This window comes from Neisseria chenwenguii (genome assembly GCF_002216145.1).
GTDB classification, from domain to species: domain Bacteria; phylum Pseudomonadota; class Gammaproteobacteria; order Burkholderiales; family Neisseriaceae; genus Neisseria; species Neisseria chenwenguii.
This window is the reverse complement of the sequence record NZ_CP022278.1, coordinates 2,331,089-2,446,431: the sequence shown is the minus strand read 5'-3', so window position 1 is coordinate 2,446,431 and position 115,343 is coordinate 2,331,089. Positions and strand designations below refer to the sequence as shown.

Below are 115,343 nucleotides of genomic sequence, written 5' to 3'. Positions count from 1 at the left end.
GGATTACAGCAAAAACGTGCAGGGCGTACAAATCGGCGCCAACTTCGTGCCGTGGAAAGACTGGAAATTCAACGCGTTCTACCTGCGCGGCAAACAAGTTACCGCAACTGTGGGCACGGAAAAACAAGACGTCAACGTCATCCGCGGTCAGTTGGAATACAAATTCTAAACGGCGGATGCAGAAAAAACAGGCAGAGGGGTTTCTTCTGCCTGTTTTGTTGTTTAAGGGAGGGGTTTTTCAGACGGTTTGACGGCAAATCCCAAAGGCCGTCTGAAAGTACCGATACGTTCAGACGGCCTTAGTTTTCAAGCAGCTACGCCTTGCCCGTGCTGCCGAATCCGCCTTCGCCGCGGTCGCTGGCGGCAAATTCGTCCACCACTTTAAATGCGGCCTGAACGACGGGTACGATGACCATTTGCGCGATGCGTTCCAGCGGCTTGACGGTAAACGCTTCGCTTCCGCGGTTCCACAGTGACACTTTCAGTTCGCCCTGATAATCCGAGTCAATCAGGCCGACGAGGTTGCCGAGCACGATGCCGTGTTTGTGTCCCAGCCCCGAGCGCGGCAGCAAAACGGCGGCGTAAGCGGGATTGGCGAGGTGGACGGCCAGACCTGTCGGCACGAGATAGGTTTCGCCCGGCTGAAGGGTAACGTCGGCGTCCAGACAGGCGCGCAGGTCGAGGCCGGCGGAACCGGCGGTGGCGTAGGCGGGCAGGTATTCGGCCATTTTGGGATTGAGGATTTTCAGTTCGACTTCGGTTTGCATGATGGTTCCTTTCGGTTTCGGTTGGCGGGAATTATACACAATCTCCGCCCTCGGGCTTTCTAAGGCCGTCTGAAAAAGCGTATGATGGCGTTGATTGATCGAAAAAGGAGGATTTTATGGATTTACACAACATCCGTCAGGATTACAGCAAGCGCGAATTGTCGGAAACGGAATGCCATGCCGACCCGATTGTTCAATTTGAACAATGGCTTAACGAGGCGGTAAAATCGGAGGTCAATGAGCCGACGGCGGTGAATGTGGCGGCGGTGGACGAAGACGGCCGGCCGAACAGCCGCATGGTTTTGCTCAAGGAAGTGAACCCGCGCGGGTTTGTGTTTTTCAGCAATTACCAAAGCCGCAAGGGGCGGTCGTTTGACGCGCATCCGTTTGCCGCGATGACGTTTTTCTGGCCGGAACTCGAGCGGCAGGTCAGGATTGAAGGGCGGATTGAGAAACTCGATGCGGCGGCGTCCGACGAATATTTCGACAGCCGCCCCTACACCAGCCGAATCGGCGCGTGGGCAAGCGCACAGAGCGAAGTTTTGTCGAGCAAGGCGGTTTTGGTAGCGAAAGCGGCGGCAGTCGGCGCGAAACATCCGTTGCACGTCCCGCGTCCGCCGCATTGGGGCGGGTATATCGTGGTGCCGGACCGCATCGAATTCTGGCAGGGTCGCCCGAGCCGCCTGCACGACCGCATCCAATACCGTTTGCTTGACGGCAGTTGGATTAAAGAGCGTTTGTCGCCGTAATTTTCCGCACGGATTCAATGGAATAGGGTAGAATCCCGCTTCGTTTTCAGAGGCCGTCTGAAAAGTTTTACAACGGTTTTTCAGACGGCCTTTTAAATTCAAGGCAACTTCGTAGGCCGGGCTTCAGCACAGCATTTTGAATGTTTGCAGCCGGGCTAATGGTTCGACAGCTTACCAACCGAGCCCGGCCTGCAGGAGGCTGCGGAGTTGCTGTGTTATCTTTTATTTCCAACCCAAACCTGCCGCATCCGCCGCAGAAGAACCGCCGGTTTGCCGAGCCAATCAGGCGCGTTAGGAGTCTTTCAAATGTCTAAAAAAACAGTCAGCAAACGCCAATGGCGCGACGGCGTAGCGCCGGAATCCGCAGCAAAAAAATCCCCGAAAAAACCGTTTTCCAAAACATCCTCCCGCAAGGCGGACGACCGGCCCCGCGGCAAACGCGCAGGTGCGGCGGACAGCGGGTTCCAAAACCGCAAAGCGCAGCCGAATCCGCGCGGCAACGCAGTTTCAGACGGCCTCAAGGAAACGGGGCAGGGCGCGCCGAAACAGCGCGTTTCCAAGGCGAAAAAACTGGTGGTGCGCAATCCGAACCAGAAAATCATGGAACACGCCCGCGATTTGAAAGAGCGCCGCAGCGATTTGTCGCGCGCGGGGCCGGAGCGTTTGCAGAAGATTCTGGCCGCGTCGGGTGTGGGTTCGCGCCGCGAAATGGAAGAGTGGATTCAAAACGGCTGGGTAACGGTCAACGGCCGTGTGGCCGAATTGGGTGAAAAAGTGACGCCCGAAGACCACGTTACCGTGAAAGGCAATATTATCAAGCTCAAATGGGCCGACCGCCTGCCGCGCATCATTTTGTATTACAAACAGGAAGGCGAAATCGTTTCGCGCGACGATCCGCAGGGGCGCGTGAGCATTTTCGACCGCCTGCCGCAGGCCGCCAGCAGCCGCTGGGTCGCCATCGGGCGTTTGGACATCAACACCAGCGGTTTGCTGATTCTGACCACTTCGGGTGAGTTGGTGCAGCGTTTTGCCCACCCGAGTTTCGAGGTGGAACGCGAATACGCCGTACGCGTGTTGGGCGGGCTGACGACCGGGCAGATGCGCGTTTTGACCGAAGAAGGCGTGATGCTGGCAGACGGTTTGGCGAAGGTCGAACGGATTTGGGAGCAGGGCGGCGAGGGCGCGAACAAATGGTATAACGTAGTCATTAAAGAAGGCCGCAACCGCGAAGTACGCCGTATTTTCGAGAGTCAGGGCTTGACCGTCAGCCGCCTCGTGCGCGTCGGCTTCGGCCCCATCGGTCTGCCCAACCGCTTGAAACGCGGCCAGTTTTACGAGCTGAACCCCGCGGAAGTAGCGAATATTGTGAAATGGGCGGACATGCGGCTGCCCGGGGAACGGAAACGGCGGAAGTAAACGGTTTTTCAGACGGCATTTGCGGGTTTTGCAAGATCTGAGGCCGTCTGAAAACTCAAAACTGCAAAACAAAACAAAACCCGCTTTATCCAAGCGGGTTTTGTTGCAGCTTAAAATCAACCTTTCATCTGACCCAAATCACGGTCAACGTGGTAAAGGCCGTTGCCGTTGGTGCCGATGATGTCGATTTTTTCCAAAATGGTGCGGAAGAGATGCTCTTCTTCGTGTTGCTCGGCAACGTACCATTGCAGGAAGTTGAAGGTCGAATAGTCTTTTTCGTCCCAAGTGGCGGAAACCAAAGCGTTGATTTTGGCGGTTACTTCCAGCTCGTGTTCAAACACTTCTTGGAAAACTTCGCGCAAACCGGCGTATTCGGTTTTCGGGGCGGCAATGGCGCCGACTTCGATGGCTGCGCCGGTTTCGTGAAGATAATCAAAGAGTTTGCGGGCATGACCCATTTCCTCGTCAGCATGGGCTTTCAAAAAATCCGCCGCGCCTTCGTAACCTTTGCTGTCGCACCAAGCCGACATTTGCAGGTAGAGGTTGCTGGAAACCATTTCCTGATTCATCTGTTGGTTGAGCAATTTGACAACATTTGCTGATAACATTTTTTCTCTCCTTGTTTGACTGTTTTCAAACCTCATTGAGGCTTCATCTGCATCTTACGCTTTGCGCCAAAATGCCGTAAAGCCGTCTGAGATATCCCTGAGATATATCCGTTTCTTGCTTGAGCGGAGTCAAATAAGAATGACTTTTCTCAAAATTCGTGGGAACTTTTGATAAAACGCTTTTAGCCGTCTGATTTTATTTATAAAACGAAAGTAACTATGTTTATTTGCAACACCGATTCCGAACGCATCATCCTGACTGCACCCGACCGGACCCAAGCCGAAATCTATCTTTCGGGCGGCCTGTTAAACCGCTATGAGACCGTTTTGCGCGACGGCAGCCGTTTCAACGCCGTCAAAGCCTATCAAAGCCCGCAACACAGCCGCGAAACGCTGACCGGCGGTTTTCACAGTGCCAAACTCAGCCCGTTTGCCTGCCGCATCCGCAACGGCGGCTATGAATTTCGGGGAAGTAAATACAGGTGTGGCAAATTCTTCATTGCGGGCCATGCGGTGCACGGCTTGATGTTTGACGCAAAATTCTCACTCATCGGCAGTGGCGCAGACGGCCAAGCCGCGTGGGTAAAAATAGCTGCCGATTACAGCGGCGAAGACGGCGGTTTCCCCTTTCCCTACCGCCTCACCGTCAGCTACCATTTGGATTCGGACGGCCTTACCGTTGCCACCGTCGCGAAAAATACCGGCCCAACCGCCATGCCGCTGGCTGACGGCTGGCATCCGTATTTCACGCTCGGCGGCCGTGCGGATGATTGGACGCTGCAAACCAACAGCGCGACGCGGCTGGTGTTCGACCAAGATTTGGTGCCCAACGGCGAAACTGTCGCAGACACGCATTTTCAGACGGCCTCAAGCCTTCGCGGTATTGAATTGGACAACAGTTTTGTTTTAAACGGCCACCAAACCGCCGCCTGCGTTTTGACCGGCGACAAACTGCGCCTGAGCATTTTCGCGGGCGAAAGCTATCCCTACCTGCAAATCTACATTCCACCCGAACGCGACAGTATCGCGCTGGAAAACCTCAGCGGTGCGCCGGACTGTTTCAACAACGGCATGGGGTTGGCGGTATTGCAGCCGCAGCAGGAAAAACGGTTTGAAACGCGCTATGTTTTGGAAGCAAGATAGCGGATAGTTTCAAAACAAGAGGCCGTCTGAAATTCAGACGGCCTCTTGTTTTACATCACATCAATAAACATCGCGCTGATAGCGTTTGTCTTCGCGCAAATCGTTGAGGTAGTCTTCAGCCTCGTCGCGGTTGAGTTTGCCTTGCGATTCAATCACATCGAGCAGCGCTTCTTCGACGTCGCGCGCCATGCGGGCGGCGTTGCCGCAGACATAGATGTGCGCGCCCTGTTGCAGCCATGCCCATACTTCGGCGGCGTTTTCCGTGATTTTGTGCTGCACGTACACTTTTTGCGCGCCCTGACGGCTCCATGCCAAATCGGCGCGGGTGAGCAGACCGTCTTTACGGTATTGCTGCCACTCGAGTTGGTAGAGGAAATCGTCGCAGAGGCGCTGGTTGCCGAAGAAGAGCCAGTTTTTGCCGCTGTCGCCGTTGGCCTCGCGCTGCTGCATAAAGGCGCGGAACGGGGCAATACCGGTGCCGGCGCCGATCATAATCACGGGCGTATCGCCGTTGGCGGGCAGGCGGAAATGCGGATTGGTTTCGACGAACACGCGCACGGTGGCGCCTTCTTCCAACTGTTCGCCCAAATAGCCCGAGGCCGCGCCGGTGTAGGCGTGGCCGTGGTGGTCGAAACGCACGACGCCGACGGTGAGGTGCACCTCGTCGCCTACTTCGTCCTGCGCAGAGGCAATGGAATAGAGGCGCGGCGTTTGCGCGCGGAAGATGCCGAACAGCGTTTGCGCGTCGAGAGCGTGCGGATAGGCGGCTAAAACGCCGACGGGCGGGGTGGCGGCCAAGAAGATTTCGCGTTGTTCTGCGTCGGAGGCCAGCGCTTTCAATTCGCCATTGCCGCAAAGTTCGGCGTATTGCTGCACGAAAGCGGGCGTGTTTTGGGTAATGTCGGCAAACTCGGTCAAGGCCGTCTGAATATCGGTTTCCTTACCGTCGGCGAGTTTGACCGTTTCGCTGCCGGAGAGGCCGTTCAAATCCAGAATTTCTTTGACCAAATCCGGTGCGTTCAGCGGCCACACGCCCAGCGCGTCGCCCACCTGATAGCGGATGCCCGAGCCGCTCAAGTCGATTTCGATGTGTTCGACGTCTTTTTCCGCGTTGCGGGCAGTGATTTTCTGGCGAACCGACAAAACGGCGGTAAACGGCTGCTCTTTGGTATAAACCGTACCGTTTTGGGCTGCGCCGGCGACATCGGCAACCGCGGCGGCGGGCGCGGCAGCCTGCGCGGTCAGTTCGGCCACTTTCGGCACGACTGCATCAACCCACGCATCCGCCGCCGCTTGGAAATCCAAGTCGCACACGCCCAAATCCGCCAGCCGAGTTCCGCCGAGTTCGGCAAATTTTGCATCGAAATCCTTGCCCGCCTGACAGAAATTCGGGTAGGACGAATCGCCCAAACCTAACACCGCAAACGTCAGCGCGTCGAGCTTTGGTGCTTTTTTGCCGAACAGGAATTTGTGCAGCGGCAGGGCTTCTTCGGGCGGTTCGCCCTCGCCTTGCGTGGACGTTACCATCAGCACAATGTCTTCGTCGGGCAGCGTTTTGCTCTTGAAATCGCCCGCACCGACCAAGTTTGCGCCCACTCCTGCCGCCTTGAGTTTGGCCTGCAAAGATTCCGCCACGCGGCGGGCGTTGCCGGTTTGTGAAGCGGATAAAACGGTTACGCGGCGCGCAACGGCGGCCGGTGCGTCGGCAAACGCAGCGGGCGCAGCGGCAACCGCGCCCGTTCCCTGACTCTGCGCCCAGCAATAGCCGGAAAGCCACGCGAGCTGGGTGGGGGAGAGGGCGGATAATTGCGCGGAAAGTTCCGCAGGCAGCGGATTGACTTGGGTCATGGAGGTTCCTTTTTTTCTCATGCGTACCGCCGTTTTATCGTAATTTTTACGGCGGGCGGGTAATGTTTTACGGCGGCGTTTGAAACGCAAAAACACAGCCTGATTTGACGGCGTTACTTTAAAGAGGCCGTCTGAAAAAAGGAAAGAATGCTTGGTTTTAATATAAGATGATTTCGTTATAAGTTTTGGATGTAGGGCAGGGTGGAATGCGAAAAGGCCGTCTGAAAAGTGTCGGGATTTTCAGACGGCTTAAACGGAAAAACAGAAAAACGGCAGTTTTTTACCCCGCCGTATTCATCAGCCGCAGTGCTTTCAGACGGCCTGTTTCTTTTTGGTATTGCACTAGGCCGACAAACGCGCCGTTGCGGCCGTACACGCGGATGGGCGTTTCATGGCCGATGTTTTCGCCAAACTGCGGGCGTTGGCCGAATTTCAGCATTTCCACCGCTTTATCGTTCAAAGTGATTTGCGGCAGGTGGCGCACCAAAACGTCGCAAGGCAGCAGCAGCGCGTCGCGTTCGGCTTCTGCCAGTTTTTCAAGCGCTTCGAGCGTGTGGCTTTCTGCGATGGTAAAACCCGCGGTTTCCGTGCGGTGCAGGGCGGTGAGGCAGGCGAGTGTGCCGCATTGTTTGGCAAGATCCTCGCTCAGCGTGCGGATATAAGTACCCTTGCTGCAACGCACGTCTATCCGCGCTTGAGGCGCATTAAATTCAACAATATCAATTGAGTAAACGGTGATGTCGCGCGGTTTGCGCTCAATCGTAATGCCTTGCCGCGCGTATTCGTAAAGCGGCTTGCCTTCGTGTTTCAAGGCGGAAAACATCGGCGGAACTTGCCGAATCGCGCCCGTCAGCGCCTTGCAGGCCGTCTGAAATTCTGCAAGCGAAACGCCGCTGCGCCCCGTCGCCACGGTTTCGCCCTCCAAATCGCCCGTGCTGCGCGCTTCGCCCAGCCGCATTTCGGCGGTGTAGGCTTTGTCTGCGTCGAGCAGATATTGGGCGAACTTCGCCGCCTCGCCGAAGCAGATGGGCAGAAGCCCCGTCGCCAGAGGGTCGAGTACACCCGTATGCCCCGCTTTTTCGGCGCGGTAAAGGCGGCGGACCTGTTGCAGCGCAGTGTTGCTTGAAAGCCCGAGCGGTTTGTCGAGCAGCAGAACACCGCTGATTTTGCGTTTTAGGGGTTTGTTTTGCATGGGGTTTTCTTGATTGAGGCCGTCTTGAAGTGTTCAGACGGCCTTTGTTCTAATGTTAATCCTCAACCGGTTTTTCCGCGGCCACTTTATCGATCAGGCTGGAAATGCTCATGCCGCGTTCCAGCGATTCGTCGTATTTGAAATGCAGCTCGGGCGTTTTGAAGAGTTTGATTCTTTTGGATAATTCCGTGCGAAGATAGCCTTTGGCGTGTTCCAGCGCTTCTTCGGTGACTTCGCGGGTGCCGTCGTTCAAAACGGTGTAATATACGGTGGCGTGGCTGTAATCGCGGGTAACGTCCACTTCGTTGATGGTGATGAAGCCCGCGCGCGGGTCTTTCAGGCCGGTGCGGACAAGCTCGGCCAGCTCGCGCATGATTTGTTCTTGAACACGGTCTTGGCGGGCGTAGCCGCGTTGGGGTTTTCGCATGGTAAATCCTTGAGAGAGCGGCCGTTTCAGACGGCCTAAGTCGCTGTAAGTGCGTTATTATAGCGGAAATCGGCTGTTTAAGGCCGTCTGAAAAAGGTTGGGAATGAAGGTGGTATTTGATGATGTCAAACAGCACAAATTAATTTAAACAAAAACGCCGCCTCGCAGGCCAGAATCACGCCGTTGACCAATTGTGAATAGCTAAATATAATTTTACATAATATACATTATGCGAACTAAGGAATTAATGTGATATAATGCAAAAAGTCTAAAATTTACCAGTCCATTCCATCATGCTCCAGCCCCATCTGCTCCTCAAAATCCCCAATCAGGATTACCAACACCTGATTACGCAAAATTCCAGCGGTTTCAGCGCCGGCGAATTTTCGCTGCTTAATGAAATTCTCGATCGTTTTGAATTTGACGTTGTTCAGGCGCAGGCTTTGGCGCAGGCGGTTTTGCAGCAGGTTCGCTTTGATCCGGACGCTTTCCATATCGACAGCGACGATGAAGACATTACCGGCGTTTGCCCGCACTGCATCAATCCGCCGATGCCGCCGTTGCGCGATTATCTGGCTTGGCGCGAAATACGCGGTTAGAATACGCTTTCGTTGTTTACGGTCGAAAAGCATTCAGGCCGTTTGAAAAATCTTTTAATTTCCGAATATTATGCTGCAAACAGACAATCTTACCGCCGCCCGGCCACAGCGTATCGTAACGGCGCAGAACCTTTCTCCGCAGGAAGAATTGTTGGAACGCGCCCTGCGCCCGAAAACGCTTACCGATTACATCGGGCAAACGAAAGCCAAAGAACAATTGGAAATTTTTATCCAAGCGGCGAAAAAACGCGGCGAAGCGCTGGATCATACGCTTTTGTTCGGCCCGCCGGGTTTGGGCAAAACGACGCTGGCGCACATTATTGCCAAAGAATTGGGCGTCAATCTGCGTCAAACCAGCGGCCCGGTGTTGGAACGCGCCGGCGATTTGGCGGCGCTACTGACCAATCTTGAGCCGCATGATGTTCTTTTTATTGACGAAATCCACCGCTTAAGCCCCGTAGTTGAGGAAATTCTCTACCCTGCCCTCGAAGATTATCAGTTGGACATCATGATCGGCGAAGGGCCGGCGGCGCGTTCTGTCAAAATTGATTTACCGCCGTTTACGCTGGTCGGCGCGACCACGCGCGCGGGGATGCTGACCAATCCGCTGCGTGACCGCTTCGGGATTGTGGCACGTTTGGAATTTTATGAAAACAAAGACTTAGCAACTATTGTCCGCCGTTCGGCGCAACTTTTGCAGCTTGAGATGGGCGACGAAGGCGCAATGGAAGTAGCCAAGCGCAGCCGCGGAACGCCGCGGATTGCCAACCGCCTGCTGCGCCGCGTGCGCGATTATGCCGACGTGAAACACAACGGCGTGATTGATGCCGACGTTGCCGATGCAGCCTTGAGTATGCTGGACGTTGATGCGCAGGGTTTGGACGTGATGGACAGAAAATTTCTCGAAGCGATCCTGCACAAATTCAGCGGCGGGCCGGTCGGCTTGGAAAACGTCGCTGCGGCCATCGGCGAATCTACCGACACGATTGAAGACGTCATCGAGCCGTATCTGATTCAGCAGGGTTTTCTGCAACGCACCCCGCGCGGGCGTATGGCTACCGAGCGCGCGTATCTGCATTTCGGTTTGAAATCAGCGCGTTCCTGAAAACATCTCTTCCGCCGTTTCGTTCTAACCTCTTGAATTTTCAGACGGCCTGACAAACGACACACAAGGAATCACGATGAATCCCCTACCCTCCGTCACCATCGGCCTCGTTTCCGCCAGCGACCGCGCCAGCAGCGGCGTTTATGCCGACGAAGGTATTCCCTCGCTGAAAGACTGGCTGCAAAAAGCCGTGAAAAATCCGATTCGGTTTGTGGAAGCGCTGATTCCCGACGAGCAGGCCGTTATCGAAAATACGCTGAAAAAAATGGCCGACGAAGATTTGTGCGACCTCGTTTTTACTACCGGCGGCACCGGTCCCGCCCCGCGCGACATCACGCCCGAAGCGACTTTAAACGTCGTAGACAAAGAAATGCCCGGCTTCGGCGAACAGATGCGCCAAATCAGCCTTTATTATGTGCCGACCGCCATTTTGTCGCGGCAGACGGCAGGAATCCGCGGCAAATGCCTGATTGTAAACCTGCCCGGCCGCCCGAAGGCGATTGCGGAAACGCTGGGCGGCGTGCGTGGGGAAAACGGTGAAATCAAGGTGCACGGCCTGTTTAGCGCGATTCCCTACTGCGTCGATTTAATCGGCGGCGCATTTATCGAAACCGACGAAAGCATCAGCAAAGCGTTCCGCCCTAAGCAGAAATAAGCCCGAGGCCGTCTGAAAATCTGAAAAAATGCCGTCTGCAAACCGTTTTTCAGACGGTATCCGCACAAAATTCCATGCAAAAATCCTTTCGTTATCATATTCCTCCCGTCTGTCCTAAGCGCAACACAAAGCCTGTAAAAAGTGCTATCCTTGCCCTTTTTTGAACCACCCAACATCGACCCGAAGCAATGAAAAAATTTCTCATCCCGACCGTGGCCGCGATTGCCGTAGCGGCCGCCGCCGTCGGTCTCGGCACGCCCTACTACTTCGGTATCAAAGCAGAAGAAAGCCTGACCGCGCAGCAGAAATTGTTAAACGAATCCGGTTTTCTCACCGTCGAATCGCACAAATACGAGCGCGGCTGGTTTAGCGCCACGGAAACCATGGTCGTGCGCGTGAAGCCGACCCTGCTTCTCAATACCCAAAAATACCTGCCCGACAACCTCAAAACCGTCTTAATCGAGCCGGTTACCATCGTCAACCACGTCAAACACGGCCCGTTTGCCGGCGGCTTCGGTACGCGCGCGCAGGTGGAAACCGAGTTTAAATATTCCCCCGAAACCACCAAAGCCCTCGCCCGCTTCTTCGGCACCGAAACACCGTTGAAAATGACCAACACCATCCATTTCAACGGCAACGGCGTGATGAAGATGGAAATGCCCGCGTTTGACTACGAAGAGCTTTCCGGCATCAAAATCCAATGGAAAGGTCTGAGCGGCGAAACCGCCTACGACGACGGCTTCAAATCCTACAAACACGATTACGCCGCCCCGTCGCTGCAAGTCAAACTTGCCGACAAAGGCGACGTAACCATGGAAAACCTCAGTTTCCAATCCGAAACCACCGAAGGCCAAAACAAAATCGCTTTGGGCAAAAGCAGCATCGCCGTCGATAAATTCATGCTGCAATGGAAAGAAGGCATCGATTACAACCTGAAACTCAACGAGTTGGTCAACATGGTGACCAACCTGCAAATCGGCGCGTTTATCAACCCGACCGGTACGATTGCGCCCTCGAAAATCGAAGTCAATAAGCTCAAGTTTGATACCAATACCGCCGAGTCCGGCAAATTTATCAACAGCGAAGGCCGTTTCCAATTTGAAACCCTCGCTTACGGCGAAGACAAATACGGCCCGCTCGACATCAATATTTCCGCCGAACACCTCGACGCCGCCGGCCTGACCACACTCAAAGCCAAGCTCGCCGAAGTTGCCGGTAAAGAAATGAGCGAAGAACAGATTCAGGACGAATTGATCCAAACCGTCAAAACCAAAGCCTCCGGCCTGTTTACGCAAAACCCCGTGTTGAACGTGAAAACCTTCAAATTCACCATGCCGCACGGTTTGGTTGACGTAAGCGGCAAGCTGGCGTTTAACGGTTTGACCCAAAAAGATTTGGACAGCTTGGACGGAATGCTGAAAAAAACCCAAGCCGATTTCAAACTCCAAGTCCCGCAGAAGTTGATCGAATCCCTTGCCGCCAACCAAGCGCAGAGTCTGTTCAGCATCAATCCTGAAGACGAAGCCGCCGGACAGGCCGACATCGAAGACATCAACGAAACCCTGCGCATGATGGTGGACAGCACCATCCAATCTATGGCTGCCGAGCAATACCTGACCGTTACCAACGGCAATATCAACACCCATCTGACCTTGAAAAACAACGAGTTGAAACTCAACGGCAAGGTCTTGGAAAACGAAGAGGAAATCGACATCGGCGATGAATCGCTCTTCAATGAAAATGAAGAGGCCGTAAAACAGGAAGCGGCAGAGCAGGAAAGCGCCAAATCCAAGCCATAAATTCCGTCATAAACGTTAAAAGGCCGTCTGAATATTCAGACGGCCTTTTTATTTATCGCCAATAAAATTGGAAAAATCAGTAACCGAATTGCGTTGTCTTATCCCTATTTGTGCAAACCGCATTCCTTGCTGTCTTTGCTTTCCCACCACCAGCGGCCCGCGCGGATGTTTTCGCCCTCTTTCACCGGCCGCGTACAGGGTTCGCAGCCGATGCTGGGATAGCCCTGATGGTAGAGCGCATTGAGCGGAACATCATGGGTTTCGGCGTATGCCCAAATGTCGGCTTCTTCCCAGTCGAAAATCGGGTTGAACTTGGCGATGCCGCGGCCTGCATCCTGCTCTTCAAACACCAGTTCGCTGCGGGTATCCGACTGGCTGCGCCGCTGCCCCGTCAACCAGGCAGGCGCACCGGCGAGGGCGCGGTTGAGAGGTTCGATTTTGCGGATGTGGCAGCAGCGGCGGCGCAGTTCGACGCTTTCATACATTGCCGCCGCACCGAATTCAGCTTCAAACGCAACAGCTGCGGCTTCGTCGGGCGTGAACACTTCCAGCGCGATGCCGTAACGCGCGGCGGTTTCGGCAATCAGCGCGGCGGTTTCTGGGTTGAGCTTGCCCGTATTGAGCGTGATGATGCGCAGCGGCAGTTTCAGACGGCAGATGGTGTCGGTAATCACCATGTCTTCAACCGCGAGGCTGGAGGCGAACACGGCTTGCGGAAAGCGTTCGGCAATCTCTTTCAGACGGCCTTCCAACGCGGCGGCCAACTCGGGCAGGCGCTGTTCGTCGGCTTCGGTAGCAGCGGGAATCTGCCAGAATTTAGGGCGGAATGAGGACATGGTTTGGGTGTTCCTTTGGTTTTTGGTTTTATTTTTTCAGACGGCCTGATTCAATTTAAGAAGGCCGTTTGAAAATCTCACACCTCATTATTGTCCGCCCCTCGCTACCGCATCGGAAAGAATGCTTTTTTCTTTCTTTATAACCAAAGCGGCGGCTGGCGGTTTTCGGGCAAAAGGTGGCTGACGCCGATGCCGATCAGGCGGAACGTGTCTTCGCGCTGGGGCGGAATGCGTGCGGCCAGCGTTTGCGCGGCAAGGAGCAGCGAGGTGCTGTCGGGCAGCGCGGAAGAATAGGTCAGCGAACGGGTGATGATGCGGAAATCGGAGGTTTTCAGCTTGAGGGTAACGCCCTGCGCTTCGACGTTTTTACGCACCATCTGCCGCCACAAATCTTCGGCCAGATGCGGCAGGTGTTCCAAAGTCTGCGCCAGCGGCAGATCTTCGGGCAGCGTGATTTCAGTAGAAATCTGAAGGCGTTCGCGGTCGGGTTTGACGGGGCGCTCGTCGATACCGCGCGCCAAATCGTAGAGGCGGTAACCGTAGCGGCCGAACAGGTTCAGCAGTTCGCCGCGCTCGAAACGGCGCAAATCGCCGGCGGTCCGCATTCCGTGTGCCTGCATTTTTTTCAGCGTAACCTTGCCCACGCCGGGGATTTTGCCCAGTGGCAGTGTTTCCAGAAAAGCGCTGATTTTTTCAGGCGGCAGCACAAACTGTCCGTTTGGCTTGCGCCAGTCGGAGGCGATTTTGGCGAGGAATTTGTTGGGCGCGATGCCTGCCGAAGCTGTCAGCCCCGTTTCGGCAAAAATTTCGGCACGGATTTTTTTCGCCACTTCGCTGGCATAGGGAATGTTTTGGAAATTGCGGGTCACGTCGAGATAGGCTTCGTCGAGCGAGAGCGGCTCGATTACATCGGTATGCCGTCTGAAAATACTGTGAATCTGCGCGGAAATGCGGCGGTATAAATCGAAATGCGGCGGAACATAAACCGCCTGCGGACAGAGCCGTTTGGCCGTTGCCACCGACATCGCCGAATGCAGCCTGAACTGCCGCGCCTCATACGAGGCCGCGCAAATCACCGAACGCGCGCCCTCCCATGCCACCACCACGGGCTTGCCCTTAAGATGAGGCTGTTCGCGCAATTCTACCGAGGCGTAGAACGCGTCCATATCGAGGTGGATGATTTTGCGGGCGGACATGGTTGGAACGATACTCAACAGGTACAAGATACAAGACGTTTTCAGACGGCCTTGATTATAAAACAAGTCGAACCGGCCATCTTTTTGAAAAACAACCCTCCTCCGCAAATCGTTTCCATCAGACATACTGTCGCCAAAAAGCCGCGCCCCAAGCCTTTTTCAGACGGCACCAGACTGAATTTATTACAAAGAAATAATAATATGTTGAAATTTGTTATACCTTAAAATCATAACAATTAATCCCACATTTTCAGCCAGGAAAACCGATGAAAACTCGTTCCAAACCCGCTCTCCAATTTTACCCTTGCAGCCCTCGCCGCATTTGGCGCGGGCAAAATTTATGCGGAAACCGATATTTCTAACGCCCCTTTTGTCGGTGCCAGCCAAAGCTATCCGCCTAACGTACTGCTCGCCTTGTCTGTAGAGTTTCCGACAGCAGGGGCTGCCTACAATGCAGCCGGCTTGTGGGGAAATACGGCCATGATGCAGCAAACCAAAGATGATCCGTTTCCGTTTTATCTCTACCGGCAATTCACCTCGGGGACTACCGGACGCGTTCCCCGCTTGACCAAAGCCGCTTTTGAAGCAGGCAGCTTTGTCGGTTATTTTGACCAAAAAAATGCTATACCTATAACGAGACAAACGGTTATTTCACGCCTGTGGCCTATGCGGATGCAAAAGGCTACTGCGGTAGCGGTCAATACAGCGGCAAAGCGATGAACTGGTTGACCATGACGTCTATCGACATCTACCGCTTGGCAATGACCGGTGGTAACCGCGCTATTGGTGCAGGCAATAAAGCAACCAATTACAAAGGCGCCGACACCTCAAGCTTTACCGCACTCCGTCGTGCATTCGTAAATGTATCCGCTACTCAAGACAAAGGGCGTAACGGCCAGACCGGTATGGCAATGCGAAAGCTTGCCACGGATTTGCTTCAAACCGGAAAGGTTTTTCCTACTGCCGGCCTGCAAGTGGAAAGCGACGGGCTTCGGGTTAATAACAGCGATTTCCGCATTGCCGTCCCTACATCAGGCGGTAGATACAACAATAACCGCGGCACCTATACCTTGAAAGAAGGTGTCTATAAATTGATGAATGTTGTTGTAGAAGTTTGCAAACCGGGAATGCTGGAGCCTAACTGTTATGCATACACAGATCCCCAGCGGATATACTGACAAATGGCAATTTGCAACTAAATTAGAGGCGTTCCGAGGCAGTAAATCTGCTAACCGTCAAGTTTGGACTCAGATTTCGGGTACGGACAAACGCTTTTCGACAGCCAACCGGACTGATATTTCCTCCAAACTCGGATTACCGGAAGACCAAACCATTACCAGAAATTCTGCCAACTTGATTAACTATATATTATTGGGCGACAGCATTAATGAAAACCGGCGGCGATACTTTCCGTGTCCGACCTGCCGGTGGGCTGCTCGGCACGGTTGTCAATTCCTCCGTAGAAGTGTTGCCCAAGCCCGCACAAGACGTTTGCCAAAACGCGATCCGCTACAACGAATTGAAAAATCGGGCTTCTGTTTACGCATTTTGCCGCCAACGACGAGATGCTGCACATCAGTGACACTGACGGTAACGAAAAATTTGCCTACATTCCTTCGACCGTATTGCCCAAGCTGAGAAATTTTGCAGAAAAAAACGATGAATATATCTATCTTAACGACGGCTCTCCTGTTGCCGGCGAAGTTTGTGTCAACGATCAGCAGACTTCGGTAATCGTCGGCACAACCGGCCGAGCCGAAGAAGTGGCCGCTGTTTATGCGGTTGATGCAAGTAGAATGGGGAGTTCCGACTATTCTCCGTCTGCAAGCGATGTAATGTGGGAATTTACTGCTGCGGATGATGCCGACTTGGGGCTGCCTGTCCACAAACCTGAGCTGGGTACGGTAAAAAAAGACGGTAAAGACATCCCTGTCGCCGTTGTCAGCGGTACTGGAAAATCGAATCGGGCAAAACCGGCGTAGGTGCACCCAAAACCGTCGATACCCGACGGTGACGGCGCAATCGACCGTATCTACGCTGGCGACGAAGAAGGCAAACTCTGGCGTGCGGATTATAATGCCTCAAGCGGCACTTGGTCGGCCAAAGTCAAGTTCAACGGAAGCCGTCCGATTACCGGAGCGCCAGACGTAGCGGGCAATACTGTGATTTTCAGCACAGGCATCTATTTTAATCCGTCAACCCAGGGCGATACCGGATAGCAAAACCATGCCTACGGCCTGTTTGACAAAGACGGTTCGGCTATTTCCGAAAACGACTTGTTGAAACAGGAAGTCCAAACCAAAGTTGTTGCGGCCAACGGCAATAGAACGTTTTATGAGGCCACCCGCAATCCGATTGAAAATCAAAAAGGCTGGCAGCTTGCGCTGCCAAAAGGCTTCATCAGCATTGATGATGCGTATGTCCGCCGTAATAAAGTGGCGCAGTTTTTTGCTTTTTCTAATAAGGCAAGCGAAAATTCGGCCAATGTCTGTACCAGTTCCGGCCAGTCTGCCCTTATCGAGGTCAGCCTGTTTACCGGCGGTCTGTACAGCGACAAGCTGTTTGACACCAACAACGACAAGCGCTTCAGCGAAGGCGATGTACAGGCCAGCGCGATGATTACCAGCGAAGGCTTATCTCTCAAACGTGTCAATGTCAAAATGCAAGACGCCCAAAGCGGCAAGTTGGGCAACAAAGTATTGTGTGGGTCGGCGACAGCGGCAATATTGAGGAAATCAACGTCAACCCGCTGAAAAGGCCGTCTGAATTTCAGACGGCCTTTTTTGTTTCTGACAGCTGCTTATTTCTTCGGCGAAAGCTGGTCAACCAGCCCGCCGTCGGCGAAATATTTCTTCATGATTTCCTCCCAAGTACCGAATTTTTCGTTGGGTTTGAACGTTTCGATGTCGGGGAAATCGGCCTTGTGTTTTGCCAAAACTTCGGCGTTGCGCGGGCGCAGATAGAGTTTGGCGGCCAATTCCTGCGCGGGTACGCTCCAGAGGTATTCGAGATAGGCTTTGGCCGCGGCCTGCGTCCCTTTTTTCTCGACCACTTTATCCACCACGGCCACAGGGCTTTCGGAAAGAATGGTGTAGCTAGGGTAAACGATTTCAAACTGCCCCTGCGTCAGCTTTTTGCTCACATGGTTGGCTTCGTTTTCAAAGGTAATCAACACGTCGCCGATGTTGCGCTGGGTAAACGTCGTGGTCGCCGCACGTCCGCCGTTTTCAAAAGACGGTGCATTTTTCAGCAACGCGGAAACAAATTCTTTGGTTTTCGTTTCATCGCCGTTGTTCGCTTTCAGGCCGTAACCGTAGGCGCCGAGAAAAGCGTAGCGGCCGTTGCCCGTGGTTTTCGGGTTGGCAAGGACGATTTTGACGCCCGGTTTGGCCAAATCGCTCCAGTCTTTAATCTGCTTCGGATTACCTTTGCGCACGAGGAACACGGTTGTGCCGGTAAACGGCACAGCGTTATCCGGCAGGCGTTTGGCCCAATCGGCGGCGACCAAACCTTTTTTCTGCAACAAATCGATGTCGGAAGTCTGGTTCATGGTCACGACATCCGCTGCCAAACCGTTGGCCACCGACATCGCCTGTTTGCTCGAGCCGCCGTGCGACTGCTGGATGTCGATTTCCTCACCCTTGCTTTTCGCCTGATATTCTTTGATAAACAACGGGTTGTATTCTTTATAAAAATCACGTGCCACATCGTAAGAGACGTTGAGCAGCTTCACGCTTTTACCGTCGCCGGCGGCGTTGCCCGCGCCCTGCCCGGATTTTGGCGAACACGCGCTTAGGGCAAATGCGGCAGCAGCGGCGGCGAAAGTGAATGTGCGGATAGTCATGATGGTTTCCTTGTTTCAAATGTTTTAAATGCCCGTCATTCTAGTGGGTGGCGGCGGCGGCGCAAACAAACCTTTGATTATGGCGATATGGCGGGCGGTTATATGGAAAGGCCGTCTGAAAACGGCCGCGGGGGACAACCGGTTTTTCAGACGGCCTGAGGTTTCTTTTGCGATTTCGGCTACTGCGGCTGCTTTCCTGCCGTCAGCCTGTCAAACAGCGCGCCGTCGGCAAAAAATGTTTTCATGATTTCCAGCCATGTGCCCAACGTTTCGTCGGGGCGGAATGTTTCTGTTTCCGGAAATGCGGCGCGGTGTTTGGTCAGAACGTCTTTGTCGCTCGGGCGGAAATACAGCTTGGCCGCCAATTCCTGCGCGGGTTTACTCCAAAGATAAGTCAGATAATCCTGCGCAATCTGTGCCGAATCTTTTTTCTCCGCCACGGTCTCGACCACAGCTACAGGGCTGTCCAGTGCGGCGGTGTAACTCGGATAAACGATTTCAAACTTACCCGGCTCGAGCTTTTTACTGATGACGGAGGCTTCGTTTTCCGGCGCCACCAAAACATCGCCGATGTTGCGGCGGGTAAAGCTGGTACTCGCCGCACGGCTGCCGTTTTCAAACATCGGCACGTTTTTCAATACACCGCCGGTAAACTTCTCCGCCACCGCCTTGTCGCCGCCCGAGGCTTTCAGGCCGTAGCCGTAAATGCTGAGCAAGGCATAGCGTCCGTTGCCGCTGGTTTTCGGATTGGCAAACACCGCTTTCGTATCCGGCCGCACCAAATCGTTCCAATCCTTAATCCGCTTCGGATTACCCTTGCGCACCAGCATGACGGTAACGCTGGTAAACGGTACGGCGCGGTTGGGGAAACGTTCTGCCCAGTCTGTTTTGACCAAGCCGCGCTGCGCCAGATTGTCGATGTCGGAAACCTGGTTCATGGTGACAACATCGGCAGGCAGACCGTTGATAACCGACATCGCCTGCTTGCTCGAACCGCCGTGCGACTGCTGGACGTACAGATCGGTTTTCGGATGCGATTTTTGGTATTCCTTGATAAACAGCTCGTTGTATTCTTTATAGAAATCGCGCGAAACGTCGTAGGAGACATTGAGGATTTTTTTGTATTCGCCGTCCGAACCCGCACCCTGCCCGTCGGAACAGGCAGCCGTGGCCAAAACCAGTGCGGCGGCAAGATAGCAAAGCGGTCTCATCTGTTTCAAGCCCTTTGTTTATTATCAAGCAAACACTTTAACGGCGCGGCGGAAAAAACAGAAAGAATGCTTGATTGTATGGAAAGGGCTTTCGGTTATAAGCGTTTGGGAATTTTCTGTCAGGCTGAAATCTTTGCGAAAAACGAAAAAAAGCTAAAGGCCGTCTGAAAAATTTCAGACGGCCTAAAAAAGAATTTGCATCTACTGTATTTGCACAACATTTATCCCAACTTAAACCTTGCGCCCCAAAAGGCAGATAACCGATTTCGCCTCATCGCCCACACCCTCGCGCCGGTGTTCCGCCACCAGCCATTCCAAGCCAGAAAAGGCCGTCTGAAGTGTGGGCAGATCCGCCAGCATCGTCGCATCATTCGGTCCTTTCGCCAACGCGGCCTGTTCGGGATGGAAAAACACACCGGCAAAAAGGCCGTCTGAAACCAGCGCGGCGACGATTTTCTGCGCCAAACGACTGCGCACAGGTTCGGCGAAATGGCAGTTGACCGAAGTAATCACGGAAAAAGTTTCAGACGGCATCGCCATTTCCGCGACATCGGCAACGTAGGCATGAAAACCGACGCCCTTGATTGCCGCCAGCCTGCGCGCTTTTCCAACGCCCACCGCCGACAAATCCGTACCCTCTGCCTGCAAACCGCATTCGGCCAGAAACACGCCGTTGCGCCCCTCTCCCGCCGCCAAATCCAGCGCCCTGCCCGATTCGGGAAAATACGGCGCAACGCGGCGGATAAATTCATGCGGTTCGGTGCCGAAAACAAAGCCGCTGTCGGCCGCGTAGCGTTCATTCCATTTATTCATTGCAGCCGCTCCTTTTCCGTTATTCAGTTTGCGTCTGAAAATTGACAGGATTTTCAGACGGCCTGTAATTCAATACACAACGCAATCAGTCCGAATGATCCGGGCTTCTCGCCAAAATCGTGCGCTTGCCGTTGGGTTCGGCGGGGGAAATTACGCCATTGGCTTCCATCAGGTCAAACAGCGAAGCGGCGCGGTTGTAGCCGATGCGCAAGTGGCGTTGCAGGTTGGAAATGCTGGGTTTCTGCGTTTTGATGATGGTGGCGACGGCTTCGTCGTATAAATCGTCGCGGTCGTTGTTGCCTCCGACGGCATTGCTGAATACATCGTCGCTGCCGACGCCTGCGCTCAGAATGTCGTCGATGTAGTCGGGTTCGCCGAACTGCTTCAGGTATTCGACCACGCGGTGGACTTCGTCGTCGGAAGCAAACGCGCCGTGGACGCGCTGCGGATAGCCGGTGCCCGGCGGCAGGAACAGCATATCGCCCTGACCGAGCAGGTTTTCCGCGCCCATTTGATCGAGAATGGTGCGGCTGTCGATTTTGCTCGACACTTGGAACGCGATGCGGGTCGGAATATTGGCTTTAATCAGACCGGTAATCACGTCCACGCTCGGGCGCTGGGTGGCCAAAATCAGATGGATGCCGGCGGCGCGGGCTTTTTGCGCGAGGCGGGCGATGAGTTCTTCGATTTTCTTACCGGCGGTCATCATCAGGTCGGCAAATTCATCGACCACCACCACGATAAACGGCAGTTTTTCCAGCGGTTCGGGATCGTCGGGCGTGAGGCTGAACGGGTTGGCGAGCTTCTCGCCGCGCGCGGCGGCTTCGGCAATTTTTTGGTTGAAACCCGCCAAGTTACGCACACCCGCATGGCTCATCAGGCGGTAGCGTTTTTCCATTTCGTTCACACACCAATTCAACGCGTTCGCCGCCAGCTTCATATCGGTAACGACGGGCGCAAGCAGGTGCGGAATGCCTTCGTAAATGCTCAGTTCCAGCATTTTCGGGTCGATCATAATCATGCGCACGTCTTCGGGCGTGGCTTTAAAGAGCATAGACAGAATCATCGCGTTCACGCCCACCGATTTGCCCGAGCCGGTGGTACCGGCCACCAAAAGGTGCGGCGCTTTGGCGAGGTCGGTAACAACCGGTTCGCCCGTAATGTCCTGCCCCAACGCCAGCGTCAGCTTGGATTTGGATTCGGTAAACGCGGGCGAATTGAAGATTTCGCTCAGGCGGATCATCTGGCGGCGCGGGTTGGGCAGTTCCAAGCCCATGCAGGTTTTGCCCGGAATGGTTTCGACCACGCGGATGGAAGCTACGCCGAGCGAGCGCGCCAGATCTTTTTCCAAGTTCAGCACCGCATTGCCGCGCACGCCGACATCCGGCTCGATTTCGTAGCGGGTAATCACGGGGCCAGAATACGAATCCACCACCTTCACTTTGACCTTGAATTCGGCCAGTTTTTCCTCGATGGTAATGCTGTTTTCCAGCAGCGCCTCTTCGCTCTGCGTCGCGCTCGGGTCAAATTGCGGCGGGCGCAGCAGGCTGACGGTCGGCAGGTGTTTGTCGTCGTAGGCAGCGTTTTCAGACGGCATCAGGCTGTTTGAGGCCGTCTGAAAAACAGGCCGGACGGCATGATGTCCAGACGGCACCGCGCCCGTTTCGCGCACACGCACCGCGCCGTGTTCAAACACATCCACTGCCGCATCATCTTTCTCAGCGGCAGAGGCCGTCTGAAGATTTCCACTTTCCGCGTCCACCGATTCGCTGATCAGATAATCGGAAATCGTGCGCTCGGGCGACGTGCTGATGTGCGCATTCACTTCGGGCACTACCGCCGGCCCGCTGAATTTCGGCGGCTCGGGAAAATCGACCGCAGCCGGCGGCGGCGCTTCGGGCACTACCGCCGGCTCGGGAATATCCAAAGGAACGGGCGCGGTCGGCGGCACAACGGGCGGCTCGACCACCGTCGCCGTCGGCGGCGCGGGCCGGGAAATAAAGACCTCGTTTTGATAACGCGAAGTTTTCGGCGGGAACACCGATTTTGGCGGCTGCACTTTCGCCGCGCTGCTGCTCACCCTGACCGCATCGGGAATCACACTCTCGCGCGTCGAAGTATCGATGCGGCGGATCGGGCGGTTGCGGCGCGTCAGCGCGGAAGACGTGTGCGACAGATTCGCCCACACTTCTTCGTCGGGAATCACCTGCGGACGGAAATCGCGCACCGGCGCGACCGCTTCGGCCAAACGTTTGCGCGCGGCGGATTGGCGGGCGAGGTTGTGATGAATGTCGGCCAAGTCGTCGATTCTGTCCCAACGGCTCGGAATATCGACGCGCACAGCCGGTTCGCGTTCCAACGTTTTCAGCGCGGTTTGCGCCGATTCGATGCGCGGCTTCTGCGCCTTGCCGATGTGGATGCCGTCCACATCTGCCAACACACGCTCGCGGGTACGGCGCAAGGCGGGATCGTCCAAATCGATGACTTCCAAACGGCTGTCTGGTTGCAGCACCGCACGGGGCGCGGTTTCAGACGGCATCTCCGCCCAAACCGGTTTTTTCGCCCGCATTTTTTCCGCGCGCTCCTGAACCGCCGCCTCGCCCAGCGAACGCGTCGCCTCTTCCAACGTGATTTCGTCGAAATCCGCGCCCTCAACCTTGCGCGGCGCGTAATCGGGCGCTTCCGTTTCCACAAACGGCACAATATAAGGCTCGGGCGCATGGGAAAGGCGCGGCTTGCCGGTCAGCTGCGAAACCGCCGCCGTTTCCGTTTCAGACGGCCTGTTGCCCAAATCCAATTCCAGCGGCGCGTAATCTTCCTCTTCGGCCACTTCGGGAAACAGGTCGAAACTGTCCTGCACCGCCGCTTTTTCAGACGGTACATCAGCCTGCTTGCGAAAATCCTGAATATAAACAGGCTCTTGCGCTTCAGGTTCGGTTTCTTCCGGTCTTTGAAATTGCGTCAGCAGGCTCTGAAGCCGCTCGTACACACCCGCCGCCGAACCGGACTGTTCCGCCGTTTCCGTGCGCTCGGTAAAGTCCGGTAAACGCGGCAATTCCTCGCCGTCCGCGGCGCCCGCTTTCATGTGCGCCAGCTCGTCCTGCCAGTCTTTGTCCTGACGGTAGTGCAGCCACAACGCCGCGCCGATGGCCGCCAGCAGCAAGAGAATCAATACAGTCCAAAACATAAAAACGCCCAACTTCAATCAACAGCAAAAAAGACCGCTATTTTAGCCTGTTTCAGACTTAAAAAGAATATTTGCCGCGCCTAAAAACGATATTTGCGGGCAAACGCGTATAATTGAGGCCGTCTGAAACCCGTTTCCCCGCAAACCCATGATTTTCCAAGCCGAATGGTTTGAACCTGCCACCCTCTACGCCGCATGGCTGCCGCTCGCCCTCCTGCTCGCCGCTGCCGCCAAACCTGCATGGCAGGCCGTGCAGCAGTATAAAAGCGCCGTTGTCGTGGCCGTCTGCATCCTCGCCGCCGCGTGGTCACTCAACGCTGCGCCCGAAGGCGGACAGCTCGCCGGCATCAGCTACCACCTGCTCGCCCTCAACTTCACCGCCCTGATGATCGGTGCCCCCGCCGCCCTCTGGCTCGGCACCATGCTGCTGTTTCCGCACCTCTGGCTGTTTGGCGGCGACATTCAGTCCTACCCCGCCAACGCCCTCGCCCTGCTCCTACCGCCGCTGGCGGTCAACCTTGCCGCCCGCACCGCCGTCAACCGCCTGCCCGCCAACATTTTCATCTTCATTTTCATCAACGGCTTCATTGCCTCCGCCCTCAGCATGCTGGCAACCGGCGCCGTACTCACCGCCACACTAGCCGGCGCCGGCTCGTTTTCAGACGGCATCTTGTGGCAGTCTGCCTTCCCTGTCTTCTTCCTGATGGCGTGGGTGGAAGCCTTTTTAAGCGGCATCGCCACCGCCGTCTTCATCGCCATGCGCCCGCAGTGGATACAGACGTTTGACGACGGTAAGTATTTGAAAAGTAAGAATACGATTTGGTTTTGAGAGAGGCCGTCTGAAAAATCATGAATGTTTCAGACGGCCTCAACCAAACAAACACACCTGCCCATGCCGTCTGAAAATCCAAAAACAAGGTAAAACTCCATGCCCGCACAAATCCTCCCCGTCGCCCTCGGTGCCGTCTTCGGCGCGCTTACCCGCTGGCTGCTCGGCCTCGCCCTCGCCCATACCGCCGCTCCGTTCGCCATCAGCATCCTCGCCGCCAACTGGGCGGGCGCGTTTGCAGTCGGGCTTTGCGCCGAACTCGTCCACAATCCGCAATGGCGGCTCCTGCTGATTACCGGTTTCCTCGGCAGTCTGACCACCCTCTCCGCCTTCTCCCTCGAAACCGTCGCCCTGATGCAGGCGCAGCGCTGGGGCGCGGCGCTGGTTTCCGTTTTATTGCACGTCTTCGGCTCGTTTGCTCTGACGGCGCTGGGCATGTGGACGGCGCAGTTTTTTAAATAAAATCCGGGCAGGCAGCCGCTATGTAAAATGCTGTCTGAAACTTTTTTTCAGACGGCACCGCATTGTTCAAAACAAAAAAAGCCTCTGCATATGCAAAGGCTTTTTGTTTTTTACGGCTTAATGTACAAGCTGTTGTTGTGCGGCTTTGTTTGCTTCGACACCGACTGCACTCCGGCTTTCGGTCGTCTGCGTATCTTTTGACGCATTCGGCACGACGGGCGCGGACGCAGTTTTGTCTGCATGTCCGCCGACCGAAACGACGTTGTTGTCCGCCGGACGGGTTTGCTCGGCAGCAACGGGCGTTGCGCCCTGATCGGCTTGCGGCCAGAACTGCCATACCGATACGGCGACGGCCGCCAGACTTGCAGCAACGGCAAAGCCTTTAAACGTGTGGTTGGCTGCTTCGGCGGGCTTGGCAGCCGCTTTGGGCGTGTTGCCGCTGCGCGCTTGGTGTTCGGCGCTGATTTCGGCCAATGCGGCTTGGAAGTCCGCATTTTTCAGAAAACCGGCGTCGCGGCCTGCGGCTTCGCGTTCGTTGCGGATGCAGTCGCCGATGAGATGGTATTCATACCATTTTCGGGCGGCTTCATCATCGTTTAAAAGTCGGTCGATAAAGACTTCGGATAATTCTTCATCGTCGGCCGCAATGGAAACATATTCGTATGTTTCGTTTATTGTTGTGTTCATTTTTTACCACCTTTGGTCGTCGGATCTGTCCAACAGTGGACGCAGGTCTTTGGCGATAACCTCGCGCGCCCGGAAAATTCGGGAACGCACCGTCCCTATCGGACAATCCATTATCTGAGCAATTTCCTCATAAGACATGCCTTCGAGTTCGCGTAATGTTATGGCTTTTTTCAAGTCGTCGGGCAGCTTCGAAATGGCTGTCTCGACGGTTTGCAGGATTTCCCAGTTAATCATTTCGGCTTCCGGCGTGTGATGGTCGGCAACCTGATCGACTAAATCCAGTACGTCCCCTTCTTCGTTGGCGGCTTCTGCGCTGACAAAAGGCCGCTTTCCTGAGTTTGCCAGATAATTTTTTGCGGTGTTGATGCTGATACGGTAAAGCCAAGTGTAAAAAGCACTTTCGCCGCGGAAATTCGGCAATGCACGGTACGCGCGTATCATCGCTTCCTGCGTTACATCGTTGACTTCGTGTTCGTCGCTGATGAAACGGGAAATCAGTCTGATCAAACGGCGCTGATACTTAGACATCAGCATTTCAAACGCCTTTTGTTCACCCTTTTGCGCGCGCTCTACCAACATGCGATCGATTTGACGATCATTCATATCCAACCTTTTATAATTGACTGCACTATATAAGCAATAGGCGGCAAAGCATTTCGTGCCACGCTAAGACCTATTTAACAAAATTAAGTTCCCGAAGATACTGATTTAATTCTTCGCAAACCGGCAAAAAACCGTTTGCCGTCTGAAAATCCTGCGAAACCTTTAGATTACCAACAGCGAGGCAGGTGTTATCCATCCTTGTGATAATCGGCCATTTTTTTCGAACGAACGGTAGTATATGGCTTTCCTGCAACAGTTTTTTTACCGGCTTTTGTCTGCCGTTTATCCGAAGCATATCGCCGCCGCCCACGCAGCGGATAATTCCGTCTTCATTCAAAACCGATTCCGGCAAACCCTGCGGGTGCGGTTTCAATACAAATCCCGTCTGCATCAAAATATCTTTCAGACGGCCTGTTAACGCGGTTTTTTTCCAAAATGCCGTCTGAACATTAACATCTTCATCAAACCAATACAGGCAGTTTCGATAGGCAAAAATCCTTGCACCATCGAGCTGCCATTCGCAGGAATCCGCTTCGTGTAACACCTGTTCGAAATTACGGATGGCAGAATGCGTCGGAATTTTACCGTTGTGATGCTTGACAAACTTCCAAAGCAGGCGTAAGCGGCGGGCTTGGCTGAACCGCCGCCATTTATCGACGGCAAAAAAACCGTCCGCACAAACGGCCTGAAAATCTTCGGCGGCAATTTCGTCCAGCAGCGCCAAATCATCTTGCAGCGAGCGGACGTTGGCCAAAATATGCTTGTCCAACTCGGGAATGCGCTGCCGCCATGCGGGCAAAGCCTCGTTGCGCAGCCAGTTGCGCAGAAATGCCGGATTGCCGTTGCTCTCGTCATCGACATAATCCAAGCCGTGTTCCGCCGCATAATGCTGCAAATCTTCGCGCGAAAAACTCAGCAGCGGCCGCCAGATTTTTGTCTGCCTGTTCAAACTGCGCCAAACCGGCATCGCCGCCAGCGCCCGCATTCCGCCGCCGCGCAGCGCCGCGAGCATAAAGGTTTCGGTTTGGTCGTTTTGATGATGCGCCAGCGCAACCACATCGCAAAGGCCGTCTGAAAAAACGCTATACCGCGCCGAACGCGCCGCCGCTTCCACCCCCAAACCGTTTTTTTCCACCCGAACGCGACATACCCGCAGCGGCACGCCCAAGCGGCCGCAATAATTTTGGCAAAACGCCGCCCACTCGTCCGCATTCGTGCTCAAGCCGTGGTGAACGTGCACTGCGCTCAGTTCAAATACCCGCTGCGTGCGCATCTGCGCCAAAAGATGCAGCAATACGACCGAATCCAAACCGCCACTCAGGGCGGCTTCGATGCGGATACCGGCCGGAAAATCGGGGAATGCAGATGCGAACTGCGGGAAGATGTCCATTTTTTGTTTCATGTTTTTCAGACGGCCTTTACGGTAAAAGGCGGAAAGGCCGTCTGAAAAGGTTAATGCCCCAACCGACGTCATTCCCCGCAAGCGGGAATCCACGGTTAAACATGACGGCAATATCTTGTTTAAAAATAGGTTTTATAAAATCAAACATAAATTTCTGCCTGCGCGGGAATAATATTCTGAAAATTTCAGATGACCTTGTTGATCTTTGAAACAACTTAGCAGCCTTTCGCAACAGCAGATACCGTCTGAAAACCGCCTGCATTTTTTCAGACGGCCCAACTAAACAAAAACAAGCAGGCGTGCACTGCCTGCTTGTTTTTCTGCCAACTGCTTATTTATCGGTAAACTTACCGTAGGCCATGATGCGGTCGAAGCGGCGTGCCAGCAAATCGGCCATCGGCGTGGCCTGTGCTTCGCGCAACTCTTCTTCCAACACTTTTTTCACGCTCTTCGTAACAGCATCAATATCGCGGTGCGCGCCGCCCAGCGGCTCGTCGATGATGCGGTCGATCAAATCCAATTCCTGCAAACGCTTGGCGGTAATGCCCAGCGCCATCGCTGCATCAGCGGCTTTTTCGGCAGTTTTCCACAAAATCGAGGCGCAACCTTCAGGCGAAATCACCGAGTAAGTCGAATATTGCAGCATGTTCACATAATCGCCGACGGCAATCGCCAGCGCGCCGCCTGAGCCGCCCTCGCCGATCACGGTGCAAATCACGGGAATGCGCAAGCGCGTCATTTCATAAAGGTTTTTGCCGATGGCTTCCGACTGGCCGCGCTCTTCCGCGCCGATACCGGGATACGCGCCCGGCGTGTCGATAAACGTCATTACCGGCAGATTGAATTTTTCCGCCGTCTGCATCAGTCGCAGGGCTTTGCGGTAGCCCTCGGGGCGCGGCATACCGAAATTGCGGCGGATTTTTTCTTTGGTATCGCGGCCTTTCTGATGGCCGATTACCACTACGCTCTGACCGTTGAACCGCGCCAAACCGCCGACTACGGCGTGATCGTCGGCAAAATGGCGGTCACCGTGCAATTCTTCAAAATCGGTAAAAATGGCGTTGATATAGTCGAGCGTATAAGGGCGCTGCGGATGGCGTGAAACCTGTGAAATTTGGGCAGGTGTCAGTTTGTTGAAAATCGATTTGGTCAAATCGTTACTTTTCTTTTGCAGGCGGGCAATTTCGTCGGAAATGTCCACCGCGGATTCACCCTGCACGAAACGCAATTCGTCGATTTTACCGCCCAATTCGGCGATGGGTTGTTCAAAGTCCAAAAAAACGGGTTTCATCAATTGAAGCTCTCTATTCAGATTCTGCCGCCATCATACGCCAATTAAGCATATTTAGCAGCATTTTGCAGACAATTATGCGGAATTTACCCGGACAATGTCCAAATAAAATAGAAACTTATGCTTGTGTAAAATTTAGTATCGGAACACTAAGCCACGGGGAGCCCTGTATCTTATGATAAACTGTCGGCCAGTTCAATCAGTTTAACCGAGTCATGAAAAACAGTATCGAAAACAACGCGATGCGTCTCGACAAATGGCTTTGGGCGGCCAGATTTTTCAAAACCCGCGCGCTGGCGCAAAAGCACATCGAGCTGGGGCGCGTTTTGGTCAACGGCAGCAAGGTCAAAAACAGCAAAAATATCAGCGCGGGCGATGTCGTTGATTTGACGCTCAATTCCCTGCCCTACAAATTCAAAGTTTTGTCGCTCAACCACCAACGCCGCCCCGCGCTGGAAGCGCGGCTGCTGTACGAAGAAGACATGAAAACCGCCGCCGAACGCGAAGCGCAAAAGCTGCTCGACCAAGCCGGCCGCATCAGCGCCGCCTACCCCGACGGCCGCCCGACCAAACGCAACCGCCGCCAACTCGACCGCGTCAAACGCGGCGACTGGTAGGTTTTCAGACGGCATTTGGTGTTTTTTAAAGGAACGCCTGATTGGAAAACCAACGGAATCAGGCCGTCCGAAAAACTTTGCCGTTTCAAAAACAGCCAAAGGCCGTCTGAAAACTGCTTATGTCAGACGGCCTTTCACTTTCCCACCAACTACATCCTGCGCATCATCCGCATAAAATATGCGCCGCCGATCAGCGTGGCCATCAAGCCCGCGGGCACTTCATAAGGAAACAGAACTTGCCTTCCGAGCCAGTCGGCGGCGGTCATGACGGTCGTGCCGGTTAACGCGGCGGCGGCAAGCTGCTGTTTGGGCAGACGCGCGCCGAGCATATAGGCCAGATGCGGCGCGAGCAGGCCGACGAAGCTCAAGGGGCCGATCAGCAGCGTGGACAAAGCCGTCAAAACCGCGCTCAATACAATCAACACCAGCCGTGCAAACGGCACATTAACGCCGACGGACTGCGCGACCACGGCGTCCAAGCCCAGTAACCCCAGCCAGCGTTGCAGTGGCAATACGGCGCAGAACAACACCAGCGCCGCCGCGGCAACCACCAGTGCGGATTCGGGTGTGGCCTGATAGGTCGAACCGCTCATCCACAGCAAAAGCTGCTGCACGCGGAAATCGCCGCTGGCCGTCCACACCCGTATCGCCGCGTCGGCCAACGCCGCCAGCGCCATGCCGGTCAGCAGGATTTTTTCCGGCGCTAGGCCGTTTTTGCGGTTGAACAGCATGAACAACGCCAGCGAAACCAGCGCGGAAACGGTTCCCGCCAGCCAAAACGCGCCGCTGCCCGAAGTCAGGTCAAACAGGAAAACCGCCGCCATCGCACCGAATGCCGTGCCCGAGCTGATGCCGAGCAGCTCGGGGCTGGCCATCGGATTCTGCGTCAGCCGCTGGAGCATTACGCCGGCCAGCGCCAGCATCGTGCCGGTTGCCGCCGCCAGCAAAACGCGCGGATAGCGGAACGCGAAATATTCCGTGTCGAAAGTCGGCAAAACGCCGTCGCTGCGCCCGACAAACAGCGCCAGCAGCAGCACCGCCAATGCAACAAGCGGCAACCGTTTCAACAGCGGCGAAGCCTTCAAAACGGTCATGCCGCGCTCCGAGGCCGTCTGAAAAACCGGCTGCGCGGGCGCTTTCATCATCAGCCACAGCAAGAGCGGTGCGCCGATCAGCGCGGCCACGGCGCCGGCGGGCAGATCAATCTGTCTGTAGTGTTTCAACAGCATCAGGCCGTTGTCGGTCAGCATCAGCATCAGGCCGCCGAGCGCAAACGACGCCGCAAGCCGCGCCGGCAGCGTGCGCACGCCCGTCTGGCGCACCACCGTTGCCGCCGCAAGGCCGACAAAACCCATCATGCCGACAAACGCCACCACGTTTGCGCTCAAAAACGCCGCCGCCGCCAGCGCGAGCAGGCGGATTTTTTTCACAGGAATCCCCAGCGATTCGGCCTGCGTATCGCCCAGACCCATCACCGCCAGCGGTTTGAGCAACACGCCGACCAGCAGCGCCGCCGCCAGAATCCGCCACGAAATCTGCAAAGTATCGTGCCAGCTGTCCTGCACCAGCGAACCGCTGCTCCACTGCATCACGCCGCGGGTTTCTTCGCTGTAAAACAGCATCACAATGCCCGTGAGCGAACCGAGATAAAGACTGACCACCAAACCCGCGAGAATGACGGTCAGCGGCAGCAGTTCGCGCCGCACCGACAGCCAAAACACCGCGCACAGCGCCGCCGCCGCGCCGGCAAACGCCACGCCCGACGTGCCGAAATCCAGCCATGCGGGCGCGAATACCGCCGCCAAAACCAACGCAGTCTGCGCGCCGCCGCTGACCGCGAGCGTGCTGTCGGAAGCCAGCGGATTGCGCATAATCTGCTGCATCAGCATGGTCGCCGCCGCCGTGCTGCCGCCCGCAAGCAAGGCCATCGCCATGCGCGGCAGTGTGTTGTTCTGCACCGTCAGCGCCTCAAGCGGCAGCGTGTCGGGTTCGGCGAAAAGCTGCGTGAAAGGCAGCGTCCATTCGAGTTTCAACACCCAAAACGCGCTCAGACCGCAAAGCAGCAGCAAAGCCGCCGTCAGCCGGGCAACAGGCCGTCTGAAAAAATCTACCATGCGCCCTCCTTGTTTTCAGACGGCATCTGTGCGGCAAGCTGTTTGGCAAAAAGCTGCATAGACGGCAGCGCGCCGAGGCTCCACGTCGGCGCAAACACGCGGCGGTTGGCGGGTTGGACAAACGGCAGCCGCTGCCAGAGTGCGCTGTTTTCCAGCGTTTTGCGGGTATTTTGCGGATGCGGTTTCACAATAACCAACAGCGTATCGGGCGGCAGTTTGACCAAATCAACCAGCGTGATGTTTTCAAAACCCCAGTTGTTTGAAGCGCCCGTCCAGGCGTTTTTCAGGCCGAGCTTGTCCATAACTACTTGAAACACCGACGTTTTACCGTAAATCCGTAAATGACGGCCGTCTGAAAACTGCACCACTGCCAGCGGGCGCTTGCGGTATTTGGCGAGCTTGGGCGCGGTTTGGGCAAACAGCGTTTCCGTGTCGCGGATCAGCTTTTCCGCAGCCGGCGCATCGCCGACGAGCTTGCCCAGCTTGCGCGTGGTTTGCAGCGTGTGGGCGTAGGTGATGCCGGCCGGCGTGGAAAAATCGAGTTCGTACACCGGCGCGATTTTTTCAAACTGCGGTTTGGCGGCGGCAAACCACGGCGACTGCACGAAAAAATCCGGCTTAATCTGATGCAGCCGCTCCAAATTCGGCTGGAAGCGCAACCCCGCTTCTTTTACCGACTGCGGCAGCGGCGGGTGGTTGACCCAAACATCGTACACGCGCCGGTCGGCCACACTCACGGGGGGATGCCCCATCGCCGTCAGCGTTTCCGCAATCGTCCAATCCGAAGTCGCCACCCGCGGCGCGGCCTGTGCAACGGCGGTTAAGGCGCTCAAAAGCAGCAGCTTGATGCCGTCTGAAAAACGTTTGTTCATCGTCAAAACCTCAAGGAAGCGCCACGGGGCGGCCGTTGCCGGGATGGGCAATAATGTTCATTTCGACGTTGTAAATGTCTTTCAACACCTCTGCCGTCATGATTTCAGACGGCCTGCCCGTTTTCAGCAGCCGCCCCTGTTTGAGCGCAACCAGTTCGTCGCAATACTGTGCCGCCAAGTTAATATCGTGAATCACGATAATCACGCCCAAACCCAGATTGTGCGACAGGCTTTGAATCAGACCCATCACGTCAAGCTGATGGGCAATGTCGAGCGGCGCAAGCGGTTCGTCCAACAGCAGAAAACGGCTCTGCTGCGCCAGACACATCGCCAGCCACACCCGCGAGCGCTCGCCGCCCGAAAGCGTATCGACCACTTGGTCGACGAAGCGTTCCGTATGCGTGAGCCGGAACGCTTCGGCCGCCGCCGCACGGTCGGCATCATCCGTGCGCCCCAAAAGCCCGCTCCACGCATAACGCCCCATCGCCACCAGTTCGCGCGCCGTCAGCGCCGTCGCCACGGGCAGGTTTTGCGGCAGATAGGCCGTCTGCTTCGCATATTCGCGCGTGGAAAAATCATGAATGTCGCGCCCGTCGAGCAGGATTTTGCCCGAAGACAGCGGATACTGGCGGGTCAGCATCTTGAGCAGCGTGGACTTGCCCGAGCCGTTGTGGCCGATTAATCCGTAAACTTTATTGGTTTCGAAAGAAAGATTGATGTCGCCAAGCAGCGCGCGACCGGACACGGCATAGCCTGCGTTTTGAAGTTGGAACACGTTTCAGACGGCCTTTATCGGGGATTTGTGAAAAGAATGAAAAATGGTTCAAACAGCACATCGGGCTGTCTGAAAAATATTGCCAAAACAGTTTGTTGAGAAAATCAAGGTTTGAACGGCATATGCCGCAGACAAAAAATCAAAACGGCATTTTCCGTTTGCAGGGCACCAAATTATAATTATTCCTATTTTGTCAAACAAGCAACTATCCCCAATGTTTATGACTGATACCGTGCAAGCCTCCTGCGTGCAAAGTTAAAAAACAGCCGGAAAACCAAAGAGGTTTCCGGCTGCATTCTGCAAATCAAACAGTACGGCTTCAAGAACCTGCAAAATCCGCGCGCTTGACCAAAACCCAACCCAACACAACCGCGCCTGCCGCCAATAACGCGCCCGCGAAGCCGACCCTGTCCAGTCCGAACCACAGCGTGACATAATGCCCGAGCAGCGCGCCGCCGCCGATGCCGACGTTGTACAGCCCGGAATAAATCGCGCTGGCGACGTCGGTTGCGTCCGAGGCAAACGCCAAAACTTTGGAAATCATTGCCAAGCTGATCACCGCAATCGCCACGCCCCAGCAAAACGCGGTCAGGTAAATCAGATAGACCGAACCCGCAAACGGCAGCAGCAACAGCGTGCAAAGCGCAATCGTGCCCGCTGCGCCGAGGAAAAACGGTTTGGAAAAACGCGCAAACCATTTGCCGAAAATATACGAAGCCGCAAAACCCGCCAGTCCGTACAGTCCCAAAACCAGCGTTACCTGCCCGGGCGCAAATCCGCCTGCTTTGACGACAAACGGCTCAATGTAGCTGTATGCCGTAAAGTGCGCCGTAATCATCAACACCGTAAACCCGTAAAGCAACAGCAGATTTTTGCGTTTCACCAACAGCGGCAGGCTGGCAAGCGAACCGCTATTGACACTGGGCAGCGGCGGCAGCGTTTTCGCCAACACCGCCATCACCCCGCCCGCACAGACGCCAATCATCAGCAGGCTGACCTGCCAGCCCAACTGCTGCCCGATCACGCGCCCGAGCGGAATGCCCAACACCATCGCCATCACCGTGCCCGTACTCAACAACCCCAGCGCCTGATTGCCCTTGCCTTTGGGCGCCACGCGCACCGCCAGCGATGCCGTAATCGACCAAAACACCGCGTGCGTCAGCGCAATCACCACGCGGCTGACCAGCAACACATTGAAATTCCACGCAATAAACGACAAAACATGGCCTGCGGTAAACAGCGCAAACAGCAGCAAAAGCAGTTTGCGCCGCTCGAAATGGCACGTCAGCAGCATCAGCGGCAGCGACAGCAGCGCCACAATCCACGCATACACGGTAATCATAATACCCGTCTGCGTCGGCGGCATCGCAAATGTCGCGCCGATGTCGCTCAACAACGCAATCGGGATAAACTCGGTGGTGTTGAAAATAAACGCCCCGACCGCCAGCGCCAATACGCTCAGCCATTGTTTTTTCTCTGCCGCCGCAGCCATGTTGTTCCCTTTGTCCAACAAAACAGTTAAAGAGGCGGTATTGTACGCTGTTTGCGGGAAAGCGTCGTGGTTACAAGGCATTACAGGTTTTCAGACGGCCTGATTTGCCACAACGGCAGCCGTTCGGGCCGTCTGAAAACATTTCCGCCAAACTTGAAGTTTCCCCTCCCCGAAGCGTATAGTTAATCCCGCAACCCCATTTGAAACGGAAAGGAACATCATGGAAACCCTAACCCTCAACATCGGCGGCATGACCTGCGGCGGCTGCGTGAAAAGCGTTACCCGCATTTTGGAAGGCGTCGGCGGCGTGACCAAAGCCGAAGTCAGCTTGGAAAAAAACAACGCGGTCGTCGAATTCGACCCCGCCCAAACCAATCCCGCCGCGCTGGTTGAGGCAGTGGAAGACGGCGGGTATGATGCTTCGCTGTAACCGGTTTTCAGACGGCATCAAGCGGTTTTGAGGCCGTCTGAAATTTTATCTGCGCTTGTTTTTGTATGAAGCTGCCCAAATATGGCTTGGGCCGTCTGAAAATCGGTAGGTACGGTTAGCCGCCTCAAGCGGTGTAACCGTCGCCGCGTCTGATGCCGTCTGAAAAAACGGGGAAGCAGGTTCGTATTATAAATACGGTACGTTTTGCATAGGTTTGGCCGTCTGAAAATTATCACAAACCCTGTTCCATCAACAACCGGCTTCCCGCCCCAAAACTCCCAGAAAGCCCATCATGCAGAAACTCCGCTTCCAAATCGAAGGCATGACCTGCCAAGCCTGTGCGTCGCGCATTGAGAAGGTATTGAACAAAAAAGACTTTATCGCTGAGGCGGGGGTGAACTTTGCCAGCGAAGAGGCGCAGGTGTCGTTTGAAGACGGGAAAACTTCCGCCGGCGACATCATCAAGATCATTGAAAAGGCGGGCTACGGCGCACGTTTGAAAACGGATGAGATGCCGTCTGAAAACGATACGCCCCACGTCGGCTGGCGCTTGTGGCTGCTGTTTGCGATTAACGTGCCGTTTATCGTCGGCATGGTCGGGATGATACTGGGGCGGCACGACTGGATGCTGCCGCCGCTGTGGCAGTTTGCGCTGGCGAGCGTGGTGCAGCTTTGGCTGGCGGTGCCGTTTTATAAAAGCGCGTGGGCGAGCATACGCGGCGGGCTGGCGAATATGGACGTTTTGGTTACGGTCGGCACGCTGTCGATTTACCTTTATTCGGCGTTTATGCTGTTTGCCCACCGCAGCATGGGGCATGACGGTATGGCACACGTTTATTTTGAAGCGGGCGTGATGGTGGCGGGATTCGTGTCGCTGGGCAAATTTTTGGAACACCGCGCGAAAAAATCCAGCCTCAACAGCCTGACGCTGATGATGAAACTCACGCCGTCAAATGTGAACGTCGAACGCAGCGGCGCATGGCAGAGCCTGCCGCTCAATCAGGTTCAGATCGGCGATTTGATCCGCACCAGCCACGGCGAGCGCATCGCGGCAGACGGCATTGTCGAGCACGGCAGCGGTTGGGCGGACGAAAGCCATCTCACGGGCGAATCGAATCCCGAAATCAAAGAAGCGGGCAGCAAGGTTTTAGCGGGCGCGCTGATGACCGACGGCAGCATCGTTTTCCGCGCCACGGGGCTGGGCAGCAAAACGCTGCTGGGCGACATGATGAACGCGCTTTCCGAGGCGCAGGGCAGCAAAGCGCCGATTGCGCGGGTGGCGGATAAGGCGGCAGCGGTATTTGTGCCCGTTGTGGTCGGGATTGCGCTGGTGACGTTTGCACTGACTTGGCTGCTGAAAGGCGATTGGACGACCGCGCTGGTGCACGCCGTTGCCGTGCTTGTTATCGCCTGTCCGTGTGCGCTCGGACTGGCCACGCCCGCCGCCGTGATGGTCGGCATGGGGCGCGCGGTCAAATACGGCGTGTGGTTTAAAGACGCGGCCTCGATGGAAGAAGCGGCGCACGTCGATACCGTCGTGCTCGACAAAACGGGCACGCTCACCGAAGGCCGCCCGCAGGTTGCCGCCGTGTACAGGCCGTCTGAAAGCGCGTATGGCGAAGACGATTTGTACCGCATCGCCGCCGCAGTCGAACAAAACGCCGCCCACCCCATCGCCCGCGCCATCGTTCAGACGGCCTTAGCGCGCGGCCTGACGCTGCCCGAAACAACCAATGCGCAGACTGCCGTCGGCGCCGGCATTTCCGCCGAAATTGACGGTATCGGCGCCGTCAAAATCGGCAAACCCGACTTTATCGGATTAACGCTGCCGCAGGATTTGGTCGGCGTTTGGGACATTGCCACCGTCGTCGCCGTTTCCGTCAACGGCGCACCCGCCGGCGCATTCGCCCTCGCCGACGCGCTCAAAACCGATTCCAAACAAGCCATAGGCCGTCTGAAAGCGCACGGCATCAACGTTTACATCATGAGCGGCGACAACGAAAACACCGTCGCCTACACCGCCCGCCAACTCGGTATCGAACACGCGCTGGGCAACATGAGCCCGCGCGACAAAGCCGCCGAAATCCAAAAACTGCGCGACGCCGGCAAAACCGTCGCCATGGTCGGCGACGGCATCAACGACGCCCCCGCGCTCGCCGCCGCCAACGTCAGCTTCGCCATGAAAGGCGGTGCCGACATTGCCGAACACACCGCCTCCGCCACGCTGATGCAGCATTCCGCCAACCAACTGGTTGACGCGCTTTTGGTTTCCCGCGCGACGCTGAAAAACATCCGTCAAAACCTGTTTTTCGCATTTTTCTACAACATCTTAGGTATCCCGCTCGCCGCCCTCGGCTACCTCAGCCCCGTCATCGCCGGTGCCGCCATGGCCGCCAGCTCGATTTCGGTGTTGGGCAACGCTTTGCGTTTGAAACGGGTGAGGATTGAGTAGAACTTGAAAAAACGGTTTTGAAAGAATCCGGCGAAATACCTGCTATCAGGCATCCCGCCCTACTTCATCTGCAAACTGCCGTCCGCCACCGTCATCACCCGCTCGAAACGGGCGGCAAGTTCGTCGTCGTGGGTAACGACGACCAGACTTGTGCCGAGTTCGTTTTTTAAATCCAGCATCATGTCCAAAACATTTTGGGCGTTTTTACGGTCGAGGTTACCGGTCGGCTCGTCGGCCAGCAGACACGCGGGTCGGGTAACGAGGGCACGGGCGATGGCGGCGCGTTGGCGTTCGCCGCCGGAAAGTTCGCCCGGGCGGTGTAACATCCGCTGTTTGAGGCCGACTTTTTCCAACATGGCAGCGGCGCGTTCCTGCGCTTCGGCTTTCGGGCGTTTGCCGATTAGCAGCGGCATCATCACGTTTTCCAGCGCGGTAAATTCGGGCAGAAGATGGTGGAATTGGTAAACGAAACCCAAATATTGGTTGCGCAACAGCCCGAGCTGTTTTTGGCTCAAACTGCCCAAATCGTTGCCCATCAGCGTGACTCTGCCTTCAGACGGCATGTCGAGACCGCCGAGGATATGCAGCAGCGTGGATTTTCCGCTGCCTGATGAGCCGATAATGCTGACGCTTTGGCTTTGCGATACTTCGAAATTGAGGTTTTTCAAAACCTGTACATTAAGCGCGCCGTCGTTGTAGCTTTTGCCGACGTTTTTGCATTTCAAAATGACGTTATTCATAGCGCAAAGCCTCCGCAGGCTGGGTTTTCGAGGCGCGCCAGCTCGGATACAGCGTGGCAAGGAATGAGAGCAGCAGCGAGACGGCGACGACGGTGGCGACGTCGGTAAAATTCACTTCGCTGGGCAGGTGGTCGATGAAATAAACCTGCGACTGAATCAGCTTGCGGCCGGTGATCTGCTCGAAAAAGTCGGCAATCGGGCTGATGTTCCAACTGATTAAAAGGCCGATAATCACGCCGAAGAGCGTGCCGAAAAAGCCGGTCAGCGCGCCCTGCACCACGAAAATCTTCATAATGCCGGAAGGCGGCAGACCGAGCGTGCGCAGGATGGCGATGGCGGCCTGTTTTTCGGTGACGGTCATGGCCAGCGAGGAAATCAGGTTAAACGCGGCAACGGCAACTATCAGCATCAGAATGATAAACATCATGCGTTTTTGCAGTTCGACGTTTTGGAAAAAATCGTGGTTGGTTTCCGTCCAATCGACAATCCATAAATCGGGATGAGCTTCAAGCAGGCTTTGGCTCAATGCGGACGCGGTTTGCGGGTCAGCCAGCTTCAGCCGCAGCGCCACCGCGCCGTCGCCGAATCCGTAAAGCGTCTGCGCATCTTGCAGATGGGTCACGGCCAGCGTTTTATCCAGTTCGTACACGCCGGTTTTGACGATGCCGACGACGTTGAAACGGTGCAGCGCCGTAGCGGCGGCAGAAGGTGATTCGGCTTCGCTGCCGTCTGCGTCTGTTTCCGCCTGCGAAGCGGCTTCAAGGCCGTCCGAACCCTGTCCTGTTTGCGGTTCGGCCTGCGCTTCGGTTTCCGGTTTATCCTGTGGGCTGCCCGACACCATCACGCTGATTTGGCTGCCTTTTTCTGCACCTAACTCCTCCGCCAGCGCTGCGCCGAGAATGATGTCCGACTCCCCTGCTTTCAGATTGTCGAAATCCGCCTGCGCGTCGTTGCCGTAAGCGACGATTTTCTTTTCTTCCTCAGGCAGAATGCCGCGTATCTGCACGCCGCGCACTTCGCCCGCGTTCGCCAGCAGTGCCTGCCCGACCACCACCGGCGCGCCGGCGGCAATCTCTTTGCGGCCGGCCACGGCTTTGCGCAGTGCCTGCCAGTTTTCCTGTTTTTCAAAATCCCTGCGCCCCAGTTCGACGTGGGGGGCGACGTTTAAAAGTTGGTTGCGGATTTCCTTCTGAAAACCGCTCATCAGCGACATCGCGGAGATCAACACGGCGACGCCGACAGTAATGCCGGTCATCGAAAACGCCGAAATCAGCGAAATGGAAGCGCTGCGTTTTCTTGCCCGCAGGTAGCGCAGGCCGATCCAAGTTTCTAAAGACATTGTGTAAAAACCTTTGAAGAGACGGGAATGCCGTCTGAAAAAAGTTGTGTATGCTAGGTTTCAGACGGCATTTATAGTGAATTAAAATAAAAAATTTACTTCGTTGGCTGCGGCTGAGCTCAAAGAGGACGATTCACTAAGGCGCTGAAGCGCCAAGTTCATCTGTCCCGTACTACCCGTACTGTCTTCGCCTTGCCGCCTTGTATCTTTCTTATTTTATTTCACTATATATTTAGGCCGTCTGAAAACAGCATACCGACAGCCCGCCCTACTTCATCTGCAAACTGCCGTCCGCCACCGTCATCACCCGCTCGAAACGGGCGGCAAGTTCGTCGTCGTGGGTAACGACGACCAGACTTGTGCCGAGTTCGTTTTTTAAATCCAGCATCATGTCCAAAACATTTTGGGCGTTTTTACGGTCGAGGTTACCGGTCGGCTCGTCGGCCAGCAGACACGCGGGTCGGGTAACGAGGGCACGGGCGATGGCGGCGCGTTGGCGTTCGCCGCCGGAAAGTTCGCCCGGGCGGTGTAACATCCGCTGTTTGAGGCCGACTTTTTCCAACATGGCAGCGGCGCGTTCCTGCGCTTCGGCTTTCGGGCGTTTGCCGATTAGCAGCGGCATCATCACGTTTTCCAGCGCGGTAAATTCGGGCAGAAGATGGTGGAATTGGTAAACGAAACCCAAATATTGGTTGCGCAACAGCCCGAGCTGTTTTTGGCTCAAACTGCCCAAATCGTTGCCCATCAGCGTGACTCTGCCTTCAGACGGCATGTCGAGACCGCCGAGGATATGCAGCAGCGTGGATTTTCCGCTGCCTGATGAGCCGATAATGCTGACGCTTTGGCTTTGCGATACTTCGAAATTGAGGTTTTTCAAAACCTGTACATTAAGCGCGCCGTCGTTGTAGCTTTTGCCGACGTTTTTGCATTTCAAAATGACGTTATTCATAGCGCAAAGCCTCCGCAGGCTGGGTTTTCGAGGCGCGCCAGCTCGGATACAGCGTGGCAAGGAATGAGAGCAGCAGCGAAATTCCGGCAATGGCAGTGACTTCGCGCGGGCTGACTTCGCTGGGCAGGTTCATCAGCGAAATGCGCACGCTGTCGAGCTGTCCGCCTGCGAGGTTTTCTGCCGCAGACACCAGCGTGCCGATGTTCTGCCCGAGCAACACGCCCGCAGCCACGCCCAAAACCGTGCCCAACAAGCCGATTACCGCGCCCTGCACCATAAAAATTTTCATAATACCCGAAGGCGAACAACCGAGCGTACACAAAATCGCAATGTCGGACTGCTTTTCGTTTACCGTCATCGCCAGCGAAGAAATCAGATTGAACACGGCAACGGTCACAATCAGCGTCAAAATGATAAACATCACGCGTTTTTCCAAAACCACGGCTTCAAAATAGCTGCGGTGGTCTTCCGTCCAATCGTGCACTTGGATTTTGTCTTTCTGCACGGCGGGAATCAGGTCGGCGAGCAGCGGCGCCAGATGCTGCGGGTCGGCGGTTTTCAAACGCAGCCCGACACCCTCGTCGCCGACGCGGTAAAGGCGCTGGATGTCGCTGAGATTGACCAGCGCCAAGAGTTCGTCAGCCGTTGCCGCGCCCGTGCGGATAACGCCGGTAACGGTAAACTGCTTCACGCGCGGCACCACGCCGGCGGGCGTGACATTACCCTCGGGCGAAATCACAGTCACTTTGTCGCCGACCTGCGCGCCCACCGCCGCCGCCACGCCTTCGGCTAACACAATATTGAAGCTGCCGGCCTGCAAATCGTTAAAACTGCCTACCGGCATATTGCGGCCGTAATCAACCACCTTGCCCTCTTCTTCCGGCAGAATGCCGCGAAGCTGGATGCCGCGCACTTCGTTGCGGTTGGAGAGCAGTGCCTGTTCGGCAATAAACGGCGCGCTGTCCAGTACGCCTTTTTTGCCCGCCACCAATTTGCGCAAATCCTGCCATTGGCCGGTTTCGCCGTCTTTGAAGCTGATTTCGACATGCGGCGAAACATTCAAAAGCTGGCCGCGAATTTCCTTTTGAAAACCGTTCATCACCGACAGCACCACAATCAGCGCCATCACGCCCACCGCAATGCCGATGACCGACACCACGCTGACAAACGATATCGAACCGTTGCGCTTTTTCGCCCGCAGATAGCGCAGGCCGATCCAAGTTTCTAAAGAAGCCATGTGGCAAGCCGCCTTGTGTGTGAAAAAACCGACATTGTACCGTAAATCGCCCGAAAAGGCCGTCTGAAAAGCCTCTCAGGGTAGAAATGGTCTGTAAAATATGGCTTTACAAACAATAATGTCGGTAAAAGCGCAGCAAACGCTTGCAGAAAGCCCCGATTGCCCTTATTCTGATTTCACGGTGCAACAGCGCCATAACCGAGGAAACTTAAATGAAAACATCAAAATTCTTGGCATTGACCGCCGCTTCCGCCGCTCTGGCCTTCAGCGTCAACGCGTATGCTGCCAAAGAAATCAAAATCGCCGGCAACAGCACGCCTTATTCCGAAGCCGACGCGCAAAAACTCGCCGCCACCGCGGTGGGCATGGGCGTAAAAGAACCCATCAGCCTCAACAAAGCCGGTGCAGTCGTTACCGTATCCGGCAGCAACACCACCAAATGTACGTTTAAAGTAGGCGACGGCGACTCCCCGAAAATTCAGGGCGTAAGCTGCAAATAACCGTTTTAAAAACCGCAAAGGCCGTCTGAAAATTTCAGGCGGCCTTTTCTCTTTTTTGCTTTTTCAATCTCAATACCGGGCATCACTATAAAACTGTTGCCCCCTGCTACCGTCGCAACGATACACACCGACGCGGTTGCCCGATTTTCCGGCATCCAGACAGCCACCGTTCAGCCTACTACGGATGGTGTTGCCGACCCGGTACCATTGCTGGTTTTCCTTACCGTGGCAGGCATAGGCAATGACCTTGCCGCCGCTTTGGCGGTTTTCACCAGCCACATCGAGACACAAGCCCTCAATGCGGATGCTGTCACCGTAAAAACTGAAACGCTGATTGGATTTGCCGTGGCAGGGATACGCGATTATTCCGCGGTATTCGGAGCCGCTTTTGTCCAAACACAAGCCGTCTGAAGTCCGCAGCAATGCTTCACGGCGCAGGCCGGGTTCGGGATGGATGTGGATATTCTGCACCGTCACCCGCTCACCGTCGGAACCGCCTTCACCGAGATACACGCAGCCGCTCAAACCGGAAAGCGCCAACAAGGCTGCAACGATTGCTTGCTTATTTAAAATTTCCAACATGATTATGCCTTTATATGTATTAAATTTAATTTAAAACTGCTTCATATTTTATTCAAAAGCAATATATTACTTTTAATACACCGGTAATCCAAAACAGCTTGCAATTCTTTGCACAAATCATATCCAAACCGTTGTATTTATGGTCAGATTTCGGCAAAAAGCCTCCACGTGATGCATATCAGAAATCCCTAATTTTTCAGACGGCCAAAAAACGGGCAGCCCTGCAAACGGCTGCCCGATATGTTTAACGCGTTTTCAAACGGTTCCAAAGGTTTCTTACCGTACCGCCGTAATAGTTTTTGTCGGTACAAAACGCCGTTTGCAGCTCGCAGTTTCCCTGAGAGCCATATTTTTTGGTGCATTGGCTCAAAGCGAGACGTTGGACGTTGCTGAACAGCGGCGAGGTAATGGCGACGACGTTTTCGTCAGTCATGCGGTGCTGCGCGGCGGGATAGGCGATAGCGATGCAACTGTTGTGCAGCGGAACGACTGAGGTGCAGCCCGTTGCACCGCCGGCAGGAACGCCCGCCAGCGTATCCTGCGCACGGCAAAATGCCTGCAATTCGGCAGCCGCTTCGGCTTGGGTGGCGTTTTCTTTGGTGGTTTTGACTTGCAGCGGCTCTTTTTCGTTGGCCGGATTCTGCCAGAGCGCGAAATAGCCGTAACTATCGGCGGCCTGCGCGGCGGCGGCAGCGAGCGCCAGCAAAACGGCAAAAATCTTGTGATTCATAAAACGGGATTCCTTTTGTTGTTCCAATTATTCCGACCAAACCGGATATTCAATCCTGCTGTGATACCAGTTCCCTTGAAAGTGGAATTCAACTTGGTTTCTGCTGTGATCGGATTCCATCTGAATGTCCGGCTTCAATCCATGCAATCCGATTGAAACAATTTAGCGAAGCCGTCTGCAAAATATGTTTTCAGACGGCCTGTTTTGTTAAACCGCCGCATCCGAGCGTTCGCCTGTGCGGATGCGGATGGCTTCTTCAACGGGCAGAACGAAAATTTTGCCGTCGCCGATTTTGCCCGAACGCGCGGTTTCGATGATGGTTTCGATGGCGCGCTCGACATCGGCATCGGACAAGACCAGCTCCAGTTTGACTTTGGGCAGAAAATCCACCGCATATTCCGCGCCGCGGTAGATTTCGGTGTGGCCTTTTTGGCGGCCGAAGCCTTTGACTTCGCTGACGGTCATGCCGGTGATGCCGATTTCGGTCAACGCTTCGCGCACGTCATCGAGTTTGAAGGGTTTGATGATGGCTTCGATTTTTTTCATGATGTTCTCCTTGTATCGGTTTTACGGGCATGGCTATTTTCAGACGGCCTCACTTTATTTTCAATCACTTACGCCTTAATCTTCTGCCGCGAACAAATCCGTTTCAAACAAATCCGGCTCTCTTTTGGCAGTACGGCAGTCGAGTTTCACGTCTTCCGTCACTTTGCAGCAGCAGGGCAGAATTTCGCCCGGCGCGACGAAGGCCAGCGGAAAATCGTCGTAATCCACGCGCCCGCTCAGGATTTTGACGCGGCAGGATCCGCAATAACCGCTGCGGCACTGGTATTCCACGTCGTGCCCCGTGCGCTCCAAGCCTTCCAGCAGCGTTTCGCCTGCTTTCAGTTCAAAGATTGTATCGTGTGTGGTGATGTGCGGCATAGTGGTTTTTTGCGGAATTTTTGAGAGGAATTTAGAGGCCGTCTGAAATCTTTGCCGATGCCATTTCTGTACGGGCGGAAACGGCGTCTGTGAGCGCATGATTTCAGACGGCCTCAATCCACATTACAGTTCGAAATCGCCCAAGTCGTCGGCGTTCACTTCCGAATCAATCTGGCCGATAAGGTAAGAGGAAATTTCCACTTCCTGCGGCGCAACCTGCACGTTGTCGGACGAGAGCCACGCGTTAATCCACGGAATCGGGTTCTGCACCGCGCCTTCAAACGCGGGCTGCAAGCCGACGGCCTGCATACGCAGATTGGTAATGTATTCAACATATTGGCTCAGAATTTCTTTGTTCAAGCCAATCATCGAACCGTCTTTAAACAGATAAGCCGCCCACTCTTTTTCCTGATCGGCCGCTTTTTTAAACAGCTCGAAACATTCGTTTTCCAACTCCGCCGCGATTTCCGCCATCTCGGCATCGTCAACGCCCGCACGCATCAGGTTTAGCATATGCTGGGTGCTGGTCAGATGCAGCGCCTCGTCGCGGGCGATGAGCTTGATGATTTTGGCGTTCCCCTCCATCAGCTCGCGTTCGGCAAAGGCAAACGAGCAGGCAAAGGAAACGTAGAAACGGATGGCTTCCAACACATTGACGCACATCAGGCAGAGGTAGAGTTTTTTCTTCAACTCGCGCAGGCTGACGGTTACGGTTTTGCCGCCGACTTGGTGTCCCCCCTCGCCTAAGAGGTTGTAATATTGGGTATATTCGATCAAATCGTCGTAGTAGCAGGCAATGTCTTCGGCGCGGGCGATGATGTATTCGTTGCTGACAATATCGTCGAACACGATGCTCGGATCGTTGACGATGTTGCGGATAATGTGGGTATAGCTGCGCGAGTGGATGGTTTCGCTGAAACTCCACGTTTCAATCCACGTTTCCAATTCGGGAATCGACACCAAAGGCAGCAACGCCACGTTCGGGCTGCGCCCCTGAATCGAATCCAGTAGGGTTTGGTATTTTAAGTTACTGATGAAAATATGTTTTTCATGCTCAGGAAGATTGCTGTAATCAATGCGGTCGCGCGATACGTCAATCTCTTCCGGCCGCCAGAAAAACGACAATTGCTTTTCAATCAGTTTTTCGAAAATTTCGTATTTTTGCTGGTCATAACGCGCCACGTTCACCGGCTGACCGAAAAACATCGGCTCTTTCAGCGCGTCGTTTTGGGTTTTGGTGAAAGTGCTGTATGACATAGTCAGATGGTCGCAGGACATGATGTTTACTCTTACTGATTTGGATTGGATTGGAGGCCGTCTGAAAATTTCAGACGGCCTAATTTAACCTTTTGCCCCATTCTTTTTCCGTGCAGCCGCAATCATTTTTTGATGGCCCATGCAATAGAGCTTACCGCCGAACCAATCCGCATTACTGCGGCAATAATTTACAACTGCTCCGGTCAATGGCCGACGGCAATCTTTATATTCACAATACTGACCGCCTGTTTCGCCGGCACATTCGGATACGGATTCTGTTTTTTCGATTTGCACTGTGGCAACAGGTTTGGCCGAAACCGCTTGCTGCTGATGGGTACGGCAATAAATCTGCCCTCTGAAGCGTTCTGAATGGGCTTGGCAAAAGCGTGCCACTGCCGGAGTAACTTTCTGCCGGCAAACCGCACATATCGGGCTGTCGTTTTCTGCTTGCTTTGGCGGTTCCGATATTGCTTCATCGATATTCTGCATAAAAGGCGGTAATGCAGATACGGGTTCGGGCGTATGGTACGGTAAAATGCGTTCGGCAGTTTTGAGGATATTTTTATGAAGCACTTCATCAAATGCTTTATCACTTTTCAGCAATAATTGCGGTTTCCTGAATAGCCCTCCCATCAAAGAAATAACCGTCGCAGTGTTAGCCCTAAATTCCTCACGCCATTTTGCCAAACTGTCTGCTTTAATCACGCTGAATGTATCAAATTTTTGAGAATCGGGCCGCCTGATAATGGATTTAGGGGAAAGCAAAACAACATGCCGGAACAGGAATTCCTGATTCAGATAAGTTTTAATATCAAGGATTTCAAAAAGTTTTTTTAATACCCTTTCATGCCGTTTGCTTTGCTCGATAGGAGAAGGTATTCCGATTTCTTTTCCCTTGGCATACCGGATTGAAAATTCCCCATACTCGTTAATAATCAAATTACCGTTAAAACTTTTGGTTTCAAACAAAACGGCGAATACCGGTGTAATAACCAAATGGTCGATTTGAGCAACTTCATCGTCCAGTTCGATTCTCAAATCATGAAAAATAACGGACGATTTTTCGTCTTTATATACCGAATTAATATAAAACGCAGCATCTTTCTCGCCCTGAATCCCTGTTTTCAATGCCCAAAGCTGCTCATTAACCCATTTTCGCTGCTGCTCGTTCAGCGGCTTGTTTTGTAAATCTTCCAGCAGTTTCACACGACTGTTTTTATCATCGGCTGATTTAATCAACATGACTGTTTTCCCTTTGTCGAAAGCTTTATGTTATTGATGATTCTTCAGACGGCCTTTATTAAGCAGACCATCTGAAATATTGATGCCGCTCAACGCTGGGCTGAAGCCCAGTCTACAACCGACTTAAATCTTACACGCCCCGCCTGCGCAGCCGTCGTCCTGAATATCGGTCTGCGTATCGTCCGCGCCGTCGCGGGTGTTGTGGTAATACAGGGTTTTGACGCCGTATTTGTAGGCGGTGAGCAAATCTTTGAGCATCTGTTTCATGGAAACTTTGCCGCCCTCAAATTTGGCAGGGTCGTAGCTGGTATTGGCGGAAATCGCTTGGTCGACGAATTTCTGCATCACGCCGACGAGTTTCAGATAGCCGTCGTTGCCGGGCATTTGCCACAGGGTTTCGTATGCGCCTTTGAGGGTCTCAAACTCAGGCACGACTTGTTTCAAAATGCCGTCTTTGGAGGCTTTCACGGATACCAAGCCGCGCGGCGGCTCAATGCCGTTGGTGGCGTTGGCGATTTGCGAACTGGTTTCAGACGGCATCAAGGCGGTCAAGGTTGAGTTGCGCAGGCCGTGTTTGACGATGTCGGCACGCAGGCTTGCCCAATCGTAATGCAGCGGTTCGCTGCAAATCGCGTCCAAATCTTTTTTGTAGGTATCAATCGGCAATTTACCTTGCGAATAGACGGTTTCGTTAAACAGCGGACACGCGCCGTATTCTTTGGCCAGATTCACGGAGGCTTTCAGCAGGTAATACTGCATGGCTTCAAAGGTACGGTGGGTCAGGCCGATGGCGGAATCGTCGCCGTATTTCACGCCGTTTTTCGCCAAATAGTAGGCGTAGTTAATCACACCGATGCCCAGTGTACGGCGGTTCATGGTCGCTATTTTGGCGGCCGGTACGGGATAGTCTTGGTAGTCCAGCAGCGCGTCCAAAGCGCGGACGGTCAAATCGGCCAGATTTTCAAATTCGTCAAGGTTGTCAATCGCGCCCAAGTTGAAAGCCGACAGCGTACACAAGGCGATTTCGCCGTTTTTGTCGTTGATGTTGTCCAGCGGCTTGGTCGGCAAGGCGATTTCCAAACACAGATTCGACTGGCGCACGGGCGCAACGCGCGGGTCAAACGGGCTGTGGGTGTTGCAGTGGTCAACGTTTTGGATGTAGATGCGGCCGGTGCCGGCGCGTTCCTGCATCAGCGATGAGAATAAATCGGTCGCAGGCACAACGCGTTTACGGATGGATTCGTCCTGCTCGTATTTCACATACAGGCGCTCGAATTCGTCTTGGTCGGCGAAAAAGGCGTCGTAAAGCCCCGGCACTTCGTTGGGTGAAAACAGCGTGATGTTGCCGCCTTTAATCAGGCGGGTGTAGAGCAGGCGGTTGATTTGAACGCCGTAATCAAGCTGGCGCACGCGGTTTTCTTCCACGCCGCGGTTGTTTTTCAAAACCAGCAGGCTTTCGACTTCGATGTGCCACATCGGGTAAAACAGGGTTGCCGCGCCACCGCGCACGCCGCCCTGCGAACAGGATTTGACCGCGGCTTGAAACATTTTGAAAAACGGAATACAGCCCGTATGCTGCGCTTCGCCGCCGCGGATTTCGCTGCCCAAGCCGCGGATTCGGCCGGCGTTGATACCGATACCGGCTCGTTGGGAAACGTATTTCACAATCGCGCTGGTGGTGGCGTTGATGGAATCCAAGCTGTCGTCGCATTCAATCAACACGCAGCTTGAGAATTGGCGTGTCGGTGTGCGTACGCCGCTCATAATCGGCGTCGGCAGCGAGACTTTGAAAGTGGAAACCGCGTCGTAGAAGCGTTTCACATAATCCAGACGCGTTTCTTTCGGGTATTTGCTGAACAGGCACATCGCCACCAAAACATACAGAAACTGCGGCGTTTCATAGATTTGGCGGGTAACGCGGTTTTGCACCAGATATTTGCCCTCAAGCTGCTTCACGGCGGCGTAAGAGAACGCCATGTCGCGACTGTGGTCGATATAGGCATCGAGTTCGTCAAACTCTTCGCGCGAATAGTCGGCAATCAGGTGTTTGTCGTATTTGCCGGCGGCAACCAGCTTGCTGACATGATCGTAAAGATGCGGCGGCTCGAATTGGCCGTAGGCGATTTTGCGGATGTGGAAAATCGCCAAGCGAGCGGCGAGATACTGGTAATCGGGCGTATCCTGCGAAATCAGGTCGGCCGCGGCCTTGATGATGGTTTCGTGGATGTCGTCGGTGCGGATGCCGTTGTAAAACTGGATGTGCGACTTCAATTCGACCTGCGACACGGAAACATTGCGCAGCCCTTCCGCCGCCCAAGTTACCACGCGGTGGATTTTATCCAAATCAATCGGTTCCAAGCGTCCGTCGCGTTTGGTTACTTTCAAATTAGCAGTCGCATTCATCGTAGTGGCCTTTTCCTCTGAAACACAAGATACAGTACGGTTTGATCATCAGGGGCACAATATAAAGTAATTTTTTACGCTTAACCAGTCTTGACAAGCCTGCGGTTTTTCCGTTGCCGGACATGTTTTTTCCTTTCAGACGGCCTTTCGACCTTTCGGCAGATCCGCATCCGAAAAACGCACATTGCCGTCCACACAGGCTTTCCGCGCTGCTCTAAAAATACAGCATTTGCTTCACGGTTTTCTATCCGCCTGTTTAATCAGACGCTTTACATTCTTCCTATGCCGTCTGAAAACGGAGTTTTTTCTGCGGCGGCAGGCAAATTCCGCCATCTGAATACTGTGTTAAATTATGCAAACGCAGACTGTGTTGTTTCATGAAAACGACGGCATCAGGCCGTCTGAATATTGCCGCAGATTTTCAGACGGCCTTTGCGCCAAGTCAAACAAATAAGCAGTTAATTCTCTGATTAATGATTGAAAAGACTATAATTCCAAAAGAAATTTTTCAACATCCAGGGTAAATCATGAAACAATATACTTTAGATCCCAAAGCCCTGCTCGGCGGCGTGATTGCCAGCGACAATGATCAGGAAATCGTGCAGCTTTCCCTGCAAAAAGACAACGAGATTCCGACCTATCAGACCGATGCGATTGTGTTGCTGCTGGTTTTGAACGGCAGCGCGCAAATCGTTACCGATGCAGCCACCATCGAAACCCGCGGACTGCAAATCGTCCGCCTCGAATCCAACGAAGCACACAGCATCCGTGCGCTGGAAGACGCCACCAATATTTTGGTAATCAAGCAGCTCACGCACGAATTGGTATTCAGCAAAAAACTCCGTTTCGGCAGCTGCTGTATGTAAGGCCGTCTGAAACCGCTCATCTCATATAGTGAAATGAAATAAAAAATCTACTTCGTTGGCTGTGGTCGGGCTCAAAGAGGACGATTCACCAAGGCGCTGAAGCGCCAAGTTCATCTGTCCCGTACTACCGTACTGTCCGCGCCTTGCCGCCTTGTATCTTTCTTATATTTTATTTCACTATAAAAAAAGGCCGTCTGAAAACTTTTTAGGTTTTCAGACGGCCTTTTATAGTTTTATTTACAGATACTTGCGCATCAACTCACATTTCACTTTAACCGTTTCATTCAAGGGCAGCAGCGCTGCACCCAGCGATTCATATCCGCTCAAACGGTAAAACGGCACGGAATTGAGCGAAGCATACAACTTTAAAAAGCTCAACCCCGCCTTAACCGCCAACTCTTCCGCCCGTTGCAACAGCGCCGTGCCCAAGCCCTGATTGTGGACGAACGGGTGTACATACAGCGCATCAAGCGTGGATTCTTTGAAATCGACTTGGAAAAACCCCTGCACATGGCCGCGGTATTCGACCACCCACAAGGCTTTGGTCTTGTCGGCCATCGTCGCGCGGTAGCTGTCCATGTCCAGATGCGCTTCCCAAGCCTGCAACACACGCTCGTCGTAGCTGCGGATGCAGGTATATTGCACGGCGTGGATATGGGCGTTGTGTATGAAACGGCAGTCGTTTTCGGTGGCGGGTCGGAGGACGGTTAACAGACTCATGATGCAGCTCGGTCGGTGTGTATAGTAAATTAAAATAAGAAATCTACTTTGTTGGCTGCGGCTGAGCTCAAAGAGGACGATTCACTAAGGCGCTGAAGCGCCAAGTTCATCTGTCCCGTACTACCCGTACCGTCCGCGCCTTGCCGCCTTGTATCTTTCTTATTTTAATTCACTATATTTTTCAGACGGCCTGTTCGGCGGATAAGGCCGTCTGAAAAACAGTTTGCGGTGTGGAAACGGCATTTAGGGCGTGCTGTCCGCCCTGCTTTTTCGGCTGCCATTATACGGTTAATTTTAACGGCATAAAAGATATAGTTTTGCAACTGAATATCCGCAGCCGTCAGAACGCCCGCTTGAAACGCAGGTGCCCATTAGACCGCGCTCGGGCGGGCAAAGTTTCTGAAAATAATGTCTGCACCGCATTTTCAGACGGCCTAAAGCAACGGACTCACCAGTCTGACCACATTCTCCACCAACCCCCACCATTTCGAGCGCTGCTGCCATGTGCGGACGCTGATGCATTCGCTGTCGGCCAGATACTGCTGCTGGAGCGCGTAAATCTGATTGGCCATATCGCGGTCGTAGATGGCGAGGCTGATTTCGAGGTTTAGGAAGAAGCTGCGCATGTCCATGTTGACCGTGCCGAACAGCGCGTAATCTTCGTCGATGGTCATGGTTTTGGCGTGCAGCAGGCCGCCCTTGAAAGCGGCGATTTTCACGCCGGAGGCGAGCAACATGGGGTAATAGGCGCGCGAGGCGTAACGCACCAACAGCGAATCGACTTTTTCGGGCACGATGAGGGTAACGTCCACACCGCGCTTGGCGGCGACGGTGAGCGCGGTCAACAACGGTTCGTCGGGCACGAAATACGGCGTGGTAATCGTTACCCGTCGGGTGGCGGCGTGGACGGCGCTGATGATGGTTTCGTAAATCACATGCTCGCCCTGCTCGGGCGCGGATGGGATGACTTGGGCGACGATGCTGCCCTGCTTCATTTTTTCAGGCAGAAGCTGCGGGATACGGTCTTGGTGTTCGGTGAGGTATTTTTGGATGCCTTGCAGGTTTTCGTCGTCTTCCACCGCCAAATCGGCGAAAAATACGGCGGACATTTCCAACACCATCGGCCCGGTGCAGCGCATCATCACGTCCACCCATTGCCCGACGCCGGCGTCTTTTTTGAAAAATTTCGGATCGGCGAGGTTGAAGCTGCCGGTGTAGCCGGTTTTGCCGTCAATCACGAGGATTTTGCGGTGGTTGCGCAGATCGCTGCGGGTGAACAGCGTGCGCCAGAGGCCGACCGGCAAAGCACTTTCCACTTCCACGCCGGCTTCTTTCAAACGCTCGACCCAACCGCTGTCGAAAAAGCCGCTGCTGCCCACGGCATCGGCCAGAATAGCGCAGTCCACGCCGCGCTGTGCCGCGCGGATAACGGCTTCGAGCAGGGTTTTAATCCGCCCCTGCGGGTCGATGATATAGAACGCGAGCATGCAGGAGTGCTCTGCCGCTTCGATGTCGGCCAGCATAGCACCGATGATGTCGTCGGTGGTGGAAAGCAGCGCCATCGCGTTGCTCTGCGTCGCACCCAAGCCGGTTGCCCGCGCGGCGACTTTGCTGATGCCGTAGTAATGCGGTTTCACTTTATCCGCGATATCGAGGTACACGCCTTCGAGATATTGGTCGGCAAAGCCTTGGTAGAAACGGTTCATTTCGCCGGTACGCTTTGCCCGTGCGGCGCCGAGGCGCGGTTCGCCGATGAGGATGTAGGCAATGGTGCCGAAGAGCGGAAACAGAAACAGAATAATCAGCCAGGCAAAAGTCGAGCCGATGTTTTTCTGTTTGTAGAGTACGCGCATCATGCAGGCCAGCGCGGCAGTGGTGTGGACGGCGAGGAATATTTCAGACCAAGTGATGTTGAATGATGTCATGGGAAATTAAGGAAACAGATAAAAGGGAGAAACGGTTTTCAGACGGCATGACAAACAGGAAACACGCTCAGGCCGTCTGAAAAAGTCTAACGCGGTACCGACACTTCCCATTGACCGTCGGTCAAATCGTAAATTTTCTGAATATTGTGCAGAATCTGTTCAAAATCAATCTGCAAATCTTTCAGACGGCCTGTGCGGATGTCGAACACCCAGCCGTGTACCGTCGGATAATGCTCGTGGATATAGCGTTTCTGCACTTCCGCCATCTTGATGATGTTGACGCATTGTTCCTGAACATTTATTTCCACCAAACGGTCGTAACGCGCGGTTTCGTCTTCAATCGCATCCAATTCCTCACGGTGCAGGCGGTAAATATCCCGCACATTGCGCAGCCAAGGATTGAGCGCGCCGTAATCGCGCGGCTGCATCGCCGCCTTGATGCCGCCGCAGTTGTAATGCCCGCAGACGACAATGTGTTTGACCCGCAGATAATCCACGGCATAACCCACCACCGAGGCCGCATTGATGTCCAAAGGATTGACCATATTGGCGATATTGCGGTGTACGAACACATCGCCCGGCTGCATCCCCATCATCTCTTCGGCGGTCACGCGGCTGTCTGAACAGCCGATATAGAGGTAGTCGGGATTCTGCGAAGCGGCGAGGTTGTCGAAAAAGTGCGGATCGTTTTGCAGCTGCTGTTCCGCCCATTCACGGTTGTGTTCGAAAATGTCTTCGCGGGTTTTGATCATTTCGGATTCCTTTTCAGACGGCAAAATGCGGGTTTAAGTCTAGGCGGATTTGCGCGGCGGAGCAAGTTTGAAGGCCGTCTGAAAACTGTGTTCCCGTTTTCAGACGGCCTGTAGCCATTTATCATTTTCAAAATTGATAAAAAAGGATGTGAACCCGCACGGGAAAACAGCTTATATTTTCAGAAAATATAATTTCTTAACACAAAAAAACGATGCTCAATTTATTATATTAGATAATAATTACTATTTATATTAAAAATATATGAAATATATCCTTATTTTCTCAAAATACCTGTTTATAACGTTGTCTGTTTTTACCGTCGGTATGTTCTCCTATAGCTGGTTTACGGACGGCTTTTCAATGCAGACGTTTCTTTTATATTCAAAATTATTTTGTATTTTTTTTATGATGGCAATCATAGCTTATGTCTCCATAGAAAAATATGATGGTTTTTTCTCAACCGACAAAAGGAGTAAATAATGTTTGATCTAACAGCACAGAATTTGGAGTTCGTCAGCGGAGGAGCAACAGTAAGCCAAGTTCTTCCGGGAATGGGCAATGGGGCAACGGCAGGAGCCGCTATCGGAGGCGGTATCGGATTGGCCGCAGGGGCTTTATCGGCAGGAACAGAGGCCGGCCCCGCAATCATTGTCGGCACAGCGGCCGGCGCGGCGATAGGGGCGGTTACCGGCGGAATTGCGGCGCTGAATGCCCCTGATCCATGTATCTGCGAAGAATGCGGATTCTAAATTAAAGGGTTTGTTGTTCCGAAAACTGCAAGCAGGCCGTCTGAATCTTTCAGACGGCCTGCTTGCAGTTATATCCTATTTCCCTTCCACATCAATAATCCAAACTTCCGAACGCGAACCCAGCCGCGTCGGCACACCCCAAAAGCCGTAGCCGGAACTGACGAAATAATGGCCGTTACCCTGCTGTTTGTAGCCGTAGGCCAAATCGTAAAGCGCGGCGACGATGAAATTCGCAGGCGCAACCTGACCGTTGTGGACGTGGCCGGAAACCTGAATATCGACGGGCAGCTTGGCGTGTGCGTCAATGGAAGTCGGGCGGTGATCCATCAGCAAAACAGGCAGACCGGTATTTTTACCGCGCAGGATTTCGTCTGCCGGCGGGCGTTTGGTATCCATCTCATCATTGCGTCCGACCAGCAGCAGGCCGTGTTTTTCCACCGCTTCGTTCGCCAAAACGGTTATTCCCGCTTTTTCCACCTCGCGGCGGATTTCTGCTTGATGGCCGAAAAGGTCGTGGTTGCCCAAAGTGGCGTACACACCCAGCGGCGCGCGCAGTTTTTCCAGATGCGGGCGCATGTTTTCTTTAAGATAAGCATCGACGTTGTCGTCCATCAAATCGCCCGGCAGCAGGATGATATCGACTTTTTCCTGCGCCATGATGCCGGCGAGTTTGTCCATTTGGCGCGCACCGAACAATACGCCGAAGTGCATATCGCTGGCCATGCCGATGCGCAGCGGTTTGGCCATTTTTTTATTGATGGTAACGCTCGCGTGGCGCACGGTCGGCACATAGGCGTTAAACACGGCAAACGCCGCCAGCCCGATAAAAAACAGCGGTGCAAACACCCGCAGCGCGCGCGAAAGCGGCGGTTGCGCCATAAATTTTCGCAACAGCAGATACAGAACAAACGTCGCCAGCGCAGCATAGGCGGCAAACAACAGCGCTACCATCCAAAATGCCATCGCGCGGAACGCCCAATGTGCCGTCTGGAAAAACAGCGCGGTGAAAATGCCGGCAATCAGCCCGTTTGTCAGCAGATATGCGCATGCCATCAGCCAACGGTGGGTTTTCCTCCCGGTAAACGGCGCAAACAGCCATTGCAGCGAACGCCCCAAGCCGAAGGTAAACACTTGGAGCAGAATCAAAGTCAGAATAAAAGCGGCAATACGCATCATCGGTTTCCAAAATAAACAAGGCCGCGATTTTAGCACACCGACAAGTGAACAAAGGCCGTCTGAAAGCAAGCACAGGTTAAAGTGCGGCGTTTTCAGACGGCCCTTTCCCGCCTGACGCGTTATAATCTCCATACATCAGACAAGAAAAGGAGACAAACCATGACTACCCCGCAAACCGCCATCCTCCCCGACGGCTGCAAAGCCGGCATTTTCATTGAAGCCGATTTCGTTTCAGACGGCCTCAAAGCCGCGCCCGCCGCCTGCCGCGACAGCCTTGCCGCGCTCGCCCGTTGGCAGGCCGAATTTCCCGACGCCGTTTTGGGCCTGACCATCGCATTCGGCAGCGAAGCGTGGAAATCGTTCGGCCACCAAAACGAAGGCGGCGAACTCAAACCCTTTCGCGCCTTAGGCAACGGCCTCGCGCCCGCCACCCAACACGACCTCTTCATCCACATCCAAGCCATGCGCCAAGACGCCGTCTACGCGCTCGCGCAAGCCGTACTCGCCGCGTTCGGCAGCAGCATCAAAGTCGCAAGAGAAGAACACGGCCTGCGCCTGCACCAAAACCGCGGCCTCGACGGCTTCGTGGACGGTACGGAAAACCCGCAGGGCGAAAAAATCGCCGCCACTGCGCTGATTCCCGCCGGCCGACCCGACGCCGGCGGCAGCTACGTTCTGCTGCAAAACTACCGCCACGACCTCGGTAAATGGCAGCGCATCGGCACCGCCGAACAGGAAGCCGACGTCGGCCGCAGCAAAGCCGACGACATCGAGTTCGACAAATCCGTGCGCCTGCCCGATTCCCACCTCGGCCGCGTCAACCTCAAAGAAGACGGCGTCGGCCTCAAAATCGTCCGCCGCAGCCTGCCCTACGGCAAAATCAGCGGCGAACACGGCCTGATGTTCACCGCCTACTGCCACACGCTGCACAACATCGAAGCCCAGCTTTTGAGCATGTTCGGCGAAACCGACGGCAAAACCGACCGACTGCTGCAACACCTCTCCACCGCCGTATCCGGCGCCTATTACTATGCCCCGCCGGTCGAGCGTTTGGCGGATTTGTGAGGCCGTCTGAAACAGATTCCGTAGGTACGGTTAGCCGCTGCAAGCGGCGTAATCGTACAAACCGCCCGGATTGACTAAGATGCCGTCTGAAAACCTATTTTCAGACGGCCTTTGCGATAATCACTTCCGATATTTTCCAGCTTAGAAACCCCGTTATGACCGCATCCGCCCAACCGTTCCGCCCGCTTACCGCGCCCATCGACGGCACCAACCTTATCGAAGCCTCTGCCGGCACAGGCAAGACCTACGGCATTGCCGCGCTGTTTGCGCGCCTGATTGTTTTGGAGCAGATAAACGTCGAAAGCGTCTTGGTCGTTACCTTTACCAAAGCGGCGACGGCGGAACTGAAAACCCGTCTGCGCGCGCGTTTGGACGATGTTTTGCAGGCGTTGGAAAGCATGGAAGACGCGGAGGATTCAGACGGCCTCGATGAATATTGCGCGGCAAACCACCGCGGCGATGAATTTCTGCCCGAGCTTTTACGTGCGGCCTTGCAGCGGGAAAGCCGCGCGCGGCTGATTGTGCGGCTTAAGGCGGCGGTCGGGGATTTCGACAATGCGGCGGTTTACACGATACACGGCTTCTGCCAGCGGGTTTTGCGCGATTATGCATTTTTGTGCCGAGCGCCGTTTGATGTGGAACTTGCCGACGAAAGCCGCGGGCGTCTGCTGATTCCCGCGCAGGATTTTTGGCGCGAACGGATTGTCAACGACCCGACTTTGGCGGAACTGGTGTTTCAAAAAAGGCTGACGCCGCAAAAAATGTTGGACACGCTGAAAAGCTACGTCGGCAGGCCGTATCTGACTTTCAGACGGCCTGAAACGGATTTGGCGGAAACACGTGCGGCGGTGACGGAAAAATGGGAAAAAGTGCGCGGAAAACTGGATAAATTGGAAGAAACATTTTGGCGGATTTTTCCGACGCTCAACGGCAATTCCTACCGGAAAACGACATTTACCGCGCTGTTCGCCAAACTCAAAACCGCGGCGGAAAACGACGCACTGCCCGAGTTTGACGACAAAATGAACATGCTGGCGGCGGACGAATTGGAAGGCCGTCTGAAAAAAGGCCAAACACCCGACGCGGCGGCCTTCGCCGATTTACAGACAGTTGCGGATTTGGGGCGCGATTTGGAAGCGGCAGACAAAGCGGCGGAAGATGCGCGGATCCGGTTGCATTTGGATTTGCTGGATTATTTGAACGCGGCGGTTGAAGAGGCGAAAAAATCCCGCCGCGAACGAAATTTCGACGATTTGCTGCTGGATGTGCACCGCGCGCTGACCGACAATCCGCATGGCACAGCGCTTGCCGAGGCGGTGGCGCAAAACTGGCGTGTGGCGCTGATTGATGAGTTTCAAGACACCGACCCGCTGCAATACGAAATTTTCAGCCGCATTTTCGCCGCGCAAAACCGCGCACTGTTTCTCGTCGGCGACCCCAAGCAGGCGATTTACAGCTTCCGCGGCGCCGACATTTACGCCTATCTGCAAGCCGCTAAAGATGCGGCGCGGCATTACACGCTGGATGTGAACTACCGCAGCCACGCGAAGCTGATCAACGGCATCGGTGCGCTGTTTCAGCAGAAAAACCGCCCGTTTGTGCTGCCCGACATTACTTACGGCAAAGTCGGCGCGGCGCGGGAAACAGGCCGTCTGAAACCTGCGCGGCCTGCGGTTCAGGTGCGCTGGCTGCATGAAAGCGACGTCGACCTGCCCGCGAAAGACGCGCTGCGCCGCCGTGCTGCCGAATATTGCGCCGACGAAATCGCGTTTGCGCTCGCCGAAGCGGCTTCAGGCCGTCTGAATTTTAAAGACGCACCGCTGCGCTCGGATGACATCGCCGTTTTGGTGCGCACCAAAAACGAAGGGCGTTTGGTCGCCGACGCTTTGAAAACGCGGCGGATTCAGAGCGTGATGCTGCACAGCGAATCGGTGTTCGCCGAACAAGAAGCTGCCGCCCTCGCCGCGCTGCTGCAATTCTGGCTCGAGCCGCGCGATACCGAACCGCTGCGCTTTGCGCTCACAGGCGTGTTGTTCCGCTACGATGCCGGAGCGCTTTTCGCGCTCAACCGCGACGAAGCCGCCCTACTCGCTTGGTCGGATTCCGCCGCCCAAGCGGCGCGCGAATGGCAGTGGCACGGCTTTTACGCCGCGATGCAGAATTTCGCCGCCCGCCACGGCATCGAAACGCGCCTGCTTTCAGACGGCAACACCCGCAGCCTGACCAATTACAGCCAGCTTCTCGAGCTTCTGGCCGAAGAAGACGCGCAGAGCCACAGCCCGCAGGCGCTGTTGCAATGGCTCAACGCGCAAATCGCCGAAGCGCAAAACGGCAGCGTTGCCGAAAACAAAACCCTGCGGCTGGAAAGCGACGAAGCGCTGGTCAAAATCGTTACCATGCACGCCTCAAAAGGCTTGCAGTATCCGCTGGTGTACTGCCCGTTTGCATGGGACGCTTCCGGCCTCAGCGAAGAATGGGCGGTTGTACACAACCCGAACGGCCAAACCGAGCTGCTCGCCAAAGCCCAGCTTACCGGCGACGACCAAGCCCGACAGGCCGACGAAGACCTCGCCGAACGCCTGCGCCTGCTCTACGTCGCCCTCACCCGCGCCGAAGAGCAGCTCAACATCTACGCCGCCTGTTGCAACGACATGCCCGCAAACACCTTCGCCTATCTGCTCGAAGGCAGTCGGGATGCTGATCGGGCGGCAGTTCAGGAGGCTTATCAGAGTGAACGGAACAATGCAGAAAAAGACCAAAGAGACCAAGCCGCGACGGCGATGCTGAAACGGAACTGGCTGCGTTTTATCGAAAACGCGCCCGCCGATACCGAATTTGCTTTTATCGAGGGCGAACCGCCGGCTGCCGCCGTAGCCGCTGCGAGCGACGCCCCGCCCCGTTTGGCCGCCGCCGAAATTCCCGAGCGCACATTCGAATCCGTGCGCCATACCAGTTTTACCGGTTTGAGCCGTTTTGCTAAAAACGCCGACAGCGGGCACGAAGCGCTGCAACCCAGCCTCGAACCCGCCGAAACCGCCGTGATGCTGTCTGAAAATCCGAGCGTGCCGTCTGAAAACGAAGCCGACATCCACCACTTCCCGCGCGGCGCCAATGCGGGCGTTTGTCTGCACGAAATGCTGGAAAAACTCGATTTCAACCGCCCCGCCGCCGAACAGCAGGCGCAAACCGCCGAAATCCTCGCCCGCTACGGTTTTGAAGAAAAATGGCTGCCCGCCGTCAACGCCCTGCTCGACACCTGCCGCCAAACTCCGCTCGCCGGCGGCGCGTCATTGGCCGACGTCCCCGCTGCCGCGCGCCTGCCTGAAATGGGCTTCACGCTCTACACCGAAGATTTCAAACTCGGCGAGTTGCAGAAATGGTTCCGCCGCCCCGACGCCGGCCTGCCGCCCGAATGCGCCGAAGCCGCCGGAATGCTGGATTTTCAAGACGTCAAAGGCTTTCTCAACGGCTTTATCGACATGATTTTCCAAACTTCAGACGGCCTCGTCTGCATCATCGACTACAAATCCAACCACCTCGGCAACGACACACTGGCCTATACGCAACAGGCCATGAACGAAGCCGTCGCCCACCACCACTACTACCTGCAAGCCCTGATTTACGCCGTCGCCGTCGCCCGCTATTTCCGCGAACGCCGACAGCCCCTGCCCAAAATCGCCGTACGCTACCTCTTCCTGCGCGGCCTCGACGGCTCGGAAAACGGGATTTGGCAGTGGGATGTGGAAACTGAGGATTTGGCGCGATGGCTATGAGGGTGGGATTCTGTAGAAATTTGCAAATAGCGTTTGAAGGCCGTCTGAAAACCGCCGTTTCACGCCGGTATAGTGAAATTCCTGAAAATCAAAAATCTTATTTCAAAGCGTAGATCGGATTCTTGAATCCGACATTTCAGGCTGCATCAGTTTGTCGGATGCAAGTATCCGACCTACATTGTTGCGGTTTTATAGGAATTCGACTATACAGAAAGGCCGTCTGAAAACCCAAAAAGTTTTCAGACGGCCTTTTAACTGTTTCCGACGCTTATTCAGCGGCGGCTTTACGCAGAATTTCGTACAATTCGTCTTTCAGACGCAGTTTTTCTTTTTTCAGCTCTTCAATTTCATCCGCACCGCTGGTAACGGGGTCGTTGACCAAGCCGGTAATTTTGTCGTCCAGCTCGTTGTGCTCGTCAAACAAACGGGCGAAGTGTGCGTCTTCCTGTTTCAGCTTGGAAATTAAATCGCGATACTCTGGGAACATGATGTTTTCCTCTCATTAAGGCTGGCTAAAAATACGGCGAAACCGCCGCTGTTTCTTGATTACATTCTATAACAAAGCCCCAATCCTATCCAGTATTTTCAAGCTGGACGGCGCGATACGGCGGGCATACAATCGTACCAATCCGTTTAAAACCGAATGAAATGAAAGCCTTCAAACCGTTCTTCGGGCACAACGGGCAGTTTGTCCTTTTGGAAAACCGCGCCCATTGGCTGCCCGTCAACGACGCGAATTGGGACGATACGCCCGCGCCCGATGCGGAATTTTTTGTCGATGACGCCACCCTCTTCCCGCCTGACGAAGCGGGTTTGCCGCTGACTTTGCCCGACAATGTGAAAATATTCGGCGAAGAGGCGCAAAAAATCGAGCAACAGCGCCTCGAAGCGCTTGCGCTGGCAGAATTGGCAAAAAATCTGAAAGCGGCGCAACACGAATACGATTTGGAAGCGCAGCTTGAAAAAATCGATTTTCATCTGAACGAAGATAAGTTCTTCCCTTAGGCCGTCTGATAGTGAAATAAAATAAAACCGGCTTCCTGCAAGGTTTTTTCCCTTTTCAGACGGCCTTAAAAACCACAAAGATTGTTGACAATTTCTGATATTTTGATACATTGTCCACCAGATTTTTCCGCCCTCTTTCCATTTCAAAGCAAGGATAAACCATGTTCTCCAAAAGCCTGACCATCGAAAAATACGACCCCGAGCTTGCCGCCGCCATCGCAGCGGAAGTCACACGCCAGCAAGACCACGTCGAGCTGATTGCCTCTGAAAACTATGTAAGCTGCGCCGTCATGGAAGCGCAGGGCAGCCAGCTGACCAACAAATATGCCGAGGGCTATCCGAGCAAACGCTACTACGGCGGCTGCGAACACGTCGATGTGGCCGAACAGCTCGCCATTGACCGCGTCAAACAGCTCTTCGGCGCGGAATACGCCAATGTGCAGCCGCATTCCGGTTCGCAGGCCAACCAAGCCGTTTACGCTTCGGTATTGAAACCCGGCGACACCATTTTGGGCATGAGCTTGGCGCACGGCGGCCACCTGACCCACGGCGCGAGCGTGAACATTTCCGGCAAGCTCTACAACGCCGTGACCTACGGTTTGGACGAAAACGAAGTGCTGGATTACGCCGAAGTGGAACGCCTGGCTTTGGAACACAAGCCGAAAATGATTGTGGCCGGCGCCTCCGCCTACGCACTGGAAATCGACTGGGCGAAATTCCGCGAAATCGCCGACAAAGTGGGGGCGTACCTGTTTGTGGACATGGCGCACTACGCCGGCTTGGTTGCGGGCGGAGAATACCCTAACCCCGTGCCGTTTGCCGATTTCGTCACCACCACCACCCACAAAACCCTGCGCGGTCCGCGCGGCGGCGTAATTTTGTGTCGCGACAACACCCATGAAAAAGCCCTGAATTCGGCCATTTTCCCGAGCCTGCAAGGCGGCCCGCTGATGCACGTCATCGCGGCCAAAGCAGTGGCGTTTAAAGAAGCGCTGCAACCCGAGTTCAAACAATACGCCAAACAGGTGAAAACCAACGCCGCCGCGATGGCGGAAGAGTTGGTAAAACGCGGCCTGCGCATCGTTTCCGGCCGCACCGAAAGCCACGTTTTCCTGGTTGACCTGCAACCGATGAAAATTACCGGCAAAGCCGCCGAAGCCGCTTTGGGCAACGCGCACATCACCGTCAACAAAAACGCCATTCCGAAGGACCCTGAAAAACCGTTCGTTACTTCAGGCATCCGCATCGGTTCCGCCGCCATGACCACGCGCGGTTTCAACGAAGCCGACGCGCGCGTTTTGGCAAATTTGGTCGCCGACGTTTTGGAAAATCCGGAAGACGAAGCCAATTTGGCGAAAGTGCGCGAAGCGGTCACGGCTTTGTGTGAGAAAAATCCAGTTTACGGCGCGTAATACAGCGATATAAAAAGGCCGTCTGAAATTTCAGACGGCCTTTCTGTTTTGGCAAAACAGCGTTTTTTTTATAGTGAAATAAAATAAGAAAGATACAAGGCGGCAACGCCCACGATGTACGAATAGTACATAAAGGCGTTGGCAACGCCGTATCATTACGGTTTTTTTAATCAACTATAGTTCACTAGATTTCTCGTTCTGCCGATACCATTCAATAAACGCATCAGATTTTACAAACCCCAGCAGCGCGTCACTGCGGCTGCCGTCGGCACGGACGACGAACACGCCCGGCGGGCCGTAGAGGCCGTATTCTTTCAAGAGCGCCTGATGTTCGGGCGTGTTGGCGGTGACGTCGATTTGAAACAGCCGCTCAATATCGACCGCTTCGTGTACGGCGGGTTGGTTGAACGTATAGGCGGCCATTTCTTTGCAGGAGACGCACCAGTCGGCGTAGAAATCAAGCAATACGGGTTTTTGCGGATTTTCCTGCAAAGCGGCGGCCATTGCGGCTTTGAGTTCGGCAACGTCGGTAAACATTCTGCCGTGTCCGGTTTGGCCGTCTGAAGGCGGGGTCAGGGTCAGGAAATGGTGCAGCACGGTGGTTTGGCGGTTGGCGCTCTGCCAGCCGAACCATGCGCCGCCGATGAGCAGCAGGCTGCCCAGCAGCAGGGCGAAACTTTTCAGACGGCCTTTTTGGTTTTTCCCTTTAGACAGCAGCATCAGTGCGGGCGCGAGCAGCAGCAGCGTGTAAAGCGACACGGTCAGCGCGTAGGGCATAAACGGCGTGGCAAGGTAAACCGCCACCGCCAGCAGAATGAAGCCGAACGCGAATTTGATGCCGTCCATCCAACCGCCTGCACGGGGCAGAATGTGGCCGCCGAAGGTGCCGATGGCAATCAGCGGAACACCCGTTCCCAAAGCCAAAACATACAGCGCCAGCCCGCCCAAAACCGCGTCGCCCGTCTGGCCGATGTAGCCCAGCGCAAACGCCAGCGGCGGCGCGACGCAGGGGCCGACAATCAGCGCGGAAAGCATGCCCATCACAAACACGGAAACAATTTTTCCGCCGGAAAGTTTGCTGCTTTGGTTTTGGAAATACGACTGCACGGCGTTGGGAAGCTGGATATTGAACAGGCCGAACATCGACAGTGCCAACACCACCATCACCGCCGCCGCCGCCAAGACCACGGCGGGCTGTTGCAGCCAGACGGTCAGCAGAGCGCCGGTCAGCCCCGCAACCACGCCGACCAGCGTGTAAGTCAGCGCCAAGCCCTGAACATACACTACCGACAGCGCAAACGCACGGCCTTTGCCCGCCGATTTGTCGCCGACGATGATGCTGGAAACAATCGGCAAAAGCGGATACATACAGGCGGTGAAACTCAAGCCCAAGCCCGCGAGAAAAAACGCCAACAGATTGGCGTTTAAAGTGTCCCACGAAAGTTTGAAACGGCTGCTGTCCGTGCCTTTGGGCACCGGCTTGGGCGCAGAGAGACCGTCTGAACTCTGCGCGGCGGGTTGGGTAAAGCGCTCTTTGGCCGAAACCGGCCCGTCGCCCGGCGGTTTGTACAGTCCGCTGCCGTTGATCTCGAACACCGCCTCGGTCGGCGGATAGCAGACGCCCGCTTCCGCACAGCCCTGATAAGTCAGGGTTAATTTGTATTTGGGCGCGGCTTTGGCGTAAGGCCATTCCACCTTGGCGGTTTTGTGGTAAACGGTCTGTTTGCCGAAAAACTCGTCTTCCTTCTGCTCGCCCGGGCTGAATTTCGGTTGCGCCAAAACACCCTCGGGCGCGGTTACGGCGGTGATTTTCGATTGGTAGAGATAATAGCCGTCGGCGATTTTAAACTGCGCGTTCACGCCGTCGGCCTTAACTTCAAGCTGCGGTGCAAACGCCTGCTCAGGCGGCAGAAGCTGCGACGCATCGACGGCATCGGCAAACGCAGGATTGGCCAGCGCGAAAAACGCGGCGAAGAAAGAGAGGATTTTTTTCATGACGGATTCCTTTTTCAGACGGCCTTCGCCCTTAGGCAGGCGGTCGGAAATGTGAAACGGGATTATACAGCAATAAAACGCGCGTGCGGTTTGATATAGGGTAAAGCTGCTTTTCGCAGCGCGCACCGTTAAGACGGCGGATTGGAAAATTTCTGACAGCTTGCTGCAAAAATCGGATGGCGAAAGGCCGTCTGAAGAATCGGAAACGGTTTTTCAGACGGCCTTTAACCTTATAATTTTTAGCAATAATTTATCAGATAAATTAAAAACGGCTATTGCCGTTCAAAAACAGATAGAAACTAAAAAATACCATATCTTGTGTTTTTATGGTTAAATTCACACAAAATGTAGTAGGAAATAAAAATGAACACGCTCAGATTTACCACCGAACAAATCGTCTGGCAGGAAGTGCCCGGCGAAGTTTCGCTGGCGTTTCTTTTTTCCGGCTGCCCGTTGCGCTGTCCGGGCTGCCACAGCGCCGATACCTGGAAAAAAGGCATCGGGCAGGCGCTGACTGTCGAATATCTGAAAGGCCGTCTGAAACGCTACCGCGGCTTAATCAGCTGCGTTTTGTTTATGGGCGGAGAATGGCTGCCGCAGGAATTGGAAAAAATGATGGCTGCGGTTGCCGAAGAAGGCTTGAAAATCTGCCTCTACACCGGCTTGGAAGGCGGAGAACTCGCCTCGCTTTCAAACGGCCTCACCAGCCGGATTACCTATCTCAAAACCGGCCGCTGGCGCGCCGCGCTCGGCGGTTTGGACAGTGCAACCACCAACCAGCGTTTTACCGATTTACGCACGGGAGAAAACTTAAACCATTTGTTTTTAAAAAACATTCCTATTGTCAAAGCGGCATAGTTTTTCAAAAACGTAGGCTGGATTCTCGAATCCGATAAACGCAGATTTGGAACAATTTTTTCAAACGGCCTCAAGCCGTTTTTCCATCACAATCCATCAGGAGGACTTAACATGATTCGGCTGCATCCCGAACAGTTAAACGGCAAGCTCGATTTTATGCACAACTACATCGCGGCGACCAACGCGGCCGACGGCTCGAAAATGGACGCCAACGCCAACGTGACCCAGAAAAACATCGCCACGATGGAAGCGGAATTGATGAAAGACTTTTTCGTGCAAATCAACCGCGCCCAAGTGTCGCGCAAAATTGCGGAAATTTTCGACGAAGCCACCGCGCGCGAATACATCCGCCAGATTGAAGACCACGAAATTTACGTTCACGACGAAACCAGCCTGAAGCCTTACTGCGTGTCGGTGACGCTGTATCCGTTTCTGCTCGACGGCCTGACCAAACTCGGCGGCGAATCGAAAGCGCCGCAGCATCTGGCTTCGTTTTGCGGCTCGTTTGTCAACCTTGTGTTTGCCATCAGCGCGCAGTTTGCCGGCGCGGTGGCGACCGTGGAATTTTTGACCTATTTCGACTATTTCGCCCGCAAAGATTTCGGCGACAACTACCTCGAAACCCACGGCGACATTGTGAAAAACCACTTCCAGCAAGTGGTGTACAGCATCAACCAGCCCGCCGCCGCACGCGGCTATCAGAGCGTGTTCTGGAACATTTCCGTGTACGATCAATACTATTTCGATGCGATGTTCGGCGATTTCGTCTTCCCTGATTTTTCCAAACCGGATTGGAACAGCGTCAGCCGCCTGCAACTGGCGTTTTTACAATGGTTCAACCAAGAGCGCACCAAAGCCGTGCTGACGTTCCCCGTTGTTACCGCCGCCATGCTCACCGACGCGGGCAAATGCAAAGATACCGAGTTTGCCGACCAAATGGCGCAGGAACTTTCAGACGGCAATTCGTTTTTCGTTTACCTTTCCGACAACCCCGACTCTCTCGCTTCGTGCTGCCGCCTGCGCAACGCCATCGAAGACCGCACCTTTTCCTACACGCTCGGCGCGGGCGGCGTGGCGACCGGTTCGATTAACGTGATTACCCTCAATATGAACCGCCTCGAACAAGACGGCCGCGATTTGGCGGCGGAAGTGGCAAAAATCCACAAATACCAATACGCCTACCGCAAGCTGATGGAAAAATACCAAGCCGCCGGCATGCTGCCCGTGTACGACGCCGGTTTCATCACGCTCGACAAGCAGTTCCTCACCATCGGCATCAACGGCATGGCCGAAGCGGCAGAATCCTGCGGCATCAAAGTCGGTTACAACGAAGATTATGTGGACTTCGTACAAAGCCGTCTGAAAACCATTTTCGAGGCCAACCAAGCCGCGAGCAAACATTACGGCGTGAAGTTCAACACCGAATTTGTGCCCGCCGAAAACCTCGGCGTGAAAAACGCCAAATGGGACAAAGCCGACGGCTATAAAGTGTCGCGCGACTGCTACAACTCCTATTTTTATGTGGTGGAAGACGAAGAAACCAACGCGCTCGACAAATTCCTGCTGCACGGCAAAGAGCTGGTCGATTGGCTGGACGGCGGTTCCGCCCTGCATCTGAACTTAGACGAAGCCCTGCCCAAAGCCGGCTACCGCTCGCTGCTCGACATTGCCGCCCAAACCGGCTGCAACTACTTCTGCGTCAACGTGCGCATTACCATCTGCAACGACTGCGGCCACATCGACAAACGCACCTTGCAGGCTTGCAGCGGCTGCGGTTCGCACAACATCGACTACGGCACCCGCGTCATCGGCTATCTGAAACGTGTTTCCGCGTTCAGCAGCGGACGGCGCAAAGAACACGCGCTGCGGCATTACCACCGCAAGGCGGCGTAGATTGATTGGCATTTGAGAAAGGCCGTCTGAAAAATAAAATTTCAGACGGCCTTGTTTCTTGAAAATTAGAGTCGGTTTGGAGCAATCAAAGCAAACCTTTTTTCTCCAAATAGCTTTCGTAATCGCCCAGATAATGCTCGTAGCCGCCTTTGCCGTCCAGCTCGATGATTTGGGTGGCGAGCGAAGAGACGAACTGGCGGTCGTGCGACACGAAAATCAGCGTGCCGTTGTATTTTTCCAAGGCCATGTTCAGCGATTCGATGCTTTCCATGTCCATGTGGTTGGTCGGTTCGTCCATAATCAGCACGTTGGGTTTCAAGAGCAGCAGTTTGCCGTAGAGCATGCGGCCTTTTTCGCCACCGGACAATACCTGCACTTTTTTTACCACGTCGTTGCTGCCGAATAAGAGACGGCCGAGTGTGCCGCGGATGACTTGTTCGTCGTCACCCTCCTGACCCCATTGGCGCATCCATTCGCTCAAATCCATATCGACGTCGAAGTCGTTTTCATGGTCTTGCGGGTAGTAGCCGATTTTGGCTTTTTCCGCCCATTTGATGCTGCCGGCGTCGGCTGTGAGGCCGTCTGAATATTGCGGGTCGTATGCACCTGCCAACAGCTTGAGCAGGGTGGATTTACCAGCGCCGTTGGGGCCGATGATGGCGAGGCGTTGGCCGGCTTCGAGGATGAAGTTCAGGTTTTTGAACAACTGGGTTTCAAAGCGTTTGGCCAGTTTTTCCACTTCCACGGCCTGACGGTGCAGCTTGGCTTTTTCGTCGGCTTCAAAACGGATATACGGGTTTTGGCGGGTCGAAGGTTTGACTTCCACCATTTCCGATTTAATCTTGTCGGCCTGTTTCAGACGGCTTGTGGCTTGGCGGGCTTTGGATTTGTTGGCCGAGAAGCGCGCCACGAATTCTTGCAGCTCTTGCAGTTTTTCCTTGGCTTTGGCGTTGTCTTTCAGCGCGCGCTCGCGTGATTGGGCGGACGCGAGCATGTAGTCGTCGTAGTTGCCGGGATAAATCGTGATGGTGTTGTAGTCCAAATCGGCCATGTGGGTGCAGACTTCGTTGAGGAAGTGGCGGTCGTGGCTGATGATGATCATGGTTGAATCGTATTGGTTCAACACGCCTTCGAGCCAGCGGATGGTGTTGATGTCGAGGTTGTTGGTCGGCTCGTCGAGCAGCAATACGTCGGGTTTGGAAAACAGCGCCTGCGCAAGCAAAACACGCAGTTTGAAGCCGGGGGCGACTTCGCTCATTTGCGCGTTGTGCAAATCTTCGGAAATGCCCACGCCGCTCAAAAGCTCGGCCGCGCGTGCTTCGGCGGTGTAGCCGTCGTATTCGGCGAACTTGGCTTCCAAATCGGCCGCACGCATGTAGTCGTCTTCGGTGGCTTCCATGTTGGCGTAAATTGCGTCGCGTTCGGTCATTGCCGCCCACATTTCGGTATGCCCCATCAACACCACGTCCAACACGCGCATGTCTTCGTAAGCAAACTGGTCTTGGCGCAGCTTGCCGAGGCGCACGCCGTTTTCAATCGCCACTTCGCCCGCCGTCTGCTCCAAATCGCCGCCCAAAATTTTCATAAACGTCGATTTGCCCGAGCCGTTGGCACCGATCAGGCCGTAGCGGTTGCCCTCGCCGAATTTGACGGACACGTTTTCAAACAGCGGCTTCGCGCCGAACTGCATGGTAATGCCGTTGGTAGAAATCATTCGTGTAAAACCTTTATAAATAGAGTGTTATAATCGGGCGGGATTGTAGCATATTTTGCACACCGAAGGCCGTCTGAAAAGACGGTTTGGAAAGGGAAGACTATGGAAACCGAAAAAATCTACTACGCCGTCATCGTATTGATTTGCGCCGCTTCCATGTTGCTCAGCCCGTTTTTCTACATCCGCCGCAGCCGTTCGGGCACAGAAGTCCGCCGCCGGCCGATGCGCTGGAAGATCATCATTTTTTCCAACCTTGTTATGATTGCCGCGCTGGCATTTATCTGGTGGAAATTTTTTCTATAGTGAAATTAAATAAAAAATCCACTTCGTTGGCTGCGGCTTGTCATACCATTCGTACTGTCTGCGCCTTGCCGTCTCGTATCTTTCTTATTTTAGTTCACTATAATGTTTTAAAAACACATTCAAGGAAACCGCAAACAATGAAAAAAACCGCATTACTCGTCCTTGCCCTAATCTCCGCCGCAAGCGCGCAAGCCACCGTTTACGAATGCCGCGACGGCGCAGGCCGCAAAGTTTATTCGCAAAACCCGGGCAAAAACTGCAAATCACTCGATTTGGGCAAACCCTCCGTTTACACCGCCGCGCCAGCGCCAACCAAACAAACCGCCGCCGTCGAAGCGCCCGCCGCCAAACCCGCGCCCGACAATTCCGCCGCCAAAGCCGAATTGGCCGCCGCCCAAAAAGCATTGGCAGAAGGCAAAAACATCCGTTACGGCAACGAGCGCAACTATGCCAAATATCTAGAGCGCATCCGCGGTTTGGAAGCGCAGGTCAAAGCCGCGCAGGAAAAGGTGAATGCCGCCGCAGCGGGCAAGGATGCGCACTAAGGCCGTCTGAAAAACCGCTAGTCTTGCAAGGCAGGCAACCCCGCCGGCCATTTGCTTCAACAAATTTTCAGACTGCCTCAACGCTTTTCAGAGAGGAAAGACAAAAAACAGATTTCTCCTTCTGTTTTTTTGTCAGTAAAAATAATCAAATTCAACGCCTTAAGGCCGTCTGAAAAAAAGGAACAGTCATGACCCAAGATTTCCAATCCACCCTCAAAGCGCTGGGCAAGCAGGCGAAAAAAGAAGCCGAAGCGCGGCAGCTTGAGGCCGAAGAAGCCAAAAAACGCGAGGCGGAAAATGTCGATTTCGCCAAAGCCGTCGGCAGCGTCGTGCCGCTGAAAAACACCAACCGCTACGTTGCGCCGCGCGACACTTCGCCGCTCAAACCGCGTCCGAAAGACACTGCCGCGCTGGCGGCGGAGGATTATTTCTACGTCGGCAGCGGCAACGGCGACGAGCCGCCCGCCAGCTTCAGCAAAAACGGGCAGGGCAAAAACGACCTCCAGCGCCTGCGAAACGGCCATTATCCCGTGGTCGCCGATGTGGATTTGCACGGCTACACGCAGGAAGAGGCGCAGCAGGTGTTGAACGAATTTATCGGGTTCGTCAAAAAACGCGGCGTGTGCGCCGAAATCGTCCACGGCAGCGGCTTGGGTTCGGCAGGTTACAAACCCGTTTTGAAAAACATGACCCGCCGCTGGCTGATGCAGCACCCCGACGTTTTGGCCTACGTCGAACCCCGCGCGGGCAACGACGGCGCGGTCAGGATTCTGCTCAAACGGCGGCGGGTTGAGGGCGGATGAAAATAGGTTTGAGGCCGTCTGAAACTCTGAAAGCTGATATTTTCAGCAAGTAGATACGGTTCGCCCACAGGCGGCATAACCGTACGCCACGTTGTTTGGAAACAGCTGCTGATGCCGTCTGAAAAATGGGGGGCGGTTGTGCAATTCGTACTGCATGGTTGGCGCGGGTTTGTACGGTTACGCCGCCTGTGGGCGGCTAACCGTACCTGAAGTTAAAACATCCAAAAGTCTCAGGCCGTCTGAAATTCGGCGGCTTTTTAAGCGAACATTCAAAGGCCGTCTGAAAACCCAAAAACATTTTCAGACGACCTTGTCTATTGATAATGGAATCAGGCTTTCAGACGGCCTCTTCGTCTTTTGCGATAAACATATCCACACCGAATTCACAGCGGATTTTCCGTTGTTCCAGCGTTTTGCGCAGGCGTGCGTCGTTTTGCGGCAGGGCGGCGCGTTCGGCTTCGGGGTGGTAGAGGTGGTAGGCGATGCCGGCAAATCTGAGGTTGTGGCGTTTCATGCCGTTGTGGAAACAGCGGGCGGCAAAGTCGCTGTCTTCTCGCCCCCAGCCGACGTAGCCGTTGTCGAAGCCGTTGACGGCAAGCGCATCGCTGCGGAAAAAGGCCATGTTGCAGGTTTTGATGCTGCGGTGGCGCCGGTTGCCCTTGCGGGCGGTAAAAGCGGCCAGCGGCGGCAGGCGCAGGGCGGCGCTGCGTTTTTCGATGCCGTCTGAAAAAACGGAGAGTTTGGGCAGGCTGTCGGCTTTGAGGATTGCTGCGGTTTTTCCTTCGGTCAGCAAAACGCGTGAGCCCTGTATCAGACGTCCTTTGCGGGCGTGTTTGAGGTGGTCGGCGACAAAAGCGCGGTGCAGCAGCATGTCGCCGTCAATCAAAATAATGTAGTCGCTTTTTGCGACCGCCAGCGCACGGTTGCGGGCTTCGGCGGCACGGAAGCCGTCGTCTGGACGCCAAGTATGTCTGACGGGGATGTCTGTGTGTTCTCTAAATAATTTGACGACTTCGGCGGTGTCCCGGCGCGAGCCGTCGTCGGCGACGATGATTTCGTCAGGCAGGCGGGTTTGTTCGAGCGCGGATTGGAGCACGAAGGCGAGCGCATCGGGACGGTTGTAGGTGGTGATAATCAGCGAAACCGTGATTTGGCGGTTGCGCTCGTAAAGTTTGACGTATTTGTAGTACGATCCTTGCGCGTTGGCCACGGAAATCGTGAGACCGTCCGAACCGTAGGCGAAACCGCGTTTGAGAAAGTAGTTTTTTACAAACGATACAGCGCCGTGCAATAGTGCTTTAAACGGCGTAGCGCCTTTTTTGTAGCGGTTTTCGTCGGCGTAGAGCGAGCTGTATTGCTGCATTTTCCGAATCAGCCCTTCGGCGTTTTCAAAAGAATAATGTTTCAGACGGCCGTCGAGCGCACGTTTGTCGGTTTCCGGCGGCAACACCAGCGCTTCGTGAACCTGACGGTCGGAGAAGCGGGTAAAGCCGCGGTGGTAGAGGCGAGGGATAATGTCGGGATACCAGCCGCAGCCTTTGATCGGGCGGCCGTTGTAGTGGTTGAGGCGGGAGAGGATATAGACGGCATTTTCGCGGTTTGCGGCGACGGCTTCGCGGATGCTTTCGATTAATCCGGCATCGGGGATTTCGTCGCTGTCGATGCTGAAAATCCAGTCGTTTTGCGCGAGTTTGGCGGCCAGGTTTTTCATCGGGCCGAAGCCGTTGAAATCGTGTTTGTAGTAGCTGACGTTTGGAAACTCTTTGGCGATGTCGAAGGTACGGTCGGTCGAGCCGTTGTCGAGCAGCAGCACTTCGTCGAAATCGGCCAGCGCGGTCAAAACCTCTTCAAGGTAGCGCTCGGAATTTTTAACCAGCATGGCGGCGGTGGCGGGAATGCTTTGAATCATGGGATAAGGCCGTCTGAAAAAAGGGAAAACGGCCGTATTTTAACCGATATGGGGTACAATATGCGTTTGATTTTTTTCAGACGGCCAAACAAGGTTTTTCCCGAAAATGCAGCTTATCCTCGCGCCCATGCAAGGCTTGGTGGACGACGTGATGCGCGATTTGCTCACCCGCATCGGCGGTTTCGACGAATGCGTCAGTGAATTTGTCCGCATCACCCACACTGTCCATTCCCGCCAGACTTGGCTCAAACACATCCCCGAACTTGCCCGCGGCGGCAAGACACCCGCAGGCGTGCCGTGTACCGTGCAGCTCTTGGGCAGCGATGCGGAAAACATGACGGTCAACGCGCTGGAAGCCGTGCGCTTCGGCGCGGCAAAAATCGACCTCAACTTCGGCTGCCCTGCGCCTACGGTCAACAAACATCAGGGCGGTGCGGTTTTGCTCAAAGAGCCGGAACGGATTTTCCAAATCGTTAAAGCCCTGCGCCAAGCGCTGCCTGAAACCGTGCCGCTGACCGCCAAAATGAGGCTGGGTTATGAAAACACTAACTGCGCGCTCGAATGCGCCGCCGCCATCGCCGAAGGCGGCGCCTGCGGCCTGACCGTCCACGCCCGAACCAAAATCCAAGGTTACGAACCGCCTGCGCATTGGGACTGGATCCGCCGCATCCGCGAAGCCGTCGCCATTCCCGTTACCGCCAACGGCGACGTATTTACCCTCGAGGATTATCAAGACATCAAAGCCGCCAGCGGCTGCCAAAGCGTCATGCTCGGACGCGGCTCAGTTATCCGCCCCGATTTGGCACGGCAGATCAAGCAGTTTGAACGCGGAGAAACGGCAGTTTCCGCCGATTTCGCCGAAATTGCAGGCTGGATACGGCTGTTTTTCGATTTGTGTCTGGCCAAAGAAGCTGATAACAAATACCCCGTCGCGCGGCTGAAACAATGGCTGGGCATGATGAAAAAAGAATTTTTGCAGGCGCAGGTTTTGTTTGACGAAATCCGCACGGTAAGGGAGGCGGACGAAGTGAAACGGATTCTGGAAAATTTTGAAAAACAGCAGTTTGAATTGTGCCGCTGAGGCCGCTGAAAAATACCAATGCCGTCTGAAAGTTTCAGACGGCATTGGTATTTTTCAGCGGGAGGCTATTGAAATAGCCGGCAGCCCTACATCCGCCCCAATTCGCGCTGCAATGCACGGATGTTTTGTTCGCGGTCGAGAACCGAGCTTTGCAGGCTGCGGATTTTTTCGTGATCCACGCTGCCGCCTTGCGCGGTGCGGGCGGCGGCAAGGGCTTTTTGCGAATCGCTCAAGGCTTTGCGTTCGTTGGAAAGTTCGGCTTCCAAAATCGAACGGCGGCCGCTGCTGCCCGAGGCTTTCGGCACGGGTGCGGGCGTAGCGGGAACGTACGCGGCGGCGGCTTTTACCGGTGCGACGGGCGCGGATTTGTCGGATTTGGCGGCGCTGCGGCGCGGTTTGGGTTGCTGCAGCGCCGGCCGGGTTTCGGAAACCGTCGGTACGGGCGCATCGTAACGGCTGCTGCTGTATTTGCCGATGGGCGGCAAATCGGCGGCGGAACGGCAGCCGATATTGGGGTTTGAGGTGTAAATGATGTGGCCGTTGACATCGCAGGTATAGATTTTTGCGGCCTGCGCGGCGGGAACGGCGGCGGATATGAATGCGGCGGTAATGACGGTTTTCAATGTGTTTGTTTTCATGGTTTATTTCTTGCTTGAAAATGTGCGGAAGCCGCGCCCTTTCTCAGACGGCCTGTCTGATTTTTCAGCATTTCCGGCTGTTTTTTTGGCTTTTTTGGGTTTGTCGGCTTTGGGTTTCGCTTTGCTTTTGCGCGCTTTGGCGGGTTTGTCCGAACTGCTTTCCAGCCGGTATTCGCCGCCTTTGTAGCTGCTGATGCCGCGCAGGGATTCGCTTTTGCAGCCGCCGTTGGCTTCGGCGGTATAGACTGTTTTGCCTGCCACGTCGGTGCAGCTGTAAACGGCAGCAGCCGCGGCGAGCGGCTGGCTGAGGGCAAGCGCGGCGAAGAAGGCGCAGGCGCTTGGTTTGAGTGTCTGTTTCATGTTTTTTCCGTATGTGCGGCCGTTTTCAGACGGCCTTTTTTATGCGGAACGGCGCTTGCGTCAGGCAAATTCGGCGTCGATTCGGGCGAACACCTGTTCTAATTCTTCCTGCCATTCCAGCCAGTTTTCTTCCAACTGCTGCAATTTTACTTTAGTTTCTGTCAACCGAGCGAGTATCTCCTGCAATTTGGCCTTATTTTCGTCGGAATAGGCGTCTTCCTGTGCCAAAAATGCTTCACAGGCCGTCTGAACTTCGCTTAAGCGGGCGATTTCTTTTTCGGCGCGGTCGATATTCTGCTGCAAGGATTTGCCGCGTTTGGCTTTTTCCTGGCGGATTTGCGCTTCGATGCGCTTGGTGTCTTTGCGGCTCTGGCTTTGCGCGGATGCGGCGGGCGCAGCGGCGGCGTTTTCCTGCGCGAGGCGATAGCGGCGGTAGTCTTCCAAATCGCCGTCAAAGGTTTTCAGACGGCCTTTGTCGATGAGCAGGAAGCTGTCGGTGGTGGCTTCGAGCAGACTGCGATCGTGGGAAACGACAATCAGCGCGCCCTGAAAACTCTGCAAAGCCAGCGTGAGCGCGTGGCGCATATCCAAATCGAGGTGGTTGGTCGGTTCGTCCAAAAGCAGCAGGTTGGGCTTCTGCCACACAATCATCGCTAAAGCCAGACGCGCTTTTTCGCCGCCGGAAAACGGCGCGATTTTCTGCAGGGCCGCATCGCCGACGAAATTGAAGCCACCGAGGAAGTTACGGATTTCCTGCTCGCGCACTTCGGGCGAAAGCTGCTGGATGTGCCGGATCGGGCTTTGGTCGTCGCGCAGGGTGTCGAGCTGGTGTTGGGCGAAATAGCCGATGTTGAGTTTGTCGCTGCGGACAATCTGACCTGAGAGCAAATCCAGTTCGCCCGCCAAGGCTTTGATAAATGTGGATTTACCGCTGCCGTTGACGCCTAAAAGGCCGTAGCGTGCGCCGCTTTCGAGTGACAGGCTCAGGTCGTGCAAAACGACGGTTTTCCCGTAGCCCAAATCCGCTTTATCGAGTTTTAACAAGGGGTTGGGCAGATGCGCAGGCTGTTCGAATTCAAACGCAAATTCGCTGTCGAGATGTGCGGGCGCGATGCGCTCAAGTTTGGCCAGCTCCTTGATGCGGCTCTGCGCCTGCGTGGCTTTGGTGGCTTTGGCTTTGAAACGGTCGATAAACGACTGTAAGTGTTTGATTTGATTCTGCTGTTTGGTATAAGCCGCTTGCTGTTGCGCCAGCCGGCGGGCGCGTTCGGTTTGGTAGAAATCGTAGTTGCCGCTGTATTGGGTCAGTTTTTGCCCTGACAATTCAAGCGTTTGGGTTGTGGCAGCGTTGAGAAAATCGCGGTCGTGGGAAATGATGATTTGGGTGCACGGCAGGCCGGCCAAGTGATTTTCCAACCACAACACGGTTTCCAGATCCAAGTGGTTGGTCGGCTCGTCCAAGAGCAGCAAATCGGCGCGGCACATCAGCGCCTGCGCCAGATTGAGGCGCATCCGCCAGCCGCCGGAAAAGGCTTTGACGGGCTTGGCGTGTTCTTCTTGGTAAAAACCCAGTCCGCTCAATAATTTGGCTGCGCGCGCGGGTGCGGTGTAAGCATCGATTTCTTCCAGCTTGGCATGATATTCGGCCTGCTTCATGCCGTCGTTTTGCGCTTCGGCTTGGGCTAAGGCCGTCTGAAAATGCTGCAAATCCGCGTCGCCCTGCAACACATAATCCAGCGCTGAAACATCCAGCGCGGGAGTTTCCTGCGCGACCGCCGCCAGTTTCCAATGTTTCGGAATCAGCACATCGCCGCCGTCGGCACTGATTCCGCCTTTCAGCAGCGCAAACAGGCTGGATTTTCCCGTGCCGTTTTTGCCGATGAGACCAACGCGCCAGCCCGGATTGATAACGGTGCTTGCTTTGTCGAGCAACACTTTCAGGCCGCGTTGCAGGGTAAGGTTTTTGAGTTCGATCATGGCGGAAAACGGGAAGAAAAACGAAAGGCGGTATTTTATAGTGAAACCAGTTAAAACGGCTACGGCGTTACGGCGGCTTGTGGCGTATTGGAAAGGCAAACAGAGTTGAGGGCCGTCTGAAAAAACCACCCTCCCCCGCAAAAATTGTCAACATTTTCCCGCCCTGCCCCCAAGCCAAAGCAGCTGTTTGTGCGTATAATGGCGGCTTTCTTTAACGCTTTTTGAGAGCCCGAACCATGTCCGTCGTTCTGCCCCTGCGCGGTGTTGCCGCACTCTCCGATTTCCGTGTTGAAAAACTGCTGAAAAAAGCCGCCGCGCTCGGTCTGCCCGAGGTGGAATTTTCCAGCGAATTCTGGTATTTCGCCGCGTCCGCCTCGACTTTGGACGTTGCGGCGGTGGAAAAGCTGCAAGCCCTGCTGGATGCGCAGGCGGCGCAAACACCGGCGGCTTCAGACGGCCTGCACCTTTTCCTGATTACCCCGCGCATCGGCACGATTTCGCCGTGGGCTTCCAAAGCGACGGATATTGCGCGCAACTGCGGCCTGTCTGAAATCGAGCGCATTGAGCGCGGGACGGCGGTTTGGCTCAAAGGCCGTCTGAACGACGGACAGAAACAGCAGTGGGCGGCGCTTTTGCACGACCGCATGACCGAATCCGTGCTGCCGGATTTTCAGACGGCCTCCGCGCTGTTCGCCCACCCCGAAGCGCAAACCTTTGACACGGTGGACATTCTCGGCGGCGGCAAAGACGCGCTGCTCAAGGCCAACACGGAAATGGGCCTGGCGCTTTCGCCCGACGAAATCGACTATCTCGTTGAAAACTATCAGGATTTGAACCGCAACCCCAGCGACGTGGAGCTGATGATGTTCGCGCAGGCCAATTCCGAGCACTGCCGCCACAAAATCTTCAATGCCGACTTCATCTTAAACGGCGAAAAGCAGCCCAAATCGCTGTTCCGCATGATACGCGACACCCACGAAGCGCACCCCGCAGGCACGGTGGTGGCCTATAAGGACAACGCTTCGGTCATCGAAGGCGCGAAAATCGAGCGTTTCTACCCGCGCGCGGGCGAAAACCAGGCCTACCGTTTCAGCGAAGAAGACACCCACATCCTGATGAAGGTGGAAACCCACAACCACCCCACCGCTATCGCCCCGTTTGCGGGCGCGGCCACGGGCGCGGGCGGCGAAATCCGCGACGAAGGCGCAACGGGGCGCGGTTCCCGCCCCAAAGCCGGCTTGACGGGCTTCACCGTGTCCAACCTCAACATCCCCGAACTGCCGCAGCCGTGGGAAAAACCCTACGGCAAACCCGGCCACATCGCTTCGCCTTTGGACATCATGATTGAAGGCCCCATCGGCGGCGCGGCATTCAACAACGAATTCGGCCGCCCTAATCTCTTGGGCTATTTCCGCACCTTTGAAGAAAAAATCGACGGCCAAGTGCGCGGCTACCACAAGCCGATTATGATTGCCGGCGGTTTGGGCAACATTCAGGCGCAGCAAACGCATAAGGACGAAATCCCCGAAGGCGCATTACTGATTCAGCTCGGCGGCCCGGGCATGCTCATCGGTCTCGGCGGCGGTGCGGCTTCGTCTATGGACACCGGCACCAACGACGCTTCTTTGGACTTCAACTCCGTGCAGCGCGGCAACCCCGAAATCGAACGGCGCGCGCAGGAAGTCATCGACCGCTGCTGGCAGCTCGGCGACAAAAATCCGATTATCTCGATTCACGACGTGGGCGCAGGCGGCTTGTCGAACGCGTTCCCCGAATTGGTCAACGACGCAGGCCGCGGCGCGAAATTCAAGCTGCGCGACGTGCCGCTGGAAGAACACGGCTTAACGCCGCTGCAAATCTGGTGTAACGAATCGCAAGAGCGTTATGTATTGTCGGTTTTGGAAAAAGATTTGGACACCTTCCGCGCCATCTGCGAACGCGAACGCTGCCCGTTTGCCGTGGTCGGCACGGCCACCGACGACGGCCATTTGCAGGTGCGCGACGATTTGTTCGACAACAATCCGGTCGATTTGCCGCTGAACGTATTGCTCGGCAAACCGCCTAAAACCACCCGCAACGACAAAACGGTCAGCCGCGAAAACACCGCTTTTGTTTCAGACGGCATCGACCTTACCGAAGCCGCCTACCGCGTCTTGAGCCTGCCTGCCGTGGCCGCCAAAAACTTCCTGATTACCATCGGCGACCGCAGCGTCGGCGGCATGACCCACCGCGACCAGATGGTCGGCAAATACCAAACGCCCGTGGCCGACTGCGCCGTGACCATGATGGGTTTCAACACCCATCAAGGCGAAGCGATGTCCATGGGCGAAAAGCCGGCCGTCGCCCTGTTTGACGCGCCTGCTTCCGGCCGCATGTGCGTCGGCGAAGCGATTACCAACATCGCCGCCGTCAACATCGGCGACATGGGCAACATCAAACTCTCCGCCAACTGGATGGCCGCCTGCGGCACCGAAGGCGAAGACGAAAAACTCTACCGCACGGTAGAAGCCACTTCGCAAATCTGCCAAGCCTTGGGTTTGAGCATTCCCGTGGGCAAAGATTCGCTATCGATGAAAACCGTATGGCAGGACGGCGCGGAACAAAAATCCGTGGTCTCTCCTTTGAGCCTGATTATTTCCGCGTTCGCCCCTGTTAAAGATGTGCGCAAAACCGTTACGCCCGAGCTGAAAAATATGGACGACAGCGTATTGCTGGCGATTGACTTGGGCTTCGGCCGCGCCCGTATGGGCGGCTCGGCTCTCAGTCAGGTTTACAACCGAATGACAGGCGAAAGTCCCGACATCGAAGCAGGCCGTCTGAAAGCATTTTACGAAGTGATTCAGCAGCTTGTCGCCGAAGACAAACTCTTGGCCTACCACGACCGCAGCGACGGCGGCCTGTTTGCGACTCTGGCGGAGATGGCGTTTGCGGCGCGTTGCGGTCTGGATTTGGACATCGGCAGCCTGACCGGTGCGACGTTTGCCGCACTCTATCCTGAAATCATCGCGGCAAAATCGCTCACGCCGCAACAGCCCGGAACCGAACTGCCGTGGGAAGAGGAATTGGCCGCCGAGTGGAACAACGCCTTGACCTGCGCATTGTTTAACGAAGAACTCGGTGCCGTTGTCCAAATCCGCAGCCAAGACAGCGAAGCCTTTCAGACGGCCTGTGCCGACGCAGGTTTAGGCGACGCGGTTTCCGAACTGGGACGTATCAGCAGCGGAAACGGCATCTGCCTGCGCGACGGTTCGGAAATCCTGTTCTCCGCCGACCGCACCGACCTGCAAAAAACTTGGCAGCAAACCAGCCACGCGATTCAGAAGTTGCGCGACAACCCGGCCTGCGCCGACAGCGAGTTTGCCTTAATCGGCGATGACGAACGCAGCGCATTGTTTGCCGATTTGACCTTCGACGTGAACGAAAACCCCGCCGCACCGTTTGTCAACAGCGGCGCGAAACCGAAAATCGCCGTCCTGCGCGAACAGGGCGTGAACGGCCAAATCGAAATGGCCGCCGCCTTTACCCAAGCCGGTTTCGACGCATATGACGTGCATATGTCCGACCTGATGAGCGGCCGCGTGAATCTGGAGACTTTCCAAATGCTGGCGGCCTGCGGCGGTTTCAGCTACGGCGACGTGCTCGGCGCGGGCGAAGGCTGGGCGAAATCGATTCTGTTCCACCCCGCATTGCGCGAGCAGTTTGCCGCGTTCTTTGCCAATCCGAACACGCTGACTTTGGGCGTGTGCAACGGCTGCCAAATGGTGAGCAATTTGGCCGAAATCATCCCGGGCGCGTCCGCATGGCCGAAGTTCAAGCGCAACGAGAGCGAACAGTTCGAAGCGCGCCTGAGCATGGTTCACGTGCCGAAATCGGCTTCGCTGATTCTGAACGAAATGCAGGGCAGCAGCCTGCCGGTGGTGGTCAGCCACGGCGAGGGCCGCGCCGACTTTGCCTTGAAAGGCGGCCAAGTGCCTGCCGATTTGGGCATTGCGCTGCAATACGTCGACGGCCTGAACCAAGTCACGCAAACCTACCCGCTCAACCCGAACGGCTCGCCGCAAGGCATCGCGGGTGTCACCAACGCCGACGGCCGCGTGACCATCATGATGCCGCACCCCGAACGCGTGTTCCGCGCCGCGCAGATGAGCTGGAAACCCGAAAGCTGGACGGAGCAGTCCGGCTGGGCACGCCTGTTCGCCGGCGCGCGTAAGGCTTTGGGCTGATCCGCCGAACACGGTTTGAACATCAAGGCCGTCTGAAAAATGGAAGTGATTCCGTCGTTTTTCAGACGGCCTTGTCGAACCCCGGTTCAACCCACATCACTCAAGATAGAAAAAATGAACGCATCCCATCCGCAAACGCTCGTTGTTCATCCACTCAAGGCAGAAAACCGCGAATGGTTTATCCGCTCCCTCCAGCAGGCATTCCGTCAGGCATTTCAAGATGAGTTGGCGGAAAACGAAGAAATCATCAGCCGCGAAGAAATCGAAACCTGTATGCAGGGCGAACGGGCGCAATACCTGCAGATTGAAGCCGGTGGCAGCATGGTCGGCGGCGCGGTGGTCAACATCAACCCGCAAACGAAGCATAACGGGCTGGAACTGTTTTTCATCTGCAGCAGCCGGCACGGCCAAGGCTTCGGACAACAGGCTTGGAAACTGATTGAGCAACGCTATCCGCAAACACGGGTATGGGAAACGCATACGCCCTATTTCGAAAAACGCAATATTCATTTCTATTTGAAATGCGGCTTTAAAATCGTGGAATTTTATGCCGAGCAAAATCCGGCTCCCGACAAACCGGGCAACGGCAGCCATGCCGTGCCTGACGAAATGTTCCGCTTTGAAAAGGAAATGAAATAAACCGCCGCCATGCGACAGGCCGTCTGAAAACGTTTTTCAGACGGCCTCAACCTTTTTTGCATTCTGCCCCGCATAGGGTATGATAAAGCCTGATTTGCCCAGAGGCCGTCTGAAACATGAAACACGCTTTTATCCTCAGTGATTGCGACTATCCGGAATGCGACACCAAGCCGTTTGCGCTTTTGACCGCCAATCCGACCAAAATGCACCACTATGTCGCGCAAACCGAGCAGCGGCAGCATGCGCACAATGCGGACGTCGGCGCACAAAACCAAAACGTTTACCGCCTGCCCGTCGGCCTGTTTCACAAGCCCTACCGCGGCGAAGCCGACAATGTAAACATCATCGCCAATCTGGCCGCCAAAAACCTCTACACGCTGACTTTCGTCGAAGGCTCGCCCAATCAATACAATCTGGAAAGCTGGTTCAACCGCCACGAAAGCGGCTATGAAGATTCCTGCCAATTGCTACGAACCCTGCCCGCAGGCCGTCTGAAAGCCCCCGATGCCGTTTGGCGGATTCTGCGCCTGAAACTGCTGGGCATTTTGCGCAACCCGAACAACCACAAAACCCTGTTCGCCCACCGGCTGCATCAGGCCATCCGCCGCCAACTGCCCGCCGTAAGCCGCGAATTCGTGCATTTGATCCGCGGGCGCGAGCCCAAACACATCGAAGCGGTTATGCAGGATTTCGGCTTTACCTTTACGGGTTACGTCGATTGGCTGTCGAATCTTTACGGTATGCTCAGCGACGGCGTTTCGCAGCCTTCCCTGTTCGAACAGATGTTCCGTTCCGCATTCGACACGCCCGAAGCGGTGAAAATCGAGCTTTACCGCTATCCTGAAAACTCGGGCTTGTGTCTCTTTAACGACCGCTCGTTCTGCATTCAGGAATCGAAAAAGGAAATCAGCGTCGGCGTGAACATCGCCCACGATATGTTTGCCGTCGTGCACATCAAACCGGATTTGTGGCACGCGTTGAAAAACGAGTTTCCCCACAGGCAAACCCGCAAACAGGGCGAAATCCACATTTCCGACCGCAACCAAACCCAACGCCTGACCTACAACCGCCTGACCGTCAAACAGGCGCGCGCCGCCGTGTACGGCCTGAGCCGCAACCGCCACGATTATTTACCTGAATTGCCGTAAAGCCGGCATCGTTTCAAAACACTGCATCCGCAGTGCACAATATTTACAAAGGCCTTCAGGCCGTCTGAAAAAAGGAACACCATGAAAATCACCCCCGTCAAAGCCTTCAACGACAACTACATCTGGATGATTCAGGAAGGCAACCAGGTCGTCTGCGTCGATCCCGGCGACCCCACGCCCGTGTTGGAATTTATCGTCGCACAGCGGCTGATGATCGCCCAAACTTGGATTACCCACCCCCACCACGACCACACCGGCGGCGCAGGCGCCATCCGGCGCACCTTTATGGAATCGCCCGTTTACGGCGCCGAAGACATTCCCGACGCCACACACACCGGTGGCGCGGGTACGCAAATCCCGTTCGGCGGCGGACTGGCCACCGTTTGGGAAACCCCCGGCCACACCGCCCATCATCTGAGCTACCTCTTCGAACATTCAGACGGCCTGCACGTCTTCTGCGGCGACACCCTTTTCAGCGCCGGCTGCGGGCGCGTCTTTACCGGCACCATCGAGCAGCTTTTCGACAGTTTCAGCCGTTTCAACCAACTGCCCGAAACCACCCTGTTTTACCCCGCCCACGAATACACCGCCGCCAACCTGCGCTTCGCCGCCCACATCGAGCCCGACAACCCCGATATTCAGACGGCACTCGCCGCCACCGAATACCGCACCCCCACCCTGCCCGTCACCCTCGCCCACGAGCGCCGCGTCAACCCCTTCCTGCGCGTCGGCCTGCAACACGTCTGGACGCGGGTGGAAAACCTGTGCGGCAGAAAACTGAACAGCGAATCGGAAGTTTTCGCCGAACTGCGTGAATTGAAAAACAACTGGCAGCCGCCCGAATAACGGATACAAGACCACTCAAAAACACAAGCCGCTATTTCCTGTCCTTGTAAACTACCGATACAGGCAGAAGCCTTTTTCTACGCAACCATGCGCTCCAGCAACCCGAAGAAAGAAGAAAATGTCCGAACAAAATACCAAGCCGACACTGAATCCCGCCAACGACGAACGCAACAATCCTGTTTACCGCCTCGGACAGACAGTTGCCAAATTTATGCTTTTCGTGTGGGCGATCGTGCTGATACTGGTTCTTTATCTCTCATTCCGTTTTTGGCTGGCCTGAACTGCGCCTGCATTAAGAAAAGGCCGTCTGAAATTCAGACGGCCGCCTTCTTGTATCTATCATCCATCTTTCACTCAATCCCAATATCCAAACACACCACTTCCCCGCAGACAGCTTTACCCGCCCCGCTGAAATGCGCGGGTTTGTAAGCCGCGAAAGTGTAGGTCAGGCCGGCGCGGAAGGTGTCGGGATCGGCGCTGCCGCTGCCGCTGTCGCAGTCCAAACCCGTGGGAATGTCGAGCGCGGTTTTGAGGCCGTCCGAACGGTTGAGCAGGCGGCAGACGGCGGCAACAGATTCGGGCAGCGCACCGGTGAAGCCTGTGCCAAAAATGCCTTCGATAATGACGTCGTAACCGTTTTTCAGACGGCCTTCGAGTTCGTCCGGCTCAACAAACACAATGTTTTCCAAACCCTGCAAGCGGTCGCGGTTGAGCGTGGCGAGCGGCGACAGGTTTCCGCCCAAAACGAAAGCGATGTCGATGCGCCAGCCGGCGGTCTGCATGACACGCGCCATCACGAGCGCGTCGCCGCCGTTGTTGCCCTTGCCGCAAACTACCAGCGCGCGCCCGGGATTCGGACGGCGTTTGAGTAAATCGGCAGCGGCGGCGCGGCCTGCGTTTTCCATCAGTTGCTCGAAACCCGTGCCTTTTTCAACGGCGGCCTGCTCGGCGGCGCGCATTTGCTGTGCGGTGTAGGTTTTCATGACAACTCCTTTGTCGGGGCGTTTGGGGATTGGGTGCGTTTTTATAAATATCAAGCTGCCTGTTTAAAGGCCGTCTGAAAAACCCGCATCACGCAGTTTTTCAGACGGCCTCTGCTTTATTTCGCAGCCAGCGCTTCGAGCAGTTTGCCGTGTATGCCGCCGAAACCGCCGTTGCTCATGACGAGGATTTGGTCGCCGCTTTCGGCATTTTTCACGATTTCGGCCACGAAGTTTTCCATATCCGTGCCGACGTGCAGCTTGCCGCCCAGTGGGGCGAGGGCTTCGGCGACGTCCCAATCCACACCGCCGGCGTAGCAGAAGACCAAATCGGCTTCGGCAAGGCTGGCGGGCAGCGCGGCTTTCATGGTACCGAGTTTCATGGTGTTCGAACGCGGCTCCAATACGGCCAGAATCCGCGCGCTGCCGACTTTTTGGCGCAAGCCGGCAACGGTGGTTTCGATGGCGGTCGGGTGGTGGGCGAAGTCGTCGTAAACGGTTACGCCGTTGGCGGTGCCTTTGACTTCCATGCGTCGTTTGACGTTTTTAAACTCACCGAGCGCTTCGCAGGCCGTCTGAATATCGACGCCGACGTGGCGGGCGGCGGCGATGACGGCAAGCGCGTTCATGCGGTTGTGTTCGCCCATCAAGTCCCAAACGATGCGGCCGACGGGTTCGCCTTTGAAATGGACGGCAAAACTGCCGTCTGCGGCCACATCGGCAATCTGCCAGCCGGCTTGGTTACCGAACCACTCGACGGGTGTCCAGCAGCCTTTGTCTATGGTTTCGTGCAAGGCTTCGGCGCGGCCGTTGCTGACGATCAAGCCTTCAGACGGCACAGTGCGCACAAGGTGGTGGAACTGGGTTTGAATTGCGGCCAAATCGGCGAAGATGTCGGCGTGGTCGAATTCGAGGTTGTTCAACACGGCGGTACGAGGGCGGTAGTGGACGAATTTGCTGCGTTTGTCGAAAAACGCGGTGTCGTATTCGTCGGCCTCAATCACGAAAAACGGCGATTTCGAGGCGGGATCTTGGCGCGGCGCCTGCGGCAGGCGTGCGGAAACGCTGAAGTTTTGCGGTACGCCGCCGATAAGGAAACCGGGTGCGAGGCCGGCGTATTCCAACACCCAGGCGAGCATGGAAGCGGTAGTGGTTTTACCGTGGGTGCCGGCAACGGCCAACACCCAGCGGCTGTGCAACACGTTTTCCGCCAGCCATTGCGGGCCGGAAATATAGGGCAGACCGCGGTTTAACACGGCCTCGACCACATCCATCCCGCGCTTGGCGACGTTGCCGATTACGTAAACATCAGCCTGAAATTCGTCGAGCTGCGCGGCATCGAAACCTTCGTGAACATCAATGCCCAGCGCTTCGAGCTGGGTGCTCATCGGCGGATACATCTTCGCATCGCAGCCGCTGACTTTGAAGCCCGCTTCTTTGGCAATGGCGGCCACGCCGCCCATAAATGTTCCGCCGATTCCGATAATGTGGATGTGTTTCATAGGATATGCTTTTGAAAAATGTGGGGTTGAACGAGGTGGATATTATAGCGGAAGTTGGGCGGGAAAATCCCCATCCTTGCCTCCGCCTTTTACCTTTTAAATATGGTATCCGAAATGACGCTGCCCTGCGTCAGACATCCGCATTCCGGCGAACGTTAAATCACCGCCCCCGCCAGGCTTGTCAAGCCGGCAAAAAATAGTAAAATGCGGAAATTGTTTACAATTCGAAACCAACCCCAAGAAAGCACGAAACATGGCGTTAATCGTACAAAAATACGGCGGCACATCGGTCGGTTCCGCCGAACGCATTAAAAACGTAGCCAAACGTGTCGCCAAAGCCCGCGCCGAAGGTCATGACGTGGTCGTGGTCGTATCGGCCATGAGCGGCGAAACCAACCGTTTGGTCGCGCTGGCGCACGAAATGCAGGAAATCCCCGATCCGCGCGAGTTGGACGTGGTATTGTCCACCGGCGAACAAGTCACCATCGGCCTCTTGGCAATGGCGCTCAAAGGCATCGGCGTCGAAGCCAAAAGCTACACCGGCTGGCAGGTCGCCGTGAAAACCGATACGGCGCACACCAAAGCCCGCATCGAAGACATCGACGGCGAAAAAATCCGTGCCGACTTACGGGCCGGCCGTGTTGTGATTGTGGCGGGCTTTCAGGGCATCAGCAGCGAAGGCAACATTTCCACACTCGGCCGCGGCGGTTCGGACACTTCTGCCGTTGCGCTGGCCGCCGCGCTCAAAGCTGACGAATGCCAGATTTATACCGACGTGGACGGCGTTTACACCACCGACCCGCGCGTCGTGCCCGAAGCGCGCCGCCTCGATACGGTTACCTTTGAAGAAATGCTTGAGCTGGCCAGCTTGGGTTCGAAAGTTTTACAAATCCGTTCGGTGGAATTCGCCGGCAAATACAAAGTGCGCCTGCGCGTATTAAGCAGTCTGCAAGACGGCGGCAACGGCACTTTGATTACCTTTGAAGAGGACGACAACATGGAAAGAGCTGCCGTAACCGGTATCGCATTCGACAAAAACCAAGCCCGCATCAACGTGCGCGGCGTACCCGACAAACCCGGCGTGGCCTATCAGATTTTAGGCGCGGTTGCCGACGCCAATGTCGAAGTGGATATGATCATCCAAAACGTCGGCAACGAAGGTACAACCGACTTCTCCTTCACCGTACCGCGCGGCGACTACAAACAAACCCTCGAGCTGCTCAACGGTCTGAAAGACAGCATCGGCGCTACCGACATTACCGGCGACGATACCGTCTGCAAAGTTTCCGCCGTCGGCATGGGTATGCGCTCACACGCAGGCGTGGCCTCGAAAATCTTCCGCACATTGGCCGAAGAAGGTATCAATATCCAGATGATTTCGACTTCCGAAATCAAAGTTTCCGTCTTGATTGACGAAAAATACATGGAACTGGCTACCCGCGTGTTGCACAAAGCGTTTGAGTTGGACAAATAACGCCGTTTTAAAATACAAAGAGGCCGTCTGATACTTCGACTACGCTCAGTAACCGGATTTCAGACGGCCTGTTTGCCTGATGCGGGAATGCTGATTTTAACCGGACATCAAGCAACCACTACTCTATCGGCCAACGCTCTCAAAGCAACGAGATGGACAATCTCGCTCGGCGCCGTGCAACAGTCTGCCAACACACTGACTTTATAAGCGCCGGCCTGAGGAGAAACCGCAGTATGCGTGATACAGTTTTGTGTCATGATGCCGCACAAAACCAGCTCTTCAATTCCCCGCTCCTGCAAAACGGCTTTCAAGTCGGTATTCAAAAACGAATCGGCATGGGCTTTTTCCACCAAAGGACAGTCGTCAAGTAGTGAAGCCACCGATTCATGCAGCGCCGCACCGTGCGTACCACGCTGGAACACCGATCCATCGTCGGGCGAAATGTGCTGAATGGCAATGACCGTCCAACCATCAGCTTTCGCCTGCCGGATGCGCGCCGCAATTCGGGCAGCAGTTTCGTCTGCCTGCCATTGCGGAAAGGCGCCGCCTGCGCTGCCGAAATATTCGTTTTGTACATCAATCACAATTAATGCGGGTTTCATCGCCTTTCCTATCTTTAATTTTTGAAAGTCTATTATACGCCCAGCTAACGGGTAATACGACAACAGGCCGTCTGAAACTTTCAGACGGCCTGTTTGCATTTTACGGCTTTTCAAAACCGCTTAAATCTCAATACCTTTGAGCTTGGCAACAGTATTGATGTCTTTATCGCCGCGTCCTGAAAGGTTGACCAGAATCACTTGGTCTTTCGCCATTTTCGGCGCGTTTTCCACCGCCCAAGCCAGCGCATGGCTGGATTCGAGTGCGGGGATAATGCCTTCAAACTGACACAGCAAATCAAAGGCTTCCAGCGCTTTATCGTCGTTGGCGGCGGTGTATTCCACGCGGCCGATGTCGTGCAGGTGGCTGTGTTCCGGGCCGATACCGGGGTAGTCCAAACCGGCGGAGACGGAATGCGTGCCCAATACCTGACCGCCCTCGTCCTGCATCAGATAGCTGCGGAAACCGTGCAACACGCCGACGGGTGCGCCTGAGGTAATCGGCGCGGCGTGGTCGGGCGTATCGACGCCGAGTCCGCCCGCTTCCACGCCGACAAGGCGCACGTTTTCTTCGCCGATATAGGGATGGAACAGGCCGATGGCGTTGGAACCGCCGCCCACGCAGGCTACGGCAGCATCGGGCTGGCGGCCGATGGCTTCAAGCATCTGCGCTTTGGCTTCGTTGCCGATAACGCATTGGAAATCGCGCACCATCTCGGGGTAAGGCGCGGGGCCGGCGGCGGTGCCGATGATGTAGAATGTGTCATCGACTTTCGCCACCCATTCGCGCATCGCTTCATTCATCGCATCTTTGAGTGTGCGGCTGCCGCTTTCCACGCTGACGACTTCCGCACCCAAAAGTTTCATGCGGAACACGTTCGGCATCTGACGCTGAATATCGTCCGCGCCCATAAACACGCGGCATTTCATACCGAAACGCGCGGCGACGGTTGCGCTGGCGACGCCGTGTTGACCCGCGCCGGTTTCGGCAATCACGTTTTTTTTACCCATTCGGCGCGCAAGCAGCGCCTGACCGATGGTGTTGTTGACCTTGTGCGCCCCCGTATGGTTCAAATCCTCACGCTTGAGCCAGATTTGCGCACCACCCAAATGAGCAGACAGCCGTTCGGCGTGGTAAACGGGGCTCGGACGGCCGACATAATGCTTCAAATCGTGGCGGAATTCCGCCCAAAACCCAGCATCGTTTTTCGCGGCTTCGTAAGCCTCGGCCAATTCTTTCAGCGCGGGAATCAGCGTTTCGGAAACATACAGTCCGCCGTGTTCGCCGAAAAAACCCTGCCCGTCGGGCGCTTGGTAGTTTTTCATTTTTTATCCTCTGTAAAACTTTACAAACGACACCAAGGCCGTCTGAAAAACACTAAATCTGCGATAGCTTAGCACAGATGCCGCACGGCTTCAGCGGCAATTTTTCAGACGGCCTCTTGAGGAAAATTTTTTAATGCCGTCTGAAAACCTGATAGCTATCATCAATTTCAGTGCAAACTGTAACCACCGCTTGATCCGTATAAAAAGGCCGTCTGAAAACAAATCTGTGTTTCAGACGGCCTTATTCTAAAAAGCGTTATCAACCGCCGCAAGCGCCGCAGCAGCCGCTTGCGCCTTTTTTCATATCGATGACCATACGGCCGTTGATTTTACCGTCGCGCATTTCTTGGAAAATCGCAGGCGCGTCATCGAGCGGACGCAGTTCCACTTTCGGTACGACCAAGCCCTCGGCACCGAATTGAAACGCTTCGGCCAAATCCTGACGCGTACCCACCAGCGAGCCGACGACTTCGATACCGTCCAGCACGATGCGCGGAATCGACAAATCCATGCTTTCGGGCGGCAGGCCGATGGCGACCACGCGACCGCCCGCACGGACAGCGTCCACAGCCGAATTGAATGCGGTTTTGGAAACGGCGGTAACGATTGCCGCATGGGCGCCGCCTGTTTTTTCCTGAATGACTTTTGCCGCGTCTTCTTTTGCCGCATTAATTACAATATCCGCACCAACTTCTTTGGCAAACGCCAGTTTGTCGTCGTTGATGTCGATGGCAATAACGTGCGCGCCAAACACTTTTTTCGCATACTGGATGCCCAAGTTGCCCAAACCGCCCGCTCCGTACACAGAAATCCACTGCCCCGGACGGACGCCGGAAACTTTCACGCCTTTATAAGTAGTCACGCCCGCGCAGGTAATACTTGAAGCCTGTGCAGGATCAAGGCCCTCAGGTACTTTGACCGCATAGTCGGCATCCACTATACAATGTGTCGCCATACCGCCGTCGGCGGTGTAGCCTGCGTTCAATACGCTGCGGCACAGGGTTTCACGGCCGGTGTTGCAGTATTCGCACGAACCGCAGCCTTTGAAAAACCATGCAATGCTGACGCGGTCGCCCGCTTTCAGGCTTTTCACACCCGGCGCGACTTCTTTGACGATACCGATGCCCTCGTGACCCAACACGCGTCCCGGTTTTTCACCGTAATCGCCTGCGGCGACGTGCAAATCGGTATGACACACACCACAGTATTCCACCTCTACCAATGCCTCGCCCGCCGCCAGCGGGCGCAACTCGCGTTCCACCACTTCCACATCGCCCTTAACGGCCTGATTGACTACAACAGCACGCATTTTCATGATAACTCTCCTTGTCGGTCGAACCGGAAACAAACCACATTAAAAACTCAAGCCGGGTACGGAAATATTCACACTTAAACGACCCTGCTGCCTCCCACGGAAGGCAGTTTGAGTATGAACCCGCAGAATTGCTTTTGTCAACCGCCAACATATTGAAATAAAAGAAGATGTTATACTGTAACAAATAAGCATTGTCATTAACTGTAAAATTTCAAACCGAAACAATCCTACGCCGGCCGATATTTCCTTTTGTTTCAACACAATACGACTCCAGAATTTTCAGACGGCATTATGCTCTGACATAAGAGTCTTGAATTTGCAAATAAACGGGACTATCCTGCAAGTCAAGCGCAATGCTTACACCCGACTACAAACCCGCTTAGGAGAGAAGCATCATGGCAAAGAATCTGAATGTGTTTGACAAAGAGTACGGCTTGTTGATTAACGGCGAATGGAAAACCGGCGGCGAGCTGATGTCTTCCTACAATCCCGCCAACGGCGAAGAGCTGGCGAAATTCGTTGACGCCAGCAACGCCGACGTCGATGCGGCGGTTGCTGCGGCACAGGAAGCGTTTAAAACGTGGAAAAATACCACCGTTACCGAGCGCGCTGCGATTTTGAATAAAATCGCCGATGTCATCGACGAAAACGCCGAGCTGTTTGCGCTTCAAGAAACGCTGGACAACGGCAAACCCATCCGCGAAACCCGCGCGGCCGACATTCCGCTGGCGGCCGACCATTTCCGCTACTTTGCCGGCGTTATCCGCGGCGAAGAAGGTCAGGCCACCCAGCTTGACGGCGAGGATTTGTCCATCATTCTGCGCGAACCCATCGGCGTGGTCGGTCAGATTATTCCGTGGAACTTCCCCTTCCTGATGGCGGCCTGGAAAATAGCGCCGGCGCTGGCGGCGGGCTGCACCATCGTCATCCACCCCTCTTCTTCCACTTCTTTGAGTCTGCTTTCGTTCTCCCAAAAAATCAACCACTTGCTGCCAAAAGGTGTGTTGAACATCATCACCGGCAAAGGCAGCAAATCCGGCGAATACATGCTGCACCACAAAGGTTTCAACAAACTGGCGTTTACCGGCTCGACCGAAATCGGCCGCCACATCGGCATCGCTGCGGCAGAAATGTTGATTCCGGCCACTTTGGAACTGGGCGGCAAATCGGCCAATATTTTCTTCGACGACATGCCGTTTGACAAAGCCCTCGAAGGCGCGCAAAAAGGTATTTTGTTCAATCAAGGTCAGGTCTGCTGCGCCGGCTCGCGGATTTTCGTACAGGAAGGCATTTACGACAAATTCGTTGCCGCACTGGCCGAAGAGTTTAAAAAAGTCAAAGTCGGTCTGCCGTGGGAAGACGATACCCAAATGGGTGCGCAAGTCAACGCGGGGCAGCTCGATACCATCCTGAAATACGTCAAAATCGGCGAACAGGAAGGCTGCCGCATCGTCACCGGCGGTAAAAAAGTCGAAGGCGCATTGGGCAGCGGCGCGTTCCTCGAGCCGACGCTGATTGAAGCAAACAGCAACGACGCGCGCGTATCGCAGGAAGAAATCTTCGGCCCGGTGGCTACCGTGATTAAGTTCAAAACCGAAGAAGAAGTCGTCAAAATGGCTAACGACAGCGAATACGGCCTCGGCGGCGCCGTTTGGAGCAAAGACATCAACCGCTGCCTGCGCGTTTCGCGCGCGCTGGAAACCGGCCGCGTCTGGGTCAACTGCTACAACCGCCTGCCTGCCCACGCGCCGTTTGGCGGCTACAAAACTTCCGGCATCGGCCGCGAAACCCACAAAATGATGCTCGCCGCCTACACCCAAGCGAAAAACATCTACATCAGCACCCGCGAAGAGCGCGAAGGTCTGTATTGATTTCCTCCGGTGTAAGATGGAAACAGGCCGTCTGAAAATTTCAGACGGCCTGTTTTTTATAACAATTCCAAATCGAATACAACCGAATAATCCGCATCGGAATTGCCGGCAGATGGCCGAATTCTTACTTTTCAGACAGCCTAAAGTTTAAGCCAGCTGCGGGAAAATGGCTTTCAAACCGGCAACAATGATTTCCACCGAAACCGCTGCCAGTAGCATACCCATGATGCGGTTGAGGATGGTCAGGCCGGTATCGCCGAGCCATGTGCTGATTTTGGCCGACGCCATCAAAATCAGATAACAAATCACGCTGATGAGCAGGCCGGCGGCGATAATCAGCATAATATCCGAATAGCTTTTGGCGGCGGAAGCATAGATGATGACGGTGGAAATGCCGCCCGGCCCGATCATCATCGGAATGGCAATCGGCACAACGGCAACGGCTTTGATGTCTTTGGGCTTGGCGGAAATGGTGATGTCGTTGGCTTCGCTGGTGCCGACGTCGGGTTTGGCGGGGTTGTCGTTGCCGTTCATCATCGAAATGGCAATCAGCAGCACCAAAATGCCGCCGCCGACTTGGAACGCACCGACGCTGATGCCGAGAAGTTTCAGTATGGCGCCGCCGGATACGGCAAACACGGCAATCACGATAAACACCGTCATTGTGGCCGTCTGCGCGATTTTGCGCCGCTCGCGGCTGCTGTGGTTGCGGGTTAGATCCAGATAAATCGACAACGCGCCAAACGGGTTGATCAACACCATAAACGCCAGTATCAGCTTACTGATTTCAACGCCCAATTCCAATTACCGCTCCTTCCGCTGCTGCTGTTCTTCGCCCGAAATGCCCATCAGCAAGGCTATCAGCATCATGATGGAAATCGTGGCCGTACCGCCGTAACTCACCAGCGGCAGCGGCACGCCGACCACGGGCAGAATACCGCTGACCATGCCCATGTTTACAAAGGCATAGCAGAAAAACGTCATCGTCAGCGCGCCGGCGAGCGTGCGGCTGTACAGCGTTTTGGCTTTGGAAGCGATATACAGCCCGCGCGCCAAAATAATCAGGTAAACCGCTAAAAGCAAAATATTGCCGATCAAGCCGAATTCCTCGCCGTACACGGCAAAGATAAAGTCGGTAGTCGCTTCGGGAATGTAGTCGAGATGGGTTTGCGAGCCGTTGAGCCAGCCTTTGCCCCATAAGCCGCCCGAGCCGATGGCAATCATGGATTGAATGATGTGGTAGCCGTCGCCGAGCGGATCTTTGGTCGGGTCAAGCAGGGTCAAGACGCGTGCTTTTTGGTAATCGTGCATCCCGTAGTTCCACATCGTCGGTAAAGCGGCGACAAAAGCAATGACAGCGGCAAAAATTGCTTTCCACGGCAGACCGGCGAAAAAGACGACAAACAGGCCGGAAGCCATAATCAAAACCGATGTACCCAAATCCGGCTGTTTCAAAATCAGGGCAACGGGCACAGCCATCAGCAGTATGGCGACAATGTAGTGATACCATTTCAGACGGCCTTCGTAGCGCTGGAAATACCAAGCGACGGTCATCGGCAGCGCGATTTTCATGATTTCAGACGGCTGGATACGGCCGATACCGACATCAAGCCAGCGGGTCGAGCCGTTTACGGTTACGCCCGCCACTTCCACGCCGACCAGCAGCAGCACGCCGATAACATAAATCGGGAAAGCTATTTTGGAAACCGCCGTCGGCCGAAAGCGGGCAACCAGCCAAATCAGGATAAAGCCCAACACGGTATGCAGGGTTTTGTTTTCAAGCTGGCCGAATTCCTGCCCGTCGGCGGAATACAGCAGAAACAGGCTCATGATGTAAATCACCAGCATGGGCACAAACAGCCACGGGTCAATCGGGTCGGCCAATGCGGTTTTGATTTTTTGCAGCAAACCGACGCTTTTTTCTTCGGTCATGGTTTGACTCCCGATGCTGCGGCAGCGGATGCGGCCAGAGGCTCCGCAGTCTGCACTTTTCTCCGATAGGCCGTCTGAAAAACCGATTCAGACGGTAGCTTGTTTTGTTTGCCCGAACTGTATTGGTTCAGTAATTCCTGCATTTCGGGCGGGAAAGTATTGGTTTTGACGTTCAACATATAAAAATCCGTCAGCCCCCTGGCCAGCGGCGCGGCCGATGCGCCCCAGCCGCCGTTTTCCAGCAAGACGGCAATGGCGATTTCGGGCTTTTCAACCGGTGCAAACGAGATAAACCACGCATGGTCGCGGTGTTGCTCGCGCAAGGCGGAAGCATTGTAGCTTGCGCCCTGACGGATTTGCACCACCTGCGCCGTACCGGTCTTGCCGCCCATCGAATACGGCGCACCACCGATGCGCCAAGCCGTACCGCCGGGCTGCAACACTTTTTCCATGGCGCGTTTGACGTACTCGAAATTGTCGGCCTTAAACGGAATATTGCGCGTCGGTTTCGGATTGATGCGGGTGATTTCGCGGGTGTTGTAGTTCAGAATTTCTTTCACCAGATGCGGGCGGTAAACCACGCCGTCGTTGGCCAGCGAAGCGGTCGCGTGGGCCATCTGAAGCGGGGTATAGGCGTTGTAACCCTGCCCGATGCTGACCGAAACCATTTCGCCGACATGCCATTCGCGGTCGTATTCGTTTTTAGATTTGGCAAAACGCTGCTCTTTCCATGCCCGACTCGGCAAAACGCCGCGGTATTCGTTGGGCAGGTCGATGCCGGTTTTTTCGCCCAAGCCAAACTGCGCCAGCAGCGGCGAGGCTTTGTCGATGCCCATTTCGTAGCCCAAACGGTAGAAGAAGGTATCGGAAGAAACCTGAATCGCCTTGCTCAAGTTGGCCGAACCGTGGCCGCTCCTGACCGAGTCGCGGAACACATGGCGGCTGCCGGGAATGCTCCACGCACCGGGTGCGGGAACGATAGTTTTCTGGGTAATTTTGCCGCCCTCCAGCAAAGCCATGCCCATAAACGGTTTAAACGTCGAACCCGGCGGATAAAGCCCCTGCGTGATGCGGTTGATCAGCGGGCGCTGCCAGTCGTCGTTCAAGGCTTTCCAGGTATCGCTGTCGATGCCGTCTACAAACAGATTCGGATCAAAAGAAGGCTTAGAAACATAGGCCAAAACGTCGCCGGTTTGCGGATTGAGCGCGATAATCGCGCCGCGCCGGTCGCCCAGCAGGCGGTCGGCTTCAAGCTGCATCCTGATGTCCATACCCAAGCGCAGGGTCTGCCCCATTTTCGGCGGCACGCTTTTCATCACGCGCACAACATTGCCGTAAGCGTCTTTTTCCACTTCCTGATAGCCGGGAACACCGTGAAGCTGGTGTTCGTAATAATTTTCCAAACCCGCTTTGCCCATGTGCGTGCTGCCGCGGTAAAGGGCGGTCAGGTTGGCTTCGGTCAGATGCTCTTGGTCGCGGTCGCTGATGCGACCGATGTAGCCCAAGAAGTGCGACGTCAGCTTACCGAACGGATATTCGCGGAATGTGCGCGAATTGACTTCCACGCCTTTGAATTCATGCAGGTGCACCGACAATTTTGCCGCTTCTTCATCGGTCAGACGCAGTTTCAGCGGAATGTTTTCAAACTTGCGGTACATGGCGCGGTATTTTTTGAAACGGCGCAAATCGGTTTCGGAAATAGCGACATATTTGCCCAAGTCTTTGATGAGATCATCCATCTTGACTTCGGTTTTGCTCGGAATCACTTCCAAAGAATACACGGGAAAATTTCTGACCAAAGGAACGCCGTTGACATCGACGATTTCGCCGCGCGCAGGCGGCGTCGGGATCAGCGTAATGCGGTTGGTCGAAGCCTGCCCCGAGAAATCGTCGTGGCGCTGGATTTGCAGATAGACAAAGCGTGCCAGCAGGGCGGAAAAGAAAATCACAATAAACGCAAACGCCGCAAACAGGCGCAGGAAAAAATCGGCCTGCACCGCATCTGCGGCACGGTTGGGACGCGGTTTGGAAACTTTAAACTTCATCATAAGTCCACTTAACGGTAAGCGCGTCGGAAATTGGTTGCCGTCAGCATCAACTGGCTGACAATCGGCCAAAGCAGCGTTGCCACAAGGGGCGAAATAAAGCTCTGCCAAGTGATAATCTGATGGTTGAGAAACAGCCGCACCACCACCAATACCGCTTGGTTGCACATCAGTGCCGCCAACACCACCAAAATCTGAATCATATGTCCCAGCGTAATCTGGCGGTGGTGGCGCAGAATGAAAAACACCATCACGGTATAAGACAGGGCGTGCAGACCCAGAGAAGAGGCCGTTCCCACATCGGCCAGCAGGCCGACGGCAAAAGCCGCGCTCAGCCCCACCCATTTCGGGCGGTGGATGGCCCAATAAACCAACACCAACGCGGTCAGTTCGGGCAGCCAGAAAAACGCATCAAAGGGAAACGGCATGAAGTCCAGCAGCATCGCCAGAATAAAGCTGATGATAACAACGCGCAGCGAAACGGCGCGTGAAGAGTCGTCGTAATCGTCCATAGGAAAATCAGGGGCGGGATTCGGTAAGGGGGTGTCGGGAAACGACCAAGACAAAGCGGCTGCCGTTTAATGCGGCAAACGGCTTGAGCTTGGCGGCGTAGTAAGGTGTACCCGAACCGCGGACGGCTTCTTCTACCGTCGCGACGGGAATCCCTGCGGGATAGAGGTCGTCCAAACCCGAAGTCAGCAGCACATCTTTGGCCTTCAAATCAGAGGAAACCGGAAAATAGCGCAAATCCAACCGACCGCCTCTGCCGTACACCAAATTGCGTTCACCCGTACGCTCGACCGTAACCGGCACGATGCCGTTGCCGCCTGAAAGCAGCGTCACTTCCGAGCTTTGCAGTTGCACCTGCGTTACCCTGCCGATCAGGCCGTCTGTGTCGATAACCGTATCGCCCTCTTTTACCCCGCCGCTGCTGCCTTTGTTGATAATCAGCTTTTCCGACAGCGGGTCTTTGCCGCTGGAAATCACTTCCGCACCGACCACATTATTGATGCCGCGCTGCTGCAGACCATAGAGTTTTTTCAGCTCGTTCAATTCGCTCAAATTGACTTTGTCACGCTGCAAACGGATTTTCAGACGGCCGTTTTCCTCTTGAAGCACGCGGTTTTGCTCCAAAAGCTCGGTTTGCGACTGGGAAAGGTTGTTTGCATACTGATACAGGCGGACGGGCTGGTTGGCCAGCCACTGCATCGGATAAAGCACGGTGGCCACCGTTTGTCGGATGGTCTGCACCGCCGAAAAACGGCTGTCGAGCATCAACAGCACAACAGCCACAGCAGAATAAGCCGCCAGCTTCATCAGCAGACGGCCGCCTGTTTCGCCGTTAAAGCGCAAAGAAGAATGTTCCATTAACGTGCTTCCTTACACCTGATCAGCAAAGACGGCATCCCATTTGCCGATGTATTCCAACGCCTGACCGCAGCCGTAAGCCACGCAGTTTAACGGCTCGTCGGCGATACCGACCGGCAGCCCGGTTGCATCGGCCAACACTCCGTCGATACCGCGCAGCAGCGCGCCGCCGCCCGTCAGCATAATACCGCGGTCGGCAATATCGCCTGCCAATTCGGGCGGTGCCTGCTCCAAAGCCAAGCGGACGGCGCGGATAATCTGGTTCAGCGGCTCGCTTAAAGCCTCGCGCACTTCATCGGAAGTAACCGCCAGCGATTTCGGTGTTCCCTCCGCCAAATCACGGCCTTTGATGCGCAGCGCAGTCGTGGCTTCACGGCCGAACACCGTGCCGATTTCTTTTTTCAGCTCTTCCGCCGTTGCTTCGCCAATCAGGATCCCCCGGTTGCGGCGCAGATAATGGACAATGCTTTCATCAAACGCATCACCGCCGACACGCACCGAATCCGAATAAGCCATGCCACCCAGCGACAAGATGCCGATTTCGGTCGTACCGCCGCCGATATCCACAATCATCGATCCCGCAGCCTCTTCAACCGGCAGCCTCGCACCCAAAGCCGCAGCCATCGGTTCTTCAATCAAATGGACGCTTGAAGCGCCTGCTGCAAACGCCGAATCACGAATCACTTTGCGCTCGACCGGCGTCGCACCGCCCGGCACGCAAATCACGATGCGCGGCGGCACCACCACTTTACCGACGGCTTTTTTAATCAAAATGCCCAGCATACGCTCGGTCAGCTCGAAATCCGCAATCACACCGTCTTTCATCGGGCGCACGATTTCGATATTCTTAGGCGCGCGCCCCTGCATTTTTTTCGCTTCCATGCCAACCGCGACAATTCTGTTTTTGCCGCCCAGAACGCCGGCCTGCAAAGCCACCATGGAAGGCTCGTCGAGCACGATTCCGCGCCCGCGCACAAAAATCAACGTATTGGCCGTTCCCAGATCAATGGCAATATCGTTGGAAAAATAATTCGATAAAAAACGGAACATGAAACTACCTGCTACACGGGCAAACGCCCAAACGGGTTATTCGGAATTATTTCAAGATGCAGCCGACGCGCCGCCAAACCGCCGTTTCTTTACAAAAACAGGCAGATAAACCGGCGCACCGACAAGATCTTGCTGTGTCGTTATTTCAGAGTTTTCATGATATTTTTCAGACGGCATCTGCTTGAAGCCGCCGCAAACAACCATGCCGCTCTGTACGTTTTCAGTTATAATTCTTGAATTTCTGAAAACAAACCGCAATGATACCCTAACAAGGCTGGATTTGCTATCAGACAAGGAACAGTTTATGACATTATCGTTACAAGACGTCGAAAAGCTCGCCAAGCTCTCCCGCCTGCACCTGAGCGACGACGAAAAAACGCAAACTTTGCAAGAATTAAACGGCATTTTCGCGCTGGTTGAAAAAATGCGCGAAGTCGATACCGACGGCGTCGAGCCGATGGCACACCCGCACGAAGTCGCCCTGCGCCTGCGCGAAGACAAAGTGACCGAAACCGACCATGCCGCCGAATATCAGGCAGTCGCCCCCGAAGTGCGCAACCGCCTGTATATCGTGCCGCAAGTTATTGAAGAATAATTGAATAATTTTCAGATTTCAGAAGGCCTTATCCATATAAACAATCAGGCCGTCTGACAAACAGACAGCCATAAAACCGCCATGTTTATCGTTTCCCTAAACTACATCCGCCCGATGGCCGAAATAGAACAACACCTCACCGCCCACCGCGATTTTCTCGACCGTTACTACGCCGCAGGCGTATTTCTGATGTCCGGCCGCAAAGAGCCGCGCACCGGCGGCGTAATTCTGATGAACGCGGAAAACGCCGAAGCAGTGCAGCGCATCATCGCGGAAGACCCGTTTTACCAAGCGGGCGTGGCCGAATACGAAACCATCGAATTTCTGCCGAGCAAAACCTCTGCGGATTTAGCGCAATACAAACAAATCTGACCATATCAAACATTCGTCAAACGGCCACCCTGTTTTTTTTCAGACGGCCTGTTTCCAGAAAGCCTGAATATGCCCCAATACACCCTCAAACAAGCCTCCGAGTTATTGCAGTCCAAACAAATTTCCACCGTCGAACTGGCCACCGAATACCTGAATGCCATCAACGCGCAAAACCCCACGCTCAACGGCTACATCACCCTCAATCCCGAAGCCACACTGGCCGAAGCCCGCGCTGCCGACGAGCGCATCGCACAAGGCAAAGGCGGCCTGCTTACCGGTGTCCCTGTCGCCTACAAAGACATTTTCTGCCAAACCGGCTGGCGCACCGCCTGTTCCAGCAAAATGCTCGACAACTTCGTCGCGCCCTACACCGCCACCGTCGTGCAAAACCTGCTTGACGCAGGCATGGTAACGCTCGGCCGCACCAATATGGACGAATTCGCCATGGGTTCCACCAACGAAACCTCGTTCTACGGCGCGGCCAAAAACCCGTGGAACCTTGAACACGTACCCGGCGGCTCGTCGGGCGGTTCCGCAGCCGTCGTGGCCGCACGCCTCGCCCCCGCCGCGCTCGGTTCCGACACCGGCGGTTCCATCCGCCAGCCCGCCTCGCATTGCGGCATCACCGGCATCAAGCCGACTTACGGCACCGTGTCCCGCTTCGGCATGGTTGCCTACGCCTCCAGCTTCGACCAGGCCGGCCCGATGGCGCAAACCGCCGAAGACTGCGCCATCCTGCTCAACGCCATGGCAAGTTTCGACGAACGCGACTCCACCAGCCTCGAGCGCGAAAAAGAAGACTACACCCGTGACCTGAACGCCCCGCTCAAAGGCCTCAAAATCGGTCTGCCCAAAGAATACTTCACCGCCAGCAACAGCGCCGACGTTCAGACGGCCTTGGAAAACGCCAAAGCCCTGTTGCAGGCGCAAGGTGCCGAGCTGGTGGAAGTTTCCCTGCCGCAAACCGAACTATCCATCCCCGCCTACTACGTCCTCGCCTCCGCCGAAGCCAGCACCAACCTCTCCCGCTACGACGGCGTGCGCTACGGCCACCGTGCGGAAAAATTCGGCGACTTGGACGAAATGTATGCCAACACCCGCGCCGAAGGCTTCGGCAGCGAAGTCAAACGCCGCATCATGATCGGCACCTATGTACTCAGCCACGGATATTACGACGCCTATTACCTGAAAGCCCAAAAGCTGCGCCGCCTCGTCGCCAACGATTTTCAGACGGCCTTCGCACAATGCGACCTGATACTCGCCCCCACCGCCCCCACCGCCGCGCCGAAACTCGGCGAACTGAACCACGACCCCGTGCAGGCCTACCTGTCCGACATCTACACCATCGCCGTCAACCTCGCCGGCCTCCCCGCCCTGACCCTGCCCGCAGGCTTCAGTTCAGACGGCCTGCCCATCGGCGTACAGCTTATCGGCAACTATTTCAGCGAAGCCAGGATTTTGGGCACGGCGCATCAGATACAGTTAAACAGCGATTGGCATACCAAGTCGCTGGCGTAAAAGGAAAGGCCGTCTGAAACCGACAAAAGCCTGTCTGAAAAAGTTTTCAGACGGCATTGAGGGCAACTAAATCATCAATGTTGAACAAACCCTTTTTAAAATGGGCGGGTGGAAAAGCGAAGCTCGTCCCGTTTATATTGAACAACTTTCCCAGCCAACCCCGCAAGCGTTTAATTGAACCGTTTGCAGGTTCGGCGGCTTTGTCGTTGGCTGTGGATTTTGACGCTTATCTGCTGAACGACAGCAACGCCGACCTCATCAATCTCTATCGGATATTGAAACAGGAAAAGCAAGGATTTATCGCTTACGCGCGTTCGTTTTTCACGCCCGAAAACAATCAGGAAAACCGTTTCTACGCGCTGCGTGAGCAATTCAATCAAAGCCAAGATGCAGCCGAACGCTCGGCCTTGTTCGTTTATCTGAACCGCCACGCCTTTAACGGGCTTTGCCGCTACAACAGCAAAGGCGGGTTTAACGTACCGTTCGGGCGTTATGCCGCGCCGTACTTTCCCGAAGCGGAAATGCTGGGATTTATCCGAAAATCCGACCGTATCGAATTGCTGTGCGGCGATTTTCAGACGGCCTTGGATGGGGCAAATGATGATGACGTGGTGTATTGCGACCCGCCTTATGTGCCGTTGAGCGAAACGGCTTCTTTTACCGCGTATGCAAAAGGCGGGTTTGATTTGGACGACCAAAGCCGTTTGGCACAGGCGGCGAAACGGGTTTCCGAACAGTCGCAAGGCGTTTTGATTTCCAACCATGACACGGCATTTACCCGTCAAATCTATTAAAGATGCGCGTTTGGAAACGGTTGCCGTACAGCGGAACATTGCAGCGAAAGGCAGCAGCAGGCAAAAAGTTGGCGAATTGTTGGCGATCTATGGCGGATGAGTTCAACATATTGCGTGAAGACGCGGCGGTTTATCATGCCTGTCTGAAAAAATATATTTCAGACGGCATGGTTATCTACAATGAAAACGCGCTAACCGTGATGCGCCGTATTTTGGATAAACACCCAAACGGTTGCTTCGACATGATATTTGCCGACCCGCCATATCTGCTTTCCAATGATGGATTTACCTGCCAAAACGGGCAGATGGTTTCCGTGAACAAAGGCGAATGGGACAAATCCAAGGGTTTGGCCGCTGATTTGGAGTTTCACGAAGAATGGCTGCGCTTGTGTTACGCGCTGTTGAAACCGAACGGCACGATTTGGGTGTGCGGTACGCAGCACAATATTTATTTGACAGGCTACCTGATGCAGGTCATCGGTTATCACCTGCTGAATAACATCACATGGGAAAAGCCCAACCCGCCGCCGAATTTGTCTTGCCGTTTTTTTACGCATTCCACCGAAACGCTGTTGTGGGCAAAGAAAAACAAGAAAGCCAAGCATACGTTTAACTATGCAACGATGAAAGCGCAGAATGGTGGTAAGCAGATGAAAAGCGTCTGGCAGATTGCTCCGCCGAGTAAAGAAGAAAAACGCTTTGGCAAACACCCGACGCAAAAGCCGTTGGCTTTAGTTGAGCGTTGCATTCAGGCAGCCTCCAGCATCGGTGATTTGATTTTTGACCCGTTTATGGGTATAGAAGGCTATGAATTAAGAGATACAGGAGTAGAGCGTTGCGGCTATCAGATTTTATTTAATGGTGAATTGCTAGCATATTGTTTTAAAAAGAAAGAGTTATATAGATTTCTATCTAAAGAGCCATATAACATTGACTGGAGAAACCATCTTTCCAAACAACTAGAACCTGATAACGCATTATTTATCATTATTCGAGATACTTTATTTATTATTGAGGTTAAATTTCAACATGTTCCTGGATCTGTTGATGAAAAATTACAAACCTGTGATTTTAAGCGTAAGCAATATACAAAACTAGTTCATCAATTAGGTTGGAAAGTTGAATATGTTTATGTGCTGAACGATTGGTTTAAGTCGCCTTCTTATAAGGATACACTGGACTATATTCATTCTATGAACTGTCATTATCTGTTTAATGAAATTCCACTAAAATGGCTAGGATTACCTTACGAGTAATTTAATTTTCCAGACGGCCTGAAGTTAGAGAAAGGAACGAAAAATGACCAAACGCGAAGAATTGCTGGAACAGCAACGGCGACTGCATGTCATCTTTGAAGCGTGGATGAATGATAAAAAGCAACGCGAAGTGCTAACCTTTGAGCGTGAAAACGGTGATTTGGTTGAGCATTATCCGAATGGGGAAGAAAAAGTTATCCGTTATGCCGCACAATAATTTAGCCGTTTTTTATTGCGGCACGAACGGGGCTGGAAAGTCGACGCTTCGTTCATTTAATCAAGATACGGTGCAAATCGTGATTGATTCCGATAACATCGCGGCACAAATCAATCCTTCTGCGCCAAGACAGGCAGATTTTGAAGCCGGCAGAGAAGCTGTAAAATTGTTTCGGTTCGCTATAAATAACCGGATTTCTTTTTCTATGGAATCCACTTTATCGGGGAATTCCATTTTGCAGCGTATCCGGACAGCAAAGGTACAAGGCTTTTATGTCCGGCTGAATTATGTGGCGGTAAATCACGTTAGCATCAATTTGGCCCGTGTTGTGGCGAGGGTGAAATCGGGAGGGCATCCGATTGATGAAAATACCATCCGCCAACGCTATAAGGTCAGCCAAGCACATCTTTTAGAAGCTTTGCCGTTTTGCGATGAAGTTTTGGTTTACGATAATTCCACAGATAAACCGCATATGATTTTTTTCTTAAATGCAAAAAATCTGTTTCTCCTTACAGAAAAATTGCCTGAATGGTGCCGCAATCTGCAACAAGAATTACACCGATTAGGCTATATATCCGTTTAACAGTTTATTGTTTTGAAAGACCCCCTATGACCTGGGAAACCGTAATCGGACTGGAAATCCACGTCCAACTGAATACCAAATCCAAAATCTTCAGCGGTGCGTCCACCGCTTTCGGTGCCGAGCCGAACGCGCATGCCAGCGTGGTGGAGTGCGCCTTGCCGGGCGTGTTGCCTGTGATGAACCGCGAGGTGGTTGAAAAAGCGGTGAAACTCGGTTTGGCGATGAATGCCAAAATCAATCAGAAAAACGTGTTCGACCGCAAAAACTATTTTTACCCCGACCTGCCGAAAGGCTATCAAATCAGCCAGTTGGCCCTGCCGATTGTGGAGCACGGCAAGCTGGAAATCGTGGCGGGCGACGAGGTGAAAACCATCAACGTTACCCGCGCGCACATGGAAGAGGATGCGGGCAAATCGGTGCACGAGGGATTGGACGGCGCGACGGGCATCGACTTAAACCGCGCGGGCACACCGCTGTTGGAAGTGGTGTCCGAGCCGGAATTGCGTTCCGCCGCCGAGGCCGTGGCCTATGCCAAAGCCCTGCACGGGCTGGTCACTTGGCTGGACATTTGCGACGGCAATATGGCCGAGGGTTCGTTCCGCATCGATGCGAACGTGTCGGTGCGCCCCAAAGGCCAGTCTGAATTCGGCACGCGCCGCGAGATTAAGAACCTGAATTCGTTCCGCTTTTTGGAGCAGGCGATTAACTATGAAGTGGAAAGCCAGATTGAAATTCTGGAAGACGGCGGCAAGGTGCAGCAGGCGACCATGCTGTTCGACCCCGACAAGGGCGAAACCCGTGTGATGCGCCTGAAGGAAGACGCGCACGACTACCGCTACTTCCCCGACCCCGACCTGCTGCCTGTGATTATTTCAGACGGCCAGTTGCAGAAAGCCAAAGACGAAATGCCCGAACTGCCGTCTGAAATGGCGCAGCGTTTCGTGGCCGACTACGGCGTGAGCGAATACGACGCGCGCCTGCTGACCGCCAGCCGCGTTCAGGCCGCTTTCTTTGAAGACGCTGCCAAAGCCGGCGGACAAGGCAAACTGGTGGCGAACTGGATGAACGGCGAACTGGCCGCGACGCTGAACAAAGAAGGTTTAGGCCTGTCTGAAAGCCCGATTACCGCGCCGCGCCTGGCCGAACTGGTGGGCAAAATTTCAGACGGCACTTTGAGCAGCAAGCTGGCGAAAAAAGCCTTCGAAGCGATGTGGGCCGAACCCGAAGCGGGCATCACCGAGATTATCGAGAAACACGGTCTGGTACAGATTACCGACACCGGCGCAATCGAAGCGATGGTGGACGAAGTGCTGGCCGCCAACGCCAAAGCGGTGGAGCAGTTCAAAGCCGGCAACGAAAAAGCCCTGAACGCGATTGTCGGCCAAGTGATGAAGGCCAGCAAAGGCAAGGCCAATCCTGGGCAGGTGCAGGAGTTGATTAAAGCCAAGCTGACGTAGTCTGCCATTTTAAAGGCTGTACAAAAGGCCGTCTGAAAAAAACGTTTTGTATCCGCGTTTTTTCAGATAGCCTTTTTTCAATCGCAACCTCAATAAATGTTTTCAGACGGCATTCAACCGTAAGTTTTTTATTGTTGCAAAAATTTCAAGCCGATTGTTTATCCATAAAATAAGGCCGTCTGAAATTTTCAGACGGCCTTGTGCTTTCATGCTGTTTTTTATTTATAACATCTGCTGTTTATTTGAATTTACGCCCAAAAATCGCGCGGCGCATCGACAACGGGTTTCACAATGCCGGTGCGCACGGCGAAGTCGCCGAACCCTTCGTCTGCTTCGCGGCCTTTCGCCCAAGCAGCGATCCATTCGTTCAGAATCTCAAGGATTTCCGGCTCGGTAATGTTTTCTTTAAACAGACGCGGAATGCGTGTGCCTTGGCGGTTGCCCCCTGCATAGAGATTGTAGCGTCCGACGGCTTTGCCGACCAGACCGATTTCGGCGAGCATAGTGCGGCCGCAGCCGTTGGGGCAGCCGTTGACACGCAAAACGATATAATCGTCGCTTAAGCCGTTTTCGGCCATGATTTCATCGACTTTGTCGGAAAACGCGGGCAGGAAGCGCTCGGCTTCGGCCATCGCCAGCGGACAGGTTGGCAGGGCGACGCAGGCCATGCTGTTTTCGCGCTGCGGGGTTACTTTGTCGCTGATGAGGCCGTGGTCGCGGGCGATTTGCTCGATTTGGGCTTTTTGCGCTTCTGGTACGTTGGCTACAATCAGGTTTTGGTTGGCGGTAAGGCGGAAGTCGCCTTTGTGGATTTTGGCGATTTCGCGCATACCGGTTTTAAGAGGACGGCCGGGATAATCGAGCAGACGGCCGTTTTCGATAAACAGGGTCAGGTGCCAGCGGCCTTCTTCGCCTTGCACCCAGCCGATACGGTCGCCGCGTGAGGTGAATTGATACGGGCGGATCGACTCGAATTTGGCATCCATGCGTTTTTCGACTTCGTCGATGAAGACGTCCAAACCGACGCGTTCGATGGTGTAGCGGGTTTTGGCGTTTTTGCGGTCACTGCGGTTGCCCCAGTCGCGCTGGACGGAAACGACAGATGCGGCGCAGTCCAAAACTTTGTCCAAACCGATAAAGCCGAATTCGCGGGCGGTGTTGGGGTAGGTTTTGGTATTGCCGTGTTCCATCGACAAACCGCCGCCGACCAAGACGTTAAACCCGGCCAGTTTGCCGTTTTCGCCGATGGCGATGAAGTTCAAGTCGTTGGCATGCAGATCGACATCGTTATGCGGCGGAATGACGACGGTGGTTTTGAATTTGCGCGGCAGGTAGTTTTTGCCCAACACGGGCTCGGTGGCGTCGCCGCTTTTCACGGAATCGGCCAGCGGCGCGGTTACCAAATCGTCGGTGGAATGCAGTTTTTCGCCGTCGAGCCAGATTTCGGCGTAGGCACGGGTTTTCGGCAACAGGTGTTCGCTGATTTTTTTCGCCCACTCGTAGGCTTCTTTGTGCAGGCTGCTTTCGACGGGATTGCTGGTGCAGAGCACGTTACGGTTGACGTCGCCTGCGGTGGCGATGGAATCCAAGCCCAATTCGTTCAGCCATTGGTGCATGGGTTTGATGTTGTCTTTCAACACGCCGTGGAATTGGAAAGTCTGGCGGTTGGTCAGGCGGATGGAACCGTAAAGCGTACTCTCGCCCGCGAATTTGTCGATGCCCAGCCATTGCTCGGGCTTGATGATGCCGCCGGGCAAGCGGCAGCGCAGCATGACGTTTTTGAGGCTGTCGAGTTTCTGCTCGTTGCGCTCGGCACGGATGTCGCGGTTGTCCTGCTCATACATGCCGTGGAAACGGATAAGCTGGAAGTTGTCGCCGTTGAAACCGCCGGTCATGCCGTCTTTCAGATCTTCGGCGATGGTGCCGCGCAGGTGGTCGCTGTCGCCTTTGAGGCGTTCGTTGTCGGCAAGCGGCGCATCAGGCAGCTTTGCGCGTGGATCGGTCGTGGTCATGGGTGTTCCTTGCCTTATTTTGTTTGGCAATACTTTAACGAGGCCGTCTGAAAAGAGGAAAGAATGCTTGGTTGTAATCAAAGATGTTTTTGTTATATGAATCGGCAGGGGCGGTTGGCGGGTTTTCAGACGGCATTAGGTTTATTTTTCGCTCGGAGACTTGAGGCAGCTACCCCCTCTCGGGCCTTTATTCCGTCCGGGGAAATCCGCATATCTTTGCGTTATATCAATTTCAAAATAATCATTTTCGCGAGTTTTATTTATATAATAATGAAATCACTGTTTTTATCAAAATATACTTACGCTTATCCGACAAATGGAAAAAATGATGGACAAACGCATACTTCTCAACAGCCTGCTGTTCAGCCTTTCCCTGCCGCTTGCCGCTGCCGGCCATTCCCACTGGTCTTACAGCGGACATAAAAGTCCTGAATACTGGGGTGATTTGGATACTGCTTATACCGCCTGTAAAACAGGGCTGAACCAATCACCTGTCGATTTATCCCAACCTGCCGCCGTTACCGACAAATCAAGTCTGCAATACCGCCATGTCAGAACAGTTTACAAATTGGAAAACAACGGTCACACGCTGGAAGCCAAGCCCGAAGGAAAACCGCAGTTTATTATGCTGAACGGCAAAAAATTCCAATTCAAACAGTTTCACTTCCACACCCCGAGCGAACATACTTTCAAAGGAAAATATTTTCCAATGGAAGCACATTTCGTCCACCAAAACGAAAAAGGCGAACTGGCCGTATTGGGCGTGGTTTTCAAAGCAGGCAAAACCAATCCTGCACTGACACCGCTGACTGCCAAACTACTGAAAAGCGGCCAAGAAACCAAACTTGCCCAAGCATTGGACATCGGCAGCCTGTTTCCGAAAAATCCGCGCCACTTCCACCTGAACGGCTCGCTGACTACCCCGCCTTGCAGCGAGGGCGTCAACTGGATTGTGTTTGAGACTCCCGTCGAAGCAGGCAAAGCGCAGATTGAAGCCATGGAAAAAATCATCGGCCAGAAAAACAACCGCCCCATCCAGCCTTTAAATGCGCGGGTTGTGATTGAGGAAGAAAAATAGCAGCCCGCCGGTTATTGATGGCAATTATAAAAAGGCCGTCTGAAATTTTCAGACGGCCTCTTCTTCTACCTAACCTGCAAATCAAGCCTCAACGGGAATAATGCCGATTTTGGCCTGCCACTGTTTCGGGGCGATGGCGTGGACGGATTTGCCGTTGCTGTCCACCGCCACGGTTACGGGCATGTCTTTGACGGTAAATTCGTAAATCGCTTCCATGCCCAATTCAGGGAAGGCGACAACTTTGGCGTCTTTAATCGCTTTGGCGACGAGGTAAGCCGCGCCGCCGGTGGCCATCAGGTAAACCGATTGGTTATCGGCAATCGCTTCGCAGGTAGCCGCGCCGCGTTCGGATTTGCCGATGGAACCGAGCAGACCGGTTTGTTCGAGCATTTGGCGGGTGAATTTGTCCATGCGGGTGGCAGTGGTAGGGCCGGCGGGGCCGACGACTTCGTCGCGCACGGGATCGACGGGGCCGACGTAGTAAATCAGTTTGTTAGTGAAATCGACGGGCAGTTTTTCGCCTTTGTCGAGCATTTCGACCAAGCGCTTGTGCGCGGCATCACGGCCGGTGAGGATGGTGCCGTTGAGCAGCAGGACATCGCCCATTTTCCAAGTGGCGACTTCTTCTTTGGTCAGAGTATCGACGTTGACGCGTTTGCCGTTGTCGGGACTGTATGTGATGTCGGGCCAGTCTTCGATGGACGGCGGGGTCAGGTGTGCGGGGCCGCTGCCGTCGAGTTCGAATTCGACGTGGCGGGTAGCGGCGCAGTTGGGAATCATGGCCACGGGTTTGGACGCGGCGTGGGTCGGGTAGTCATAGATTTTGACGTCCAACACGGTAGTCAGACCGCCCAAGCCTTGTGCGCCGATGCCCAGCGCGTTGACTTTTTCAAACAGCTCTAAGCGCAGGGCTTCGATGGTGTTCAGTTCGGCGCCGGATTTGGCTTTTTCCTGCAATTCTTGGATGTCGATGTGTTCCATCAGGCTTTCTTTGGCCATCAGCGCGGCTTTTTCGGGCGTGCCGCCGATGCCGATGCCGAGAATGCCGGGCGGACACCAGCCCGCGCCCATGGTCGGCACGGTTTTCAACACCCAATCGACGATGCTGTCGGAAGGATTGAGCATGGCCATTTTGGTTTTGTTTTCCGAGCCGCCGCCTTTGGCTGCACAAATGACTTCGACTTTGTCGCCGGCCACGACTTCCATGTGGACGACGGCGGGGGTGTTGTCTTTGGTGTTGACGCGTTTGCCCGCCGGGTCGGCCAAAACGGAGGCACGCAATACGTTATCCGGATTGGTATAGGCGCGACGCACACCCTCGTTAACCATTTCCTGAACACTCATTTGCGCGTCCCATTGCACGTTCATACCGATTTTGAGGAACACTGTGGCGATGCCGGTATCCTGGCAAATCGGGCGCAAACCTTCGGCGCACATACGGCTGTTGACCAGAATCTGCGTCATCGCGTCTTTCGCCGCGGGGTTTTCTTCTTTTTCCCAAGCCTTAGTCAGGGCTTTGATGTAGTCAGTCGGGTGATAGTAGCTGATGAATTGGAATGCGTCGGCGATGCTTTGGATAAAATCCTCTTGCTTGATGACGGTCATGGTCGGTTCCTTTTTGGTAGTGGATAATTCGTAGGTAGTGCCGTTTTCAGACGGCCTTTTCGGAAGGAAAACTACAATCCGTTATTTTATGACTTTATAACGTTTTACTTTACAGGCCGTCTGAAAATGCTAAAAATTCTCAATATTATCCTGAATTCAAAAAGATTTTGTTTTCAGACGGCCTTAATCGCGGTTAGGCTGAACGCTACACAAATGTAAAAAAGATGTCATCTTTTTACTAACGGTTTTTGATAAACATCAAAATTTGGCGTTTTTCTGAAATTTTCCAACAGAAATACTTCTGCCCGTCAAAAAATATTTTTCCATTTTAAATTCAAGCAACTAAAATGAAAAACTGTCAAAACGCCAATGATATTGACTTGCAATGACTGCACAGTTTTCGTAAATTTTCCAATTTCATAAAATTATTTTTTCTTATAAAACATCAAACTAATTTTTCAGACGGCCTATTGCCCGCAAAAATTGTCCACAATCTTTTCAGACGGCATCCGCCCTGCCCCACCGTCAAAAATCCGCACAAACTCTGCTAAACTTTCAATATTGAGAAAACGCCGATTTATCAAGCAATTCCCGAGTGAATTACTCGGCTATAACGGCTGTCTATAACGGCTGTAATAAAAATACAAAAACCGGTTTCAAAACACAAATCCCCAAAATCCACAGGACACTGCCATGAGCAACAACCTCATCACTCTGACCATCGACGGGCACGAAGTCAAAGCCTCGCCCGATTCGACCATCATCCAAGCCTATGCCCGCGCCGGCAGCGCGCTGACCGCCAACGTCGGCTGCATGGGTCAAGGTGTTTGCGGTTCCTGCCGCTGCATGATCCGCAAAGATGGCGACCGCGAGGTAAGCACCGCGCTGGCCTGTGAAACCAAAGTCGAAAGCGGTATGCAGGTCAGTTTCATCGACTACTTCATTCCCGAACACATCCAATACTACGACGTCAGCGAAGTCGGCGACGGCTGGAACTGGCTGGACGACACTGCCAAATCCTTCCCCGAAGCGCAGCATTGTCGCCATTGCGGCGGCTGCAACAGAGCCTGTCCGAAAGATTTGGAAGTAGAAAACGGCGTGGCGCAGGTCGTTTCCGGCGATTTCAGCGCGGCGGCGACGACGTTCGACCAATGCGTGATGTGCAATCTTTGCACCCTATCCTGCCCCGAACACATCCGCCCCAACCACCTCGGCCTGTTTGCCCGCCGCATGAAAGCCGCGCGCACGCTGCGTCCGGTAGATTTGATGCGCCGCCTACGCGAAATCGACAGCGGCGAAATGAAAGTCGTCTATGAAGAGGAGGCTTTGTGATGAACCGCAAAATCAAAGGCATCGACTACGAAACCGCGCGCGAAAACCTGCGCAATTCCACCTTGGAAATGCGCACCGACCTGCCGCCCAAAGAAGAATTGCTGCACCGCTACCACCCCGATTATCAGGCGGACGCGCGCGTCAAACTGCCCATCGGCCCCAATGCGGGCGACTACTGCCACCCCGATTTAGCCAAACTGCTGACCAGCCATCCGCTGATTGACGACTACGATTTATCCGGTGCCGAACATCTGAACACCGACGTTTTGGTGATTGGCGGCGGCGGTGCGGGCACGGCTGCCGCGCTGACCGCAACCGAAGCGGGGGCGAGCGTGATTATGGCCAACAAACTGCGCATCGGCGACAGCAACACCGTTATGGCCGAAGGCGGCATTCAGGCGGCAGTCGGCGCGGAAGACAGTTTGCAGCAGCATTTCGACGACACCGTTAAAGGCGGCCACAACGCTGCGAAAAAAGAGCTGGTAGCGCAGATGGTAACGGACGCCCCTTCCGCCATCCGCTGGTTGATCGGCTTGGGTATGAGTTTCGATTTGGCCAAAGGCGAAGGCAACGACGGCCATCTGAACCGCAAACGCGCGGGCGGTACGACCGTTCCCCGCATTTTGAGCTACCGCGACTTCACCGGCCTCGAAATGATGCGCGTGTTGCGCGAAGCGGTCGAATTGGACGAAAACATTACCCAACTCAACCGCCATCCAGCAATCGAATTATTATCCGACGAACACAACCGCTGCGTCGGCGCGATTCTCTATGATTTGGAAAAACGCTCTTTGGTGTTGGTACACGCCAAAGCCGTGGTATTGGCAACCGGCGGTTCAGGCCGTCTGCACTTGCAGGGCTTCGCCACGTCCAACCACTACGGCGCCACCGCCGACGGCTTGGTGATGGCCTACCGCATCGGTGTCAAACTGCGCGATATGGATTCGTTCCAATACCATCCGACCGGCGTCGCACACCCGCCGCACTTGGCCGGCGCGCTGATTTCCGAAGCCGTACGCTCGGCAGGCACCAAACTGATCAACGGCTTGGGCGAACGCTTCGTTGACGAACTTCAACCGCGCGACGTTGTAGCCGCCGCCATTTTGCGCGAAGTGGCCGAAGGCCGCGGCGTGGTGCGCGACGGACAGGTCGGCGTGTTCCTCGACACCCCGCGCCTGATTGAAAACGACCCTGAAGTATTGAACCGCCTGGTGACGCTCGGCCACGTCGCCCACAAATGCGGTGTCGATCCCGCCGTCGACCCCGTGATTATCCATCCCACCCTTCACTACCAAAACGGCGGCATGGAAATCAATAAAGACGGTTCGACTTCCGTACCCGGGCTTTATGCGGCAGGCGAAGTGACCGGCGGCATCCACGGTCGCAACCGCCTGATGGGCAACGCGCTGCTCGACATTATCAGCTTCGGCCGCCGCGCAGGCAAAGCCGCTGCCGAATGCGGTCTGCCGCTGAAAAAAGTACGCGGCGGCGTGGATCACGTCCACAATCTGCAACGCGAAATGACCCGCGCCGGCTTGACCAGCGAAGTTAAAGCCCCGATACTCTATCCCGATTACAGCCCGTTCGATCTCCGCGAACACGCAGGCCTGTTGGAGACCCATCATGAATAAAGCAAACCAAAACCTCTTACACCCTTCCCGCCTCGTCGGCGCGGATTTGGCCGCGTGGCGCAAAGCCGGCGGCGGCGAAGGGCTGCTGGCCGCACTGAAAGACCCTGAAAACATCGTTGCCAAACTGCAAGAAGCCAACCTTTGCGGCATGGGCGGCGCCGGTTTTCCGACCTGGCGCAAATGGGAAGCCGCCGTTGCCGCGCAAAGCAAACACGGCGACAAATACGTCGTCTGCAACGCCAACGAAGACGAACCGGGTACATTTAAAGACCGTTTTTTATTGGAAAAAACCCCGCATCAGGTTATCGAAGGCGTATTGATCGCCGCCGTCGCCTGCCGCGCCAACAAAGCCGTTCTCTACGTCAATCCGCACCAAACCGAATCGCTTGCCGCGCTCAAACCCGCCATTGAGCAATGGAAAAAAAGCGACCTCTACATCCGTATCGAAAACTACTTGGGCAAACCGCTGGATTTGCAACTGGTAGAATCTTCCGGCCGCTACATCGGCGGCGAAGAAACCGCCGTGATTTCATGGCTGGACGGCGGTTTTCCGTTTCCCCGCCGCAAACCGCCGTTTCCCGCAGAAAGCGGCGTAGCCGGCGAACCGACCCTGTTGAACAACACCGAAACTTTTGCCAATATTCCGCAAATTCTCGCCAAAGGCGCAGAATGGTATAAAAGCCTCGGTTTGGACGATGCCGCCGGCACCAAGCTCTACTCGCTCTCCGGCGACGTGTTAAACCCCGGCCTCTACGAACTGCCTATGGGCACCACCCTGCAAGAGCTGATTTATGTACACGGCGGAGGTATGCTCGAAGGCCGCACATTTAAAGCCGTATTTACCGGCGGCCCCTCGAATACGCTTCTGACCGCCAAAGACTTAGACGTCCCGCTCGACTTCGTTTCCGTGCGCGAACGCAAATCCAGCTTGGGTACGGGCGCGATGATCGTGATTTCCGAGGGCACCAGCGTCGTGCGCAAAGTTTCCGAATATGTGGAATTTTTCGCCGCCAATTCCTGCGGCCAATGCCCACCCTGCAAAGGCGGCACCTACCAACTTTCGCGCCTGCTGAACCGCGTCGATACCGGCATCGGCACCAGCGACGATTTGCGTGCACTGCAAAGCCTCTGCCAGCTTCTGCCCCGCAGCGGCCGCTGCGGCCTGATAGACGGCGCGGTAACGGTGTTGCAAAGTTCGCTGCGCACCTTCCCCGAAGAATACGGCCTGCCGGCAGCGGAAGAGCAGCAGTAAAGGTTTTTCAGACGGCCTGAGATGCGGAAATTCCTGAAGGCCGTCTGAAACGCTTCGACTGTGCTCAGTACAAGCACTTCGATGGTTGGTGGGCGTAGTAGAACCACTACGCTCAAAGTAAAAACTTTCACGGACGTCATTCCCGCGCAGGCGGGAATCTATGTTTGATGTTCTGAACCTGTGTTAAAACAAAATATTGCCTGTTTTTAACCGTAGATTCCCGCCTGCGCAGGAATGACGTCGGTAGGGGAATTAACCGTTTCAGACGGCGGCATTCAAACTATCCGTTTTTATTTTGCAGGGCTCTCATGCCGTCTGAACGCTTCGATTGCGCCACGACCGACTTTCAAACTGCCGTAGAGCATTTGCCCACCCTGCAAAATATTTTCAGACGACCTACCCCAAAAAGGCCGTCTGAAAACCGTTTTTTCTACTATCTCATTAGGAGACAACACATGGGCTTCAAGCCAATTCCCGCT

At 54.8% G+C, this 115,343-nt stretch carries 104 protein-coding genes and 2 pseudogenes (2 of these 106 running past the window's edge); 50 read left to right on the top strand and 56 right to left on the bottom strand.

The genetic code is table 11. The features are described 5' to 3' along the window. Positions 1-169 carry the final stretch of a hypothetical protein gene (locus BG910_RS11810; RefSeq protein WP_089037016.1) on the top strand. The gene continues 1,022 nt to the left of window position 1, outside the view, so the window shows 169 of its 1,191 coding nt (coding positions 1,023-1,191); its start codon lies beyond the left edge, outside the window; the stop codon is at positions 167-169. A 145-nt stretch (positions 170-314) separates the two neighbouring features. On the opposite strand, the gene dut is transcribed toward BG910_RS11810, so the two are convergent. Continuing rightward, positions 315-767, bottom strand: coding sequence for a dUTP diphosphatase (dut, locus tag BG910_RS11805; protein ID WP_089037266.1), 453 nt, complete (start codon positions 765-767; stop codon positions 315-317). A gap of 116 nt (positions 768-883) precedes the next feature. On the opposite strand from dut, the gene pdxH reads away from it, so the two are divergent. Beyond that, entirely contained in the window at positions 884-1,516 is a 633-nt protein-coding gene (pdxH, locus tag BG910_RS11800) for a pyridoxamine 5'-phosphate oxidase (RefSeq protein WP_089037015.1), read from the top strand. 306 nt (positions 1,517-1,822) lie between these two features. Further along, positions 1,823-2,932: a pseudouridine synthase gene (locus BG910_RS11795; RefSeq protein WP_089037014.1), complete on the top strand. Its 1,110-nt coding sequence runs from the start codon at positions 1,823-1,825 to the stop codon at positions 2,930-2,932. A 116-nt stretch (positions 2,933-3,048) separates the two neighbouring features. On the opposite strand, the gene ftnA is transcribed toward BG910_RS11795, so the two are convergent. Beyond that, a complete protein-coding gene (gene ftnA / locus BG910_RS11790; RefSeq protein WP_089037013.1) occupies positions 3,049-3,540 on the bottom strand; it encodes a non-heme ferritin in 492 nt (163 codons plus the stop codon). 219 nt (positions 3,541-3,759) lie between these two features. Here ftnA and BG910_RS11785 point away from each other — a divergent pair, with 219 nt between their 5' ends. Further along, the gene (locus BG910_RS11785; protein WP_089037012.1) at positions 3,760-4,683 is read left to right on the top strand and encodes an aldose 1-epimerase; all 924 of its coding nucleotides are present in this window, start codon (positions 3,760-3,762) and stop codon (positions 4,681-4,683) included. Between the two features lie 60 nt (positions 4,684-4,743). On the opposite strand, the gene BG910_RS11780 is transcribed toward BG910_RS11785, so the two are convergent. The 3 genes from BG910_RS11780 to rbfA all read right to left on the bottom strand — a co-directional run bounded on the left by BG910_RS11780 (position 4,744) and on the right by rbfA (position 8,150). After that, positions 4,744-6,531 carry an assimilatory sulfite reductase (NADPH) flavoprotein subunit gene (locus BG910_RS11780; RefSeq protein ID WP_089037265.1) on the bottom strand — a complete coding sequence of 596 codons (1,788 nt, stop codon included), beginning with the start codon at positions 6,529-6,531 and terminating at the stop codon, positions 4,744-4,746. Positions 6,532-6,811: 280 nt separating this feature from the next. Continuing rightward, on the bottom strand, positions 6,812-7,723 hold the full coding sequence (gene truB / locus BG910_RS11775) for a tRNA pseudouridine(55) synthase TruB (protein WP_089037011.1): 912 nt from the start codon (positions 7,721-7,723) through the stop codon (positions 6,812-6,814). A gap of 55 nt (positions 7,724-7,778) precedes the next feature. Continuing rightward, positions 7,779-8,150, bottom strand: a complete 372-nt coding sequence (rbfA, locus tag BG910_RS11770) for a 30S ribosome-binding factor RbfA (RefSeq protein WP_089037010.1) — start codon at positions 8,148-8,150, stop codon at positions 7,779-7,781. A gap of 293 nt (positions 8,151-8,443) precedes the next feature. Here rbfA and BG910_RS11765 point away from each other — a divergent pair, with 293 nt between their 5' ends. The 4 genes from BG910_RS11765 to BG910_RS11750 all read left to right on the top strand — a co-directional run bounded on the left by BG910_RS11765 (position 8,444) and on the right by BG910_RS11750 (position 12,308). Further along, positions 8,444-8,749, top strand: coding sequence for a hypothetical protein (locus tag BG910_RS11765; RefSeq protein WP_408633773.1), 306 nt, complete (start codon positions 8,444-8,446; stop codon positions 8,747-8,749). Between the two features lie 70 nt (positions 8,750-8,819). Continuing rightward, complete coding sequence (ruvB, locus tag BG910_RS11760; RefSeq protein ID WP_089037008.1) at positions 8,820-9,854, top strand: Holliday junction branch migration DNA helicase RuvB; 1,035 nt, start codon at positions 8,820-8,822, stop codon at positions 9,852-9,854. Between the two features lie 76 nt (positions 9,855-9,930). Further along, positions 9,931-10,509: a molybdopterin adenylyltransferase gene (gene mog / locus BG910_RS11755; RefSeq protein WP_089037007.1), complete on the top strand. Its 579-nt coding sequence runs from the start codon at positions 9,931-9,933 to the stop codon at positions 10,507-10,509. 188 nt (positions 10,510-10,697) lie between these two features. After that, entirely contained in the window at positions 10,698-12,308 is a 1,611-nt protein-coding gene (locus BG910_RS11750; RefSeq protein ID WP_089037006.1) for a YdgA family protein, read from the top strand. A gap of 104 nt (positions 12,309-12,412) precedes the next feature. Here BG910_RS11750 and BG910_RS11745 read toward each other — a convergent pair whose 3' ends face one another. The 3 genes from BG910_RS11745 to BG910_RS12475 all read right to left on the bottom strand — a co-directional run bounded on the left by BG910_RS11745 (position 12,413) and on the right by BG910_RS12475 (position 14,727). After that, on the bottom strand, positions 12,413-13,144 hold the full coding sequence (locus BG910_RS11745) for a phosphoadenylyl-sulfate reductase (RefSeq protein ID WP_089037005.1): 732 nt from the start codon (positions 13,142-13,144) through the stop codon (positions 12,413-12,415). Positions 13,145-13,281: 137 nt separating this feature from the next. Beyond that, positions 13,282-14,340: a DNA polymerase IV gene (dinB, locus tag BG910_RS11740; RefSeq protein WP_089037004.1), complete on the bottom strand. Its 1,059-nt coding sequence runs from the start codon at positions 14,338-14,340 to the stop codon at positions 13,282-13,284. Between the two features lie 183 nt (positions 14,341-14,523). Further along, positions 14,524-14,727, bottom strand: coding sequence for a hypothetical protein (locus tag BG910_RS12475; protein ID WP_123806006.1), 204 nt, complete (start codon positions 14,725-14,727; stop codon positions 14,524-14,526). 93 nt (positions 14,728-14,820) lie between these two features. Here BG910_RS12475 and BG910_RS12470 point away from each other — a divergent pair, with 93 nt between their 5' ends. The 5 genes from BG910_RS12470 to BG910_RS11715 all read left to right on the top strand — a co-directional run bounded on the left by BG910_RS12470 (position 14,821) and on the right by BG910_RS11715 (position 17,093). Continuing rightward, a complete protein-coding gene (locus BG910_RS12470; protein WP_123806007.1) occupies positions 14,821-15,060 on the top strand; it encodes a hypothetical protein in 240 nt (79 codons plus the stop codon). Next, positions 15,057-15,518 (top strand): hypothetical protein, encoded by a 462-nt coding sequence (locus tag BG910_RS11730; protein WP_123806008.1) that lies wholly within the window; start codon positions 15,057-15,059, stop codon positions 15,516-15,518. Before BG910_RS12470 ends, BG910_RS11730 begins: the two co-directional genes overlap by 4 nt. Positions 15,519-15,905: 387 nt before the next feature. Then, complete coding sequence (locus BG910_RS11720; RefSeq protein WP_089037000.1) at positions 15,906-16,322, top strand: PilC/PilY family type IV pilus protein; 417 nt, start codon at positions 15,906-15,908, stop codon at positions 16,320-16,322. Then, on the top strand, positions 16,323-16,559 hold the full coding sequence (locus BG910_RS12465) for a hypothetical protein (protein WP_123806010.1): 237 nt from the start codon (positions 16,323-16,325) through the stop codon (positions 16,557-16,559). Positions 16,560-16,619: 60 nt separating this feature from the next. Next, positions 16,620-17,093, top strand: a complete 474-nt coding sequence (locus BG910_RS11715) for a hypothetical protein (RefSeq protein ID WP_123806011.1) — start codon at positions 16,620-16,622, stop codon at positions 17,091-17,093. A 47-nt stretch (positions 17,094-17,140) separates the two neighbouring features. Here the strand turns inward: BG910_RS11715 and BG910_RS11710 are convergent, their stop codons facing one another. From BG910_RS11710 to BG910_RS11695, 4 genes are all read right to left on the bottom strand, one after another. Then, the gene (locus BG910_RS11710) at positions 17,141-18,178 is read right to left on the bottom strand and encodes a sulfate ABC transporter substrate-binding protein (RefSeq protein WP_198344851.1); all 1,038 of its coding nucleotides are present in this window, start codon (positions 18,176-18,178) and stop codon (positions 17,141-17,143) included. 185 nt (positions 18,179-18,363) lie between these two features. Further along, positions 18,364-19,404 carry a sulfate ABC transporter substrate-binding protein gene (locus BG910_RS11705; protein ID WP_408633772.1) on the bottom strand — a complete coding sequence of 347 codons (1,041 nt, stop codon included), beginning with the start codon at positions 19,402-19,404 and terminating at the stop codon, positions 18,364-18,366. Positions 19,405-19,626: 222 nt separating this feature from the next. Then, a complete protein-coding gene (locus tag BG910_RS11700; protein ID WP_089036996.1) occupies positions 19,627-20,208 on the bottom strand; it encodes a class I SAM-dependent methyltransferase in 582 nt (193 codons plus the stop codon). Positions 20,209-20,293: 85 nt separating this feature from the next. Further along, the gene (locus BG910_RS11695; protein WP_089036995.1) at positions 20,294-23,395 is read right to left on the bottom strand and encodes a DNA translocase FtsK; all 3,102 of its coding nucleotides are present in this window, start codon (positions 23,393-23,395) and stop codon (positions 20,294-20,296) included. Between the two features lie 148 nt (positions 23,396-23,543). On the opposite strand from BG910_RS11695, the gene BG910_RS11690 reads away from it, so the two are divergent. Further along, on the top strand, positions 23,544-24,224 hold the full coding sequence (locus BG910_RS11690) for an energy-coupling factor ABC transporter permease (RefSeq protein WP_089036994.1): 681 nt from the start codon (positions 23,544-23,546) through the stop codon (positions 24,222-24,224). Between the two features lie 99 nt (positions 24,225-24,323). After that, the gene (gene crcB / locus BG910_RS11685) at positions 24,324-24,686 is read left to right on the top strand and encodes a fluoride efflux transporter CrcB (protein ID WP_089036993.1); all 363 of its coding nucleotides are present in this window, start codon (positions 24,324-24,326) and stop codon (positions 24,684-24,686) included. A gap of 117 nt (positions 24,687-24,803) precedes the next feature. Here the strand turns inward: crcB and BG910_RS11680 are convergent, their stop codons facing one another. From BG910_RS11680 to BG910_RS11665, 4 genes are all read right to left on the bottom strand, one after another. Continuing rightward, entirely contained in the window at positions 24,804-25,373 is a 570-nt protein-coding gene (locus BG910_RS11680) for a sigma-E factor negative regulatory protein (protein WP_089036992.1), read from the bottom strand. Between the two features lie 3 nt (positions 25,374-25,376). After that, complete coding sequence (rpoE, locus tag BG910_RS11675; protein WP_089036991.1) at positions 25,377-25,976, bottom strand: RNA polymerase sigma factor RpoE; 600 nt, start codon at positions 25,974-25,976, stop codon at positions 25,377-25,379. A 70-nt stretch (positions 25,977-26,046) separates the two neighbouring features. Next, positions 26,047-27,378, bottom strand: coding sequence for a tRNA lysidine(34) synthetase TilS (gene tilS, locus BG910_RS11670; protein WP_089037264.1), 1,332 nt, complete (start codon positions 27,376-27,378; stop codon positions 26,047-26,049). A gap of 331 nt (positions 27,379-27,709) precedes the next feature. After that, on the bottom strand, positions 27,710-28,669 hold the full coding sequence (locus BG910_RS11665) for an acetyl-CoA carboxylase carboxyltransferase subunit alpha (RefSeq protein WP_089036990.1): 960 nt from the start codon (positions 28,667-28,669) through the stop codon (positions 27,710-27,712). 215 nt (positions 28,670-28,884) lie between these two features. Here BG910_RS11665 and BG910_RS11660 point away from each other — a divergent pair, with 215 nt between their 5' ends. Next, complete coding sequence (locus tag BG910_RS11660; protein ID WP_089036989.1) at positions 28,885-29,286, top strand: RNA-binding S4 domain-containing protein; 402 nt, start codon at positions 28,885-28,887, stop codon at positions 29,284-29,286. A gap of 149 nt (positions 29,287-29,435) precedes the next feature. Here BG910_RS11660 and fhuB read toward each other — a convergent pair whose 3' ends face one another. The 4 genes from fhuB to BG910_RS11640 all read right to left on the bottom strand — a co-directional run bounded on the left by fhuB (position 29,436) and on the right by BG910_RS11640 (position 34,539). Beyond that, positions 29,436-31,400, bottom strand: a complete 1,965-nt coding sequence (gene fhuB / locus BG910_RS11655) for a Fe(3+)-hydroxamate ABC transporter permease FhuB (RefSeq protein WP_089036988.1) — start codon at positions 31,398-31,400, stop codon at positions 29,436-29,438. After that, entirely contained in the window at positions 31,394-32,323 is a 930-nt protein-coding gene (locus BG910_RS11650) for an iron-siderophore ABC transporter substrate-binding protein (RefSeq protein WP_232462207.1), read from the bottom strand. Before BG910_RS11650 ends, fhuB begins: the two co-directional genes overlap by 7 nt. Further along, entirely contained in the window at positions 32,283-33,047 is a 765-nt protein-coding gene (locus tag BG910_RS11645) for an ABC transporter ATP-binding protein (RefSeq protein WP_089036986.1), read from the bottom strand. Before BG910_RS11645 ends, BG910_RS11650 begins: the two co-directional genes overlap by 41 nt. 319 nt (positions 33,048-33,366) lie before the next feature. Next, positions 33,367-34,539 carry a sugar transporter gene (locus BG910_RS11640; protein WP_089037263.1) on the bottom strand — a complete coding sequence of 391 codons (1,173 nt, stop codon included), beginning with the start codon at positions 34,537-34,539 and terminating at the stop codon, positions 33,367-33,369. A 220-nt stretch (positions 34,540-34,759) separates the two neighbouring features. Here BG910_RS11640 and BG910_RS11635 point away from each other — a divergent pair, with 220 nt between their 5' ends. Then, entirely contained in the window at positions 34,760-34,969 is a 210-nt protein-coding gene (locus BG910_RS11635; RefSeq protein ID WP_089036985.1) for a heavy-metal-associated domain-containing protein, read from the top strand. Positions 34,970-35,258: 289 nt separating this feature from the next. Further along, a complete protein-coding gene (locus BG910_RS11630; protein WP_089036984.1) occupies positions 35,259-37,421 on the top strand; it encodes a heavy metal translocating P-type ATPase in 2,163 nt (720 codons plus the stop codon). Positions 37,422-37,480: 59 nt separating this feature from the next. Here BG910_RS11630 and lolD (BG910_RS11625) read toward each other — a convergent pair whose 3' ends face one another. From lolD (BG910_RS11625) to BG910_RS11610, 4 genes are all read right to left on the bottom strand, one after another. Further along, on the bottom strand, positions 37,481-38,161 hold the full coding sequence (gene lolD / locus BG910_RS11625) for a lipoprotein-releasing ABC transporter ATP-binding protein LolD (protein WP_089036982.1): 681 nt from the start codon (positions 38,159-38,161) through the stop codon (positions 37,481-37,483). Beyond that, the gene (locus tag BG910_RS11620) at positions 38,154-39,500 is read right to left on the bottom strand and encodes an ABC transporter permease (protein ID WP_089036983.1); all 1,347 of its coding nucleotides are present in this window, start codon (positions 39,498-39,500) and stop codon (positions 38,154-38,156) included. The genes lolD (BG910_RS11625) and BG910_RS11620 overlap by 8 nt, the downstream gene beginning before the upstream one ends. Before the next feature lie 268 nt (positions 39,501-39,768). Next, entirely contained in the window at positions 39,769-40,449 is a 681-nt protein-coding gene (gene lolD, locus BG910_RS11615) for a lipoprotein-releasing ABC transporter ATP-binding protein LolD (protein ID WP_089036982.1), read from the bottom strand. Continuing rightward, positions 40,442-41,686, bottom strand: coding sequence for a lipoprotein-releasing ABC transporter permease subunit (locus BG910_RS11610; protein ID WP_089036981.1), 1,245 nt, complete (start codon positions 41,684-41,686; stop codon positions 40,442-40,444). The genes lolD (BG910_RS11615) and BG910_RS11610 overlap by 8 nt, the downstream gene beginning before the upstream one ends. A 212-nt stretch (positions 41,687-41,898) precedes the next feature. Here BG910_RS11610 and BG910_RS11605 point away from each other — a divergent pair, with 212 nt between their 5' ends. Further along, the gene (locus tag BG910_RS11605; RefSeq protein ID WP_089036980.1) at positions 41,899-42,186 is read left to right on the top strand and encodes a hypothetical protein; all 288 of its coding nucleotides are present in this window, start codon (positions 41,899-41,901) and stop codon (positions 42,184-42,186) included. 69 nt (positions 42,187-42,255) lie between these two features. Here the strand turns inward: BG910_RS11605 and BG910_RS11600 are convergent, their stop codons facing one another. From BG910_RS11600 to nrdA, 7 genes are all read right to left on the bottom strand, one after another. Further along, positions 42,256-42,768 carry a ricin-type beta-trefoil lectin domain protein gene (locus tag BG910_RS11600; protein ID WP_089036979.1) on the bottom strand — a complete coding sequence of 171 codons (513 nt, stop codon included), beginning with the start codon at positions 42,766-42,768 and terminating at the stop codon, positions 42,256-42,258. Between the two features lie 244 nt (positions 42,769-43,012). Continuing rightward, the gene (locus BG910_RS11595) at positions 43,013-43,498 is read right to left on the bottom strand and encodes a DUF4189 domain-containing protein (protein ID WP_089037262.1); all 486 of its coding nucleotides are present in this window, start codon (positions 43,496-43,498) and stop codon (positions 43,013-43,015) included. 207 nt (positions 43,499-43,705) lie between these two features. Continuing rightward, positions 43,706-44,044: a P-II family nitrogen regulator gene (locus BG910_RS11590; RefSeq protein WP_089036978.1), complete on the bottom strand. Its 339-nt coding sequence runs from the start codon at positions 44,042-44,044 to the stop codon at positions 43,706-43,708. 75 nt (positions 44,045-44,119) lie between these two features. Then, positions 44,120-44,422: a class I ribonucleotide reductase maintenance protein YfaE gene (gene yfaE / locus BG910_RS11585; protein WP_089036977.1), complete on the bottom strand. Its 303-nt coding sequence runs from the start codon at positions 44,420-44,422 to the stop codon at positions 44,120-44,122. Positions 44,423-44,545: 123 nt separating this feature from the next. Then, positions 44,546-45,679, bottom strand: coding sequence for a class Ia ribonucleoside-diphosphate reductase subunit beta (gene nrdB / locus BG910_RS11580; RefSeq protein ID WP_089036976.1), 1,134 nt, complete (start codon positions 45,677-45,679; stop codon positions 44,546-44,548). An 84-nt stretch (positions 45,680-45,763) separates the two neighbouring features. Further along, on the bottom strand, positions 45,764-46,921 hold the full coding sequence (locus tag BG910_RS11575) for a nuclease-related domain-containing protein (RefSeq protein ID WP_089036975.1): 1,158 nt from the start codon (positions 46,919-46,921) through the stop codon (positions 45,764-45,766). Positions 46,922-47,044: 123 nt separating this feature from the next. Then, on the bottom strand, positions 47,045-49,324 hold the full coding sequence (nrdA, locus tag BG910_RS11570) for a class 1a ribonucleoside-diphosphate reductase subunit alpha (RefSeq protein ID WP_089036974.1): 2,280 nt from the start codon (positions 49,322-49,324) through the stop codon (positions 47,045-47,047). A 527-nt stretch (positions 49,325-49,851) separates the two neighbouring features. Here nrdA and BG910_RS11565 point away from each other — a divergent pair. Further along, positions 49,852-50,190 (top strand): cupin domain-containing protein, encoded by a 339-nt coding sequence (locus BG910_RS11565; protein WP_089036973.1) that lies wholly within the window; start codon positions 49,852-49,854, stop codon positions 50,188-50,190. A gap of 237 nt (positions 50,191-50,427) precedes the next feature. Here BG910_RS11565 and BG910_RS11560 read toward each other — a convergent pair whose 3' ends face one another. The 4 genes from BG910_RS11560 to BG910_RS11535 all read right to left on the bottom strand — a co-directional run bounded on the left by BG910_RS11560 (position 50,428) and on the right by BG910_RS11535 (position 55,510). Next, positions 50,428-50,910 carry a GNAT family N-acetyltransferase gene (locus BG910_RS11560; protein WP_089036972.1) on the bottom strand — a complete coding sequence of 161 codons (483 nt, stop codon included), beginning with the start codon at positions 50,908-50,910 and terminating at the stop codon, positions 50,428-50,430. Positions 50,911-51,344: 434 nt separating this feature from the next. Next, positions 51,345-52,835 carry a cardiolipin synthase gene (cls, locus tag BG910_RS11555; RefSeq protein ID WP_089036971.1) on the bottom strand — a complete coding sequence of 497 codons (1,491 nt, stop codon included), beginning with the start codon at positions 52,833-52,835 and terminating at the stop codon, positions 51,345-51,347. 86 nt (positions 52,836-52,921) lie between these two features. Beyond that, entirely contained in the window at positions 52,922-53,587 is a 666-nt protein-coding gene (locus tag BG910_RS11550; RefSeq protein WP_089036970.1) for a carbonic anhydrase, read from the bottom strand. An 825-nt stretch (positions 53,588-54,412) separates the two neighbouring features. Further along, positions 54,413-55,510, bottom strand: a complete 1,098-nt coding sequence (locus tag BG910_RS11535) for a metallophosphoesterase (protein ID WP_089037261.1) — start codon at positions 55,508-55,510, stop codon at positions 54,413-54,415. Positions 55,511-55,672: 162 nt separating this feature from the next. Here BG910_RS11535 and BG910_RS11530 point away from each other — a divergent pair, with 162 nt between their 5' ends. Together BG910_RS11530 and recB are read left to right on the top strand one after the other, a co-directional pair. Continuing rightward, positions 55,673-56,578 (top strand): Dyp-type peroxidase, encoded by a 906-nt coding sequence (locus tag BG910_RS11530; protein ID WP_089036967.1) that lies wholly within the window; start codon positions 55,673-55,675, stop codon positions 56,576-56,578. A 155-nt stretch (positions 56,579-56,733) separates the two neighbouring features. Further along, positions 56,734-60,351 carry an exodeoxyribonuclease V subunit beta gene (gene recB / locus BG910_RS11525; protein ID WP_089036966.1) on the top strand — a complete coding sequence of 1,206 codons (3,618 nt, stop codon included), beginning with the start codon at positions 56,734-56,736 and terminating at the stop codon, positions 60,349-60,351. 268 nt (positions 60,352-60,619) lie between these two features. Here recB and BG910_RS11520 read toward each other — a convergent pair whose 3' ends face one another. Next, complete coding sequence (locus BG910_RS11520) at positions 60,620-60,838, bottom strand: YdcH family protein (protein ID WP_089036965.1); 219 nt, start codon at positions 60,836-60,838, stop codon at positions 60,620-60,622. 161 nt (positions 60,839-60,999) lie between these two features. Between BG910_RS11520 and BG910_RS11515 the strand changes: the two genes are divergently transcribed. Both BG910_RS11515 and glyA read left to right on the top strand, forming a co-directional pair. Beyond that, a complete protein-coding gene (locus BG910_RS11515) occupies positions 61,000-61,356 on the top strand; it encodes a hypothetical protein (protein ID WP_089036964.1) in 357 nt (118 codons plus the stop codon). Positions 61,357-61,517: 161 nt separating this feature from the next. Beyond that, on the top strand, positions 61,518-62,768 hold the full coding sequence (glyA, locus tag BG910_RS11510; protein WP_089036963.1) for a serine hydroxymethyltransferase: 1,251 nt from the start codon (positions 61,518-61,520) through the stop codon (positions 62,766-62,768). Between the two features lie 174 nt (positions 62,769-62,942). On the opposite strand, the gene dsbD is transcribed toward glyA, so the two are convergent. Next, positions 62,943-64,763: a protein-disulfide reductase DsbD gene (gene dsbD / locus BG910_RS11505; RefSeq protein ID WP_089037260.1), complete on the bottom strand. Its 1,821-nt coding sequence runs from the start codon at positions 64,761-64,763 to the stop codon at positions 62,943-62,945. 363 nt (positions 64,764-65,126) lie between these two features. Between dsbD and nrdG the strand changes: the two genes are divergently transcribed. Continuing rightward, positions 65,127-65,621: an anaerobic ribonucleoside-triphosphate reductase activating protein gene (gene nrdG / locus BG910_RS11500; RefSeq protein WP_089036962.1), complete on the top strand. Its 495-nt coding sequence runs from the start codon at positions 65,127-65,129 to the stop codon at positions 65,619-65,621. 111 nt (positions 65,622-65,732) lie between these two features. Then, the gene (nrdD, locus tag BG910_RS11495) at positions 65,733-67,514 is read left to right on the top strand and encodes an anaerobic ribonucleoside-triphosphate reductase (protein ID WP_089036961.1); all 1,782 of its coding nucleotides are present in this window, start codon (positions 65,733-65,735) and stop codon (positions 67,512-67,514) included. A gap of 85 nt (positions 67,515-67,599) precedes the next feature. On the opposite strand, the gene BG910_RS11490 is transcribed toward nrdD, so the two are convergent. Next, positions 67,600-69,228 carry an ABC-F family ATPase gene (locus tag BG910_RS11490; RefSeq protein ID WP_089036960.1) on the bottom strand — a complete coding sequence of 543 codons (1,629 nt, stop codon included), beginning with the start codon at positions 69,226-69,228 and terminating at the stop codon, positions 67,600-67,602. 102 nt (positions 69,229-69,330) lie between these two features. Here BG910_RS11490 and BG910_RS11485 point away from each other — a divergent pair, with 102 nt between their 5' ends. The 3 genes from BG910_RS11485 to BG910_RS11475 all read left to right on the top strand — a co-directional run bounded on the left by BG910_RS11485 (position 69,331) and on the right by BG910_RS11475 (position 70,879). After that, the gene (locus tag BG910_RS11485) at positions 69,331-69,531 is read left to right on the top strand and encodes a hypothetical protein (protein WP_089036959.1); all 201 of its coding nucleotides are present in this window, start codon (positions 69,331-69,333) and stop codon (positions 69,529-69,531) included. A gap of 137 nt (positions 69,532-69,668) precedes the next feature. Continuing rightward, positions 69,669-70,076 carry a DUF4124 domain-containing protein gene (locus BG910_RS11480; protein ID WP_089036958.1) on the top strand — a complete coding sequence of 136 codons (408 nt, stop codon included), beginning with the start codon at positions 69,669-69,671 and terminating at the stop codon, positions 70,074-70,076. Positions 70,077-70,264: 188 nt separating this feature from the next. Next, the gene (locus BG910_RS11475; protein ID WP_089036957.1) at positions 70,265-70,879 is read left to right on the top strand and encodes a Smr/MutS family protein; all 615 of its coding nucleotides are present in this window, start codon (positions 70,265-70,267) and stop codon (positions 70,877-70,879) included. 337 nt (positions 70,880-71,216) lie between these two features. On the opposite strand, the gene BG910_RS11470 is transcribed toward BG910_RS11475, so the two are convergent. Continuing rightward, the gene (locus BG910_RS11470; protein ID WP_089036956.1) at positions 71,217-72,788 is read right to left on the bottom strand and encodes a glycosyltransferase family 2 protein; all 1,572 of its coding nucleotides are present in this window, start codon (positions 72,786-72,788) and stop codon (positions 71,217-71,219) included. 106 nt (positions 72,789-72,894) lie between these two features. On the opposite strand from BG910_RS11470, the gene BG910_RS11465 reads away from it, so the two are divergent. After that, entirely contained in the window at positions 72,895-73,869 is a 975-nt protein-coding gene (locus tag BG910_RS11465; RefSeq protein WP_089036955.1) for a tRNA dihydrouridine synthase, read from the top strand. 86 nt (positions 73,870-73,955) lie between these two features. Here the strand turns inward: BG910_RS11465 and BG910_RS11460 are convergent, their stop codons facing one another. Genes BG910_RS11460 through BG910_RS11450 form a run of 3 tightly spaced genes read right to left on the bottom strand, consistent with a single transcriptional unit; the run spans position 73,956 to position 76,844 of the window. Then, positions 73,956-74,507, bottom strand: coding sequence for a hypothetical protein (locus tag BG910_RS11460; RefSeq protein ID WP_198344803.1), 552 nt, complete (start codon positions 74,505-74,507; stop codon positions 73,956-73,958). Between the two features lie 3 nt (positions 74,508-74,510). Next, positions 74,511-74,867 (bottom strand): DUF4124 domain-containing protein, encoded by a 357-nt coding sequence (locus tag BG910_RS11455; protein WP_089036954.1) that lies wholly within the window; start codon positions 74,865-74,867, stop codon positions 74,511-74,513. Between the two features lie 60 nt (positions 74,868-74,927). Then, positions 74,928-76,844 (bottom strand): ATP-binding cassette domain-containing protein, encoded by a 1,917-nt coding sequence (locus BG910_RS11450; RefSeq protein WP_089036953.1) that lies wholly within the window; start codon positions 76,842-76,844, stop codon positions 74,928-74,930. A 236-nt stretch (positions 76,845-77,080) separates the two neighbouring features. Between BG910_RS11450 and purL the strand changes: the two genes are divergently transcribed. The 5 genes from purL to BG910_RS12640 all read left to right on the top strand — a co-directional run bounded on the left by purL (position 77,081) and on the right by BG910_RS12640 (position 83,980). Then, on the top strand, positions 77,081-81,067 hold the full coding sequence (gene purL / locus BG910_RS11445; RefSeq protein ID WP_089036952.1) for a phosphoribosylformylglycinamidine synthase: 3,987 nt from the start codon (positions 77,081-77,083) through the stop codon (positions 81,065-81,067). A 114-nt stretch (positions 81,068-81,181) separates the two neighbouring features. Next, positions 81,182-81,706 carry a GNAT family N-acetyltransferase gene (locus tag BG910_RS11440; protein ID WP_089036951.1) on the top strand — a complete coding sequence of 175 codons (525 nt, stop codon included), beginning with the start codon at positions 81,182-81,184 and terminating at the stop codon, positions 81,704-81,706. 116 nt (positions 81,707-81,822) lie between these two features. Continuing rightward, positions 81,823-82,854 (top strand): hypothetical protein, encoded by a 1,032-nt coding sequence (locus tag BG910_RS11435; RefSeq protein WP_089036950.1) that lies wholly within the window; start codon positions 81,823-81,825, stop codon positions 82,852-82,854. Between the two features lie 81 nt (positions 82,855-82,935). After that, the gene (gene gloB / locus BG910_RS11430; protein WP_089036949.1) at positions 82,936-83,700 is read left to right on the top strand and encodes a hydroxyacylglutathione hydrolase; all 765 of its coding nucleotides are present in this window, start codon (positions 82,936-82,938) and stop codon (positions 83,698-83,700) included. A 118-nt stretch (positions 83,701-83,818) separates the two neighbouring features. Next, positions 83,819-83,980 carry a hypothetical protein gene (locus BG910_RS12640; protein WP_089036948.1) on the top strand — a complete coding sequence of 54 codons (162 nt, stop codon included), beginning with the start codon at positions 83,819-83,821 and terminating at the stop codon, positions 83,978-83,980. A 70-nt stretch (positions 83,981-84,050) separates the two neighbouring features. Here BG910_RS12640 and BG910_RS11420 read toward each other — a convergent pair whose 3' ends face one another. Both BG910_RS11420 and mpl read right to left on the bottom strand, forming a co-directional pair. Beyond that, positions 84,051-84,683: an NAD(P)H-hydrate epimerase gene (locus tag BG910_RS11420; protein WP_089037258.1), complete on the bottom strand. Its 633-nt coding sequence runs from the start codon at positions 84,681-84,683 to the stop codon at positions 84,051-84,053. Between the two features lie 116 nt (positions 84,684-84,799). Beyond that, positions 84,800-86,182 carry a UDP-N-acetylmuramate:L-alanyl-gamma-D-glutamyl-meso-diaminopimelate ligase gene (mpl, locus tag BG910_RS11415; RefSeq protein WP_089036947.1) on the bottom strand — a complete coding sequence of 461 codons (1,383 nt, stop codon included), beginning with the start codon at positions 86,180-86,182 and terminating at the stop codon, positions 84,800-84,802. Between the two features lie 253 nt (positions 86,183-86,435). Here mpl and BG910_RS11410 point away from each other — a divergent pair, with 253 nt between their 5' ends. Beyond that, complete coding sequence (locus BG910_RS11410; protein WP_089036946.1) at positions 86,436-87,656, top strand: aspartate kinase; 1,221 nt, start codon at positions 86,436-86,438, stop codon at positions 87,654-87,656. A gap of 107 nt (positions 87,657-87,763) precedes the next feature. Here BG910_RS11410 and BG910_RS11405 read toward each other — a convergent pair whose 3' ends face one another. The 3 genes from BG910_RS11405 to adhP form a co-directional block, all read right to left on the bottom strand. Next, positions 87,764-88,258 carry a cysteine hydrolase family protein gene (locus tag BG910_RS11405; protein WP_089037257.1) on the bottom strand — a complete coding sequence of 165 codons (495 nt, stop codon included), beginning with the start codon at positions 88,256-88,258 and terminating at the stop codon, positions 87,764-87,766. Between the two features lie 120 nt (positions 88,259-88,378). Beyond that, positions 88,379-89,581 carry a tryptophan synthase subunit beta gene (trpB, locus tag BG910_RS11400; RefSeq protein WP_089036945.1) on the bottom strand — a complete coding sequence of 401 codons (1,203 nt, stop codon included), beginning with the start codon at positions 89,579-89,581 and terminating at the stop codon, positions 88,379-88,381. A gap of 259 nt (positions 89,582-89,840) precedes the next feature. After that, positions 89,841-90,896 carry an alcohol dehydrogenase AdhP gene (adhP, locus tag BG910_RS11395; protein ID WP_198344802.1) on the bottom strand — a complete coding sequence of 352 codons (1,056 nt, stop codon included), beginning with the start codon at positions 90,894-90,896 and terminating at the stop codon, positions 89,841-89,843. A 395-nt stretch (positions 90,897-91,291) separates the two neighbouring features. On the opposite strand from adhP, the gene BG910_RS11390 reads away from it, so the two are divergent. Further along, complete coding sequence (locus BG910_RS11390) at positions 91,292-92,767, top strand: aldehyde dehydrogenase family protein (RefSeq protein WP_089036944.1); 1,476 nt, start codon at positions 91,292-91,294, stop codon at positions 92,765-92,767. A 147-nt stretch (positions 92,768-92,914) separates the two neighbouring features. Here the strand turns inward: BG910_RS11390 and BG910_RS11385 are convergent, their stop codons facing one another. From BG910_RS11385 to BG910_RS12460, 7 genes are read right to left on the bottom strand one after another with little or no spacing between them, the layout of a single operon-like run. Continuing rightward, positions 92,915-93,571, bottom strand: a complete 657-nt coding sequence (locus BG910_RS11385; RefSeq protein WP_089036943.1) for a MarC family protein — start codon at positions 93,569-93,571, stop codon at positions 92,915-92,917. After that, positions 93,572-94,699: a rod shape-determining protein RodA gene (gene rodA / locus BG910_RS11380; RefSeq protein WP_089036942.1), complete on the bottom strand. Its 1,128-nt coding sequence runs from the start codon at positions 94,697-94,699 to the stop codon at positions 93,572-93,574. It lies immediately after the preceding gene. Beyond that, positions 94,696-96,744 (bottom strand): penicillin-binding protein 2, encoded by a 2,049-nt coding sequence (gene mrdA / locus BG910_RS11375; RefSeq protein ID WP_089037255.1) that lies wholly within the window; start codon positions 96,742-96,744, stop codon positions 94,696-94,698. The genes rodA and mrdA overlap by 4 nt, the downstream gene beginning before the upstream one ends. Positions 96,745-96,755: 11 nt before the next feature. Next, positions 96,756-97,310 (bottom strand): rod shape-determining protein MreD, encoded by a 555-nt coding sequence (mreD, locus tag BG910_RS11370; RefSeq protein ID WP_232462206.1) that lies wholly within the window; start codon positions 97,308-97,310, stop codon positions 96,756-96,758. After that, a complete protein-coding gene (mreC, locus tag BG910_RS11365) occupies positions 97,264-98,112 on the bottom strand; it encodes a rod shape-determining protein MreC (RefSeq protein ID WP_089036940.1) in 849 nt (282 codons plus the stop codon). Before mreC ends, mreD begins: the two co-directional genes overlap by 47 nt. A 12-nt stretch (positions 98,113-98,124) precedes the next feature. After that, positions 98,125-99,162: a rod shape-determining protein gene (locus BG910_RS11360; protein WP_089036939.1), complete on the bottom strand. Its 1,038-nt coding sequence runs from the start codon at positions 99,160-99,162 to the stop codon at positions 98,125-98,127. Positions 99,163-99,213: 51 nt separating this feature from the next. Continuing rightward, positions 99,214-99,456: a hypothetical protein gene (locus BG910_RS12460; protein WP_123805227.1), complete on the bottom strand. Its 243-nt coding sequence runs from the start codon at positions 99,454-99,456 to the stop codon at positions 99,214-99,216. Positions 99,457-99,466: 10 nt separating this feature from the next. Here BG910_RS12460 and gatC point away from each other — a divergent pair, with 10 nt between their 5' ends. From gatC to gatB, 8 genes and pseudogenes are all read left to right on the top strand, one after another. After that, a complete protein-coding gene (gene gatC / locus BG910_RS11355) occupies positions 99,467-99,757 on the top strand; it encodes an Asp-tRNA(Asn)/Glu-tRNA(Gln) amidotransferase subunit GatC (RefSeq protein ID WP_089036938.1) in 291 nt (96 codons plus the stop codon). 81 nt (positions 99,758-99,838) lie between these two features. Then, positions 99,839-100,129 (top strand): YciI family protein, encoded by a 291-nt coding sequence (locus BG910_RS11350; RefSeq protein WP_089036937.1) that lies wholly within the window; start codon positions 99,839-99,841, stop codon positions 100,127-100,129. A 69-nt stretch (positions 100,130-100,198) separates the two neighbouring features. Then, positions 100,199-101,647 carry an Asp-tRNA(Asn)/Glu-tRNA(Gln) amidotransferase subunit GatA gene (gene gatA / locus BG910_RS11345; protein WP_089036936.1) on the top strand — a complete coding sequence of 483 codons (1,449 nt, stop codon included), beginning with the start codon at positions 100,199-100,201 and terminating at the stop codon, positions 101,645-101,647. A 77-nt stretch (positions 101,648-101,724) separates the two neighbouring features. Beyond that, positions 101,725-102,541, top strand: a pseudogene (locus BG910_RS11340) (Dam family site-specific DNA-(adenine-N6)-methyltransferase). Continuing rightward, positions 102,531-103,292: pseudogene (locus BG910_RS11335) on the top strand (DNA-methyltransferase); the annotation flags it as partial. The pseudogenes BG910_RS11340 and BG910_RS11335, both read left to right, overlap by 11 nt. Before the next feature lie 448 nt (positions 103,293-103,740). Next, complete coding sequence (locus BG910_RS12630) at positions 103,741-103,914, top strand: hypothetical protein (RefSeq protein ID WP_198344801.1); 174 nt, start codon at positions 103,741-103,743, stop codon at positions 103,912-103,914. After that, positions 103,901-104,497: a zeta toxin family protein gene (locus tag BG910_RS11330; RefSeq protein WP_089036935.1), complete on the top strand. Its 597-nt coding sequence runs from the start codon at positions 103,901-103,903 to the stop codon at positions 104,495-104,497. The genes BG910_RS12630 and BG910_RS11330 overlap by 14 nt, the downstream gene beginning before the upstream one ends. Before the next feature lie 26 nt (positions 104,498-104,523). Continuing rightward, positions 104,524-105,954, top strand: coding sequence for an Asp-tRNA(Asn)/Glu-tRNA(Gln) amidotransferase subunit GatB (gene gatB / locus BG910_RS11325; RefSeq protein WP_089036934.1), 1,431 nt, complete (start codon positions 104,524-104,526; stop codon positions 105,952-105,954). Between the two features lie 248 nt (positions 105,955-106,202). Here gatB and cysI read toward each other — a convergent pair whose 3' ends face one another. After that, positions 106,203-107,966: an assimilatory sulfite reductase (NADPH) hemoprotein subunit gene (gene cysI / locus BG910_RS11320; protein ID WP_089036933.1), complete on the bottom strand. Its 1,764-nt coding sequence runs from the start codon at positions 107,964-107,966 to the stop codon at positions 106,203-106,205. A 325-nt stretch (positions 107,967-108,291) separates the two neighbouring features. Between cysI and BG910_RS11315 the strand changes: the two genes are divergently transcribed. Next, the gene (locus tag BG910_RS11315) at positions 108,292-109,044 is read left to right on the top strand and encodes a carbonic anhydrase (protein ID WP_089037254.1); all 753 of its coding nucleotides are present in this window, start codon (positions 108,292-108,294) and stop codon (positions 109,042-109,044) included. A gap of 81 nt (positions 109,045-109,125) precedes the next feature. Here the strand turns inward: BG910_RS11315 and BG910_RS11310 are convergent, their stop codons facing one another. Next, complete coding sequence (locus BG910_RS11310) at positions 109,126-110,649, bottom strand: fumarate hydratase (protein WP_089036932.1); 1,524 nt, start codon at positions 110,647-110,649, stop codon at positions 109,126-109,128. A 693-nt stretch (positions 110,650-111,342) separates the two neighbouring features. Here BG910_RS11310 and BG910_RS11305 point away from each other — a divergent pair. The 4 genes from BG910_RS11305 to BG910_RS11290 all read left to right on the top strand — a co-directional run. Next, a complete protein-coding gene (locus BG910_RS11305; RefSeq protein WP_089036931.1) occupies positions 111,343-111,981 on the top strand; it encodes a 2Fe-2S iron-sulfur cluster-binding protein in 639 nt (212 codons plus the stop codon). Continuing rightward, complete coding sequence (locus tag BG910_RS11300) at positions 111,981-113,612, top strand: FAD-binding protein (RefSeq protein WP_089036930.1); 1,632 nt, start codon at positions 111,981-111,983, stop codon at positions 113,610-113,612. Before BG910_RS11305 ends, BG910_RS11300 begins: the two co-directional genes overlap by 1 nt. After that, positions 113,605-114,864, top strand: a complete 1,260-nt coding sequence (locus BG910_RS11295; protein WP_089036929.1) for a complex I 51 kDa subunit family protein — start codon at positions 113,605-113,607, stop codon at positions 114,862-114,864. The genes BG910_RS11300 and BG910_RS11295 overlap by 8 nt, the downstream gene beginning before the upstream one ends. A gap of 455 nt (positions 114,865-115,319) precedes the next feature. Then, positions 115,320-115,343, top strand: the 5' portion of a protein-coding gene (locus BG910_RS11290) for a DASS family sodium-coupled anion symporter (protein WP_089036928.1). 1,428 nt of this gene lie beyond the right edge of the window; 24 of the gene's 1,452 nt are visible here — the first part of the coding sequence; its start codon is at positions 115,320-115,322; its stop codon lies off the right edge, out of view.

Bases quoted from the DNA above. Each gene is read 5' to 3' on its own strand.
- dut (WP_089037266.1), bottom strand. From the start codon at position 767: ATGCAAACCGAAGTCGAACTGAAAATCCTCAATCCCAAAATGGCCGAA.
- pdxH (WP_089037015.1), top strand. From the start codon at position 884: ATGGATTTACACAACATCCGTCAGGATTACAGCAAGCGCGAATTGTCG.
- BG910_RS11795 (WP_089037014.1), top strand. From the start codon at position 1,823: ATGTCTAAAAAAACAGTCAGCAAACGCCAATGGCGCGACGGCGTAGCG.
- ftnA (WP_089037013.1), bottom strand. From the start codon at position 3,540: ATGTTATCAGCAAATGTTGTCAAATTGCTCAACCAACAGATGAATCAG.
- BG910_RS11785 (WP_089037012.1), top strand. From the start codon at position 3,760: ATGTTTATTTGCAACACCGATTCCGAACGCATCATCCTGACTGCACCC.
- BG910_RS11780 (WP_089037265.1), bottom strand. From the start codon at position 6,531: ATGACCCAAGTCAATCCGCTGCCTGCGGAACTTTCCGCGCAATTATCC.
- truB (WP_089037011.1), bottom strand. From the start codon at position 7,723: ATGCAAAACAAACCCCTAAAACGCAAAATCAGCGGTGTTCTGCTGCTC.
- rbfA (WP_089037010.1), bottom strand. From the start codon at position 8,150: ATGCGAAAACCCCAACGCGGCTACGCCCGCCAAGACCGTGTTCAAGAA.
- BG910_RS11765 (WP_408633773.1), top strand. From the start codon at position 8,444: ATGCTCCAGCCCCATCTGCTCCTCAAAATCCCCAATCAGGATTACCAA.
- ruvB (WP_089037008.1), top strand. From the start codon at position 8,820: ATGCTGCAAACAGACAATCTTACCGCCGCCCGGCCACAGCGTATCGTA.
- mog (WP_089037007.1), top strand. From the start codon at position 9,931: ATGAATCCCCTACCCTCCGTCACCATCGGCCTCGTTTCCGCCAGCGAC.
- BG910_RS11750 (WP_089037006.1), top strand. From the start codon at position 10,698: ATGAAAAAATTTCTCATCCCGACCGTGGCCGCGATTGCCGTAGCGGCC.
- BG910_RS11745 (WP_089037005.1), bottom strand. From the start codon at position 13,144: ATGTCCTCATTCCGCCCTAAATTCTGGCAGATTCCCGCTGCTACCGAA.
- dinB (WP_089037004.1), bottom strand. From the start codon at position 14,340: ATGTCCGCCCGCAAAATCATCCACCTCGATATGGACGCGTTCTACGCC.
- BG910_RS12470 (WP_123806007.1), top strand. From the start codon at position 14,821: ATGATGCAGCAAACCAAAGATGATCCGTTTCCGTTTTATCTCTACCGG.
- BG910_RS11730 (WP_123806008.1), top strand. From the start codon at position 15,057: ATGAACTGGTTGACCATGACGTCTATCGACATCTACCGCTTGGCAATG.
- BG910_RS11720 (WP_089037000.1), top strand. From the start codon at position 15,906: ATGCTGCACATCAGTGACACTGACGGTAACGAAAAATTTGCCTACATT.
- BG910_RS11700 (WP_089036996.1), bottom strand. From the start codon at position 20,208: ATGAATAAATGGAATGAACGCTACGCGGCCGACAGCGGCTTTGTTTTC.
- BG910_RS11695 (WP_089036995.1), bottom strand. From the start codon at position 23,395: ATGTTTTGGACTGTATTGATTCTCTTGCTGCTGGCGGCCATCGGCGCG.
- BG910_RS11690 (WP_089036994.1), top strand. From the start codon at position 23,544: ATGATTTTCCAAGCCGAATGGTTTGAACCTGCCACCCTCTACGCCGCA.
- crcB (WP_089036993.1), top strand. From the start codon at position 24,324: ATGCCCGCACAAATCCTCCCCGTCGCCCTCGGTGCCGTCTTCGGCGCG.
- BG910_RS11680 (WP_089036992.1), bottom strand. From the start codon at position 25,373: ATGAACACAACAATAAACGAAACATACGAATATGTTTCCATTGCGGCC.
- rpoE (WP_089036991.1), bottom strand. From the start codon at position 25,976: ATGAATGATCGTCAAATCGATCGCATGTTGGTAGAGCGCGCGCAAAAG.
- tilS (WP_089037264.1), bottom strand. From the start codon at position 27,378: ATGAAACAAAAAATGGACATCTTCCCGCAGTTCGCATCTGCATTCCCC.
- BG910_RS11665 (WP_089036990.1), bottom strand. From the start codon at position 28,669: ATGAAACCCGTTTTTTTGGACTTTGAACAACCCATCGCCGAATTGGGC.
- BG910_RS11660 (WP_089036989.1), top strand. From the start codon at position 28,885: ATGAAAAACAGTATCGAAAACAACGCGATGCGTCTCGACAAATGGCTT.
- fhuB (WP_089036988.1), bottom strand. From the start codon at position 31,400: ATGGTAGATTTTTTCAGACGGCCTGTTGCCCGGCTGACGGCGGCTTTG.
- BG910_RS11640 (WP_089037263.1), bottom strand. From the start codon at position 34,539: ATGGCTGCGGCGGCAGAGAAAAAACAATGGCTGAGCGTATTGGCGCTG.
- BG910_RS11635 (WP_089036985.1), top strand. From the start codon at position 34,760: ATGGAAACCCTAACCCTCAACATCGGCGGCATGACCTGCGGCGGCTGC.
- lolD (WP_089036982.1), bottom strand. From the start codon at position 38,161: ATGAATAACGTCATTTTGAAATGCAAAAACGTCGGCAAAAGCTACAAC.
- BG910_RS11620 (WP_089036983.1), bottom strand. From the start codon at position 39,500: ATGTCTTTAGAAACTTGGATCGGCCTGCGCTACCTGCGGGCAAGAAAA.
- lolD (WP_089036982.1), bottom strand. From the start codon at position 40,449: ATGAATAACGTCATTTTGAAATGCAAAAACGTCGGCAAAAGCTACAAC.
- BG910_RS11610 (WP_089036981.1), bottom strand. From the start codon at position 41,686: ATGGCTTCTTTAGAAACTTGGATCGGCCTGCGCTATCTGCGGGCGAAA.
- BG910_RS11605 (WP_089036980.1), top strand. From the start codon at position 41,899: ATGAAAACATCAAAATTCTTGGCATTGACCGCCGCTTCCGCCGCTCTG.
- BG910_RS11600 (WP_089036979.1), bottom strand. From the start codon at position 42,768: ATGTTGGAAATTTTAAATAAGCAAGCAATCGTTGCAGCCTTGTTGGCG.
- BG910_RS11595 (WP_089037262.1), bottom strand. From the start codon at position 43,498: ATGAATCACAAGATTTTTGCCGTTTTGCTGGCGCTCGCTGCCGCCGCC.
- BG910_RS11590 (WP_089036978.1), bottom strand. From the start codon at position 44,044: ATGAAAAAAATCGAAGCCATCATCAAACCCTTCAAACTCGATGACGTG.
- yfaE (WP_089036977.1), bottom strand. From the start codon at position 44,422: ATGCCGCACATCACCACACACGATACAATCTTTGAACTGAAAGCAGGC.
- nrdB (WP_089036976.1), bottom strand. From the start codon at position 45,679: ATGTCATACAGCACTTTCACCAAAACCCAAAACGACGCGCTGAAAGAG.
- BG910_RS11575 (WP_089036975.1), bottom strand. From the start codon at position 46,921: ATGTTGATTAAATCAGCCGATGATAAAAACAGTCGTGTGAAACTGCTG.
- nrdA (WP_089036974.1), bottom strand. From the start codon at position 49,324: ATGAATGCGACTGCTAATTTGAAAGTAACCAAACGCGACGGACGCTTG.
- BG910_RS11565 (WP_089036973.1), top strand. From the start codon at position 49,852: ATGAAACAATATACTTTAGATCCCAAAGCCCTGCTCGGCGGCGTGATT.
- BG910_RS11560 (WP_089036972.1), bottom strand. From the start codon at position 50,910: ATGAGTCTGTTAACCGTCCTCCGACCCGCCACCGAAAACGACTGCCGT.
- cls (WP_089036971.1), bottom strand. From the start codon at position 52,835: ATGACATCATTCAACATCACTTGGTCTGAAATATTCCTCGCCGTCCAC.
- BG910_RS11550 (WP_089036970.1), bottom strand. From the start codon at position 53,587: ATGATCAAAACCCGCGAAGACATTTTCGAACACAACCGTGAATGGGCG.
- BG910_RS11535 (WP_089037261.1), bottom strand. From the start codon at position 55,510: ATGCGTATTGCCGCTTTTATTCTGACTTTGATTCTGCTCCAAGTGTTT.
- BG910_RS11530 (WP_089036967.1), top strand. From the start codon at position 55,673: ATGACTACCCCGCAAACCGCCATCCTCCCCGACGGCTGCAAAGCCGGC.
- recB (WP_089036966.1), top strand. From the start codon at position 56,734: ATGACCGCATCCGCCCAACCGTTCCGCCCGCTTACCGCGCCCATCGAC.
- BG910_RS11520 (WP_089036965.1), bottom strand. From the start codon at position 60,838: ATGTTCCCAGAGTATCGCGATTTAATTTCCAAGCTGAAACAGGAAGAC.
- BG910_RS11515 (WP_089036964.1), top strand. From the start codon at position 61,000: ATGAAAGCCTTCAAACCGTTCTTCGGGCACAACGGGCAGTTTGTCCTT.
- glyA (WP_089036963.1), top strand. From the start codon at position 61,518: ATGTTCTCCAAAAGCCTGACCATCGAAAAATACGACCCCGAGCTTGCC.
- dsbD (WP_089037260.1), bottom strand. From the start codon at position 64,763: ATGAAAAAAATCCTCTCTTTCTTCGCCGCGTTTTTCGCGCTGGCCAAT.
- nrdG (WP_089036962.1), top strand. From the start codon at position 65,127: ATGAACACGCTCAGATTTACCACCGAACAAATCGTCTGGCAGGAAGTG.
- nrdD (WP_089036961.1), top strand. From the start codon at position 65,733: ATGATTCGGCTGCATCCCGAACAGTTAAACGGCAAGCTCGATTTTATG.
- BG910_RS11490 (WP_089036960.1), bottom strand. From the start codon at position 69,228: ATGATTTCTACCAACGGCATTACCATGCAGTTCGGCGCGAAGCCGCTG.
- BG910_RS11485 (WP_089036959.1), top strand. From the start codon at position 69,331: ATGGAAACCGAAAAAATCTACTACGCCGTCATCGTATTGATTTGCGCC.
- BG910_RS11480 (WP_089036958.1), top strand. From the start codon at position 69,669: ATGAAAAAAACCGCATTACTCGTCCTTGCCCTAATCTCCGCCGCAAGC.
- BG910_RS11475 (WP_089036957.1), top strand. From the start codon at position 70,265: ATGACCCAAGATTTCCAATCCACCCTCAAAGCGCTGGGCAAGCAGGCG.
- BG910_RS11470 (WP_089036956.1), bottom strand. From the start codon at position 72,788: ATGATTCAAAGCATTCCCGCCACCGCCGCCATGCTGGTTAAAAATTCC.
- BG910_RS11465 (WP_089036955.1), top strand. From the start codon at position 72,895: ATGCAGCTTATCCTCGCGCCCATGCAAGGCTTGGTGGACGACGTGATG.
- BG910_RS11460 (WP_198344803.1), bottom strand. From the start codon at position 74,507: ATGAAAACAAACACATTGAAAACCGTCATTACCGCCGCATTCATATCC.
- BG910_RS11455 (WP_089036954.1), bottom strand. From the start codon at position 74,867: ATGAAACAGACACTCAAACCAAGCGCCTGCGCCTTCTTCGCCGCGCTT.
- BG910_RS11450 (WP_089036953.1), bottom strand. From the start codon at position 76,844: ATGATCGAACTCAAAAACCTTACCCTGCAACGCGGCCTGAAAGTGTTG.
- purL (WP_089036952.1), top strand. From the start codon at position 77,081: ATGTCCGTCGTTCTGCCCCTGCGCGGTGTTGCCGCACTCTCCGATTTC.
- BG910_RS11440 (WP_089036951.1), top strand. From the start codon at position 81,182: ATGAACGCATCCCATCCGCAAACGCTCGTTGTTCATCCACTCAAGGCA.
- BG910_RS11435 (WP_089036950.1), top strand. From the start codon at position 81,823: ATGAAACACGCTTTTATCCTCAGTGATTGCGACTATCCGGAATGCGAC.
- gloB (WP_089036949.1), top strand. From the start codon at position 82,936: ATGAAAATCACCCCCGTCAAAGCCTTCAACGACAACTACATCTGGATG.
- BG910_RS12640 (WP_089036948.1), top strand. From the start codon at position 83,819: ATGTCCGAACAAAATACCAAGCCGACACTGAATCCCGCCAACGACGAA.
- BG910_RS11420 (WP_089037258.1), bottom strand. From the start codon at position 84,683: ATGAAAACCTACACCGCACAGCAAATGCGCGCCGCCGAGCAGGCCGCC.
- mpl (WP_089036947.1), bottom strand. From the start codon at position 86,182: ATGAAACACATCCACATTATCGGAATCGGCGGAACATTTATGGGCGGC.
- BG910_RS11410 (WP_089036946.1), top strand. From the start codon at position 86,436: ATGGCGTTAATCGTACAAAAATACGGCGGCACATCGGTCGGTTCCGCC.
- BG910_RS11405 (WP_089037257.1), bottom strand. From the start codon at position 88,258: ATGAAACCCGCATTAATTGTGATTGATGTACAAAACGAATATTTCGGC.
- trpB (WP_089036945.1), bottom strand. From the start codon at position 89,581: ATGAAAAACTACCAAGCGCCCGACGGGCAGGGTTTTTTCGGCGAACAC.
- adhP (WP_198344802.1), bottom strand. From the start codon at position 90,896: ATGAAAATGCGTGCTGTTGTAGTCAATCAGGCCGTTAAGGGCGATGTG.
- BG910_RS11390 (WP_089036944.1), top strand. From the start codon at position 91,292: ATGGCAAAGAATCTGAATGTGTTTGACAAAGAGTACGGCTTGTTGATT.
- rodA (WP_089036942.1), bottom strand. From the start codon at position 94,699: ATGACCGAAGAAAAAAGCGTCGGTTTGCTGCAAAAAATCAAAACCGCA.
- mrdA (WP_089037255.1), bottom strand. From the start codon at position 96,744: ATGAAGTTTAAAGTTTCCAAACCGCGTCCCAACCGTGCCGCAGATGCG.
- mreC (WP_089036940.1), bottom strand. From the start codon at position 98,112: ATGGAACATTCTTCTTTGCGCTTTAACGGCGAAACAGGCGGCCGTCTG.
- BG910_RS11360 (WP_089036939.1), bottom strand. From the start codon at position 99,162: ATGTTCCGTTTTTTATCGAATTATTTTTCCAACGATATTGCCATTGAT.
- gatC (WP_089036938.1), top strand. From the start codon at position 99,467: ATGACATTATCGTTACAAGACGTCGAAAAGCTCGCCAAGCTCTCCCGC.
- BG910_RS11350 (WP_089036937.1), top strand. From the start codon at position 99,839: ATGTTTATCGTTTCCCTAAACTACATCCGCCCGATGGCCGAAATAGAA.
- gatA (WP_089036936.1), top strand. From the start codon at position 100,199: ATGCCCCAATACACCCTCAAACAAGCCTCCGAGTTATTGCAGTCCAAA.
- BG910_RS12630 (WP_198344801.1), top strand. From the start codon at position 103,741: ATGACCAAACGCGAAGAATTGCTGGAACAGCAACGGCGACTGCATGTC.
- BG910_RS11330 (WP_089036935.1), top strand. From the start codon at position 103,901: ATGCCGCACAATAATTTAGCCGTTTTTTATTGCGGCACGAACGGGGCT.
- gatB (WP_089036934.1), top strand. From the start codon at position 104,524: ATGACCTGGGAAACCGTAATCGGACTGGAAATCCACGTCCAACTGAAT.
- cysI (WP_089036933.1), bottom strand. From the start codon at position 107,966: ATGACCACGACCGATCCACGCGCAAAGCTGCCTGATGCGCCGCTTGCC.
- BG910_RS11315 (WP_089037254.1), top strand. From the start codon at position 108,292: ATGATGGACAAACGCATACTTCTCAACAGCCTGCTGTTCAGCCTTTCC.
- BG910_RS11310 (WP_089036932.1), bottom strand. From the start codon at position 110,649: ATGACCGTCATCAAGCAAGAGGATTTTATCCAAAGCATCGCCGACGCA.
- BG910_RS11305 (WP_089036931.1), top strand. From the start codon at position 111,343: ATGAGCAACAACCTCATCACTCTGACCATCGACGGGCACGAAGTCAAA.
- BG910_RS11300 (WP_089036930.1), top strand. From the start codon at position 111,981: ATGAACCGCAAAATCAAAGGCATCGACTACGAAACCGCGCGCGAAAAC.
- BG910_RS11295 (WP_089036929.1), top strand. From the start codon at position 113,605: ATGAATAAAGCAAACCAAAACCTCTTACACCCTTCCCGCCTCGTCGGC.